The following is a 115343-nucleotide window of genomic DNA, read 5'->3' as shown; positions in this document are numbered from 1 at the left end:
AAGTAAACTCATAGTATGAGATGAATTTTGAATTTAGGGTAAACAACATATAAAACACCCTATTAAACGAACTAAATTATGAAATACAATTATTGCCACTTTTTCAGAGGTAGGTTTAACTCCTTACTTCTAATAAGTGCTGCTTTTCTTCTATCTACTTTTTCTGTACGAGCACAGAAAACCATTGGAACAACAAGAGCGACTGTGGGAAGTAAAAATCTCACCTTCTTTGTTGATAAAGTGAATATCAATAAAACCATCATATTTAGAGATGGCAATGCTACAGCTAATCAGATTAACGAAGCAATTGAAACGGTTTCTAACCTTGGTGGTGGTGTCGTGAAAATTCTGGAAGGAAATTATACCCTTGGGCAAATCTTTCTTCAATCGAATGTGCGTATTGAAATAGGGAATAATGTGAAAATTACCATCGATAGAAGTGGAAATAACAATACGTTATTTAATCTTGGTAGAGATGCGAATTCCCTTCAGGAAGTGATTTCTAATGTGGAAATTATTGGAGCATCAAATAATTCGGCTACTTGGTTTGAAATCGATTTGAGTAATTTTGCTCCTTTAGAAACAGCCACTCCATTTAAGGTAGGATTCGTAAAGAATTTTGCTATTTCTAGATTCATCATCACTGATAATTATACCTTAAATCCCTCCGTCTTTTTGGTAGCGGATAGTAAATTCCTTGGTAGGGACGAGACAGGTAGAGCAAATTATGATCTTAGCACTTTTAATAGAATTCCGATTCAAGGTGTAGTAAGAGATGCCATAGCGACTAAAATTGGAACCGGCTATGCTTTAGTTCAACCTTTTAGTGGCAAAAGAATTTACATGGAAAACCTAGAGGGAGAACAAGGAATTACAGTGCGATTAGAACCTGGTAGTGGGAAGGACAACGACGACCTTAATCTAACGGGTAGTCAGAAAATGGGTGCCATCGATGATATTTATATCAAAGATGTATCAAATAGTTTGGGCTTTGCAGCACTTTTTATAAAGCCTCATTCGAAGATCTGTAACAATATTTATGCTACCGATCTGTATGCAGAAAACAGTTTGTCGACTTTATATATCGCTTCAGCTAGTCTTTTACCTCAAACGAGAAGAGGTGAATTTACCAATACGACTTTTGAAAATATCACTTTTAAACAAACGATAGTCAACACTGTATCTAGTGGAACTAATGACTTACTTGCTTCAAATTATCCAAGCGATACAGGTGTTGAAGGTCTACGATTTATGTCAGAGTTACATCGACAAAAATTAGTGGATGTTAGAAATAGTCGATCTCCTAAACCTGGTGTGTATTCATTAATTATCAAAGATGCTGGTGGACAACGTTATAAAACACATCCAATTGCCCCAATCATTTTTACGGCTAAATTCTCTGGGAGCACAATCGGAAATATACCGGGTAGATATAGTGTAACTATTCCATCAACATCAAATATTACGGTGCAGGGAGGAGTATTTTCTGGAGACAAAGTAGTTTACAGAAGTGAGGCAAGAATTATTACTACAGGTGCATCAGATACCGATTACATTTATGAATAAGACATCAAAAATTATGAAAAATATACTTATGTGGTCACTTTTATTGTGTTTGAGTTCAGCTATTGCTCAAAACCCAAAGTCGACTTTTGATACAGAAATTTATTCTTCTTCTAACTATATGGTTGGGATACCTTACAAAGTGTTAGGAGATGGATTTATCAATACTATTCAGATGGAGTGTAATGCCACAGGTGATAAAGTAAAATTCTATATCTATGCTGATGAAGACAATGCTCCTGGAGAGTTAATTGTAAGCTCTAATGAGATAAAGATGTCATTATCTCAGTTATCCATAACGTTTGAAGATACCTTTCTAGAGCAGGGAACCTATTGGGTATTTACACAATTCGAAAAGGATGGAAAGTTTCTAAAAGCGAATGTCTCGAACAATTTATCCAAAGTATTTTATAAAGGATTAGCTTTTGGTGATACTCCTCCGCAAACTGCCTACGATTTTGAGGAATATACAGGACATCAATTTCCTATTTCTTTGATATATAAACCTCAGAAGTTACATGACGAGATAAGGTTATTTCCAAATCCAACAATCGATAATGTACATATCATTTCTTCAAATGATAAATATTTTGTTGAAGTTTTTGATCAACAAGGTCGACTACTAATTGAAGATTGGAGTGAACAAAAAGAATTTGATATCGCATTTAGGCAATATCAAAAGGGTACTTATTTTATAAAAATCGACCATAAACAGTCGTATAGAATCATCAAAGAATAAGCAAAATAAAAAGGCATAATCTGATATAATATCAGGATTATGCCTTGTTCCCAAAAATTGAATTATTAATTCAATTAAAGAAGAATATATCTTAACGGTTCTCTGTTTTCTGAGTGATTTGGTCTAATAAATACTTATAATGTACGTAGTCTTTTTCGGTTGTTGTTGCTGGTACATAAAAGTTATTCATTTTGTTAATTACCTCGTTAAGGTCTCTATTCTTCTGATCTCTGGAAGATAATCTTCCAGCGTTTTTTCCAACATTCTTCATAGTCGTAAAATTGTTAATTAGGTATAAGTTATTGTATTACAATAATTGATACCGATTTGTTTTAATAAATTGATTTTTAATTAAAACACCATAAAAAGTCGATAAATAATTTTGGTGTTAGCCTATCAATAACGCTAAAATATTTGATTTAACCAAAAATTTGAGTGGTTATTGTAGCATTGAGCCTCATATTATTGACTTTCTTATACAATTAACGAATTAATTAGTAGAATGTTGAGGTTTTAAGCATTCTTAAATATTATTAGAAGAATACTGATTTTTTTAAGATTTTCTGACTACAAAATCTTCATGACTAATTGCCCAAAGGTACAAACTAGCTACAGATCCGTAGGGGCTATATCGTTTTCGGTATTTTTCGAACCTTACTTTATCAACTTCTTTGTGTCCATACAACTTGCATATACCTCGGATGATGGCCAAATCACCGAAGGATAGAATATTTTGTCTTTGCATGGAGAATAACATCAACATTTCAGCAGTCCAATTCCCAATTCCTTTTAAGGAGGAGAGTTGTTTACATACTTCGTCGTCTGTCATTTCTGTAAGCGATTCTATATCGAATTCATTAGTATATACCTTTGCAGAGAAATCCTTGATATAGTCCACTTTTCGATAAGAAAGACCGAACGACTTTAGTTCTTCTCTATCGAATTCATGGATACTTTTGGGAGTCACTACACCCACGCCATTTTTAATTCTATTCCATACCGTTTTTTGGGCTTTGGTAGAAATTTGTTGACCCACGATACTATTGACTAATGCTGAAAATAAATCGGGATTAATGGGACGTTTTATCTCCCCAATTCGATCTATTGCGACAGAAAGCTTTTTATCTTTTTTCTTTAAATAGGAGATGGCTTCTTCCGGTATAGGAAAATAAAGAGTGTTGTTCATGTTAGAATTCGATGACACGGTCCACTTCGAATTTCTTCGATGCTTCTCCATGCTTGAGTTTATATTGAATTTGTTTCATTTTACCCGCCGTTTTTCCGTTTTCATAAAAAGGAAAACGTTGAACTAAAGTGGTTTCTACTATAGCAAAATCGTCGTTACCTTGGTAGCCTTCAGAGAGTCCAGCATCTTCTTTTATACTATTAAAGGTCACCTGACTGATGGACTTTTTATTATTTGTTGAAAAGGCGACCAAAACACCTTCTTTATTCTTATCTCTACCAACGATCACCACGTCTGGCGACATATCTAAATCAAGGTCTTCTACATAAGTATGTACGATTGTCCCTTCAAACGGGATAGTGATTTTGTCATCGTGTGCTAACCCCAATGTTTGTATGATCACTTCTTGTTTTCCTTTCTTAGTGATAGCCGAAATATCAAATCCAATGTTCATGTATTCAGCATAATGTGCATAGGTTCTTTGATCTACCTGTTTAGGATCAAGTGGTTTGTTTTGTTTTTGATAAGTATTTAAGAAAGAGCCTCCACCGGAACAATAAAAACGCATTAAATCAGGTTTTTCAGAAGTAATATCCAATGAATTTTCATGAAATTTAAATAATACTTTTCCACCATTGACAAATGCATGATACACTCCATTTTTGGTTTTATATGCCAAAACATCTAAAGTACAAGTTGGCTTCTTTTTATCACTTCTTGATCTTACTTTGATGTTTAACTTTTCATCATCAAATTTACTGACTCTTACGCCAGTCCAATCGTACCCTTCCTTTCTATTTTTATATTTAACACTTGCATAATCACCTATTAATTGATCTTCAGAAATGCTTATAGATCCATTGCAGATTTTTTTGCCATTCACAGACCAAATAAAATCATCTCCTTTTATCCAAAACTCATGCGTACCATCGGAGTATTTGGCTCCAGACCCAGACTGTACATGTTCTAAATGATAATTGATATTGTTTTTGTCTTTTACATTAATGGCATCGTCTTCAAAAGAAACTAAGAATTTTAGATCTTGATGATTCGCAGAAAACTCAATAGTTTCTTGGGCTACATTTCCTGATGATGTATTGCAAGAATAGAATAAGAAACCCAAAAGAAAACAAATTGTAATGCAAAAATATTTTACCATGATAAGATGTGAATTTGAAAAGTGTTTCACAAGTTATAAAATATCTTAAAATGTATGTTCTAATTAAGAATTAATAAATCTTTTTTTCATATTAAATCAAGAAAGAAAGACCAACAATATTACTCTATGAACCATCAAACTTTTTCTTGGGAAAAATATAAGCAAACACCTATCATCGGCATATTAAGAGGTGAAAGTATCAACAATTTAGAGCGCATGATGCAAGCCTACGAAAAAGCTGGTTTTTCGTCCATAGAGATTACTATGAATACTGATGGGGTAGAAGAGCAAATTCGATTTTTATCAGAAAAATTTCCAAAGCTAAATGTAGGAGCAGGAACAGTTTGTTCGCTTCAAGATGTATCAAAAGCAGTCGATGCGGGGGCTCAATTTATCGTTACACCAATTATCAATAAAGAAGTGATAGTAAAGTGTAAAGAACTAAACTTGCCCATTTTTGCAGGAGCGTTTACACCATCCGAAATATATGCTGCTTGGGAGTTGGGAGTGGATGCTGTTAAGCTGTTTCCAAATATGTTGGGATTACAATACATAAAAGAAATTATGGCACCTCTAGATACTATAAAATTAGTACCTACTGGGGGAGTTCATCAGGGAAATATCAAAGAGTATTTTGATTTGGGGGTATATGGGGTTGGAATGGGAAGTGCATTATTCCCTAAAGAATTGAGAGTAGAGGGTCAGGAAGAAGCACTTTATCATCATTTATTAGATCTAAAAAAGCAAATTTCAAACGTATCAATATAAAACTATCTTTTATGAAAAACTTACTAATAACTGGACTATTACTTTTATCGTCCATTTTTACTTTAGGGCAAACGAACAAAGAAAAAGCACAGAAAAAAGCAGAGGAAGCTATTGAGCTAATGGATAATGGAGCTATTGAGAGTAGCATCAAAATGTTATTGGAATGCGAAAAGTTAGATCCAACGACTTTCATTTATACCTATGAAATTGCTTATGCTTATATTCTAAAAAAGGATTATAAAACGGCTATTAAGTATTTGAATAAATCAAAAAAACATAATGATGCCAATAGTCAGGTATATCAATTATTAGGGAATTGTGATAGTTGGATGGGTAAACCGAAAAAGGCGTTGAAGAAATATGAAGAAGGTTTAAAGGTTTTCCCTAATGCAGGTAATTTATATTTGGAAACAGGCAACATCTATTTACATCAACAGCTTTATGATTATGCAATTGATTATTATAAAGAAGGTATTCGCAAGGATCCAATGTACCCTTCAAACTATTTTCGTCTTGCAGATTTATATCTGAATTCCGATTATAAGATTGATGGGTTAATCTATGGTGAGTTGTTTATGAATATCGAAAGAGGATCTGATCGAACAACACAGATGTCAAAGATGTTGTATGATACTTACAAAAACTCAATTACGGTAAAAGGTGATTCTGTGGTGTATTCATTTAATAAAACCTTAAATATTAATATCAATCAAGGTTCTGATGGAGAAATCAAAATGCCTTTCTCTATGATCTTTTTTAAAAATATGGCGATAGCTACAGCTACTCAAGCGAACGAAAAGAACATCGATTTGGAGTATATGTGTGCGATCCGAAAAGTATTTCTAAAAAATTATGCTCAAAAAGACATTCACGACTACCCAAATGTATTGTTTAAATATCAAAAGGTAGTTGATGATGCTGGACATTTAGAGGCTTATAACCATTATATTCTACAGATGGGTAATGAAAAGGAAATTGATGCTTGGGTCACCCAAAATGAAGAAGCTTTCGAATCATTTTTAGAATGGTATACTAAAGGAGAAAACGTCCTTCAGGTGGATAAAGAATCTGTTTTCATAGGAGAATAAACTGATAACAATTAGGATCTCAGCTGTTATATTATTTTTAAAAATTGTAGAGTGGCATAACCAATATAACAGCTGGGTTTAAAATGTACAATCACATTTGTTAGGAGAAGTTGTGAAATCATTAACAGAATTATAGTAGGGTAAAGCGTTATGTAAGTAAAGTCAAATGTTTTAATTCACAACCCACATTATCATGAGTACTATATTAGTTATTGTTCTTTTTATGTTTGTTATGTTAGTAGGCTTATTTTCTGTAGCTACTCAATCAAAACATAATTTAAATGCATTGGGTGTAGTTTCCGCAATTGTATTCGTTTCTTTTGTTTTAGCGAAGATTGCAGTACAACTATAGTAGATGTAAAATAATATTTCTGCCTATCCAGTAGGCAATGACAATACATAAGATTATTTTAATCGCAAGAGGTCCGTAAAGGACCTTTCTTTGTTTATAGATAAGTTGTTTATCGACAAACCTAAAAATAATTTCTACTATAATATATGGTATAGATAATACTAATAAGGGATTATACTTAAAAGCGGCTATTAAATTGAAATTTAATAATTGATGGATCGCCCTTTGAGATCCACATCCCGGACATTCTAATCCAGTAGTATACTTTAATGGACATTTCGGAAAGAAATCATATGCTAAAGGGTTAAAACTTCTGTAGATGTATACAAAAAGAATTAACCCTGTAGAAATTATAAATAATTTTAATAGGATTTGCTTAAAACTGACCTTGTGATAATCCTGCTGCAACACCAACTAACATTAAAATTCCATATAATACACCACCGATGATTGATGAGATAAGTCCCCATTTCATCCATTTTTTAGCTTCTTGAGATGCTTTTTCTGCACCCTCAACATCGCCCGCATAGAATCTTGATTCTACCTTTGATGCGTTTACGATACCTGCGATACCAAATGGTAAACAGCAAAATAGAGTCACTAAGATTGATTCAACCAGATAACTTTTAGGAGGTTGTCCGTTCATTTTGTTTAAAAAATTTAGTTTTAAAAAATTATTTAAATATAAAATAAATTCATTTTTAAATGAAGTAATATGTTCAGTTGATGAAAATTATTTACCCAATATATTTGAATCAATTATTCTAGATTTATTATCAAGATATCCATAATTAATAAAGTACTTGATCCATAACTGAGAATTTTAACTTGGTTACGTCTTTATGATATGTAGAATTCACGAATAACTCCATCATGTAATTTATTTTTTATTTAAAGGGGGGTACCTCAGAGAAAAGTCTTAATTATACCATCTTTTACTTGAAATAATGAAATACTACTAATTAGAATAATATTGTCATCTTAGAATAATTCAATTGATTTATAATTCATGGATGTCAATAAAAAGTGTATTTAAGTAGAAAACTAGAACTTTTTTTTCATGTTGTTTATTTCTTACTTCTTGCGAACTGAAGAGATTATAAAATTCAAAATCAATGTATTAAATTAGATTATCATCATGTAACCGGAACCTATTACCTAAAGCGAATACATTACTATCTATTTTATTTTTCCCTATTTTTTTATAGACCCATTATCTAAAAAAGACACCCCTTTCGGGAGTGTCTTTTTTTATGTCAAGCAAAATTCTTTCTGATCTGATAGATAGAATGTCCTAATTCTTTTGATAAAATAATACATGAAAAAGGTTACCACACAAGATGGGTAACCTACAGATAGATAAGGTAGTATAGTCTTAGTCAAAATTATTTTTTCTTGACGTTAGAGTAATTCGCATGTTCGTAAACTCTACCAATCTTCACATCAGTCTTTTTCATCATTTCTTCACGAGAATCTTCTTTGTATTCTTTTTGAAGCTCATCCATTTTTGCTTTTAACTTGGCTGTAATTTCTTCGTAGCCAGGTTTTCCATAAAGGTTGTTCAGCTCGTTAGGATCATTTTCTAAATCGAATAATTCGTAGTCCTCATCAATCCAAGTATTTTTCGCAGCTTCTGGATTGTAGTAGAAATGAATTAATTTATATCTATCAGTTCTTAAGCCATAGTGAGGGCGCACATGGTGCCACCATGGGAATTCATAATAGTGATAGTAGACTGCATCTCTCCATTCAGCATTGTCATCTTCTAAAACAGTTCTAAAAGATTTACCTTGAATGTCTGAAGGTACAGTTACACCTGCATAGTCTAAAAGTGTAGGTGCAAAGTCAACGTTCATCGTCAGTTTCTTAGAAACAGTATTTGATGAAATATGACCAGGGTAACGAATCAAAAATGGCATTCTGTAGGCCTCTTCATACATCATTCGCTTATCGAACCAACCATGTTCACCTAAGTAGAAACCTTGGTCAGATGTATAGATAACGATGGTGTTCTCTGCTAAACCATTTTCGTCTAAATAGTTTAACATTTCACCGATATAGTGGTCTACACCTTTTACACATCCTAAGTACTCTTTCATGTACTTCTGATATTTCCATTTCTTTAATGCTTGTCCTTTTAATTCATCGTTTGGCGACCAAGGTTCTTCGTTGTTGTTACCGTATTTGTACCAAGCAGCGATTTCCTTTTTAGTCATGTCCTCGATGTTCTCAGGATGCACTTTTAAATCTTTTCGGTTTAAGTTTCTTTCGATAGTCATCCACGTGTCACCTGCTGCCACTTTACCTTCGTAAGTGTCGTTGAATGTTTCAGGTTCAACAATTTCAACATCATCAAATACATGTTGGAATTGTGGGTCAGGCTCCCAAGGTCTGTGAGGTGCTTTAAATTGGTACATCAACATAAAAGGTTTTTCTTGATCACGACCTTTTGTTAACCATTTCTTAGCATCCTCCCATACTTGACGAGTGGAGTGGAAGCGAGTTTCTTTAACAGTATCTTGACCATTTTCCAAGAAAATAGTATTGAAATACGTTCCTTGACCACCGTGGTTGATCATCACTTTAGAGTAATCGAAACCTGTTGGGGCAGTACCAAGGTGCCATTTACCTATCACTGCAGTTTCATAACCTGCTTTTTGAAGTAATTTAGGGAAAGTTTGTTGCGATCCATCGAAGTCACCACCCGATTCGTTCTTAAAGAAACCGTTTTGGTGAGAGAATTTACCAGTTAAAATAGCTGCTCTAGAAGGACCACAAATTGCGTTAGTACAAAATGTATTTTGCATGACCGTACCTTCTTTTGCAAGGCGGTCGATGTTGGGAGTTAAATCTGGGAATTGTTGAGCAAGTCGGCCACCGTAAGCAGAGATTGCTTCCGTAGAGTGGTCATCACTCATAATAAAAATAATGTTCGGTTGTTTCTGCTCTTTCTTTTGAGCACACCCTATTAAAGAGAATAAACCGATAAGGGCTAAAACGTTAATAACGATTCTTTTCATTTGCATAATATAAAGATCACTAACTGATGAATGTCGAATTTAGTTTTCTACACCTTCTTTATTTTATTTAAATTCTGAAGATGATGTGAATGCGATTTAAAAAATATCTATTGATAATTTCTATACTGCAATATTAGAGATTGGAATAAAAAATCGAGTCTAATTATCGTTCTCAAAGGTCGATTTATTGTTCTGCTATTTTTAGATGATTTTTTATAAATGGTTGAAATTAAGAGATTTATAGTTTTAATGATGTTTAAGAATCAAAGTTGGTGTACAACGAACATTTATTGGAGTGTATTCTTTATTATAACCTATATATTTGTAACATCAAGATTAAAAAGAGTAATAGAAGACTTAGCTAAAAACTATTATATGTTGTGTGACTATTGGTGAGTGCGCGTATTGTATTAAATAGAATTAATTCAATACCGCACTTTCTTTTTTAGTTGACATGTTATCATCTTTTTTTTAGAAATAAAATGAAATTATTAAAACTAATCCTCCTAATTACTTCGATATCAATTATCGGAAAAGCACAATCTAAACAACCTAATATTGTTTGGATTTCATTTGAAGACATGAGCCCTGTTTTATCGTGTTATGGCGACTCTACAGCCAACACTCCTAATATAGATGCACTCTCAAAAGAGAGTCAGGTATTTAATAATGCCTTCTCTACAGCAGGTGTTTGTGCGCCAAGTAGAAGTGCGATAATAACAGGTATGTATCCTATTAGTATAGGGACCAATCATATGCGTACAGGTCGTGATATTATGGGTTGGGGAAATGATACTTACAGAGAAGAAAAAGGGGTACTCGATAAAGAAGGGAACAATGTTAGAGAATATAGTGCAGTACTTCCTGAGGAGGTGAAATGTTTTACAGAGTATTTAAGAAAAGAGGGATATTATTGTACGAACAATGCGAAAACGGATTATCAGTTTGCTGCTCCTTTTACAGCTTGGGACGAAAATGATACGAAAGCACATTGGAGAAATAGAGGAGAGGATCAACCGTTTTTTGCGGTATTTAATTTCAATGAAACGCATGAATCGAAGATCTGGAAAAATAAGGATCTTCCGTTAACGGTGGATAAAAATAAAGTTAGTCTTCCAACATATTATCCTGATACACCAGAAGTGAGAGAGGATGTGGCACGTATGTATGCTAACTTAGAACTACTTGATAAAAGGGTAGGGTACATCATTAATCAGTTAAAAAAGGATGGACTTTATGAAAACACTTACATCTTCTTTTTCTCAGATCATGGAGGTCCACTACCAAGACAAAAAAGAGAGGTCATTGCTTCTGGTTTGCATGTCCCTTTTATGATCAAATATCCGAATGCTGAAAAAGTAGGTTATACAGATCAACTCATTAATTTTATTGATTTAGCTCCTTCGATGATTGAATTGGCGGGAGGGAAAATTCCACATCATTTACAAGGGAAGAGCTTTTTCTCAGAAAATAGAAAATACTCTTTTGCTGCTCGTGATAGAATGGACGAGTTTACTTCAGCAAGGAGAAGCGTGACTGATGGTCGCTATTTATATGTGAGATATTTAGAAGAGGATGCTACTAGTTATCAGGATATCAATTACAGACTTCAAATTCCAACCATGAGAGTGATGAAGGAAATGTATGAAACTGGGGAATTAAATGATGTACAATCGGCTTGGTTCAATCCTTTAAAAACAAACGAAATACTCTTCGATTTATCAAAGGATCCGGAAGAAACAAACAACTTGATGACCTCTAAAGAACATGCTAAAGTAGTCAAGCGATTTAGAGGTGTAATGGACAAATGGCTGAAATCAACTTCAGATATTTGTATTGAACCGGAGGCAAAAATGATTGAGAAAATGTGGCCGAATAATCAACAACCAACAACTTCTAAAGTATTAGGAGCTGTTCATAAAGGGGAATTGAAATTAAGTTGTACTACAAAAGGTGCCTCGATTGGTTATCAAATAAATGAGGGGAAATGGAAGGTTTACCATCAACCTATTGTACTTAAGGAGGGTGACAAAGTATCTACTAAAGCCATTCGTATCGGTTATAAAGAATCGGAAATTACTATCTTCAACAAATAATATGAAAAGGAAATTATTATTCATTTTACTACTTAGCTGCATCAACAGTTTTGCACAGAAATCAAAACCAAAGTACAAGGATCAATGGCTTTTTCCGCCTAAAGATTCGAGTATGCTCATTTCGGAAGATCAACAAGCAGAATTATTGACTTCAGAAGAGGACATGCAATGGTATAAGGATGCTAAATTTGGTGTTTTTGTCCATTGGGGACCAGCACTTTTGGCCACCAATGTATTAAGTTGGGGAAGGCACGGCAACCGACCTGCAGCCAATAAAGCAGCCAATAAAGGAGTTCCTGCGGAGGAATATGATGAGCTGTATAAGCACTTTAATCCAGTGAATTTCGATGCCGATGAATGGATGAAACATGTGAAAGATTTTGGTGCAGAGTATCTGGTTTTTACGGCAAAACACCACGATGGTTTCTGTTTTTTTGATGCTAAAAATACAGAGTACAATATCATGAACACTCCTTATGGGAAAGACATATGTAAACAATTGGCAGATGCGGCGCATAAACATGGAGTAAAATTATTCTGGTATTATTCTCAACCCGATTGGCATCACCCAGATTGTTTAAGAGAAAAGCATTACGAAAACTACTTACCTTATATGAATGAGCATATTGAGCAATTGTTTTCTAAGTATGGAAGAATTGATGGGGTATTTTGGGATGGATTGGCTTCGAAATATTGGCAATGGGATTCTTATCATTTGATAAAGAAAATGAAGGAGTGGCAGCCTGGTTTGATTAATAACCCAAGAAGTGGTTTTAGCTGGCCGAACCCTAAAATTAGAGGAGATTTTGATACTCCAGAACAATCACTTGGACCAGTGGATCACCATCGTTATTGGGAGGCTTGTTTGACGATGACAGATAAATGGCTGTACAGTCCTGAAGGTCCGATTAAATCGACAGAAACAGTTACTTCTATGTTGATTCAGGTAGTCTGCAATGGTGGTAATTTATTATTAAACTTTGGTCCTGATGGAAAAGGCGAGTTTGTTCAAAAAGATGTTGAAGAGGCGAAAGGTATCGGAGAGTGGTTAGATAAATATGGAGAATCAATTTACGGAACTCGCAGAGGTGTATATATTGGTGCTGATTGGGGTGGTTCTACTCAAAAAGACAACGTACTTTATTTACACTTCATGAAAAAAGCAACTACTCAATTTGAATTACCTGTATTACAAAATCAAATAGTGAAGGTCGAAGGATTAACTAAAGCTTTTAAAAGTTTAAAAGAAAAGGAAGGGAAATATGTGATCTCTTTTGATAAAGATTTGATACAGGACGAAATTGACCATATCGTAAAAATCACTTTTAAACACTCTTTAGAAGGGACTAAAAGAATAGCAACTTGGAATCAAATGCCTATTGCAAAGAAAGATTTTGTGATTCATGCATCATCAGAAAGAAACGAAAAGAATGCTGGAAAAGTGATCTACTCTTCAAAGGAAAATACTTTCAGTGAGGGGATTCGATTGAAGTCGTGGTGGGAACCTACTAAAAAAGATAAAACACCTTCATTAACGCTTAAATTTAAATCACCTAAGAAGGTGAATACTGTTTTATTGTCAGAAAATATGAGAGCCCACAATGTTAAGGATTTTGTTATTGAAGTCTCTCAGAACGGGAAATGGAAAACTGTTCATCGAGGAAGTTATATTGGAGAGGGATACCGAATCGGAATTCAACCGGAAGAAATCGATGGGATCCGTTTGCTTATCAATACTTATCAACAAACACCACAAATAACTGCATTTAATGTTTATGAAGACCTTGAAGATAGTACTACTACTTCTGTGGAGTAGTCAGTTATTAGCACAAACAAAGCAACCTAATGTGGTCTTCATTTTGGCAGACGATTTGGGGATTAATGCTTTAGGCTGCTACGGAAATGAATATGTGGAAACCCCCAATATCGATAAGTTGGCGGAAGAAGGAATGCGTTTTACCAATGGTTATTCTAACGACCCTACTTGTGCTCCCTCTAGGGCATCAATTATGACGGGACAATACGTTCCTAGACATAAAATTTATAGGGTGTCTGATCGATTTAAATCAGACGAGAAAACGTTGAAACATATGCGTTTTCTTCCTCCAGAAAATAATCGACCGTATGGAAAAACAGTAGGATTGTCATTGGAGCAAACCATTTTACCTGAGGCCTTTAATCAGAACAGTTATACTTCTGCAGGGTTTGGTAAATGGCATTTGGGAAGTAAAAAATTGGGAATGGATCAGCAAGGTTTTTCAGAAGCCATAGAAACCAAAGGTCATTATCAGTTTAAGTCTTTCCCACAGCAAGATGATATTTTAGAGAATGAATATAATGCTGATTATACGACTCAAAAAGGGATAGATTTTATGAAAAGACAGGTAGCTAACCATCAACCTTTCTTTTTATATATGCCTTATTATTTGGTACATAAACCTCTGGAACCAAAACCAGAAACCTTTGCTTATTTTAAAGAGAAGTACCAAATGGAGGATGAGGTGACCAATGTGTTTGCCATGATCAAAAACCTTGACGAGAGCGTTGGTGATTTGTTAAATGCGATCAAGGAATTGGGGATAGAAGAGGAAACAATTGTGGTGTTTACCTCTGATAATGGACATTATAAAACCGACAATGGTATGTTCAATAAACCGTATAGAGGATACAAAGGCAATACTTTGGAAGGAGGAATTCGAGTTCCTTATATATTTAAATACCCTAAAGTGATATCACCTTCTACGGTAAGTGAGTTACCCATTATACATGTTGATATTTACCCGACATTAATTGGTCTTAGTGGTCATAATTTACCCAAAGAGCAAGTGATTGACGGGGTGGATATTTCAACGGAATTAAAGGGAGAGAAAGAGGTATTAAAAGATAGAATATTAGTGTGGCAATACACCAATTATTCAAGATATAAACCGAAAACAAAGACGTTTAATTCGGAGTGGGTCAATGTCATTCAATACAAAGGTTATAAAATGACAGAATACGTTGAATCTGGGAAGAAAATTCTATTCAATTTGAACGAGGATCCTTTTGAGGAAAAAGAGATTTCACACACATCAGCTGAAATTATAAATGAGTTGACGGTATTATTAGAGAATTGGAAAAAAGAAACCTCATCAGAGCAGCCAAAAGAAAATTCAAAATTTATAAATCAATAAATAAAGAAGGGGATCATTAATCCCCTTTTTTTTTGTCTTTTATTGACTTCATCAAATCATCTAATTCTTTAAACTAAAATACATCAAAATGTGTGGTAGATAAGGTAATGTTTGCTCTTTCATTGTTAGAAGGGCAAACCCGATGGAAAACCCTAAGGCTACATCAAATAATTTGAAATAAAATGGAATTTAGATTTTCATTGACCACTCACAGAGGAATTTTTACCATTCACAGAAGAACTTTTCTGCTTCATGAAAAAAGATAGATCATTGTATCATCACAAAGTTAAAACTGATCACAATGAAAAAATCTATCAAATCTATTACTCTAATGCTGTCTCTTTTTGCTGTCATCTTTTCAGCACAAGCGCAAACTCCTCAAGAGACGATCGACAAGGCCTTAATGACTTCTTTTTATAAGCAAAGCAATCAGGTGGAAGGGATCATTAAAGAACAACCCAACGATTATTGGAAGGCGTATGCTTACTTTAAATCGTCTATTTATTCGGTAAAATTGGGTGATGAAGACAAAGCAAGAAAGGAAGTTGAACAAGCTTTAAGTATCATCAAAGAAGCAGAAAATCAGGATTCAGAATTGCTGGCTTTGGAAGGAAATATTTTAGGATATAGTATAAGTCTGAATCCTGCAAAGACGCAATCGTTGGCATCAAAATCTACTGGAAAATACAAGAAATCTTTGAAACTCAATAAGCAAAACATGAGGGCTTATTTAGGGTTGGGAGAAAACGATTTTCACACACCAGAAAAATATGGAGGGGGAAAAGTGGCAGAGAAGTATTTACTAAAAGCATTGGAAGCGCCAATAACCACTTCAGAAGATGTAAACGCACCCAATTGGGGCAGGGAAAGAGTGTATATGTTGCTTGTGAAGTTATACGAGCGACAAGGAAAAAGCGAAAAAGCAGTGAAGTATTGTAAAGAAGGTATTGCCGCTTTTCCAAACGATTATGAGCTAAAACAATTAGCCGACAAAGTATTATAACCATTATCATCAGTAGGGTCAACTTAAAACTAGTGTCAAAAAAGTTGGCCCTTTTCTAACTATCTATTACCATGAAAAAATTAGTTCTCTTTTTAGCTATCCAACTATTTCTTATCGTACCAAGTATTGCTCAGTCGTTATTTTTTGGAGAAGTAAAAGACGAAAGTGGGACGCCGATTCCCTTTGCGAATGTTTATTTAAAAGAACAATTAGAGGGAGGATCGACAGATTTAGAAGGGAAATTCCGATTCTCTGTGGATAAAGTAAATTCTACTGCTCTAATGATATCTGCGTTGGGATTTAAAGAAAAGGAAATTCTTTTGGTAGAGGGGAAATATCAATTTATCATCACTTTGATAGCAAAAAGTACGGAACTAGATGAGGTACAAATTGTGGCTCAGAAACAGAAATCGTTGGAAGAGGTGGCAGCATTAAAAATGACTGGAATGGATGTAGTCTTGAATGCAAGTGCCAATGGCGATTTATATCAAGCATTGCAAACCATGCCAGGGACATCAAAAGTAGGCGATCAAACGGGGCTATTCGTAAGGGGTGGAGATGCCTCGGAAACACAAACGATTATTGATGGTACAGTGGCCACACATCCCTTTTTAGGTGATACACCAAACATGCCTTCGAGAGGTAAATTTGATCCGTTTATGTTTAAAGGAACCTCATTTTCTACTGGCGGATATTCTGCAGAGTATGGTCAGTCACTTTCCTCTATTTTATTGTTAGAAACAGAAGGGATTCCTGAGAAAACAAGCTCATCGGCGAATTTACATTTTGCGGGTGTTGGTGCCACACATACCCAAGTTTGGGACGAAAAAACAGCATTGATGGGTGGTCTAACCTATAACAATTTAGTACCCTATTTTTCGGTTACCCCTCAAAATACAGATTGGTTAAAAATGCCTGAAGCACTAAATGCCAATGCCGCTTTTCGTCATAAAACAAAGGGAGGAATGTATAAGATGTATTCTCAATTTGGTCATGGTAAGGTAGGGTTAAATGTGTTTAATGCAGAAGATCCAAAGTCGCCACTTCCCTTTTATAGAACGGGTAATGATTTGTACATCAATAATTCCTACAAAGGGAGTTTGATAGGAAATTGGGGGATTCATGCCGGTTTATCCATTAATAGTCGACAAGCCGATGTAGAGGTAGGACCTTTTCAGTATGTCGAAAACACCTCCTCGGTGATTGGTAAAACTACTTTTTCTAATTCTTTGGGGAAGAAGATTGATTTTATAATTGGTACTGAATACAGAAACGATAGAGATTACATTCAAAACAATTGGTTGGAAGATCACCTCACATCTGTTTATTCTGAGTTTACCTACTCGATTCTTCCAAAGGTGACTTTAAGAGTAGGGGCTAGAGGAGAATATTCCTCTTTATTGAAGAAAACCAATCTTGCACCTCGATCATCTTTATTGTTTGAGTTGGGAGAATTTAATCAGTTGACATTAGGCTATGGATCTTTCTATCAGAAAGGAAAACCTGAATTATTGGCTCGAAATAACAATGTAGACTTTCAGAAATCCAACCACTATTTGATGAACTTTAAGAGAGAAATCTTCGGTAGAACTTTTAGAGCAGAAGTGTATTATAAAACCTATGATCAATTACTAAAATTCGATAACGAAAAAATCACCAACAATGGACATGGGTTTGCGAGAGGGATCGATCTATTCTGGAGGGATGAAACCAGCATTGGTTTTTTAGATTATTGGGTGACTTATTCTTTTGTCGATTCCAAAAGAGACTATCTGCATTTTCCTGAATTATCTACACCAACATTTGTTTCCAAACATAATGTGAATATTATTGCTAACTTTAAAATACCATCATTACGACTTCAACCTGGACTAACTTATTCTTACGCTTCAGGACGAACTTTTGAAAATCCAAATAGTGAAATATTTCTTGCAGATAGAACGAAAGACTATCACAATTTGGATGTAGCGGTAAATTATAATACGACTATTTTAGGGAACTTTGCTGTAGTATTTGCTTCGTTTTCTAATGTACTCGGTTTTGATCAAGTATATGGATACGATTACTCTGTGGACGGATCTGTGAGAGCAGAAAGATTGCCATCGAGTAAACAATCTGTGTTTTTAGGACTCTTTGTCACTATTGAATAATGAAACTAAATCTATTCAGACCTTCTGTTCGAAGTAAGTTACTTCATATCACCATACATTTAATATGTTGGGCGATTTATATCTTTCTTTTAAGTTATCGTGATTTACTTTTTAATGATGCACTGATCAATAATTTTTGGACCTTTTCTGTCATCACCTCACCATTAGTACCATTTATTTATTTCAATTTATATGTACTAATTCCTCGATTACTATTTAAGAAAAAGCCTTTGATGTACACTTTAGCATTGAGTATCCTATTTACAGTGTGTATTAATATACGATATTCAACGGCTTTTTATTTTTATGCAAAGGTATTATGTATTAACTCGATCGAGCCATTTTTCTCTGGAAGAGTCGGTTGGTGGACGGCTAGTAGCGAAACATTTGGTCTGTTTTTTATATCAATTTCTCTTTTTCTACTTCATAATTGGTATGCAAAAGAAAGGTATGTGAAGGAGTTGGAAAACAAGAATATGGCTGCGGAATTGAACCTTTTAAAATCTCAATTACAACCTCATTTTCTATTTAATAATCTGAATACCATTTATTTTTTGATGGATTCTCAGCCGGAAAAAGCGAAGGAGTTGGTCGTTCAATTATCTGATGCTTTAAGTCATCAGCTGTATAAAGCCAACCAAGATAAAGTGATGTTGGAGGAGGAATTGGAGTATTTGGAAAGTTATATCAAAATAGAGCAAATACGACATCAAGATTTCTTAGAACTGAATTATAACTTTCCGGAAGAAACCTCAAAACTGAGTATCGCCCCAATGTTGTTGATGACCTTTATTGAGAATGCATTCAAACACAGTACACATTCGAAGGGATATAAAATCAATATCGATATCAGTTTGAATGGTAACGAATTGAAGTTGCATGTGATCAACACCAAAGGTGAAACAAAGTCGAATAAAAAAGTAGGAGGATTGGGGTTGACCAATGTGAGAAAACGATTGCAACTCTTGTATCCTCAGATGCATCAATTGGAGATAACCGAACATGAAAGTGAGTTTGAAGTCAATTTAACCCTAGAACTAAATGAGTAAAATGAACTGTGTCGTGATCGACGACGAGATGATTGCAAGAGAAGGCATTGCCGGATATGTAAAGGAGATTCCCTATTTAAATTTGGTCGGGAAATGTAAAAGTACATTTGAGTTAGATGAGGTGCTTATGCAGCAGAAAGTCGATCTAATATTTTTGGATATAGAAATGCCTGGCTTAACAGGAATTGATTGGTTAAAACATGCCGACCACCCACCGATAGTGATATTCACAACAGCACATAGAGAATTTGCCTTGGATGGTTTTGAACTCAATGCGACAGATTATCTTTTAAAACCTATCACTTTACCTCGTTTTTCTAAAGCGGTTGCAAAAGCGTATAAAACATGGGGGCAATCGCATGCAATTGAAGAAGAAAATCTTACTTCATTTTTTATCAAGGAAGATAATCAAACAGTTAAAATACAAGTAGCCGATATTACTCATGTAGAAGCGGCGGTCGATTATATTTATATCCACACCATCCATAAAAGACATATGACATTGTTTTCAATGAAACAGGTAGAAGAACAGCTTCCTAAAGAGCAATTCTTACGAATTCATCGATCATTTATTGTCAATATCGATTATGTAGAAGCAATAGAAGGGAAGATGCTGCAGGTGAATGGGAAGCAGTTGGGAATTAGTCGTGGTTTATATCAGGAAGTATATGATAAGATTACGAAAGGGAAGGTGTGGAAGACATAATAAAAAAGGAACCTATCAGGCTCCTTTTTTTACCACTTAATATCTAAAACTTCATCAAATCTAAATCTTGTGGGTAAAGAAAAACTTCTTTTATAATCTGCTTTCACTTACAATAGTGTAAATCGATTAGAAAACCCCTAATGGAAATCAAAAAAAAATAGCCTTCCCGAAAGAAGGCTATTTTAATCTATTACTATTCTAAAATTAAGGCTCTATAAAAATGTCAATCGATTCAGAAATGATATTATTTTCTTTATCTGCTAGATAAATGATCACTTCATATTCTCCGAAAGTATTCTCTGGAATACTAAACTGCCCATGGAAAGCATAATTATCGACATCGTGATAAATGTGGGTGACATCCCAAATACTTCCATCATCATTTTTTGAATGTATGTCGATTCTTAGGTAACCGAAATCGACATAATCAATATCAGTAACCACTTCCAAAAAGGAAGAAGTTTCAGACATGGAAACGACATCAGTTGATAAATTCTTAATCTGCATGATCTCTTTTGAAACATCTTCGGAGTCACTACAACTCGTAAAGAATAAAAAGGATAAGGAGATCACCGTGTATAGTATTTGTTTGATCATATAATTCAGGTTAATACAATAATTTTGACTCGATAATGTTGATATAGGTTGTAACCGGATAGTGTTAAAGTTTGATTGTATCTAAATATACATAATCAATCTAAAAATGTAAATATTATTAAACATTAATAAGTTTCGTTCATCAATTTTAATTTGTTTTAAGGGAATAAATCTGATCTAGGGTTATTAACATTCTTTCGATTGGAGGAAACGGAAAATTATTGCACGTTATCATTTTTATATTCTATTTAGTAATGATAATCTTAAAACTAGATATCTAGAAAAGCCAATAAAACGAAATTAACAATTACAGAAATGAAAAGAATATTCACTTTAATACTACTCTTTACCACATCTTTAATTGTGGCACAAGAACTAAAATCGCCTAATCAAAATATAAAAGTCACATTCAATCAATCAAAAGATGTGGTTTCATTTAGTGTTACTTCTAATAACAAAGGGGTAATTCAGAAAGGAGAAATTGATTTGATGTTTAATAATACTTCCTTACTAAAAGGAAAGAAGATGAAAGTCTCTAAACAAAATCATTTTGATAATAAAGTACTTCCAGTTGTACCTTTTAAAGAAGCTATCATTGATGATGTCTATAATCAAGTGATATTATCCTTCGGCAGAACAAAGGTAGAATTTAGAGCATATGATGATGGCATCGCTTACCGTTATATCACCAACGAAAAATATGAAGTAGAAGTAAATGAAAAATTCGACATCACTTTCTTTAAGGAAACGGAGATGTGGGCATCATTGTTAAAGGGGTATTCAAGTAGTTTCGAAATTCCATATAAGAAAATAAATGTTGATTCTATAAGTGCAGGGATCAATACGTATATGCCTTTGTTGTTACAAAATAAGGAAGAGAATAAAATTTTGATGACAGAGTCTGATATTGAAGATTATCCTCATATGTTCTTTACTAAAGGAAAAAATCATCAGTTAAAATCTACTTTTCCTAATTACCCATTGGAAGTGGAAATGATAGGTGATCGTCAGAGTAAAGTAACTAAAACAGCAGATTATGTTGCACTAACAAAGGGCAAACGTTCTTTTCCGTGGAGAATAATGATTATCACGGAAGATGATGCAGATCTTGTGGCGTCAAATTTAGCGTTCACCTTAGCTTCTGAAAACGTTTTGGAAGATACAGAATGGATCAAACCGGGAAGAGTTTCTTGGGAATGGTGGAATGCATCTAATTTGTATGGTGTGGATTTTAAAGCAGGGTTTAACACTGAATCGTATAAATATTATATTGATTTTGCAGCTGAATATGGTTTAGAGTATATCATATTAGATGAAGGTTGGTCGTTCTCAACAAAAGATTTGAGTAAACCTAACACAGAACTTGATCTATTTGAGTTGATCCGATATGGAAATGAAAAGAATGTCGGTATCATCCTTTGGGCCACTTGGAAAACCTTAGACGAACAACTGTTTGTTTTAGATAACTTTCAGAAGTGGGGTATTAAAGGGGTAAAGGTAGATTTTATGGATAGAGCCGATCAGTTAATGGTCGACTTTTACGATAAAATAGCTCGTCTATGTGCAGAAAGAGAACTTTTGGTGGACTTCCATGGGGCATATAAACCTGTAGGGCTTCATAGAAAATATCCGAATGTTGTTTCTTACGAAGGGGTGCATGGCCTTGAAAACGATAAGTGGAGCAATACAGTCACTCCAGAACATGATGTGACGATCCCTTTCATCAGAATGGTTTGCGGTCCGATGGATTATACACCTGGTGCAATGAGAAACTATCATCAAGAAGAATTTGTGCCGAATTGGACTCGTCCTGGTAGCCAAGGAACTAGAGCGCATCAAGTCGCATTATTTGTGATTTATGAATCAGGAATCCAAATGTTAGCGGATTCACCTTCGAATTACAAGAAAGAACATGAGACCACTTTTTTCTTAGCTCAAATACCTGTTACATGGGAGGATACTAAAGTAATCTCTGCCAAAGTGGGAGAATACTTGATTATGGCTAGAAAAAATGGCGACCAATGGTTTATCGGTGGTCTTACGAATAATGAAGAAAGAGAAATGACTATTGATCTATCATTCTTAGGAGAAGGAAATTATGAAGCGAATATCTTTCAAGATGGTATCAACGCAGTACATTTTGCAGAAGATTATCAAATGCTATCTAAGGATGTGAAATCTAATAGTCAACTGAGAATTAAGATGGTGAAAGGTGGTGGGTATGCTGCTATCATCAATAAAAAATAATATATAAAAATAAAATAGGCATTGTATTCTTCTACAATAAATATACAATGTCTATTTTTATGTTATGATAAAACTTAACGCAAACAATATTCAGACGGAACCACATCTGTTAAAGAGGACAATTGCCACTATTATTGATTATGGAATATATTTTATATTCTTCAATCTGTATGTCAAAACATTTGGTGAATTATCTGATGATGGAGGTTATAAAGTAAATGGTATAGCCTCCCTTCCAATATTTCTTATTTGGTTTATATACTTTCCTATTGTAGAAGGTTTATTCGGAAAAACATTAGGTCATTTAGCTGTTGGCTTAAAAGTGATTGATAGAAGAGGAAAAAATATTACGATGTTACAAGCTTTTAAAAGAAGATTCTTAGATCCTATCGATTTGCTTTTTCATGGCGGTATAGTAGCTTTTTTTGTTGTAAAATATGCAAATAAGCATCAAAGAGTTGGAGACATTGTGGCGAAAACATTGGTAGTTGGAAATGAAAAAGTGTTTTGTCTAGATTGTGGAGAAGATTTATTTCTAGATCCAATAGATCAACAGAATGGATTTTTTGAATGCCCTAATTGTCAGACAAAGAACATTTTATGGGAAAAGAAAATGCCTAATTAATCAAAAGCTTATTATTTGGCTGTTTTGTTTATGTTGATAGAATTAAAAGTTAAACAAAAGGATTCATTTGTGAGAAAAAAATGAATTTTGTTTAAACAAAGTTAGTGTTCAAACAAAGCGATTGTAAAAAAATCAAAAAAAATTTCATTGTAAAAATAATAGTCTCACCTGCTGAGTGTTTAATGTTACTTAGAATTGTTTTGCACTATTCTAAGAGATTCGAACTTTTTGTTTAATGAAAACGAAAGTTGTTTAAACAAAATATCTTAACACAAACTTATAGTGTTCAGATTTTCAACCATAAACATAATTTCAGAATGAGAACTATTAACTTATTTAAAATTCTATTACTACTAGGTCTTTTCGGTCTATTCACAGCATGTTCAGACGACGATGACGACAATGTAACAAACCTACCAGCAGACGATGATGATCCGGTAGCTGAGGTAGGAACAATTGCAGGAATTGCAACATCTTCAGAAGATTTCACTTCTCTAGTAACTGCATTGCAAGCTGCTAATCTAGTAGAGACATTTGATAGTCCAGGTGACTATACAGTATTTGCTCCAACTGATGGTGCATTTGCTAATTTATTGAGTGCCAACAACGGTATATCTAGTTTTGATGACATTTCAGCTGAAGGTCTTGATGTATTACTAAAGCATCACGTAGTTGCAGGTCGAGTATTTTCATCAGACCTGTCTGATGGGCAAATGGTTGAGACACTAGCAGGAACAATGCTAGAAGTGGACATCACTGATGGTGTTGTGACTGTTGGTGGCGCCCAAGTATCAGCTGTTGATATTGAGGCAAGCAATGGTGTAATTCACGTGTTATCAGATGTTATGGTAACAACAAAGGCTTTAACAATTGCTCAAGTTGCCATAAGTAACCCTGACTTCTCAACATTAGTAGCAGCTTTATCACAAGCTGATTTGGTAGCACCTTTCACAGACAGCGATGGCGAATTTACAGTATTTGCACCAACAAATGCTGCTTTCGAAGCTGCAGGCATCACAGATTTATCTGCTATCGACAATATGGATCTTGCAAGGATTCTTAAGCATCACGTGGCAGGTACAGTGGCTTTATCTTCTTCTCTAACAGAAGGTCAAATGATTCCTACATTAGCAAATACAAAATTACCAGTTTCTTTAGCAAACGGTGTAACAGTTGGCGGTGGTAATGTAGTAGCTGCTGATATCGAAACAGTAAATGGTGTAATTCACGTAGTAGGGACAGTCTTATTACCAAATACAATTGTTGATGTAGCTCGTGACGCAGGTAGCTTTACTTCGCTATTAGGGGCATTATCAGATACTGAGTTAACGGACTTATTCAACTTCGATGGTGATGAGGCGTACACAGTATTTGCACCAAACGATGCCGCTTTCGCTGCAATCTCAGATGTTCTTCCAACGCTAACAACTGAAGAAATTGCAAGAATTTTAGCACACCATGTAGTTCCATCTAAAATTATGGAAGGTGATTTATCAGAAGGTGCAATGGTAACAACACTTGCTGGTACAAAATTAACAGTATCACTAATGGGTGGAGCAACAATAAACGGTGTAGACATTGTTGCAACAGATGTTGAAGCTTCAAATGGTGTCATTCACGTTATCGATGAAGTGTTATTACCAAATACAATTGTTGATGTAGCAAAAGCTAACGGTAGCTTTACTACTCTATTGGGAGCACTTGATGCAACTGATTTAACATCAACTTTCAACATGGATGGTGGTGAATACACAGTATTTGCTCCAACAGACGATGCTTTCGCTAAGATTGCTGATACAGTAGAAGGTTTATCTACTGAAGAATTAGCAAACGTTTTAGCACACCACGTTGTAGCAACTAAAGCTTTATCATCTGATTTATCAGATGGTCAAATGATTGAAACATTAGCAGGAACAATGTTAACTGTAACAGTCATGGGTGAAAGTGTATACATCGATGGTGTTATGGTTCAAATTGCTAATGTTGAAGCATCAAATGGTGTAATTCACGTTCTAGGTGATGTTTTAATCCCATCTAGCAACTAAGAAAATATATTTTCGTAATTTATATTTTAATGAATAGAGCAGTAAAGTCCATCCTCTTTGGGGATGGACTTTGTTTTTTTATTATACAAATAGCATTTGATTTCACCTCATTTTCTGCTTTTAAAGCAAATGATTGTAAAATTCTTTCATAAATATTCTCTATTTTTTGATAATAACATTTATATATCGCAATATTGCGATATGGGAATAACAAAAACAGAAGGTTTCGACACAGAAGTAACGGAAATGTCAGATATCCTAAAGGTTTTAGGGCATCCGGCAAGACTAAGTATTTTGCTTCATCTTATTAATGCACCACAATGCATTAATGGAGATTTAGTAGGCGTGCTACCTTTGGCACAATCTACAGTTTCAAGACACTTAAATGAATTAAAGAGAGTGGGTCTTATCAAAGGATCTATTTCTGGTAATAATGTAAGTTATTGTGTAAACGAGGAACTGTGGGAGAAAGTGAGCCTGTTTTTCTCATCAAATTTAAATCAGTTATCTCCTAAAAAGTGTTGTTAATCAAATCATAATTCAAAATGGAAAACGCAGTAGTAGAGTTAAAAGATTATATCAGTACCCTTGAGGGTGAGTTTGGATTAATCGAACAAGAAAGAAAAGAAATGCTTCAAGTGGTTGCTAATTTCGTTAAAGACTCTTTAGCTAAAGATGGAATAGCAAATTTGATTTTAATTTGTACACATAACTCTAGAAGGTCTCATCTTTCTCAGGTTTGGACTCAAGTTGCAGCACATTATTACGGATTTAAAAATGTATTTGCTTATTCTGGAGGAACAGAAGCAACGGCATTATTTCCATCAGCAGCAAATGCATTGGAAAGAGCTGGTTTGAAGATTCAAAAATTGTCTAATGAGGACAACCCTGTTTATGCGATAAAATATGATGAGAACCAACCTGCAATTATTGGTTTCTCTAAAACATACGATCATGCATTTAACCCACAATCTAATTTTGCAGCAGTAATGACATGTGGACATGCAGATGCAAATTGTCCATTTATTCCTGGTGCCACTCGTATTTCGTTACCATTCGAGGATCCAAAAGCTTTTGATGGAACTTCTATTCAGGAAGAAAAATACGATGAACGTTGTCGTCAGATTGCTAGAGAATTAATGTACGCCTTTTCACTAATTTAAGATGTCAGATTTAACGAAAGATACAGCAGCGGTTTGTCCGCAAAAGCAACCTAAGAAGTTATCTTTTTTAGATAGCTATTTAACGCTTTGGATTTTTATCGCCATGGCTATCGGTGTTGGGATTGGATATTTTTCTCCATCCGTTGCCGATAAAATTAACGATATGTCTGTAGGAACGACCAATATTCCTTTAGCCATTGGATTAATATTAATGATGTATCCACCTTTGGCAAAAGTGAAATATGAAGAGATGGGAAAAGTATTTTCGAATGTAAAAGTACTTTCTCTTTCTTTGGTATTGAACTGGATTGTTGGTCCAATTTTAATGTTTGCCCTTGCTATTATTTTCTTACACGATTACCCAGAATACATGACAGGCCTTATTTTAATTGGCTTGGCTAGATGTATTGCGATGGTAGTTGTTTGGAATGATCTTGCTGATGGATCATCAGAATATGCGGCAGGTTTGATCGCCTTAAACAGTATTTTCCAAGTATTATTCTACAGTGTGTACGCTTATGTTTTTATCACTATCCTTCCTCCTTATTTTGGGTTTGAAGGACTAGCGGTAGATATCACTATGGGGCAAATCGCCGAAAGTGTATTCATCTATCTTGGAATTCCATTTATAGCTGGATTTTTAAGTAGAAAAATCCTAGTGAACGTAAAAGGTAAAGATTGGTATGAGAATGTTTTTGTTCCTAAAATCTCCCCAATTACTTTAATTGCTTTATTGTCAACAATTGTATTGATGTTCAGTTTGAAAGGACAAAAAATTGTTGAGTTGCCATTGGATGTATTAAGAATTGCGGTTCCATTAGTCATCTACTTTACATTGATGTTTGTGGTAAGTATGTTCTTAGGTAAATACTTTGGTGCTGATTATGAGAAAGATGTTTCCATTGCGTTTACAGCAACAGGTAATAATTTCGAGTTAGCAATTGCAGTGGCGATTGGTGTATTTGGCATTAACTCTGGCCAAGCGTTTACTGGAGTAATAGGGCCATTAGTAGAGGTTCCAGCATTGATTGCCTTGGTAAATCTCGCCTTTTGGTTTAGAAAGAAATACTATACAAAATAATAAAAGAGAGGTGGATACAATTTCTAGGCTATTGTATCCACCTTTCATTATATATAAAAACACATGAGCAGATACATTTTTTTCACAGGAAAAGGAGGCGTTGGTAAAACTACTTTAGCTTCAGCTACTGCAGTAAAATTAGCCGTTGAAGGAAAAAAAGTATTATTAATTAGTACGGATCCTGCATCAAATTTATCTGATGTTTTGGAAATGCAAGTGACCGATAAAGTACACGCACACCCAAAACTTAATCAATTAAATGCGATCAATATTGATCCTGAAGCAGCAGGACATAATTATAAAGAAAGAGCTGTTTCTTCTTTGGGAATGTTGGCCACACCTGCCTACAAAAACAAAGTAAGAGAACAATTATCGGGTGCTTGTACTGTAGAAATCGCTTCATTTGATGAGTTTACAAGATATATTTCCGGTGCTCCTGAAGTAGCAGATTACGATCATATTGTATTTGATACAGCACCTACAGGGCATACATTACGTTTGTTAGAGCTACCTGAAGCTTGGAGTACTTTCTTAGATCATAATGAAGGGGCGACTTGCATAGGCCCATCGTCTTCATTAAAGAGTAATCAGAAAAGATATAAAGAAGTCATTCAAAAGTTACAGGACCCAACATTGACTACCTTCATTTTGGTGGCAAGAGGGGATGAAGCTTCCTTACAAGAAGCCAACCGTTCTTCTTTAGAGTTGAAAGAGTTAGGTTTAAGTAATCAACATCTTTACATTAACGCCCTGCTTCAAGAAGATATCTCAGACGATACGTTGGCTCAGGTGATACAATCAAAAAGTGATAAAGCATTAGAAGAAATGCCTGAACACTTAAAGAGCTTATCACAAACTAAGTTTGGAATGCTACCTTACAATGTGTTAGGTCTACAGAAATTATCTTCTGTGTTTGATGAAAAATTGATACCACAGATTATCAATCAATCCAATTCAGCAACTCAAAATGAAGCCATTGATTTAAGTGCTTATCAATTTAATCAACTGCTTGATAACATCGAGGCAGATAAAAATGGTTTGATATTAACGATGGGTAAAGGTGGTGTTGGTAAAACATTTACGGCTTCATCTATTGCAATAGCTTTAGCGAATAGAGGGAACGAGGTGATTTTAACAACGACTGACCCAGCTGCTCATATTACCAACTATACAGGTCAGTTAACAGAACTTCCCCCTACCTTAACAGTTGAAAGAATAGATCCTAAAGCAGAAACTGAACGATACATTGCAAAAGCAATGGAGAAAAAGGGGCAGGGTAAAACGGAAGAGCAAAAGAAACTGATTCTAGAAGATTTACAATCGCCTTGTACTGAAGAGGTGGCGGTATTTCATGCCTTTGCTAATGTGATTCGACATGCTAGAAGAAAGTTCGTGATTGTTGATACTGCTCCAACCGGACATACATTACTATTGTTAGACACCACAGGGGCGTATCATAAACAAGTCAAACAGCAGAGCAAAATTGATGATAGCAAGCTGATGACTCCATACAAGATGATTCAGAATCCTGATCTAACAAAAGTACTAGTCATTTCTATATTGGAAACGACTCCAATTAGAGAGGCACAAAGTTTAGAAGAGGATTTAAATAGAGCAGGGATTACTCCTTATGCTTGGGTATTTAATCAGGAAATGATTTCTAACCCGGGAGTCAAAAATTCCCTACTACAAGCTAAGGTGAATCAACAAAAAGAACTGTTTAATTCTTTCTTGAACGATCATCAAGATTCGAAATGTTTTACCCTACCTTATTTAACAGGTGAAGAGATCATTAACGAGCTTCAAGAAATCTAAAATTGTCTGTAGATAGAACATTCTTATCTTATAGAAAAGACATTACTTTTCACTTTAAAAAGTTCAATGGAAATAATTTTTTCATTGAACTTTTACTTTTAGAATAATTTAATTAAATATTTTTCTAAATTGTGTAGTGATAGTTTTTTAAGCGCTTGTAAATTTTTTAGATGGAAAAGCAAATTACTTCTGATTTTTTAGTTTTAGATACAGAAACTACGGGCTTAGACGCTGGTGTAGATGAAGCTTTACAAATAAGCATTATCAACAGTGATAAGGAAGTACTTCTGAATACTTATTTAAAACCAAAATATAGAAGATCTTGGCCTGAAGCAATGAGTGTCAATGGCATAACGCCTGAAATGGTAGAGGATGCACCGACATACGATTTCGCAATGCAGGATATGATTAACGATATTGTAGAGGATAAAAATGTAATTCTTTACAACGCGGCTTTCGATCTAAATTTTGTAGACTTAACCAACGCAAAAGGGGTATTCTGTGCCATGAAAGTATTTTCTACAGAAATTGTGAAAGAGTGGCACGAAAAATACAACGATTACCGTTGGCAACGTTTATCAACTGCTTTTAACCACTTTTCTGATATGCAGTCTTTGGAAGATAAGATCTTATTAGACAATTCTCATAATTCACTATCGGATAGCTTTATGACGCTATACGTTTGGCAAAAAATGATGGAATTAGGATACGACAAAGGAAAAAACTATCTATTAACGAATAAAATATAGATCTCAAATTTACCTACTTTACTACATGAACACTAACAAAATGCTACTTATATTTATGTACTTCTTTATAGGTATGTGGGTAACAATTGTAGCCGTAATGTACTTAAATATTGTTCGAAGAGAACAAAAAAACATGACTGTAGATCTACAGGCACAAGATGTTCAGATGCTTATGGAGTACGATACTATGGAATATAAAAGGGTCACCAAAGAAGACATTCCAGAAGATTTTGATATTATCCTATTAGAAGTAGACTAAGCTAAAGCTTCTTCTAATGAATCTCGTATATCAACGATCATATTAAACCCTGATATCGTTAAAATCTCCATCACTACTTCATTAGCATTACACACTCTAAACTGACCTTCAATTGCTTGAAGTTCTTTAGAACCCATTAGAAATACTCTTAATCCCGAACTACTCATATACGTTACCTTTTCTAGATTAAGAATAATCTTATCACTACCCTTTTCTATTAGATTTCTGATGCTTTCTTCTAATTCTGAAGAATTGCTCGCATCAATAAATCCTTCTACATTAATTACATTATATTCCTGTATAACTTCTTTGCTAATATTCATCTGTTTATAGTATTTTGTTAAGTTGGATGATGTTCTTATCATCCTTTCTATGATAATTGTATGAATCCATTAATTGTTTGACAATATGAATGCCAAGTCCTCCACTTTCACGTTCTTCTAATATTGATGTCGTGTTTGGTGTTTCTTGAAGAAATGGATTAAAAGCAATGCCGTTGTCTTTAACTGATATGCTTAATTCTTTGTCTTTGATTTCTAAATATAGATGAATTTTAGGTATTTCAATACCCTCAAATCCATATTTTATTTGATTACTTATCACTTCATCAAAAACGATAAATAGTTTTTTCTGTATAGTTTCATCCAATTCATTTTGATTAAAAAACACCTGAAGCTGTTCATTTAACTTGTTTTTTTGATCAAAATTGGGTTTTAAGTCTGTGGTAAATAAAGGAGTAGTTTTTTTCTTGAATTTTAAACAGAGCACTGTTATATCATCAGCTTGTTCGAAACCGTCTTCAAAAACTCTAACCTCATGAATGGTATCTTCGACCAATTGTTTCATGGAAGTAATGGTAGTATTCTTTACAAAACCTTGTAATTTTTGATCAGTAAAAAATACTTTGTCTCTGTTTCTTGCTTCGGGAACACCATCTGTATAAGCATACACAACATCGTTTTCCTGTAACTGAACGGTGCGTTCTTTATAATCAAGGCCTTTCATGACACCTATAATAGGCCCATGTATTTCTTTTAATACTTCTAAATTTTGACCACTTCGAATAAACGATGGATTATGACCTGCATTGGTGTAGGTGAGTTTACCTGTACACACATCTAACATGCCCATAAAGACGGTGACAAACATATTGTTCTTGTTCTCCTCAACAATTTGATTGTTGACATGACTCATAATTTCCGCCGTTGATATTTCTGTTTGTGCGGCACTTTTTAGAAGTGATTTTGTCATGGCCATAAGCAAGGCGGCCGGAACTCCTTTATCCGAAACATCCCCGATAACGATGTATAAATAGCGATTATTAATGAGCTGAAAATCATAAAAATCACCACCCACTTCTCTTGCAGGAATTAGATCGGCAAATAATGAAATATGGTCATTTTGAAAGAAGTTTTTAGGAAGCATACTCATCTGTATATTTCTACCTACAGATAATTCACTTTCCATTCTTGCTTTATCGTTTTTGGCCTTTTTTAGATTTTCATAAGACTCTTTAAGGTCATCGTTCTTTACCTTTAGTTCATCTAAAAGTTCGTCTCTACTTTTTTCATTATAAAATTCTACAGCTTTATATAGGTTTTTAGTATCAAAATTTCTTTTTATGGTCATGACCATTTTGGTATCAAAAACATCTATATGAAATAAGTGAGATTTAATAATTGGAGGAGGAAAAATGGGATCACCTAAGGAACTAGAAATACCAATCTTGAAAGTAGAAATATTATTTGATTTAATATGTTCATAATCAATCGTTAGAATGAGCAGTGGAAAATGTTGTTGCAACATTCTTAGATAAGAAGATAAAAAACTAGCAATTTTATTAGAGTTACCTGCATTTCCCATCATTAAAAAAGCCACATTATATACCTTTTTACGGAAATAGATAATCTCCTTTTCACTACCCAATATTTTTGTTTCAAATAAACTCATTTACTTTATTTTAATACATAACATTGTAGCATCATCAAATTCTGATCCCCACTCTTTTACTAATTTTCTAGATAGTATTTCACAAGTAAACAAATGATAGTTGACTTTGCTATGAAATGAATTAGAACTATTCACTCCATCACTATGAATTAGAATTAGGTCGCCTGTTTGAATTTTTCGTACATCAACACGAGGAGTTCTTTTTCGTACTCCAATCAATCCATCTGTAGATAATAACGCTATATTATTATTTTGTTGATTTATGATTCTAGCATTGATATTACCAATCGTACAGAAACTAATTTCATTATTTTCGATGATCCCAAGCCCTAAAGCGGCCCCTTCGGAACCCTTCATAAAATAATGTGCTTCAGACATTAAATGAGCAATGTCTTTCTGTACCCTTTCTTTAATATATTTCGTCAGTTTGCTCGCTATTTGATGAGCCACTTGTCCATGTCCAATACCATCAATAACCGCAAAAAAGGTATAATCGTCTTCTTGATGGATAAAAAAAGCATCTCCATTCACATACTCACCTGTGATAGGACGAGTATAACCCGCAATCTCTATTTTTTGTATTTTATCCAATATGTTACTTTTACATGTGTACCTTGATCAGGTATTGAATCTATCTCAAAAATATCGGCAATTCTTTTAATTCCTGGTAATCCCAATCCAAGTGTTCCGCCAGTCGAAAAATTATCGGTTAGTGCAGTTTCTAGATCAAATATTCCTTTTCCATTATCAATTGCTTCTATCAGAATCCCTTCTCTATGCAGCATTCTTCTATGAGAAAATTTCACAAAGCCTTTCCCCACGTATTTAATGATATTCTGAGCTAGTTCTGAAATAATAATGGATATTTTATGACAGTCCAGTTGATTAAAACCAAGTGATTTGGCAAAATCAAGTACCTCATGTTGAGCATAGTGAATATCGGTTTCTTTTTGAATACTAATTCTCATTTTACTTCAACATTTGATCAACCATTAAGAAAGCTTCATCAAGACTTAATACGGCATTAAGGCCATCGATGTCAGCATCTAATAAAATAAGCGAAGAGACCACAGAGGGTTTTAAGCCAGAAATAATGGTTTGATAACCGGTCAATTTAATCATATCAATAATACTTCTAATACGATTAAAATCAATCAGGTCAATAATTTCTAATCCCGATAAATCGAAGATAATACCTCTAATCTTATTGTGTTTCACCACAAAATTCAATAACTCTTGACGAAACAATTTTAGTTGTTCCTCTTCAAGATCTAATTGAAAAGAGGCAATAATACAACCTTTATGTAGCTGTAAAGGAATACTCGATTTAATCCAATTCTCCATTTATTGCTTGATAATTTTCATATTTAATTTATCGAAAGCAATTTCTATAGCCGAACGTAGGTTTGCGGTAGTTTTAATTGTTCCTACATCAATTCCTAATTCAACGATAGTTTGAGCAACTGCAGGTGATAAGCCTGATATGATACACTCACAACCCATTAGTTTTGTTGCTTTTGTGATCTTAATAAGGTGATTTGCTACCGCAGTATCTACTACAGCTACACCAGAAATATCTAAAATAAAAGATTGAGCATGATGGGTAGATATCTGTGATAGGGTGTTATCCATGATATCTTGTGCTCTTCTTGAATCGATTAATCCAACGACAGGCAATAAAAGTAATCCCTCCCAGATTTGAGTTACTGGCGTTGACATGGCCATCAATGTCTTACTTTGAGCAGTAATTTTTTGATTGACTATACTTTCGTAACTCTGAACAATAATAGTCATATCCATATGCACCATTTTGTTCAAACCTCTTCTAGCTTCATTAATATCTTCAGCCGACCAATCTTTCACCTTAAGAAGCATTTCCACAAATAAAGAAAGAAAATGATCAACTCCAGCAAGATAAATCTCTTGAGATAATCCTATACGTGCATGTACCTCACCAACCTTGCGTCTTGATTCAATATAACCACCATCAATTTGAGCATCAAAGAATTGTTCCCAAAACCCAAATTGCATCTTCTGAACGCGTTCTAGAGTAGAAGGATCCGAAAAATATTCATAAAATTCAGGAGTAGACCTTAGCCACTTATACCAACTTTCTACCATTTGTGGTAGCGCTTTCATCGCTATTGGTTTAAGTCTTTGAATATATTCAGTGTCTTTTGAGGTAATTCCGTAGAGCTCACACAATTGTTGAGCATTCCTAGAAAATTCATCCATTAGAATGTCGTGTCTATAAAATTAACGAAGTATTAAGTTGGTTGAATTTAGTTTTTCCAAATCGAAATAACAAAAAAAACAGGGAGAGCTTAAATAATGATTTCAATTATTAAATAATATTTGTAAATTAGATTACCACCTATACTCAATTATTTATGACCCGCATATTTTCGTTAACCTGCTTATATATCCTATTTTTATTATCTTCATGTTCAATAATTAACTGGGAAGTAGAACCCGATAATCTAAAAATCACCTATCAGGACGAAGAATTAAGTGAAATATTTCATGATCATATCTTACGGTTCATTGATGAAGCAGAAAAACGTGACATGACATTTCGTTCAGGAAAAGTGAATATTAAATGGGGACCAGAATTAGCAAACCATGTCAATGCAACTACTTTTTCCAACGGTATTATCAAAGTAAATCCATCTTCTGTGAAGATCAATCACGACCATCTTTCATTACAATTAATTTCCCACGAATTATATCATTTACTATGTCAACCACCAAGTGCTTACGACCACCGAAGTAGACATTTAATAAGTGGAACTCCATATGTATCATCTTTAATGGTGGCTTCTTCTAAAAAAGGAGAATTTCCAACGATCGATAATGTTGAGATGTGGGAATATTATTTTGATGAATTGTTTCTCCATCATGGAGATTACTCCTTTGTTTATGATTATGAAAGTAATTCTAAGTAAATTTCAACCTTTGAGGTAGAAAATATTGACTTAAATTTATGTTAAAATTAAGCTAACAATCTACTGATATAAAAGATGATGTTTTTTTCTTTGTTAAACATCATATCTTTGCACCTTTAATTAAAATCAATTCCTCAAATCTAATCTGACTACATGAGATCGCTTAACACGCTATTCTTATTATTAGTTATTTCTATGGGTTCTTTATTTGCACAAAATGAAACTCATGGAATTCTAACTAAAGAACAGCAAGACAGTATTTATATCAATAAATACAACGAGAAGAATTTACCTCCAAAGGTGGTACACGCTGAACCACTTTACATTGATCTTATTCGCGACCTTGGAGCACGTGCTGGTGAAAAAGAATGGAACGTGGGTATGGAGATTAAAGACAATCTTAAATACGATAAATACGAGGCTTTAATAGAATACGAATGGGCACCAATCAATAGACTTGGTTTTGAAGTAGAACTTCCTTTTTCATTTTATTCTCCACAGGATGGAGTAGATAGAGATTCAATTCCTTCAGATAGATTAGAAAGTTTAAAATTGGCAACACAATGGTCATTTTTTGTTTCTGAAAAACTGAATATGTCAATGGCTTTGGGGTATATCAATGAAATCACATTTTCCGATTTTAAAAATTTTGGCAATCCTTTAATTCAAGGAAATATTTTTAATCCGTTTTATGTCATCGCAAAAAGATGGGGGAGAAATTGGCACTCGTTGATTTATACCGGACCAAGTTTTGAATACGGTTATCAATCTAAAGATTGGGATATTTCTTATGAAATCAACCCTTCATTCCATTATATGATACCGGGTACTTCCAATTTTATTGGTATGGAGTTTAACCAAACGGTGGCCAATGGAGATTTTGATATGACTATTCGCCCTCAGATGAGAGTGGGTATTGCAGATAACCTTTTGGTGGGTATCGTTGCCGGTATTCCTGTTGGTAGAGAAAACGAACGTTTAAGTGCTTTCTGTCGTTTGATTTGGGAACCGGGGCATAAGCATAGATAATTTCTGAAAGGAATAGAAAAAGCCCGAATTCTTTAACTAGAATTCGGGCTTTTTTTGATAATAATTTCTTCAAGAAAATTAAATATCCAACTGAGCCTCTACAGCTTTAATCCAAGCTTCAGGTCCTCCTTTTTGGTAACCCATTTGAATACCCTTACCATCTTTTACAATAAAAATTGTAGGATAACCTTGAATTTTATACTCCTGAGCTAAATAATAATTCTGTGCTCTAAGCTGATCGGATTGTTTAACACCTTTAGGGAAATCAAGCTCTAAAAGAATAATATTATTTTCCTTTACCCATTTTTTGAATTCTGGTGTATCAAAGATTTCTCTGTCAATTTTTTTACACCATCCACACCAATCACTTCCTGTAAAGTCCATGATTATAGGTCTTTTTTCATCCTGAGCGGTTTTAATAGCATAATTTGCATCATTGGTCCATCCCTCTTTCGTTACAGGATCTGTAATTGCGGGGATTTCTTTGTTTTCTTGTGCTAATATTGAAATCGTAAAGCCGAAGAATACAAAAAGTGAGATGATTAACTTTTTCATAATATATTTAAGAACTCAAATAATTTTAATTCTGATAACACCATGTACTTTATAAAAATATGATGATTTATTCATATATGCAATATTAGTGCCTTACAAAAGAAAAACCTGACAGATTTCTATCAGGTTTTAACAATATCAAACTAAAATAACTACTATTATATTTTTTATAGAGAAGATTCAATCTCCATTTTTGCTTTGTTTAATGATTCTTCAGAGAACTCATCAGTCGCTTCGAAGCGTGGTGAAATAACCACTTCTGCGTGCCAACCGTGTCCTACATTATCTCTATGAATACCATAAGTAAACATGGTAATCTGATTCATATTGTCAATGGTTTTATCAAGATTTTTTTCTAGTAACCACTGATCATCCGTAGCTTGGTGTAAGGACCAATCAGTTGATGTACTCAAACTTTTGATGATCATATTTAGATTACATTCGATCAACTCCACATCATCTGACTGATAAATAATTTTGATTTGAGTTAATTGATTTTTTTCAAATACGGGCTCTAATAAAGCTTCTTGATCTAAAAACTTAATAGAGTAATATCCTTCTGTTGTTAACTCTCCATTTAGATCGCTTTTGATATGTTGGTGTACTAAATCATCCTCCATATTTAAGAATAAACCTTTATATATTTCTACCTTTTCGGTAGGGGCCTCGTCTTCTTTTTTTTCTTCCTCTTCAGCAACAACGATTAATGGAGCAATAAAAGTCAATAAAAAGTAAATTAATGTTTTCATGGTAAATTAAGATTTGGTGTATTATTATTTTCACTTACTTATATCGCACTTAAAAAAATGTCACCAAAAAAGCCGTTCCTTTTTTCAAGAAACGGCTTAAAAATATTTTCAAGAAGAGAATTATATCTTCTTTTGATTTCTATAATACGCTGCTACAGCAAGTGTAAATACCATAGCTACTACATAGTAAACAAAGGTAGGAACTGGTACAGGATCGCCTGTAGCGTAAGAGTGTAAACCTGTTAAGTAGTAATTTACACCAAAAGAGGTCATTACAATACTTGAGAAGGCTAATAAACTTGCCAAGTTGAATGTGTAATTCCCTTTTAAAGCAGGAACCAATCTAAGGTGAAGTACTACAGAGTACACAATCACAGAGATTAAAGCCCATGTTTCTTTAGGATCCCAACCCCAATAACGACCCCATGACTCGTTGGCCCAAACACCACCTAAGAATGTACCTACAGCTAACATGTATAAACCAATAGTCATTGATAGCTCACTTACATAAGTCAATTCCAAAATTGGCTTCTTAAACTTCTCATTTCTAATTGTAATGAAGATCAAGTTGATAAAACCAAGAAGTGCTGACAATGCTAAAGGAGCATATGAACTTACGATAATCGCTACGTGAATTTTTAACCAATACGATTTCAATACAGGTACAAGGTTAGTAATTTCTGGGTTTAACCAATCCAAGAAACTTACAAACAATAATGTACCACCAAACAGAGAAACTAATGGAAGGATAAAATCCGATTTCTTATAAAAGAAGAAACCAAATAGGAACAATGCCCAAGCTACAAGAATAAGCATTTCATAACCGTTAGTCCAAGGTGGATATTGTGCAATGTACCATCTTAATAGAAGGTTGCAAGTAAAGAAACCGAAAGCCACCATTTGAAGTATAACCCCAATTGTATACGCTCGATTACTTGCTGTATTCACTTTAAATACTTTCCATAAGGCAACACCTAAAAGGTAAATACCCAACATCCAGTAAATAGGGAAAAGGTTATTGAAAATATTCATCTTATTGTACAGCAACTCCATTTTAATGGCGTTGTCTGTAGGATAAATATCTTCACCCATTTTTTGTTGGAATAAACGAATGTATTCTAAGTTTTGATTTACTTGCGACCAATCTTTGGATTCTCTTGCTTTAAGAATCTCCATAAAATACATCTTAGTGATGTTTCTTACGAAAGTTGAATCTTCTTGTGCGAAAGGAGATCCCATAAAATTGGCGTTAAACCAGTTGTGATCTGGATCGTTAGGTACAGGGAAGATCTTTAAGTAGTTCCCCGATAAGCCTTGATATAGAATATTAAATCTTTCGTCGATTTTAATCAACTCTTTATCAAATTCTCCTCTTTCAGATGGTTTTTTCTTTTGGGCATCATCAACGGCAGCTCTTAATAAGTAATCACCTTCGTTATTGATTAAATCATTGAAAGAAACCATAGGCTTTTGTTCCATATCCAATAGATCAAAAACACCTTTACCAGCGTCTTTGTCAACTTTAATGATAGGCATACTTTGCCAGTAACCAGGATCCATTTGTAAAGCAAGGAACAATTGATCACTGTTCATCTTTTCTTCAGCACCATCTTTGTAAACCATTTTATAAGTGGTCTTACGCGTTAGTTTTCTTAAGAATTCTGATGATAAAGTATTGACAGGCTTTAAACGGCCATCCATATCCTGAACAATTAAGCTACCAAAAAGCTTAGAATGTTCTCCATCGACATGTTGAGATCGGTCGACAAATTGTGGAGTCTCTTGTACTTCTACTTTCTCCTGATTAGGATGTTCTGCTACTTCTGTTTGTGCTTTTAGTTGGTGTGAACTTAATACAGCAGCACCCATTAAAAGAAGAGTAACACTTTGTGCTTTTAATTTCGAAAGTTTACCACTTACTAATCTAAATCTTGATTTTTTCTCGAACATACTCAATACCATTGCTACAGTCATCAATAAGTATCCAATATAAGTGACAATAGTACCAGGTCTATCTTGGTTTACAGAAAGGATAGTACCCTTTTCATCTTGATCAAAAGAGGCTTGGAAGAAACGGTAACCTGAGTGGTCCAATACATTATTCATAAAAATAGTATAAGGGTAACTCACATCCCCATCTTGAACAATCACTTCTGATGAGTAAGCAGAAGGGTTGGTTGAACCTGGGTATCTTTCCATTTCAAAGTGATTCAAGAAAAGACTGAAAGGTAATTCAGTTACTTGAGGTCCAAAAGAAACATCAATTGTATATCCTCCGATAACCACTTCTTTAAATGGAGTTACTACACCACTCAAACTCGCCAAAATCACTTCTTTTGTTTCGTCGTTCACAGTAACGTCAACAAACAAAAGATCGGCAGCTTGTTCTTTCATTTTCTTTGTAGTGGCAGGAGAGTAGCCTAGTTTTAGGCCTTCATGTATATCTTTAATTACAAAACGGAAATCACCCATAGTGTATAGGGCCTCTTTTTGTAATTTGGATTCAATACCATCATCTACAGAACCTGTACTTTGGTCTGCCATGATAAAAAAGCCAATTGGCTGAGGAGTTTCAATTGTATAATCAACTCCTTTTTCTCTAATGTTTATTGCCCCTTTGTTAGGGTTGTTGAATGTAATTTCCTGACCATTCACAAACATACTTTTTCCTTTGGCAAGGAAAACCGATTTACGGCCCGACTCAGATGCAGTAACAACTTCTATAACAGCATCATCAGCACCACCTTCTATTACTGTTTGAACAGCATCAGGTACAAACATTTTAGGAGTCACTTTAATTTGATCTCCATTAATTTCTTCTTTCCACTCAAAATTAGGTTGATGTAACTGAGTGAAAGTACTTTTACGGTTAAATTCTTTATTCGCAGATGCACTGTGAATATGTGCATTGAAATAGCGGTCTAATGAGATAAGTTGATTACTGCTTTGCCCCTCACGGATATGCATATTCCCTTCGTATCCGAAGTTTCTAGTAATAAACGCACCCAATAAAATGATAATAAAAGCGATATGAAAAGTAAAAACGGCTGCTTTTTCTTTTCTGAATAACTTATATTTCTTGATATTACCTATAAAGTTAATACCTAAGATCACTTGTAAAATTTCGAACCAAAGTGCATTGTACACCATTTCTCTTGCTGCTGGTGTACCATAATCATTTTCAACGAAAGTGGCCACACCCATTGCTACCGCATAAGAAAATAAGGCAACTAATGTTAGTTCGTTTGAAAATAGAAACTTGAAGATTTTCTTCATTATTATTTATGGAATTATTTGTAAGTACATCTACTTTGTTACAAATGTAATAGCTTTTTGTCTAGTTATAAAAAAGCTGCTGTACAATCCCTCTAATTACTTGAATTTTAAGGAAATAGTACAGCAGCTTTATTAATTATTAAGATCTTTAAGTCTTATTTGCTAGAAACAGTTTGAACACCCATAGCGTCTTCACGTTTCTTAGCAGCTTCTAACCATTTTGGAATGATAGTTTCTTTGAAGTTTTCTTTTTCTTTCTCCAATTTATCCATATCTAAACCAATGTACTTTTGTGCTTTTGCTTTAGTAGAGATATCTGGGTAAGGAACTTCACCGTCGAAACCTAATTTAGGAAGAAGTTTAGCCAATTTAATTCTAGCCTCTTGCGCTTTGTCGATACCTGTAGTGATAATTCTACCAGTTTCAACAGGAGCGTGGAAAGAACCACCATGAGATGCTACAGAGTAGTCCCATCTCCATTGAGCGTGACGGATGTCCATTAAGATTGGTTGCATTTGCTTTTCAGTAGCACCTAAATCCCAAGCTTTTTTCGCTTCAACGTGCGCTCTAACTAATAATTTCTCTAAACGGTGTGCACCCTCTTTGTTCTTGTCTTGGTTTGAGTATACATTCTCCATCAATTCGTTTTGATCTTGACGGTGACATACTTGACAAGAGTTTGCAGGGTTAGCCAAAGGAGACTGGATATGGTGATCTGTGAATTTTTGACCACCTTCAGTTTTGTAAGGCATGTGACAGTCAGCACAAGAAACACCTCTCTTCGCGTGGATACCTTGTTGGTAGATCTCGTAACCTGGGTGTTGTGCTTTCAACATTGGCGTCTTAGATAAGCTGTGTGTCCAGTCCGAGAAGTTGATGTCGTCATAGTATTTCTCAGCATCCTCAACCGTTAAACCGTTTTTCCAAGGGAAAGTTAGGTAAGGAACACCTTCTACAGGCTCTTTTTTGTTGAAGTAGTACTCTACGTGACATTGTGCACATACTAATGATCTCATTTCTTGATGAGAAGCATCGTTGATATCTTTACCCATAGATTGGAAAGCCTCGATTAACGCAGGACGAGAAATTTTTAATTCCATTGTCTTGTTATCGTGACAGTCGTTACATCCAATAGGGTTGTGAATTTGCTCACCTTTGTCGAACCATTTTCCTTTATAGAATTCAGCAATACCAATTTCGTTCATTAAACGAGGTACATCTGGAGACTTACAAGTCCAACAAGTTGCAGGCATTGGGCCAGTACCTTCTTCAGTTGGTCCACCTGTTCTTAGAGTGTTATGAATGTCTTCTACTGCATAGTAGTGACCACGTGGTTGGTTGTAATCTTTAGAGAAACCGTAACCAGCCCAAAGAACTACAAGTTCAGGAGTACCAGCCAAGGCATCTTTTAATTGATTACCGTTATGCTTAGAAGAGAAGTCCATCTCTTTTGTTTCTAAGAATGATTCGTATTGACGAGGGAAGTTTTTACCCCAAACGTCGTTACGAGGATCGTTATCTGCAATTTTCACTTGTGGTTGGTAAGCGAACTGAGATTCTGATTTACGATCCGTAATATTGCTTCCTAACATTGCTAGAAGCACAACTACAGTTACTGTAGCCAAAAATAAAAGCCAATTTTTAACTTTAGAGCTCATAATTTATTTTTTCTTATTTTTCAAGGCGTCTTTTAGCCAAGTTGGTATAACATCTTTTTTCTCACCTTGTACAGGGAGGCTTTGGATTTGATATCCAACAGATGAAAGAGATTTTACTCTTCCATGAGGTACTTCTCTGTGACATTCCCAACATGCTCTGTCGGTTCTATCGTGAGAGTGGTTGGCTACCCAAGATGACATTTTTGCGTCTGTTACCTGATCATTATGACAGCGCACACAGTTTGCTTGTACAACTTCACGACCTGGTTGATGCATTTTAATCACCTGTGGCTCCATTCTTAGGGTGTACATGTATGAGTGATAAAGACCATCTTTGGCTTTAAACGCATACTTCGATACAACATTGTCATGTGGTACGTGACAATCATTACATGTAGCAACTTCTCTATGTGAACTGTGCTTCCAACTCTCAAATTGAGGAGTCATTACGTGACAGTTGACACAAGTCTCGGGGTCATCAGAAAGATAAGATGTGACCCTAGCTGTTTGTGCTATATATAATGTTAATCCCACAATCGCCCCAAGTAATGCAATAACAACAGGTTGCCACTGCTTAGGAGGAATGAGTTTTTTTAACATCATAGGCTTAATTCACTAATTCGAGTTATATTTCCAGTTTGATTCAAAATTTACCTTGTAAAGATAAAAAGGGATGACACTAAAAAATAGTGCTTTTCATCACCTTTTGTAGTTTAGATGCATTCTAAACAATGCATCAACCATGTATATAGAAGATAAATATATCTTTTAAAAATTTCATTTTCGGATGAATTAATCAAGAAATATAGGTTAAGTGATTAAATATTAGTTACTTGTGTTTAAGCAAAAACCTAATTGTACCTAATTTTACCCTCTTAAATGAAACGCTTTTCATATCATTTTGATAATGGTTTATTATCGGTTGTGTTAAGTTTTATTATTCTTTTTTTGACAGCCTTTAATGCCTTTTCTCAATCAATATCATCTTTTACCCACAACGAAAGTACCCATACAAATTCATCAAATTTGGTGTGGGATCTAACGGGTGAAAGTATCTTCCCAGTAGCTGCTAATTTTACAGTTTTAGTCAATGATATGCCCATATCTACAGTTCTCATTAACGTAGTTTCAAATACTGATGGGAGTGATTATGATATTATGACCAATATCAGTTATTCTTTTGCGGACGGTGACAATATAAATCTACAGTTTAATCAAGATGAATTGAATTATTATTCCTCACGTCAATATATATTTGATTCGTATTCTCCCAATTTCAATGTGGTTCAGATCAACACCGATAATCCCGCCGACAATACTTTAATTGATAACGGGAATACGGTATACTTAAAAGTGATTATGTCCGAACCGATTGAAACAATTTCCGCTCAACTAGAAGGTGAAGATTTAGAATTATCTGATCAGACACCTACAAATTTTACATTTATCAAAACGTTTGATGTCTTACCCACAGAAACACATTCTAACCCTTTAGCCTTCTCAATTACTGCATTGGATTCAGCAGGGAATTCAGCACTAAAGAGTACAACAACTGATGCTAGTAATGTTTATTTTTCTGTTTCAACTACTCCACAATTAGAGAATTATATTAATACCCCTTCAACAGAAGTATTTTGTAATCATGACATTAACTTAACTCTTACTGGTAATGTGGTTGATACTGCATCGATTACAAGAGACGGAGAAACGGCGGTGATACATTGGGAGCAAAGAGAAAATGAAGGGGAATGGACTATTTTACCTAACTCTAATAGTATGAATTTTACAGTGGCCTCAGTCCCTGTAGATGGTAATTATGCTTATAAAAGAGTTATTTCTAATGGTACAGATACTTTTTATTCTAATGAAATAGACATTGATGTTACCGATGTTGATGCGATCGCTGTAACGACTTTTCCAAACACGAAAAGGTTTAATGTGAACTCAAATACGGCAATTACGATGTCCACAAATATTGATAATGATGGGGTGATTTTAACTTGTAGCGGAGCAGGAGTGATGAACAATTCATTTACCCCTAATTCTGCGGGTGTTGGGTCACATCAAATAACCTATTCTTTATCAGATGGTAATTGTACAAAAACGGTACAAACGGTATTTCATGTGTTTGATCCAACTACTCTTTTAAATTTACCTTCGGTGATATGTTCAAATACACCGAATCAAAATATCACTATGAATACCTCTACCAATGGTTTCAATGATTTAACACTCGTAAAAGTCGTAGGTGACGGTATTACAGTTGCTGACCCTTTGCTTCTTCAACCCAATTTACTATTTGATGAAACTATTCCACCTGGAGGGATGAGAAATATTGTTTGGGAAGCCTTTTTTGTAGGAAATGATGGCATTTTAGAGGATTCAGTAGAAATTCCTGTTTCCGTTTATAAAAAATCCGAGTTGCAAATTACCGTCAATGGTAATGCTTTTACTGACGATTCACTGTTTATCTATAATGATGATCCAAATATTACTTTAGGAGGGAATGTAAACGGTGAAAGTTTTAGTTTGGTGTCTTTTTCTGTCAACAATGAAACACCTCAAATGGGCAACTCATTATTTTCTCCCCAGGATAGAGGAGCTGGAGTGTATTGGGTTTTTGCAAGTACATATGATCTAAATGCTTGTTCGGCAAATGATACCCTAATCATTAAAGTAAAGGAAAGACAAACTCAAGAAGAGGAAACCAATGAACAACCAATATCATCTACAGATTCTTTGATATTAAAATCAATATTTGATGAACTACAAATAAGTTATAATTCATCAGATCCTATATCAGATTGGCCAAGGTATTTATCGAATACATCAGGTAAGATTACTCAATTGGATTTATCTAATACACCTTCTTTGACACACCTACCTGAAAAAGTTAGAGATCTAAAGAAGTTACAAATTTTAAAAGTAGCCAATTGTAATTTACAATCCGTGTCTGATTCCATTTGGAGATTGAAAGAGTTGTGGTTATTGGATTTATCTTATAATCAACTAGAGGATGATGATGTAGCTTCCTTAGCAGCATTAAGGAGTTTAAGGACACTTTACATTCATCATAATAGTTTAAACCGACTACCACAACTAAGTGGATTGGATGATCTAAGACATGTATTGGCAAGTCATAACAATATACATACAGTAGATCGTAATTTACAAGGTTCAAATCAGTTGAGAATTCTCGATTTAAGTTACAATAACTTGGATACATTGGGTGATATTTTTGAGAATAAATCTTTTATGTCAGAAGTCTATGTAGACCATAATGTCTTGAAAAAATGGAGTTACAGTCTTCCTACAACAGTAATTAAGTTAGATATATCAAATAATAAGATAAACAATGTTACTGTCGCTCCTCCTTCAGAAACACAAGTAAACGTATCTTTCAATCAGCTGGATTTCTCAGGTTTATCAAATTTAAATCCTTCCAATACAGAAGCAATACCTCAATTTAATGTATTAAAAAGAGAGTATATAAGTAAGCAGTTGGGAGATAATTACAGTCATAATTATGCGGTTGTAGATGGAGAAGTTTTGGAATGGTTTAAGGATACGACATCAATTGGAGTTGAATTGAATTTATCTAATATTTCTATGAGTGATAAAGGTATGTATAGTTGTTATTCTACCCACTCAAATTGGACTGGTTTACGTTTGAAATTATTCGAAGCTCATGTAGGAGTAGATTGTGCTCAACAGGATTCTATACAGATTTTATCAGAAAGACATACTTGGTTTTGTAGTAATGAAAATATTAATATTCAATTATACGCTAATCCTATTGATACAAATTTAGCATATCAATGGTATGTTAATGATACAATTATTTCTGATGCAACAAATCCTACTTTTACTACATTCAAAGAGGGTGTCTATACTGTAAGGGCAGTGACCTCGGGTGGTTGTTTGGCTTATTCCAATTCTTTGACTGTAAATCAAAAAGCAGCTTTTACGACTCCTGATATTTTATATCAAAATCAAACATTAAGGGTAGGGAATGCAGACTCAACAAAAGTATACTCTTGGTATTTTGGAGATGAGTTCATTGCAGATCAAACATTATTTATACACCCATCAAGAGTGGGGAAATATGTAGTAAAAGCAACAGACTCATTAGGATGTTCTGTAGTTTCTGATACAATGAACATTCAAGATGAAGAGTGGGTGACATCATTAAGTGATCAACTTGATAATTTGATTAAAGTATATCCAAACCCTAGTTTCGAAGGTAAAGTAAATATCGAAGCTGGCTTTATGATATCGACAATAAAATTGTATGATTTATCGGGTAAATTAATCATTCTAGATAATAGAGTTCAATCCAATGATTACTATTTAAATTCCTTGAAAAGCGGGATTTATTTTGTCAAACTTTTTGGGACGAATAAAGAGATAGTACATCAGAAGATAATTGTGGGAGATTACAAAAGATAACGTAAATTGAGAGGCGAAATAAAGAATTTTAATTATGGAAAAACGGCCTCCTTATTTAAAGTGGATTGTTATAGGAGCTTTAATATCTCTTATTCCATTGCAAATTATAGCTTATTACACTAGTTGGAAGACCATTGTTCCTATTGGAACCTCGTTAGGCTCTATTATATTTTTGATATACAAAATAGAAAGACATAAAAAAGAGCAGTAAAGAAATTTACTGCTCTTTTGAAATATATGACTTAACTAATTAGTCAATATTTCTATTAATTAATGATACTTGACAATAATCTTTACCGTCTTCTGTAGTAATCATAATTCTTTTATATGTAATATCTTCTACAATTTGAAGTTGATATTTCTTTACACCATTTTCTTCATACTCGAAGAATTTTTGTTGTAAAATATCACCATCAACATAGTCTTTAGAAATTTTTTCTAAATTCTCTTGAACTGTTACATTATTGTCCATTTGTTCGATATATACTAAGTTTTTAATCTTATTATATGTTGATGCAAATGTTGAAACACTAAGTAATGTAAGAACCGATAATGCAAGAACTAATTTTTTCATTTTTGGTTATTGTTTTTTGGAAAATCATGAGTCTTGGTAATTCCAAGTACAGTAAATAAAACGCATTACAATTTCTTTAGTTGACTCATTATCTTTAATATATCTTAATCATAGGAATGTAATCGGTTGCAATTTTGTTTAACTCTAAAATCTTTAAACTTATTTAGATATAACGAAGAAAATCCCCCATTTGAGGGATTGACGATTAGGGTGTTTTCTACCTAAATTTGATTATCAAAAAAGAATATACCCTTATTTGTTTACATTAAAGTTTAACAACAAGACTAACGAACTTACTGCTCAATAAAATAAAGAATAAAGTAGATGAAAGTAGAGCCAAAGTTATATTTTGGCTCTACTGTTTTTATAAGTGTTTTATTTTATTTTAAACACAATCAATAAGTTGTGTTTTTATCATTGTTAATAAGTGAATAATTATTCATTTATCATTTTTTTATTTCCATATTTGTATTTGAAAAAAAGACAGTTTTAAAATATTAAGTTGTTTCATACTCAAGAATTAACAAACTAGTTGTAATAGTTTTAGTTTTAAATAGTATTTAAGATGATTAAAGTAACCTCGCACATTATGTGGGGTTATTTTTTTGTATCATACATTTAGCATTTATTAGCATCAATCCTGATATTCTCTTAAAAAAAGTTATGTAATGCTTTTTTAAAATAACTAATAACTGTAACTTATATCAATCAAAAATTATCTGATTTTTATGAAAAGTAAATTACTATTTTCTCCCATTATCTTATTAAGCATCCTATTTTCTTGCACTCAGGAAGTCACACAAAAGAAAGCCCCTAAAGAGTATGCTGTTAAAGTTGAAAAAGTAGCCTCCAAAACTAAACCCATTGTTCTTGAATTGTTGGGAGAGTTAAAAGCAGAGGGAAATCATCAATTATCTTTTTTAGTCGATGGTAAATTGACCCGATTGTATGTTAAAGAAGGACAGAATATCAAAAAAGGTCAGAAAATCGCTCAATTAGACACAGAAGATTATCAACAAGCTTTAAAAGTGTCGAAAGCAAAATTAGATGAGGCCAACGATCAGTTATCACGTTTAACTAAAATGTATAAGGCAGGAAGTTTAGCTGAGGCCGATTATCAGAAAATAGTTTCTTTACAGCAACAAGCCGAGGCAGGGTATAATATCTATAAGAATAAACTGAAATACACTACCTTATATTCATCCATTTCTGGAAAAGTAGGAAAAATTTGGGCACGTCCAGGTGGAGGAATTTCCAAGGGAGAACCAATAGTAAGTTTGTTGGATAACACATCGCTTTATGCATCGGTAGGTGTTCCAGAAAACAAAATTAATTTGATAGAACTTTCTGGAAAAGTAGAGGTAAAAATAGCAGATAAGGAATATACTGGTGAGATTAACAAAGTGTACCCGTCGGCATCTAAGCTGACAAGGTCCTTTACGGTTGATATTCTTTTACCAGAAGTAAATGAACAGTTACGAGAAGGAATGATGTGTACAGCGGAATTGACTGAAACGGTACAAAGGGATCAAATTGAAATTCCAATGTCTTTAGTAGTGAGAGACATCGATGGATTAGATTATGTGTTTTTAGCTAGAAACAAAACGGCCTTCAAGAAAAGAATTATTACAGGCAAGATCTCTGGAAACCATGTTGAAATAACCAAGGGACTATTCGAAGGCGATCTATTAGTCACGAATCCTCCATTAAAATTGATGGATGGAGATGCTTTAAACTATTAATTACACCAACAGAAAGATATGTCGATTGTAAAAAGTGCATTAGATAATAAACAGATTATCCTTACCATCACATTTCTAATTGTGATGTATGGGGTCTTTTCATTACAAACAATGCCCAGAAGAGAAGATCCAAAGTTTAATATCAGAGAAGGTTTAGTGGTAGCTGCATTTCCTGGGGCAAGTAGCACCGACGTAGAACAACAAGTCACGGATAAAATTGAGGACCTGTTATTTAGTTTTGAAGAAGTAAACAAAGAAAAGACACACAGTAATTCTAGAGAAGGGGTACTTTATATTGTCGTAGAGCTTCAGGATTATGTTACCAATGCAGATATCTTTTGGTCTAAACTACAACACTCTTTGACTCAACTTCGATTAGCTGAACTTCCTGCAGGAGTAATTGGACCTTTTGTACAATCTGATTTTGGGGATACAGTCGCCTTATTAATGTCTTTCCAATCGGACAAAAGGGATGCTAGAGAAATACAGAATTATGTTGATCAATTAGGTGATCGATTAAGAGAGATTCCATCCCTTTCTAAGTTGAAGAAGCTGGGAGGAAAAGAAGAGTGTTACTATATCAATGTTGATTTTAGAAAACTAAGTCAATATAAAATATATACCCCTCAAATATTTGCAGCACTAAGGGCTGAAAATGCCGTGGTTCCTGGTGGACAAGTAAAAGCTGATGGTCAGAATATAGGTATTGTACATGGAAGTTTATTTTCGACTCAAGCCGATATAGAGAACCAAGTGATAGCTAAAGACCCAAATGGTGGAGTGATTCGTGTAAAGGATATTGCAACAGTAGAAAGAGGGATAAAGGAAGAGAAGCAAAAAATTCGTGTCAACGGCACTGAATCTATTCTGATTTCGTTAGAAATGCAAAACGGTTATAACATTGTAGATTTTGGAGAGGAAGTAGAAACCATGGTTTCTGATTTTGAAACGGGTCTACCAAGTGATGTGAAAATTGATTTTGTCGTCAATCAGCCAGAGAACGTTAAAGACAGTATCAACGACTTTATCAGAGAGTTTTTTATAGCCATTGTCTCTGTAATTATAGTCATACTATTATTGCTTCCATTTAGAGTTGCATTAATCGCCACTTTAGCCATTCCTGTAACGGTGGCATTTACTTTCGGTATTTTAGATGGTATAGGCATACAGCTTCAACAAGTATCATTGGCCTCATTGATCGTGGTTCTTGGTATGTTAGTAGACGATGCCATTGTGATTGCAGATAATTACGTAGAGAAACTAGAAGAAGGTTTGCCTGCATATGATGCGGCATGGAAGTCAGCGGACGAACTAAAAATTCCGGTATTTACAGCAGGTCTAACTATCGCAGGTTCGTTTTTTCCATTAATCACATTATCAGGTGCCGTGGGCGAATTTATTCAATCTTTGCCTATCACTGTGGCAATTGCCATTAATGCCAGTTATTTAGTGGCAATGATGTTGACGCCTTACCTCTGCTATACATTCATCAAAAAGAAATTTGAAAAGAAAGCCGACGATAAAAAATCCATGTTGGATTACCTTCAAGCATTCTTTGATAAGAGCATCGATTTATCGTTTAAATACCCAAGATTGTTGATGGTGTTTTCTGTAGTTTCCGTAATTATTGGTGGATCACTTTATCTATTATTAAAGCAGAAACAGTTCCCTTATGCAGAAAGAAATCAGTTTGTCATTGAAATTAGAGCAAAAGAAGGAACCGCTTTAGCAGTAACCGATAGTATCACTAAAGAGATTGAAAAGGAGATTCAAGGAAATGATAAATTGAATAGTTATGCGGCGTTCGTGGGGACCTCTTCGCCTAGATTCTATTACAATTACGCTCCTAAGTTCCCTCAAAGTAATTTATCGCAGATACTTATCAATACGGTCTCTATTGAAGCTACAGAGGAGTGGGTTTCTGAATTAGAAAACTCACTACCTGATAAATTCCCAGAGGTATTGGTTCAGGTGAAGAAGATGCAACAAGGATCTCCATATGAGGCACCTATAGAAATCAGAATCAAAGGGAGAGATTATGCTACATTATTGGCCATTGCTACTGATATGGACAGCATCATGAGAGATTCAGAGTTGTCGTATAATGTAACAACCGATGTTTATGAAAATCAACTGAGTTTAAAAGTAAATACAAATAAGAATGTGGCCAATCAGTTAGGTATTTCTGAATCGACAATCCTTAGAGAACTGGCTTTGGCTTATAATGGATTAACGGTAGGAAGTATTTGGGAAGGGAACACTCCATTGCCAATTATATTACAAGACGAAGGGATTAAAAATCAAGATATAGAAGCCATAAAGAACTATTATATCAGTAGTCCATTATCGGGTGCTAGCGTACCATTAATGCAGATAGCAGAGATAGAACCAACTTGGTTGCCTTCAAATATCAAACATAGAAATGGCGTAAAAACTATTACAGTAGAATCACAAACAAAAAGTGATGTGTTACCTTCTGAAATGTTGAAAACCATACAAACGCACATTGATGAATATCCATTACCAAAAGGTTATAAAGTTGAAGTAGGTGGTGAGGATGAATCCCAAAGAGAGACCTTCGCAGAAATGAACCAAGTGATGGTGTATTGTTTATTGATCATTTTTATAGTGATTCTTTTCCAATTTAAAACACTAAATCAGGTAGGTATTGTGCTTGCTGCCATTCCATTGTCAGTCTTTGGAGCGTTCTTCGGTTTATTGGTTTCAGGATATCCTTTTGGGTTTACAGCCTTTGTTGGTTTGGCCAGTTTAATTGGTGTATCCGTGAGGAACTCCATTATTCTAGTGGACTTTGCCAATGAATTGGTGGTGAAAGAAGGGATGGGAATTAAAGAAGCCGCAAGAAGTGCCGGTAAACGTAGAATTAGACCTATTTTCTTAACTACAATGGCGGCGGCAATTGGGGTGACTCCAATGATAATTTCAGGATCACCTATGTGGGCTCCTTTGGCAACGGTACTTGCAGTAGGATTAATATTTTCGATGTTTATGACTTTACTAACCATTCCTGTTCTGTATTGGAAATACGGTGAAACTGAGTTTCTAAAAAATCACATCAATAAAGGTGGGGCATTATTGATTTTATTGTGCTGTCTGCCTATGATTGATGTAAATGCACAATCCACGATATCTTTGGATGAATGTGTGAATATCGCAAAAGAAAATAATCAACAATTGCAGTTGATTACGATTGAGGCACAGAAGAAGAAATTAGAAGTAGATCAGGTTACTTCCAATTATTTGCCAAAAGTGATGTTGGATGGTGGGGTGTTTTGGTACTATCATACCGAAAGAACCACTGATGTAAATATTAGTATCAATGATTTGCCATTAATTGGAGGTATTCCACCAATTGATTTGGGAACGCAATTCACCCTTCCGGAAAGTAACCGTTTTATCGGTGTAGCCAATTTGGGTATTTATCAGCCCATCACTCAATTATTTAAGATTAAATCGGGTAGCGATGTAAAGCAAGTCGATTATAATATTGTTATGAATAAGTACGGTGAGGTAGAAAGTAAAATTAGGGAAGGAGTATCTAAATTATATGTAGGAATTGCTATAGAAGATGCCAAGGTGGACGCTTACAACGATCAGGTTGAACTGATTCGTAAAAAACTAAAACAGGTAAACGATGGTGTAGAAGCAGGAGAAGTTTTAGATGTATATGTTTTAGGGCTGAATGCTGACCTGCTGGATCATGAGTCAAAACAGCAACAAGCAAAAATTGATGGGGATAAATATAGAATGCAACTCAATACGGTGCTTAATTTCCCTCAAGATTCTGTTTGGAGTGTGATGGATGTAAAATATGACTCCACTGAGGTGGCAGATCTCATTGCGAGAGTCACTTTTGATAGTACTCTAATCGCCGACAACTACAAAGTGAAAGAATCATCTTTGATGATGGACAAAGCACAAGCCGGGTTAAATTACAATAAGAAATCACATATTCCAGATATTACGCTAACCGCGCAAGGGTTCCATTTTGCCAACGTACCTTTAGTACCTCAGTCCAATGTGTTTGTTGGGGCTACTTTGACTTGGCCATTGGTGATGTGGGGATATAAACAAAGAAATGTAGAAATCTCTAAACTTCAAGTGCAACAAGCAAAAGTGAAGATGGATGAAACCAAACGTGAGGCAAATCAAGAGATTACCACAAAACTTCAGGAATTAAAGAATGCTTTAACGGTACTTCAAACTGCTCAAAAGGCCATGGAGTTCCGTCAAAGAGAAATTAAAATTAAAGGAGATGCTTTCGAAAATGGTTTAATCAGCTTTAAAGATTATGCCGATACCCAAGAGAAAGTGCTAGAAACAACAACACTCATTTTAAAGGCAAAATCGAATGTGATTGTCAAAGAAAATGAACTAAAGAATTTGATGGGAGTGTATGAATAAAAAAAGAGGCTTTTAACGGCCTCTTTTCTTTTAATAAATAATGAAATTGCTTGATTAGAAACATCAAGCACGACTTTGAATTTCCAGACTTTGGATACTTCCAACTTCATGTCCAGATCGTCTTAAAAAGGCACGGGCTTTACGTAATATAGTTTGTTTAGTGTCGGTCACTTTACAAACAATTGATATAATGCCGCGATAATCCTTGAGATGATATTTGACTTTAGCAATCATTGTTTTTATTGGTTATGTTTTGTAAATAATAAAAAATAAAGCATTGTGAGTACAATGTCTTATTTGGATAATCTGACAAACAACATAGTTTACCCACACACTGGTAACTATTTATAATCGACTTTTTCTATCTATACCACAAATGTAGCACACCATGTCCGGATTTGAAATGAGAACAATTAATTGATAATCAGTAAAATGTTATTGTTTTTTTATAAAATATTTATATTTTAACTGACTGACAAACAAGTTTATACGAGAAATTTATTTTTTTGATGTAGAGATAGGGTTTCCATTTCTTCTTTGCCCTTTATAGAGTGAACACAAAAAACTCTTGAAAATGAAAAAAACATCTATCTTAAAAAGTATCAGTATTCTCTCTTTGATATCGGGAGTCATATTTCTTTTCTCATTTATTCATCAGCAAAAAGAAATAGCTGATAAAGTATTTTTAAATGGAAAAATCTATACAGTAAACGATGATCAGCCATGGGCTGAAGCAGTAGCTATTAAAGAAAATAAGATTTTATTTGTTGGGACTTCAGCGTCAGTTAAGGACTATATTGATAATGAAACTGAAGTGATTGATCTAAAAGGTAAAATGATGTTGCCAGGTTTTGTAAGTGGCCACGATCATTTAATCTCTTCGAATTGGATGAAGGCAGGGGTGTCTTTATTCGAAGCCAAAAACAAAGAGGATTATCTTAGAATGATCAAAGAATATGCAGAGCAAAATCCAGACGAACCAATTGTGTTTGGTTACGGGTGGAACAAAGATGCCTATGGTGGATGGCCAACAGCGAAGGAATTAGATTCAGTTGTGTCAGACCGTCCTGCAATGATCTTCGACTTTACTATTCACGATATGTGGTTTAATACCAAAGGCCTGGAAGCAGGTGGTGTTACGAAAGATTCAGAAGACACTGTTCCTGGCATGTCTTATTGGAGAAGAAATCCTGACGGTTCTCCAGAAGGTGTTGGAGTGGAAATTATTTGGTTAGACGCTTTTATTAAAGCGGGTGCTTGGAACCCTGAAAAAATGATGAAAGAAAGCCAAGAAATTCTATACAATAAAGCAGCTTCTTGTGGTTTAACTTCGGTAATCAATCAAGGTTTAATTACACCAAACTTAATGAACTTTCCATTATTTAAAGAAGACATGAGATATTCTTTCGAATTGTTGGATTCATTAGATAAGAAGGGAGAATTAAAGTTAAGAACGTTTCAAAATTACGTTTATAAGAATGCGAATATTGATGTAGATGATTTTGTTGCTGATGCAGTAGCGTTAAAAAATAAATATGATTCAGATAAACTTCGTTTACATGGTATTAAAATACATCCTGAAGGAAACTGGAATTCTAATACTTCATTAATGCTTGAAAAATTTAATAATGTAGATTCAAGAGGTGTTTCTGGAGTTGGAAAAGATAAATTGATGGAAATCCATTTAAAATCGAATAGAAAAGGTTTAGATGTTCATGTTCACGTAGATGGTACTGCAACTACACGTTATACTATAGATGCAATCGAAGCTTCTAGGGCTGAGGGAAATGAGAATAGAAATGTCTTACAACATTATTTCTGGACACACCCAGATGATCATCAAAGAGTATTGGATATGAAGATCCCTGTGAATACTACTCCTTTATTTGGATCGGATTGGGGTGGTCAAGCCAAAGATGCCTATAAATTTATGGGAGAGTATAGAGTAAATAACTACTATATGAAGTACACAGAGTTACCTGTTCACGAAGGACATAATTTAAGTGTTAGTGCAGACGTTCCATCATCACCGGTAAATCTTTTAGATCCATTATTTAGTGTAGAGGGAGCAGTGACTTTACAAGATCCTCAAAACGAGGAATCGGTAGCTTTTCCTCCTTCACAAGTACCAATGCAAGTGGTAGAAGCGATAAAAGCCATTACAATTTACCCAGCATGGCAAGCAAGAATGGAAGATAAAATTGGATCGATTGAAGTAGGCAAATATGCTGACCTAGTAATCTTAGAAGATAATGTTTTTGAGGTAGGGTTAAGAGATATCGCTGATATTAAAGTAGAAGCTACTTTGATGGATGGTCAATTCACTTATAAAAAATCTGAAACACCAGATATGTCTCATAACACTAAACCCAACGTCTCCTTGCCTAAGGAGTTAGGATGTTGTGAACATGGTCAACATCATCATCATTCAAAATAAAAAAGAAACCCTACCGATATCGGTAGGGTTATTTTTTTGCCTATCAGGCTTAAAAACAATAATAGTTGGGTAAAGAAAAATAGTCACAAAATCTTTTTTGGTTTTGTTCCTTAAATACAAATTTATGGAATGATTAGAAGACAAATTCAGGATTTCATTTATTATTAAAAATTATTTACAAAACATTGTAATGCAGCTATTTAATATAACTTTTGTTATCGTTTTTTATTTTGGTATACCAATATTGAAATATTACTTTTGTCGTATAAATATATTATTGCTAGTTTATTATGAACTTTATCCAGTTTCTACAAAAGTTAATACACGATTCACATTATCAAGTTCTGTATGTTGATTTAAAGTATTTAGTAAAAGGGTATCAAGAAAATTCTGATTACGTTTATTCTTCTAAAGAAGCATTGTATAAGATGTTTTCAAGATATGTTGAGAAGTTAGAAAAAGAGTATGGCCTAACTTCAAAAAAAATTTTTCTAAACAACGAAGAGTATGCCCAACAATCTGAAAAGTTTGATGGTTTTGTGCAGAGAAGAAAAAAAGATATTCTTATTGAGGCAGACAAAGGAGTATATATTGGTTACCAATTAGAGGTGGAACAAGAGAAAATCAATACTATTATCGAAGTTTTTAGATTGAAAAATCTAAAGATGAATCTAGAAAAAAAGACCCGTTTAACGGAGAATCCAGATTTATATTTAAAGAATATTGATTTCGAATTAACCCATTCTAAGAATTCTATTCAAAATTGGCTGGATTGGTTTGATGATATTCTTATTAGTATAGATGATAAGAAGATTATCGAAATTGAACATCAATCTGATTTTGGCGAAATAAAACACGAAAAAATTATTCCCATAAGGTTGAGGGAGAATTTATACAGCTATATGTATCTGATAGGTATTCGAGTTGACGATTCAAATCGAGTTACTGAACAAATAAGGTATAACGATTTAGCAGTAGTTAATCTAAACAATATTAAAACTATTATAAAATCGAATCAATTTGTGGCCAATGTTTCGGTATTTAAAGATAAAGCGAAGTATCTTCGGGCCTATGAATATTTTATTGAGAAGATGAATCATCAGATGGATATTATATTAAAAAGTTTTGTGGGTGTTATACCTCCAGAACCGGTACATCACCACTATGAGAAACCATTTTCTTTAGAAATAGATATAAATACATTTCAGGTGCCTTTTATAAGAAGATATAAAGTAGATTTTGAAGAGTTGAACTCTCCTAAAGGGGAAGGTTATCGTAGGTTGAGATTCAAAACAAATCCATCGTTTGAGTTTATCAAACAAGTACTGATGTTGAATGACAATTGGAATTACGACATTAGTATAAATGATAAAAGAATTAGTAATGAAACATCCTTGGAGGTAGTAAATAATGATTCTTCTGTAAATGCTTGGATACGTGATTATTTAAAGCAGAGTCATAGACGTTCATTGATAAATTACGAGGATAATCCGATTATAAAAAGAGAACTTGAAAAAGAAATTAAAGATTGGGAGAGGAATCAAGATAATCCTCAAACCAGTGTGACTTACCCTTTTACCTGCGATTAAGATATGAATAAAGTAAACTTAAATTTCAAAAAACATGCAAACTTCATCCCTCAACATCATTCTTTAATGAGGGTTTTAGAAGGTGATTCTTTGACTTATATTGATAGTGGCTTCAAAAGTGATACATTCAATATAATACATATTGAAGATCAGAATTTTACGGCAGAATCTTTAAAAGAAGGATTGTCATTTATTGATAATCGATTAAGAGTTCCTTGTGTTTGGATAGACGGTGCTGATATTACAGATAAAGGCTTAGAGGTTTTTGATACACTAGATATGATAAGAAATGACAGCAGTGTAATGCTTTCATTAGATATTAAGGAGACTACTGAATATAAGCCATCGTCAAAGATTAGTAGAACAAAACAGAAGCAAGATATTATCGATCATGCTTTCGTAATTGCCAATAATTGGGATCCTTTTGATGTAGAAGTCCTACACTACTATAACAGAGCCTCAGAGTTTCTTTTAGATCAGAATAATAGTCTAATGTTTAATTATTTTGATGGTGAAGCGACTGTTGGTGTAATTGAGTTATTCATAGAACCGGATCAACCAACAACTGCAGGAATCTACAATCTATCTGTTTTAAAGGAAAATAGAAAACAAGGTATAGGTTTTCAACTAATTCAGCATGCCCTTTATACTGCTCAAGCTTTGGGAGTGAACAATGTTGTAGCACATGCTTCAGATGATTCTGTAAGACTTTTTGAAAAATTGGAATTTGTAAAAGAAGGCGAAATTGTAGAGTTTGGAAAAAAATAAAAGCATCCTGAAAATCAAGATGCTTTTAGCTGAATCATATGGATTCAACTAGTTAATTTTTTGATAGGTGACTAACCTATGATTCTTTACCCACTGCAATATAATATGAAAAGCTTTTAAAAAACAAATATTTATATGTATTTGTGAACAAATTGTTAAATATTGATTTACAATAATCCAATTTTATGAATCATTTAAATAGTATTATTCTGTCTTTTTTGAACATCAAAGGGTATAGCCATAAATTTTTATTTCGATATGAAAAGGAATTATTGGAGGCTGTAAACGAAACAACTTCAGTCTTTGAGGGCATCACCTATGTATTAGAAAAAACAAATAGAATACTAAAAGTGACCTCTGATGAAATAAACTCAGCAATTGAAAAGGCAAAAGCTATCGAAAAAAAGTGTACTGATTATAATATTCATATCCTTAATTTTTTAGATGAAGATTTTCCAGCATCGGTAAAGAATAATCATAATTTATGGTCGGTGCTCTTTACAGTAGGAAACTACAAATTATTGAATGAGTATACAGTTGGTATTATCGGTACAACAAAGCCTGATGCTCACGGACAAATTGTAAGTCAAAGGATTGGAACATACTGTACCGAAGAAGAAATTACCCTTGTTTTGAATCAACAAAGGGGGGTGACTGTAGAAGTATTAAAAGAATTTGATGGGACTTTTATTGGTGTGGCTTCAGCAGGTCTAGACACCAAATACGAACCATTAGACGATATACATCATCAACAAAATAGATGTGTGATCTCTCCTTTTGTTCCTGGAATTACCTATGACGAATACCGTTATATAGAAGGTTCTAAATTAGTTGGCTGTTTATCAAATAGAGTCATCTTAGTACAAGATGCACCATCTGATGATACCCGATTTGTACTTTCTTACTTTTGTAGATTAAACCGAACTTTGGGTGTGATTTTACCTGTACAAAGTGCTCAGAAGTCGCCTATCAATCAAGGAAACATGTTGGTGATAGATAAAGGTGAGGAGGGTTTAATTACCTATTGTAAGGCGAAAGATTTGAATTCTAAAACGTTGGAATGCGAAATCAAATTATTGAAGACAAAGAACGACTTCCCTCAATTTTTTAAAGAAGAAGACATACCTTTTTAATACATATTTAATTCAGATATTTATTTGATAGGAATTACGAAAGATCTCAAAACATTAATTATTTTCACATTATCATATATTTTGAGGAGTAGTTTACTTCTATTTGTAGGAAGGAAAAACTCATCATACACATATAAACAAAATGAATAAAAAATACTATTACAGCCTCTTATTACTTCTGTGTCATTTTCAACTTTTCGGACAAACATACAAGAAAGAAGTAAAGAAAATCGATGCCTATTTTTCTCAAATAATTCAAGATTGGGAAGTGCCTTCTATGTCGGTGGGTATTATTAAAGACGGACAACTAATTTTTAGTAAAGGATACGGAACGAAAGAAATAGGTAAAGAGGAAACTCCAGATAAGGAAACTTTATATGCTATTGCAAGTATATCAAAGGGATTTACAGCAACAATGATCTCTCAATTAGTGGACGAAGGTAAACTGAATTGGGAGGATAAAGTGGTGGATCATCTGCCTTATTTTGCTGTTTACGATCCTATGATCACCCAATTGATAACGGTAAAAGACATCTTATCTCATAGAGTAGGTTTAGGTACTTTTTCGGGAGATATTATGTGGTATCAATCAGATTATACATCTGAAGAAATTATTAAAAGAATAAAGTATGTTCCTCAAAGTTTTGAACTAAGAGATGGATTCGGATACTCTAACCTTATGTTTATTACCGCTGGTCAGTTAATCAAAGAAGTGACGGGTAAAACTTGGGGAGAAAATGTACAAGAAAGAATATTGGATCCTTTAGGAATGGATAGAACGATTTATTCTTTAAAAAACTTAGACAAGAAAGGGAACTATGCCACTCCTCACCGTTTAGAAAATAATACCAAGAATATTCCAATTGAATGGACAAATTGGGAAGAAATTGCCGCAACAGGTGGTTTGATTTCGTCTGTTGAGGATTTAGCAAAATGGTTGGATTTTAATATGAAAAATGGAATCATGAATGGGGATACTCTGATTTCAGCTTCATCAAGAAACCAATTATGGAAGATACAAAACCCTTACACATCGGACTTGACAAAATCACATATGGAAACTCACTTTTCTGGTTATGGTTTAGGATGGGGTGTAAAGGACTATCATGGTAATTTGAGAGTTTCTCACTCAGGTGGTTATGATGGTATGATCACGATGGTGAATATGATCCCTGATCAACAATTGGGAGTGATTGTATTAACGAATGGGTTAAAATCGCCTATATCTGCAGCATCGAACTATGCCATTGATGTGATGTTAGGAATGAAGGAAGTAAAAGATTATAGCAAACTTTACTTGGAGTCATCAAATAAACGATTCGTGAAAGATGATAGAGTAGAGAAAATGAGGGAAAGTAAAGTGGAGGGAACAAAGCCCACTTTAAATTTGAAAAACTTCGAAGGTGTTTATCATTCCAAATTAAATGGCGATATTAAAGTTGAATTAGTGAATGGCCAACTAAGTTTGACATTTGAGCATCAGAGTTTCTTAAATGCAGATTTAGCACATTGGCATTATAATACATTCGAATTGAAGTGGAAAAATACGAGTCCTTGGTTTACATTAGGTACGGTAAATTTCACTACTGATAATCAGAATAACGTTACAGGAATCACGTTTGAAGTTCCTAATCATGATTTTTATTTTGAGGAAATTCGAGCTAAAAAAGTAAAATAATGAAAGCATTTATTGTTAGAACATTAGTAGCAGGTATCGCAATTTTGGTATGTGCATGGATTTTAGAAGCATTTGGAGCATCTACGATCATTACGGGATATGGTGATGCAGTGATTGCAGCACTAATCATTGGTTTATTAAATGCATTTATAAAACCTCTGATTACCCTTATTACTTTACCTTTAACGGTATTGACACTAGGTCTCTTTCTTCTAGTGATTAATGGAATTATCTTCTATTTGGCAGGGCATTTCTTTTCAGGGTTTCATGTAGATTCCTTTGGGTTGGCCTTTGTTTTTAGTTTATTCTATTCGACAGTACTTTCATTCTTGAATGAAATCTTTGATGTGAAAGAAAAATAATATACATAGAAGAACTCATTAAAAAAGGTGGTCTGTATGAATGTTTTATTACAACGTTCCTACAGACCACCTTTTGTATATATTAAAAACTTAAGCTTAAACTACAGTTGTTGCCGTTTTTGCCAAAGCTTGTTCAATATCACCGATAATATCATCGATATGCTCAAAACCTGTAGAGATACGTACCATACCTTCTGTTACACCACTAGCAATTTGCTCTTCTTTGCTTAATTGTTCGTGAGTTGTCGAAGACGGATGAATGGCTAATGTTTTCGCATCACCTACGTTGGCAAGGTGACTTACCAATTGAAGTTCTGAAACGAAAGTCTTGGCCGCTTCATATCCACCTTTCACTTCAAATGTGAACACACCTCCGAAACCTCTTTTAAAGTATTTTTTAGCGGTCTCATGGTATTTACTTGATGTCAAACCAGGGTAATTCACTTTATCCACTAATTCATGTTGCTCTAAATGAGAAGCTAATTTGAGAGCATTATCACAAATTCTTTCCATTCTAAGCGATAGAGTCTCTAAACCTTGAATCAATTGGAAAGAGTTGAATGGAGAAATGGCAGGACCGTAATCTCTTAAACCTTCTACTCTTGCTCTGATTGCAAAAGCAATATTTGGAAGTCCTAATGGGTTTCCTTCACCAAATACTTCCCAGAATTTTAATCCATGATATCCTTCTGATGGCTCAGTGAAAATTGGGAAATTACCATTACCCCAATCGAAGTTACCACCGTCTACGATAATACCACCAATAGATGTACCATGTCCGCCAATCCATTTTGTGGCAGAAGCTGTTACGATATTCGCCCCATGTTTTAATGGTTGGAAAACATAACCACCTGCACCAAATGTATTGTCTACTATTACTGGAATTTTATGTGCTTTAGCAACATCAGCAATTTTTTCGAAGTCAAGAATACTTAACTCAGGGTTGCCAATAGTCTCCAAATAAATCGCCTTAGTTTTGTCATCTATTTTAGCTGCAAATGCTTCAGCTGTGTCACCTTCAGCAAATCTTGCTTCAATGCCTAAACGTTTAAATTGTACTTTAAACTGATTATATGTACCGCCATAAAGGAAAGATGAAGAAACGAAATTTTCACCAGCTTCTAATAAGTTAGTAATCGCCAAAAACTGAGCAGACTGTCCAGAAGCTGTAGCTACAGCTGCAACACCACCTTCTAAAGCGGCTACTCTTTTTTCAAAAACATCCGTTGTAGGATTCATCAATCGAGTATAAATGTTGCCGAACTCCTTTAATCCAAATAAATTGGCCGCATGTTCTGCATTATTAAATACATAAGATGTCGTTTGATATAATGGAACTGCTCTTGAATTAGTTGTTGGGTCTACCTCTTGACCAGCATGAAGCTGTAAAGTTTCAAATTTGTAATCGCTCATTTCTTGAAATAGTTTATGACTGTTGATTAATAAAACAATATAGAAATTTTGTAGGCAACAAACCATTACTCTACAAAACCGATAGGCAAATAAAAGAAACGATTATTTTAAATGCAATTAAAAAATAGGTTTTATAAAAAATTAATCATTTGATTAGTTTATGGAAAGCTGTTTTATCATCTTATCAAAAGGAAGTAGAGACGAGTGATTACTTAAAAAAGAATTTGTAGAAATAAGCTTACTTTAGTTTTTTAGCTTCAATAATGATATTCTTTACAATGTCAGAAGGGCCATCAGGGAGCCAAGTTCTTACCAAAAAGTCGGGAGCTTTAGCCACGGGAGTCATGCTTACTGTTGTTTTTAATTCAGACTGCCCATTTTCCAAATCTTTTAAATGATAGGATATATTATAGTAAGTCATTCTTTTTACATTTTCCATTTTGTAAAGAGAGGGAGCAGCTTCACCAATCAAAGAAATGATGCCATTATTATTTATTTCCTTCATCTTTACAATCAAATCATTATTGGGCATTGGAAAAGGGGCATCTACAAAGTAGTACACCAACCATTCACCGTTAGGGAGATCTTTTAATTTTTTACTTTCCTCAGTATCCTCAGAAAAGTATTTATGTTTAGAAGCATCTTTTAGAACCGCTAATAAATTTTCAATTTTCACATCTGTAATTGTGGTGGCTTCGTATTCGACAACCTGTGATTTTTTACCATTTTTTTCTTGGCTAATCACTCTACTTTTCACAGTAATGCTACCGTTTTCTGTTTTTTCAGTAGTCCATTCTTGAGCAAAAGAAAATTGAAAGCTAAATAATAAGATGAAGAGGACTTTGATGTTTAATTTCATAGTAGTGATTGTTAAGTTAGATGTCATTAACCTAACCTTGAGGGTTTAAAAAGGTTTACGAAATTTATATTTATCATAAGATATAAATAAATATCTTTATTGTATAGGTTTGTTACCCCTGTATTTTAAAATTATGTAGTTAGATGATTTGATGAACGATGGAAAACTTTAAAAATATATTAAGTAATAAGCATGTAGGTATTATTATTTCTTTCTCGCTTCACGATTGTTGGGATGTGTTTCTAGCCCTCAATCATGAAAAAGATGAGGCCGATGCTTTACAAAGACAAATTGATGTTTTAATGGGAAATGCAGATGTAGATGATTCTGAATATGCCTATTTCGGTATTGCCTACATTATAGAACATATTTTCGAACACAATATTTTTAAAGTGACTCACACTGCTTTTCCATCAGAATTTTTCGACAATACCTACATTGAAGTAGACGGTGAAACAGCAGATATTCATATTGAATTGGTAGACGATTTGAGTAGAGCAGGAGCAGCTGTCATCTTAGAATATTTTGAGCAATTCGAAAAGATAGATTATCTGCTTAAAATTGAGCAATAAATGTATTACAAAATAAAACCCCCTAAACGAATTTCGCTAGGGGGAGTGTTCTTTCTTAATGATATGTTTTCATATCATTGATTCTTTACCCAACACTAATATATTTTAATACGTAAGAAATTCCAACTATTTGTTGAAATTTTCCAACTTGTAATCATTTTAGAATATAGTAGTGTATTTTAAAGTACGGAAATTGTACTTTGGTTTATTTTTTCCAAAAAGCAAATTGTCTATTTTTTTGCTTTAATTTTATCGATATCATCATGGTTTCCTAACTGACCTAATCTTAACAAACTGATATAAACAACAGCAGGTATAATTGATCTATATACAATTGATCTTTCAATTTCTTCTGTGAACGCTTCTTCAATAAGCATATCAAATGGCATGGAATAAATACCAGCATTTTCAATACCTAAAACTCTATCATTTAAGGTTAAAATTAATTCTTCCTCTAATTGTTCCACATTTTCAATTCCCATAATCGGGATATTCAACTGTATCACAATGTCAATTAGTATATCTCTATAATCTTTCTGATTCATTCTAAGAAAATCACCAACACCTTCATTGGCTTGGTACTGTAATTCTAAAGCAATTCTATCGCTGTATTTATAATAATCGTTACCATAAATCTGAGCTTCTAATGAATTACTTAATCTTTCGCGTAACCTATATTCACCGTTTATTTCTGTAGTTAATATCTTATATAATGTTTCAATTTGATCGTTATCACAGCTATCTAAAAACCATAAACTTGAATCAGTACGCATTTTCATTTTCTTATTTCTTTAGGTACACACACTTTTTTTATAGTTATTTATACCTAATTGAAGTACAAAAGATTAGTTTGTTTAATTTTATTCAACCCACTTAACAGATAATTACAATTAACAATAGGGGATTACGTTTTTTATATTAGCTTGCCCGAAAATACATACTATGGAAAATATCACGTTAGACAATATAAAGAAGAACCTAGGGATTTCTGAGTTCAATAAGATTCAGGTGGAGAGTATGGAGAAAGCCAAATCTCATAATGAATTGATATTATTGGCTCCAACAGGTACTGGAAAGACCTTAGGATATCTTTTGCCTATTTTAAATAAAATCAATCCAGATGTTGAAGGAGTACAAGCATTAATCTTAGTACCTTCAAGAGAACTGGCGTTACAAATAGAAAAAGTTTTTAAATCGATTGGTTCGAAATTCAAAATTAACTGTTGCTATGGTGGACACGCCTTCCAAATAGAACAAAAGAATTTAAGTCAGCCACCTCAAGTACTTGTGGGTACTCCTGGTAGAATAGCGTCCCATATCGAAGAAGAAACTTTCGATTACAGTACAGTTGAGAGTATTGTTTTCGACGAGTTTGATAAAGCATTAGAGTTTGGCTTCTTAAAAGATATGGAATACATCTATACTAGTTTAAGAAGTATAGAATTTAAGATGTTGACTTCCGCAACTGATTTAGCGGAATACCCTGAATTTTTAAGGCTGAACCAACCTCAAAAGTTAAATCACTTAACTGCTCAAATCCCGAAGCCTTTAACGGTTTTACAAACTGAAGTAAAGAGTAAAGAAAAGCTGACTCAGTTATTAAAGTTAATCTATCATCTTAAAGCAGAAAGGATGATTATCTTTTGTAATCACCGAGCGGCTGTAGAACGTATTTCATCTTTCTTTAAAGAAGAGGAATTAGAGCATCAAATGTTTCATGGTGGAATGGAACAAATTGATAGAGAACGTGCATTGGTAAAATTCAGAAACGATACCTCCTTGATCTTAATCACTACAGATCTTGCAGCTAGAGGTCTAGATATTCCAATGATTCAGCATGTGATTCATTATCAATTACCTCCGAAGGAAGATGCATTTATTCATAGAAACGGAAGAACAGCCCGAATGAATGAAACGGGTAATGCCTATATGCTCTTAGCAGATGATGATGAAATACCTGAATATGTAAATACATATCCTCGTCATTTTGATATCCCTCAAGATGCTCCTAAGCCAGCTCCTACGCAATGGGAAACGATCTATGTGTCTGCAGGTAAGAAAAATAAAATCAATAAAATTGATTTAGTTGGATTATTTATCAAAAAAGGGAATTTAGATAAAAATGATATCGGCCTTATCGAAGTGAAAGACTTCATTTCATTTATTGCAGTAAAAAAATCTAAAGCTGCTCTTGTGGCGAAAAGGCTTAATAAGGAAAGAGTAAAGAAGATAAAGGTAAAAGTAGATATTGCTCAGTAGATATATAACCTTTAGTATTTGATGTTAAGGGTAGCTTCATTGTCATTTCAAGAGTGATAATGAAGCTATTTTTACATCTCATTTCTTTTTAATTTAAGTTTAGGAGTAAACATTTGTTTGATTACTCTCCAACGAAAATTATTGACTAAGTTCAAACCAAAAATATAATGTCTTTGATGATGTACCGCAGTATTAAATTCCTCCAACTTCGCATCATCAAAAGGAATAGGGCTATCATACGTTACAATAGAAGATGTTTGATGATATCTTCTGAAATATTCTAAGCAAAATAATTTTGCGATAGCACCTCCCACTCCAAAGCCAATTACATTGACCTGCTCAGCAGCTATTAGTAGGTTGTTCTGTTCTTTCCAAAGATTTTTTGATATCAACAGAAATGATTTGAGATAACCACTATGTATACCATTTTTCTTTTGGGTGTTTAATCTCTTAATTAACCAATAATATACTTTATTAGTGGGATGAAATTCTATGTTTAAAATACCGTCGTCGTAATTTATTATACACTCTATTCCTTTGGAATAATATTTATATACAATAGGGTTATTGTTCATGGTTACTTGTCTAATGTTCTGTTATGTATGGATAAGTCGTCAACTCACCCTACAAAATTAATAATCAAGGTTTGACCCTAAATGAACTAAATCTCAAAAAATGATGAATAATAGACCTAAAGAAAATGGTCCAATAACTTATAGTTCATATAACAAGTCATAGAATAATTCTATAGAAACAGTTTATTAATGTTGTAATTATTTTAGTGTTGGTTGGCTTTAAAATAAAATTAAAAAACTTAGCTACTAGTAGAGTAATAGAAAAATTCCGTATAGCAATACATTTAAATTAATAAATATCAGTCAGAAATAAAAACGAATTCAAATACTCCTATTTATTATAACCGGTTCCTTTTTTATTTTTTTTAACCAAACATAAATCAATTTATTTATTTAAATGAAACATTGTTACTAATTTTACGGTTGGATATTAAACAAAATATCATTCACTATTAATCAATTACTATAATTTAATGAAAATCTTTACCAACGCTACTTTAATCATTCTTATTGGATGTTTATTGAATTCTTGTGTCTCTACAATTGAGCAAGATTTTACAACTTTTGAGGTTACCCCTTATATAAGGGAACATGTAGAAATTAAAACAAATACTATTAATTCTAGTGGTTCTTTAGCACACCAAGAAATCAAAATTATAAATAACAGCACTTATGAGTTTACAGGAGGAGCTGTTCATAACGTTATATTTGACATTACTCCAGGGAGTTCGTTATTACTATCCGGAGATAGTAATATGGGTGATGTAGGTATTCTTACAAATGGTCATAAAGGATTTTGTATATCAAATGGAGCAAATATTATTATTGATAATGAACCATTAAATTTAGAGAATGACTGTTATGATTTCGATGATTTACCCGTAGAAATGATCTACATCAACTCCGAAAAAAGAGACAACAACATTCTAATAAAATGGGCAACAGCAACAGAGGAAAATAGCGATTATTTCGGCGTTGAAAGATCGTTTGATAAGAAACAATGGGAAGAGATCTCTCAAGTGAAATCTGCTGGAAATTCTCAGGTGAAAATTGACTATTCTTTCTTAGATGATAAAATTGGAGAAGTCAATCAAGTGGTATATCACAGGTTAAAACAAGTCGATTTCGATGGCAACTATTCTTATTACGGTCCAGTGGCGGTCAAAATGGGTGATCAAAATGCGAGTGAGGTGACAATGTATCCTAACCCAGTAAAATACCAAGAAGACCTAAATATTGTCACGAATTATGAAACAATGAAAGTGAAAGTTTTTGATATGTCCGGTAGAGTCTATCACGAAAAAACTTATCAAAAGAATTTTACCAATATCCCTATGAACTTTGGTGTAGGGATGTTAATGGTGGAAGTTACTTCTGGAAGTCAGAAAGTAACTGAAAAGATTATGGTACAATAATCTAAAAACAGCTCATCCTTTGTTATATAATATGTAAATCGGAGAAAATTTGTTCTCTGATTTAATTTTGAGGTTGACTTGTCATCAAGTCAACCTTTTTTGTTGTGCAAAAACATAAAATTGTAAGAAGAAAGTATTATTTTGCAACGCAAATAATTAAAAGATGATGAAGAAAAGAAACAATTTGATGCTAAAAGATGCAAGTACAGGTATTAGAACGAACAAATACCTTTTAGATACTTATCGAAATATGATGCGTCATAACAAGAAAAGTATAGCAGAGAATCATGAGTTACTCTTTATTAGTACCATTCTTCAATTTAAATCTAAAGAATTTGAAAGTGGTTTTGAAGATACTAAATTAATGAAAACCACTAGATTAGTACTTGCATTAGTGATGAATGGTCATGGTTGGACCTATGAGGATGCTTTTGATTATGCAGTTTCTGAAGAAGGTGAAAAACTAATAGATATATGTGATCAATTATCTGAAACTGTAAAAACCAAGTTTTATGATAACATCAATACAGTTGTTTCTAATGTGATACCAGAAGAAGAAAAATAATATATATATCAGTTACATGACTGATAATAACCTATCTAGATGAATTTTAGATAGGTTATTTTTTTGCTTATCAATTTAATTGAAACGCTTATTAAAGTTAAAGCGAGTTAAATACACTATATAATGCAACGCAAAATAAAATAATAGCGTTTCTAAAATCATGATAAGCGACGAAGAATTAATAACCTTGATACTTACTCGCTTTATCTCAATTAATCTCTAACTGAAACCAGAGGCCTAGAAATAGGCTTCAATTAAAATTAAAATCAAATGAAAAAATTTAGAATTACAGCTGTTTATTATGCATGCGTAATGGTAATGATTAGCTTTTTCTCAACGCTCACCTCTTGTAGTAAAGCAAATGATGAGAACCCAGGTCCTCAGCCCGATCCCGTAGAAACAGCAGGTTTCCGAGTAAAACAGGTCATTGTCGATATGACGAATTTTGACGAGGAAATTGATGTAACGAAAGATGAAGTGAGTTTTTATATCTGTAAAGATGTAGATACCTACGAGAAACAAGTTGTGATTATCGCAGAAGTAAAAGAATTGGAAGAACTAAAGGAAAATGGATTTATTTTAGTCGATTTAGACAAACCGATCATTATCCCTCACGACAAACCTTTTTACTGTTATGGAGAGCATTTAGGATTGGGTGCTGGAAAAATTAGCCCTACTGGAGACTTCAAAATTACCATTCCTAAGGATGAAGCATCAGAGATACCGAAAGATAAAATTATAGATGCTCCAGGCCCGATTGGGGTAACAGGCTTCTCTAGACACGAATAATTATTCAGAAAAACTAAAAATCAAACAAATGAAATACTTAATTCACTACTCGATTATTTTACCCATTTTAAGTGTACTTTTTCTTTACCCATTCGCCTCAAAAGCAGGTATTCCACCTGTTTATCATCAAATAGAATTAGAGGATAACAGTAACTTTTATACTGTAGAAGCAGAAGGAAATTACCGCGAAGTTGGATTAGCCCATGGGAAAAAGTTCAAAAAAGAAATCCACTATATGCTCAATCGTTTTCGCTTTGAATTAGTGGAACCGATGATGGTTTCAGTAGGTTTAGAAGCCAATTATGAAGCCTACAAAAAGTATTGCTTAGAGAATACTTCTTTTGTTTCTATGATCAAGAAACATACGCCCGGTTTGTATCAAGAAGTAAAAGGAATTGCAGACGGAAGCGAACAGGATATAGAAGATATCCTTTGTTATAATATTTCCTTTGATGAATTATTCTTGGTATTAGAGGAAATGAGTGGAACAAACCCATCTTTGGTAAAAGGGAATCGTTTAAATGGACATTGCTCAGCAGGTGCTGTTTGGGGCAAGGGAATGTCATCGGTTAGCTATACATGCGATTGGGCAAAAACATTTGAAGGAGCACAAGCTTTGATGAAATATAATATTGATGGTAAAGTACTTTTCATCTCTGGCTATGTGGGAACGATCGGGATTCAAGGGGTGAACTTGGAGAAAGGATTCTCTTTAAATGCCCACTCAAAATTTGATTTGGCAGGAGACATTAATACCGGATTACCTTCTTTATTTTTTGCTCGAGAACTATTGGAAAGTGAAAGCAAAAAAGCAGCTGTAAATCGTCTTAAGGAGTTACCTATTGCCGTGGGAATCGGTTATGTTTTAACAGATAAAGATGGAGTGACTGCTTATGAAGTAAGTGCCCATCAGAAAACTGAGGTGGTTTGTGGAGACCATTGGTTTGCTATTGCTAATGATATCAGAGCCAATACCGATATGAAACCATCGGTGAGGAATCACTTTAATATCAAGAAAGTAGATTTTGATAATTTCCCTAAAGAGTTTCTATCACATAACGCCGACTGTATTCAACGTTATGATCTAATTGCAGATTTTGCTAGTCAAACCAACATCAAAAAGGTCGATTGGTTAAAAGTCTTCCAACATTATCCCATCGCCAAAAAAGTAACTATGGATATACCGGTGACTAACTTCTGGATCATTGTAGAATTCGACGACGAATATATCGATATCCAAACCACTCCTTCACACCCGGGAGGCATGGAGTTAGAATCCTATCGAGTAAAATATAATTGATGATGTTATCGACCTATTTACGAAAAAAAACACCCCACAATTTGTAGGGTGTTTTTGTATCTCTAGATAAAACTTGTTCTAAGAATTAGTAGTTAATTTATCATTTTCACTTTACGAGAGTTATCAATAATACTTGCTGTTGTTGATAACCCATTTTTTACTGAACTATTATTGTACTATGATTCGTTTGATGTGCAGTGCATCACCTAATTGAATTTTAACGATATACATTCCACTTGATAAGCCCAAAGCATCTACCTTCAACTGATGATGTCCGTTTAATAATTCTTTGTTGATAGGTTGAAGCACTTGCTGTCCGTTTAAATCAAATGCTTGCATAAACACTTTTGATGGCTGATTTAAGTTGAAATCTATAGTGAACTCATTTGTTACTTGAGTTGGGAATAATGTCAATAATTGATCTTCGAGGTCTAAACTTCCTCCTACCAATCTACTTGATGATGATTCAGGATTAGAGTTATACCAAACGCCATCTTTATACCATCCTTCGCCCGATCTGTTCAAATCAGAAGTTTGGGCTCCACTGCTATTGTGGAATAATAAGTTAGATGAAGTTGCTCCTTCGATAGTGTATGCATACCATCCATTGCCTTCTGAAGTCATTAATTCGCCTGGCCAATTAGAGCTTGCACCATTAGAAGCACCCCAATAATGGATTCTTGTGCTATTACCCCAAGATGATTTATAATGGATCGTTAAACCATTTCCTGGTTCTGGAGCCACAGGTTCTTGATCGTACCACTGACCATCTTTGTACCATCCATCTTTATCTCTAATGTAATCATCGGTTTGATTACCATTTCCATCGTGGAATAATAAGTTGGTAGAAACCACTTCGATTGGGAATTCATACACTAACCAACCGTTTTCTTGAGTCATGGTTGCTCCAGGCCAAGCTGTACTCGCTACACTACCTACAGGAGATGCACCCCAGTGGTGAATCATATTATAACCTTGGACGTATACTTTAAATCCTCCTTCAGGAGTAGGGGATGGAGTCACTGTGAAAGTAGCAGTTTGAACATCAGAGGAATTATCTGAAGCATCCATTGCATAATAATCTACAGTTGCATCTGCATCTAAAGTAAAAGTTGTTGTTGAAATTGCCGTTTGATTTGTCCCGCCATTGATGGAATAATAAATTACTGGGGAAGCATCTCTATCATCAGTAGCACTAATAGTGACTTGAACCTCGTCAAGATAATCACCTCCGTTTGGAGAAATTGAAACTACAGGTGCAACTGTATCAGGTGTAGGTGGAAGTGGTTCATCAATCCAACCGTTATCATACCATACATTACCGCAAATATTTTCTTCATCTCCGGTTACTTTACTACCATTTTCTAAAAGGATTAGGTTAGTACAAGAACCGTTTATGGTGTATTCATAGAATCCATCATATGCAGAAGAAGCTTGCATATTTTCGCCTGGCCAAGTAGTTGTGTCGTTTCCATCAGTTACTGCCCAGAAGTAAATACTAGGAGTTCCGCCATTTGGAGGCTTAAAGTAAACAGTCATGCTCGCAGCTTCATTAAACGTATATGTACCTTCTACCACATCAGAAGATCCATTTTGATCGATCGCTACTGCCTTTACCACAACTGTTTCTCCAGCCTGTCCACACACTTCGAACTCACCATTATATCTTGTTGACTGATTGGTTGGGATATCACCATTTGTAGTATAATAGATATCTCCACTTGTTGTTGATAAGTTGATATTTGCACATCCACCAGGGAAGTTTCCGCTAGGAGTATTTAATGTTAGAGTAGGCAAAGTAACCACAGTTCCTTGATCCCAAATAGCATATCCAGGACCAGAAGCTTTTAAGTTCCATCCATTTCCAGGAGACCAGTTTCCTCCACCGATCTTCATGGCTACTTTACCATCTATAATCGCAGCGTAATAATTATTATCGTTTGTACCTTCTACTTGTACATAACTTGTGTTTGTAATTCCATTTGCCTTACGGATTGCAATCATTTCTTTTAGTGCATCCTGAATTCCGTAATTGAAGTAGTGAGAATAAAAAACTACTGGAACTCCTGGGTGAGTTAAGATATAAGCATATCCCTGTAAAAGCTGAGAGTTATCCGAAGGATTGTTAGGGAATGAATTGTCGCCATATTCTGATCTTACTGGCTCAGTATCGTGATTTTCTAAGAAAGAGACTGCTTGTGAACCATGAGTGCCTAATAAACTTGGTAAACCGTTCAGATAATTGTAGTTACCTCTCACGGCATCATGTAAAGTATACTTCAAAGGAAAATCAAATGCTGATGAAGTATTTTGAGCTCCATTTAACCATCCTACAATTTCATCATAAGGTTTCCATTGCTCACCAATTGAAATGTAAGGACTTGTGTGATTGTTGTATTCAGCAAAATAGTAAGCATTGAAACCATGAACGAAGTCATATCTCCAACCATCAAATCCTACGTCATTTTTTAACCATGTCATCCACTTTTTGATTTCATCACGTACTGTGAATGAGTTGTGGTTTAGATCTCGAGCAGCTTCATATTGTGTACCCGAATCATTATCGCCACAGGCAGCACCTTGTTCGGTACTATTTGATGCCCAATTGACTTCATCGTCAGAACAAATAGAAGAACATCCGCCAAGAGAAGGTTCCGTAAAATCGGCCCAACCTGTTGTACCTACTCTGTGGTTAATTACAATATCAGCAATAGCTTGAACGTTGTTGTTACCTAGATTTTGTACCAAAGTTCTAAGCTCCGCTTCTGTACCGTAGTTGGAGTTTAAATCGTACCATTTTCTTGGTAAGTAGCCCGCTCGGTCGGCAGCATCAGAGGGAGGCGGAAGCCATACGGCATCAAATCCTGCATCTGAGATTTCTCCTACTTTACTGTTTAGATTTTGCCACCAATCTTTCTTAGTAGCATCAGCAGCTTCCCAATGGAAACCCTGTAAAAGGACATCACTTCTGTTGCCTTGTTGTGCTAACGTACTGAAGGATGTAAAAAATAGTATAGCTCCAATAATGGACAAAGAGCGTAGTAGATGTTTTTTCATTTCAATTAAAAAAAATGTAAGTAATAATAGACTCATTTAGTTTATCAGATGATGTAAATAAGTAGTTCATCTGAGCTGGTGTTACAATGTTACGACAAGGATAAGTGTTATTCGTACCATTATGTATTTTCTTAGTTTTGATAAGTTTCGGTTCGTGCCGTATTATGAAGCGGTACTACTTAAGTGATTGATTAGCAAGTTATTGCATTGTGTGTTATGAGATTTAATCTGAACAAGAATTTTCAGTAATTTTTGAAGTTAATTTTAAAAAATATAGGTGAAACTAATCGAAAAGTGATCTTGTATCTTATTTTTAAAGCCTGATAAAAACCTAATTACTATGAAAAGCTATTGTTACCTACTTTTTCTCTTATTTCTAATAAGTTCATGTGCAGACAATAATGAAAATAATCCGAGTTTTGTGCCTATAGAATTATCCACTTATACCAAAACAATTACTGAAGATACCGAAGTCAGGGGATCGTTTGCTAACGAAACAGTCTTGGTATCGAATAACAGTACATTGACAATCAATGGAGCAACAATATTTCGATGTTTTATTGAGGTTGAGGTAGGTAGTAGAATTGTATTCTCAAATACTACAGACATGAGAGAGGTACAATTGGTATTGCATGGTGATGATCAGATGTGTGTCTCTACAGAAGGAATAACTGTGATCATAAATGAGTATGAGTTCACAAACATAGAAGTAGGATGTTATGATGATGAAGACTTACCTGTTGAGTTAATTTCCTTTACCTCTGAAATAGTAAATGATGACGAAATAGTATTGAATTGGTCCACAGCAACAGAAATCAATTCCGCTTTTTTCGAAGTCCAACGTTCTTACGATCAAAAACAATGGAATACTTTAGATAGTATCCAAGCGGCGGGTAATTCTAATGTCACAATTAATTATTCATATAGAGATACTACTTTTCAAAACATTAATGGTGTGGTGTATCACCGTTTAAATCAAGTTGATTTAGATGGTAATAATGCTTACTATGGTCCTGTTGCTGTCAAATTAAATGATGATGAAAGCAACGAGGTCACGATGTATCCAAACCCGGTAGCTTTTGGTGAATACCTAAATATTGTCACCACTTATGATAATTTCTCTGTAAAAATGTATGATTCTACAGGCAAAACGTATTATGACAAATCATTCAGAGGAAATTTTACTAGCATACCTATGTACTTCGGCACTGGCCTTTTGATTGTGGAAGTGAAATCCGGATCGAGATCGGTGACTGAGAAAATTGTGGTGCAATAAAGGGGAAATGAAAAATTAAAAGTTAAAAATGAAAAACTGGAAATGTGGGGTAAGGTATGAAGTAAGAGGTAAAAAGTAATTGTATAACATTGTTTACAAATTGATTTAGGGGTTTATTCATGCTTTCCCCCTTTTGGTAATGAAAGTCTACTATGACAATAATTATTCAAAAGAAAAAGATGAAAAATTTAATACTATTATCCCTGTTTGTGTTTGTTTGTTTAGCTGGATGTACTTCTGCCAATGAAGAGACTGATATGGAATTTGAGCCTGTGAATCTGATAAAAGAAAAGCTGATAATTGATCATGATTCAGTACATGAAGGAAATTTTGCTAATGAAGATATTACAATTACGAATAATTCTACATTAACAATAAATGGAGGTACTATGCATAATGTAAAATTTGATGTGAAACCTAATAGTCATGTATCATTTAATTCTTTGACTAAAAGTGTACAACTAGTAAATGTAGATTTTAATTTAAATAATGCGAGAGGGTTATGTGTTGGTCAAGATAATTTTACAATTTTATATAAGAATAAACCTCATGTAATTTCTAAGGCTGGTTGCTATGGAAGCGAAGATCTCCCAGTCAATCTCATCTTTTTCAAATCAATAAAAAAAGGTAAGGATATAGAATTAAAATGGGCGACTGCTACTGAGGAGAATAATGATTATTTTGAGGTTCAACGATCTCAAGATATGACGAATTGGGAAACGATTGAAAGGGTCAAAGGTGCAGGTAATTCGAATACAAGAATAAACTATAATTATGTTGATGAAAATGTGCCTTCAGTATCAGGCGTTGTATATCATCGATTGAAGCAAGTTGATTTTGATGGTCAGTCTACATTTATAGGACCGGTAGCCGTAAAAATGGGATCGACCGAAGGAGAGGTAACAATTTATCCCAATCCTGTAGCATTCGGAAAGAATTTGAAAGTGGTGAGTACATACGATCACATGAAAGTACGTATATTCGATGTAAGTGGAAGGACTTACTATAATGAAACGATATTATCGAATTTAACATCCATACCGATGAATTATGGTAAAGGCGTTTTATTTGTAGAAGTACAAAACGGAGCTATAAAAACCACAAAGAAAATAATCGTTCATTAATCGAATAAATAAATGAATAGTGAAAAACGGTAAAAGGAGGATCGCTCTTCACTCATCGCTTTTCACTATTCACTAAAATAACTTACTACGTTTTTCATTTTTAACTTTTAATTTTTCATTTACGATATTTCTTAGGCGCCACCCCATAGTTTTTTTTAAACGCTTTCGAAAAGTGATTAGGGTTAGCGAAGCCCAAAGAATAGGCAATGTCTGTGAGTGAGTTATTAGGATCTTGCAGCATTTTTTTTGCCTGTAACAATCTACTTTGAAGTACAAATTGATGTGGAGGATAGCCAAAAGCCGCCTTAAAATGGTTTCTTAATTTTTGTGGGCTGATACCGTACTTTTCGCAAATCATTTCGGTACTAATTTGTTCATCCAAGTTATCGAGTAGAAAATCTTTTATTTGGAACATTAGTTTAGCATCTACTTTAAAGTTGGCAAACCCGTCATTATCCATTCTATCTTCTAACTGCATAAAAAAGAGGGTAAATAACTGTATGGAATATCCTAATGTTAAACCTATCCGACCCGTATCAGTTTCTTGTAAATCAAATATTTTTTCGATTAACTCTTCCATTTCTAAGGTCAGTAGCTCGTAAAAAAATAAAGGTTTATTATTGACCATCGCTTCAACGAATTTCGGAAATCGATTTCTTGTAATCTTATTAATATCCTCGATTTTTACTCTGATATTAATAAAATGTATCAATTGGTCTTTTGGAATGAAGGATCTTTGAAGTTTATTATTAAAGAATAACATTGCACCGTTGGCTTTTTGATCCTTTATTTTAATAATATCTTTTTCATCATCATAAGACGATAATTCTTTGCCAAATCTTAGGATAAGTGTTTTATCAGATGATTCCTCTTCTTCAAGAATCATATCGATAGGTAAGAAAGCTTTAGTAACACCTACTTCTACCTCGGTTAGATCTGGATAAATCTGCGAATTGATAAAATAATCACCCTCTTCATAAAGAAAATGATACCCATCAAAAGAAGCTGAAGTAAATTGTTCATTAATTAATCGTAATGTCTCTTCCGAACTTTTATGTCCACTAGCGGTAGTTCTAAATATCTTATCCATAAATATGTGGTTTTTGACCTAAAATAAATCAAATATGACCAATAAAACAAAATAATTAAGAAGATATTTGTAGTATCAAAACTTGATTACAGAATTAAAAATATTCTCAGATGCCGATTGCTATAATTACCCAGTCTATAATTTCTGCCATTTCTATCCCGACAGAAGCAGATAATATTAATATTCACCTTCAAAATGGTGACGTTGTTTCTATTACAAAGTCGGAGTGGAAAAAAGGTAAAAAAGAGTCAGACGAAAATAAGATTGTTTACTATAGAAATAAAGAAAAACATGAAATTTTAAAGTCTGATATTGATCATGTGCGCTATGAATCTTTAGATACATACGACAAGACAGCAGATTTTATGGAAGAATATGCAAAAATTGAAGAAATAGACGAAGATGTTTTAAAGTATTACAATACTAAAAGACATAAAAAGTCGAGGACTTCTCAAACTTTTGCAGTGGGAGCAGGCACAATTGGATTATTAGTAAATCCGTGGTTCTTAGCGGTAACACCTTTACCTTGGTCACAAGCGGTAGGTACAATGAAAGATGTAGATTATCAGTATTGTGTCAAAGGAAAGGAGTGGAAAGAACTTAAAAAAGAAAGAAAATTATACGTTAAAGCCTTAAAAGAAAAGGCTAAAATGGAAAAAGATAATCGAAACAGTTAATGCAGAGAAGGTGTTTACTCCTCTACACCTTATCAATTTATTATCCGAAAGCACACTCAAATATTGGGTGTGCTTTTTTTATGTTTTTATTCTTTAAAAAATAGTTAATAATTAAATGACAATGAGGTAAAAACCAAAGATTTAAATTAGTTTTGATCGAGAAACCTAATTTATTATCTAAGAAAAATCAAAATCTAAAAAAGCGATTGCAATAACCTTCCTTGAGGACAAAATAGTCTTTTTTATTAAACTAAATCATACTCTAATCCATTAGAGAAAACCAAAATTATGAGTAAACTTAACTTTAGGAGATTTTGTCTCTTTGGGTTACTTTTTATTTTTTTATCCTGTACGAAAACTGAGTGGCTAGAATGTCGTTCAGGTTCTGTATCACTAAAACTAACCCAGGAGAACGAAAGTAATCTTAGACAAACTCCCGATCTATCAATTCAATCATTTACTATCAACATTAAAGATGATCAAGATGAAATTGTAAAAAGTTTCGATCGTTATGATGAAGTAGATGAACAAATTTATTTAGCTGTTGGTAAATATAAAGCCGAAGCTTTTTCAGAAATTATGGAAGAAGCAGCTTTTGATTCACCAACGTACGCTGGTATCAAATCATTTGAAATCAATGATTTAAGTAATACACAAGTAAATGTGGTATGTGCGCTCTCGAATATCAAAGTTTCAACCACTTTCTCTGACAATTTTAAAGAGGTTTTTCCAAAAGCCTATGCTTTAGTACAAAATGAAAGCGGTAACCTTCACTTTACAAATGAAGAAAGTAGAAGCGGTTACTTTAATGTGAGTAGTCTGCTGGTAACAGTCTACACACTAACTGATGAGAACAAAGAAAGAGTACTTCTAACACATCGTGTTGATGAGGTGGCACCAAGAGATCATTACATTTTTAATTTCAATACCGAAGAAGGTGATACAGGTATTGATATTGAAGTAGATGAATCGACAGACTACAAAGAAATTCACTTTACCATTCCGCAAGATTGGTTAGAAATGGATCTTCCAACAATGGATTCTGATACTGATCTTGAAGCACCGATTGAATTTGTGGAAGGCACTACTACACCTTTGAACCTAACTTTCGAAGTTCCTGGTAGCATCACCCAATTAATCATGGTGGTTGATGACGCAGAAATGCTTCAAAGAGGATGGCCGAAGATGATTAACCTTGCTGATTTGTCGGAAAGTGAGAAAACGTTTTTAGCAGAAAAGGGAATCACTTATTCGGATAAAATCCACGGGGAAACATCAGCTAGTATTTCTTTAACGGAAGGTTTAAAATACTTCTTATCTGACGAGAATCAATCAAAAGATTATCAAATACACTTTTTGATTCAGGATTATTTCTTTCCAGAGGTTGATTTACCTGTTAATATAAAAGTGAATCCAGCGATACTTCATGCGTCTATCAATGATTATGAAACGTGGTCTCATTCTTCTGATGTTCATGTAAATGTTGAAGAGGGAAATCCAGATTTTGTGGGCATCGCTTATAAAGAAAAATCAGGTGATGTATGGTTAAAAAATATGACTCCGATCAGTCAAATTGATAAGGATTTAGTATTTAATGTTTCGGGGCTAAAAGATAATGTAGAGTATGAGTTTAAAGCGGTGCAAAACTTGAATAGTTCTAGCATTGCTGAAGCTAAAACGGAAGAGGATTTAGGAATTCCTAATCATGATTTCGAGGATTGGGTACTAGAGAGATTTGGGATTATATCTCAAGTTTATTTACACCATGTTTGGAACTCAAAAAATGGAAGCCCTTGGGCAACTGTTAACGAAACAACAACAGGTCATAGAGGTACTTTTACAAATAGTCCTTACGAAACTTTATCAAGTACAGTTAGGGATGGAGATGCAAAATCTGGAAATTATTCGGCTAAACTTTATACTGTTGGTTATGGTAAAGGTAGTAAAGCAGGCAATCCAGTTCATAAAGCAGCAGCTGAATTGTTCTTAGGAGAATACAATAAATCATCAAAAACTAGAACATATGGTATTCCTTTCATTTCTAGACCTGTCGCTTTAAAAGGTTTTTATAAATATCAGCCATTTAATGATGATCAGTTTATTATAGAGGTGACTGTAGAAAATAGAGATGGAGGAAATGTAACGGTTCTAGCTCATAAAGAATTTATTGAAAGCGAAAGCTTCTATGATTTTAAAGAATTCAATATTCCTCTTGAATATACACTGCCTTTGAAGGCGACACACTTAACGATTAATATCAAATCAACCACAAAATCTGAAGGAGAACTAGAAACAGAATCAAGAGATGGGAAAAATCTAGGTAGCGAACTGTTGGTTGATCAATTATCACTAGAATACAAATAAGATAACAATGAAAACTAAGCATATAATTACTTACGTTATCAGCATTTTTTTAGCATCATCTATTTTTTCATGTAGGATGATGGAATCTGCCGATTTAGATATTGGACACAAAAAAGGAGAAGTTGCTTTTAATATTGAGGGTGACGATTCTTTAATTCCTGTTACCTATGCGAGAACTAAGGGAACAATGGATATTAGCGATTTCTGTGTGGAAATTAGAAATGAGAATGGTGTTTTGGTAAAGTATTTTGAGAAATTTTCAGAGATGCCTAATCGTCTTGATATGAAAATTGGGCAATATTCTATTAAAGCATTATCGCATTTAAAACAAGAAAATGCCGCTTTTGATGCACCTTATTATGAAGGAGCCACAACGTTTGAGGTTAAAGAAAACGAAACTTCAGATGTAGAAGTAACTTGTACTTTATCGAATATGAAGGTGAGTGTGAATTATGATCCAAATTTTGAAACTTACTTTAAGGATTATCATGTGGTTGTTTCCAACGGTATGAAATTAGGAATGTTGGACTTTACAAAAGCCGAAATTCGTCCAGGATACTTTCAGGTAAATCCTTTGGAATTAGAAATGACGGTGATTACTCGTGATGATCAAACGTTCTCAAAAACCTTTACAATTAAAGATGTCGCTGCTAGAGATCATCATCAGATTACTTTTTCCCCACAAGTGGGTGATAGCGGTATCTCAATTGAAATTGATGATACAACAAACGATAAAGAAATCGATTTAGATGTACCTAACGAAGATCTTGATCCGGATGCTATTATCAGTATCGAAGGGGATGGTTTTGATATTGATCAACCACTAGAAATTTCTGAAGGAAATGAACCTGCTGTTGTTTTAAATATTGAAGCGGGTAATGGTATCGATGCTTTAAAAATCAGAATTGAATCGGACATTCTTACTCCAGAAGAGTTAGAAAGTGTAGGCTTAGTAGAAGAGTTTGATATTGCCAATACTGACCCTGATTCGGAATTGGGACAAGCACTAAAAGCTTTAGGTTTTATTGGTGATACTCCTATCAAAAATCAAAAAGAAATACAATTTGATTTAACTGAATTTATGCCTCTTTTAACCATGCTTGGGACAGACGAAACACATCATTTCCATGTCACTTTGATTGATAATTATGGAAAAGAAGAAGTAAAAACACTAACAGTTAACGTCATTCCATAATCATGAAAAGATATAATTTAAAGTCTTTATGGCTGCTCCTTATCGTCTTTTTGATGTGGAGTTGCCATAAGAAAGACGATGAACAACTAGCAGAAGGAACGCTCTCTTTAGAAATTAGTAGACAAGCGGTGATAGAGGAAATGTCATCTGCAAGAACTAATGTCGAACATTTTAATATCAGTATTTATAATCAAAGAGATGAGCTTGTTCATTACTTCGAAAGATATGATGAAATGCCTTCAGAGTTACCTTTAAGAGAAGGTAGTTATTCTATTAAAGTGGCTTCGGGAGATGATCTTCCTGCTGCTTTTGATTATGCTATTTACAGAGGTGAAACAGAGTTTTCTATCAAGGGGAATCAAACGAATAAAGTGAACGTTTTGTGTACTCAATCGAATGTAAAAGTAACTGTAGGATATACCGACTTTATTAAAAATGGATTTAAAGATTTCTCGGTAGAGGTACATACAGAGGAAGGAAACTTACTTTTTGAAAAAGAAGAAGAGAAAGCAGGTTACTTTAAAATAACTCCAGATTCGACGCTTCATTTCACAATCAATGTCACTAACCTTCAAGGGAATGAATTCTCTAGAAGTATGCTCATTGAAGATATCAAGCCAAGGGAACATTATCATGTAGTGTTTGATTTGGAAGGTATCGGTGGTTCGGCCAACATCAATATTAAAGTGGATGAATCGACCAATGATAAAAAGTGGGATTTTGAAATGCCTATCCACCCGAATCATATTCCTGTAATTACAAGTGAGCAATTCGATTTTGATAATCCTCCTAACATTAGATACTCCGATGGAATGGAGTTGATCTTAAAGGTAGATGCATCTGTTGATTTATCTTCTGTGATGTGGACATCAGAAAGTACTTATTTTGCAGACCAAGGCTTACCGAAACAGTTTGATATACTTCATCCGACTCAGGAACAATTACAAATTCTAAATGCATTAGGTGTAGTTGTCTCGACTGTAGGTAACGAAGTGAACATCAATTTATCTGAATTGACAAAGAAGTTACCTACCAATGGTAGTCAGCCACTTATTCATGAAATTGAATGGAAGGCAAGTAACCAAGAAGGCATCAATTATATTGTAAAAACACCTTTAAGAGTCATTCCTTTAGGTAAAAATGTGAGAACATTATCTGTGGATGCATGGGCTAAATTTGCCTATTTATATGGAGAATATAATGACCTAGAAACCTCTGAAATTGTTTTCCAATATAGAAAAGTGGGAGCTGTAGATTGGGAAATAATCAATGCAATTGATGTAGAAAACGATCACTTGTACTCTGCTCAAGTTTTAGGTTTGGAACACAATACAGATTATGAATTTAGAGCATACAGTTCTGAAGAAGTGGCTGGAGAAGTGATACAGTTTACAACTGAAGAAATAGTACCTGTGCCATATATCGATTTCCAAACGTGGTTCCAAGTAGGATCGGGAAATAACTATTATCAATTACCAGGAAATAGTTTAAACGATTCTCCATGGAGGTCGGGCGATAAGGGAGCGGCCGAATTAATAATATCTCAGTATATGAAGACGGTATTGCCAAAACCTTCTATGGATAACCCAGAGTTTGTTCGTTTAGAAACCAGCGAAGCTATGGGTTTCAAAGCTGCAGGTTCTTTATTCTTAGGAGATATTCAAGGAAGTAGTTTTGATGTAGTGAAAATCAATTTTGGAATTCCATTTACTTCAAGACCAACTAAGTTCAGTTTCGAGTATCAATACAGTCCTTTGATGTATGATGGTAAAATGGACGAGTTAGATGCCTATCTAATTCTTCAGGTAAGAGAGGGCGATAAACGTTATCGTTTAGCCACTGCTTGGTTACGATCTGATGAACAGAAAACAGAATGGATTACTGCAGATTTAGAAGTGGTTTACGGATATGATAGCTCTTTAGAAAATTACATGTTACCAAAACGTAATTTTGTAGAGAATCCAGAAGAAGGATTCTATCCTGATGTAAATGCAAAGCCAACGCATTTACTGATTGTATTTTCTTCTTCGGCACACGGGGCAGATAAAAAATCTGCTGCGAAAGGAACTATATTCGACATTAAAAATCTAAATATAGGATACGAAAAATAATTTATCAGAGTTAGTGGTGTCTCCTCATATTGAGGGGGCATCTACTAATGATGATGGGTGAACAACAAACAATTAAATCAAATTTACTATTTAAAATGAATCTTAAATTTTTAAGAGTACTGAGCGTACTTTTACTCATTTGCTTTTATCAAAATGGATACGCCCAAGAGGAAAAAGTAAAAAGGAGCGAAATGTTCGACCGTGGTATTGTAAACCGTACCTTCATCCCCAAAGGTCAGTGGTTAGTAGGATCCACGTTTAATTATTCAGAGCACGACAATAACAACTACAAATTTCTGATTATGGAAGATTGGGACGGTAGTGGTTATAACTTTCAGGTAAGCCCATTCTTTGCATATTTCCTAAAGGATAACTTTGCCATAGGTGGTCGTTTTACCTATAAAAGAAGCAATCTTGATATCGATCAGATGAATATTGTTATCGATGATGATTTGTCGTTTAATATCAATGGGGCACATCAAATTTCCCACAACTTTTATTCTACATTTTTTATCAGAAACTATATCCCATTAGGGAATAGCTCACGTTTCGGTTTATTTAACGAGGTGAGGTTATCGTATGGATATGGTCAGTCGAAAGAAATGACGATTGGAAGTACCCCTGCAGAGACACATGGCGTTTACTCTACGATTAACGAGTTAAATATTGGTGTAGCTCCAGGTATGGTAGCTTTCATTAATGATATGGTCGCATTAGAGGTGTCGATTGGCGTTTTAGGCTTCTCGAACAAATGGATCAAACAAGTGGAAAATCAAGTAGAAGAGGGCGATAGAAGAATAAACAAAGCAAACTTTAATATCGACATCTTCTCATTAAATATTGGCTTAGCATTCTACCTATAAATCAATGAAAAAACTATATAGATTAACCGTACTGACCGTTGTATTTTTGGTCACATCTTGTATCGAAAACGATATTCCATATCCAACTATTTTTGGAGAATTTCTTCACTTTACTGTCGAAGGTCAAATTGGAGCAACACTAATTTCACCAGAAGAGCAAAAGGTAGTTATACGAGTTCCAGATGATATGGACCTTACTAATATTACGGTAGATAGTGTGGCCATTACGGAAGGAGCTACAGTAAGCCCTAATCCATTGGAGGTAACAGACTTTTCTCAAAAAGTAGTTTTTAAAATCGATACTTACCAAGAATATTTCTGGGAAGTGTTCGTAGAAACTGCAGCAGAAGAAGTGAACGTGACACAGTTCGAAATTGAAGGTCAGATAGAATCAGTAGTTAACGATGGAAGTAAAACCATTCGAGTAACCATGCCAACAGGTACTGATTTAAGTGATCTAACAATTACATCTTTTGAATACACTCCAACCACTGCATCTGTAAGCCCAGATCCATCTGTAACACATGACTTTTCAGGTCCTGTGACTTTCACTTTCAATAATGAAGAAGTTTGGACAGTAAATGTACTTCATGATGGCGAAGTAGTTGAAGGAGATCAAGTACCCTATTCTGATTTCCAAACATGGTTTAGAGAAGGAACAGATCCTCGTTCGTTTTACCTTCCAGGAAATTCTCTGGATGAAAACATTTGGAGATCGGGCGATAAAGGAGCAGCTGATTTAACGATCAAGACTTATCCTCAAACTGTACTGCCTCATCCATCTATGGAGGCTCCAGAATATGCTGTTTTGGAAACAAAAACTGCTGTTGGTGTGATCGCAGCAGGGTCTTTATTTGTTGGAGATATTCAAGGTAGTGGTTTGGCAGATGTTAGAACAGATTTTGGTATTCCATTTACTGATCGACCTATTTCCTTCACCACAGATATTCAATATCAACCGAAAATATACGGAGATAACATTATAGATAAATGTGATGTTTATGTGATTCTTCAGGTTAGAGAAGGCAGCGGAGATGACGAAAAGCGTTATCGTTTAGCGACAGGTTGGTTCCGTTCTGACGAAGATATGAGTGATTTTAAAACGTTGGATATCCCGATGTTGTACGGTAATCACTCTTCTTTAGAAACGTTTATGATGCCAAGTGCAGCCAATGAAGAAATGCCAGAACAAGGCTTCTATGAAGATCCAACGGCTAACCCTACACATATTATTATTGTATTTGCCTCATCTGCTGATGGAGCAAACTTTAATGGTGGCGTGGGTTCTAAGTTGAAGGTAAAAGGTATTGAGCTAAATTATTAATCAATTTATCTCTTACATAATGATAAAGAAAGCAGCCTTCGGGTTGCTTTTTTTCGACTAACAACACCAAACCTCAATAATCAAAATCATTGTTCGAACTCTCTAACTCTATTAATTTTATAAAAATTTACAGCTGAACTTCATTCCGTTAAACTTAAAGCCTAATATCTATCAAAAACTAAACGAATGAAGAAACTTAATCTTTTTAGTATTGCATTATTTGCAGTGCTAATGTCCTGTAACAGAGAAGCCAAAGAAGGATCAGTTGACAAACAAGTATTATTCGAATATTCAGAAAACATTACTGATGCTCTCTCATGTGGTGGTTCGAATTTGAAACTTTACTCAGACAATACCTTTGAACTTAATTATGTATCAAGTGTGTATTTGGAGGAGGATAAAGCAGAATTTGAATTATTAATTGATAATTTCAAAGGGACGTATCAAAAAGATGAGAACAAGGTCACTGTTCAAATCATAGAAGACGAATACACTCTTTACAAGGGAGGTGTTGTTGAGAATTCTGGAAATAGAACGTTCGAAGATATCGGAAAAGAAGTCATCTTTCTGAATAAATACATCAGTGGAGCAACCAATTTTGATGATTGTATCGATGATTACTTTATTCTAACAAAGTAAAAATAATGGGGAGTTTAATGATACTCCCCCTCTTCACGGTCTCTTTCACCAATTTCGATATTCATCACTTTGAGGTGGCTGTAAGTAGGTCTTCCTGGAATATTAGCTTCAGCAATTATATCATTTATATAATAAAAACCGTCTTTATATTTTTTGTAGGTCACGGATAGATTACTGAAAGAGAGAGGTTCTAATGGATATTTTTGGAAGGGGTAATAATGTTGCAACCTCTCTACATCGTGAACGACTGAATACTCTACTTTTGTAATGGCGTAATCTTCAGCATTTATATAAATCGTGCCATAAAAAGTTTTCGGTTCTAGAATAACTGTGCTTCTAAAACTGTTCTCTTCAGTATAAAACTTTAAGGCATATACTTCTTTTCCATCGATAAAAATAACATCAGAAAATTCGAAATCGTATTTACCGAACTTACTCATATTTAGGAAATTGTTATGTCTAACATTAACGATATCATAGCCTAATAAATAATTGCCATATTGGGCAAGATTCATTTTCTTCTCATCTAACTTTGTTAAAACCAAAGGCTTATTTTCTATGGAATCGATTGGGCAAGAAGAAGCTTCTAAAACTTTTCTAAAACCTGTATATCGCATAGGAAACATCATCTCCGATTTGTATCCGTTTTTATCGTAGACTTCAAAATTTATTTTATAGAAGGAAGTCGTTCCATCTTTTAGGTAGGTATGAATAAATTCATTATCAAAGTATTTGGTAAACGGTCCCTGATAATAATTTTTTGGAATTGATTTGATTACCTTCTTTAAAATACTCTTAGCTGTCAAAGGTTCACTTGATATAGTTAAAGTCGACATTTCATCTACTTTTTGTTGAAGAAAGATTTCTAAATCCATATCCGAGGGAGCAATTTTAATAGTTTCATAACCAATTGAAGAAATGATAATGGAATCTTGAGGTGAAGGGATGGCGATATCAAATTTTCCGTTCATATCTGTGGCAGTACCTCTTTTGGAATTGGTCGTCACAACACTCACTGAAGGGAGTATTTTCTTTGTTTTTTCATCGTATACAATACCAATCTGATTTCTAATGGACTTTTTATCTTTTAAATAGATGGTTGGTATAACAACTTCCTCTGTATTCTCTAATTGGAAAGAGTAAGTTGTTTTTAAAGCATCATTTTGCAATTCTACCGGCTTAATTAATAAACTTTCTCCACAATCATATACCTTATGTTTTGCCAATTTGAGTTGATTGACAAAGAACATTCCATCAAAAGCTTGTGACCAATCTGCTGTGAGTGGTTTTACATTTTTTGGTTCATCATAGCTAATTACGGTACTGCTTATTTCTTTAGAAGAATGTAGTGGATAAAACCCATATTTATTTCCTGTTGCATAAAACTCTTCTTCTATAGTTTCAAACCGATCTACATCTTTAATTTTTCCTGTAAATGCCAAAACATAGGCAGCATCTCCTAATTCATTTTTAATGTAACTACCCATAGGATAGAATTCGTCTAACTCCTCGTTGTACCCTTTCAGTCTACCCATAATATGCCCGGTGGCTCCCCAAACGATCATTTTCTTATTTGGATATTTGTTCAAAAGATAGAGCATATTTTCACCCATCAGTCGGTCTCTGATATTACTGTCTTTTGCCTTGAATTCCTCTTTCGTTTTTTGACCTGGTTTATTGTAATAATAGTCTTTCGCTGTTTCTATCAAAAAGTATAAAGTCTGCACTAAATCGTCTTTCTGATGGGAAGAGGATTTATCTACTTTTTCTTTTAATTGATTCGTGATTTCGATAAAACGATCAATATCAAAGGCTGAAGGCAAATTATATTCATAGATATGTACCATGAAATCATTCCATTCCTCAAAGCTCAAATCATTATCAAAAAACGGTAAGAAATCCTCTCTTAGGTATGTTTCTACATAATAACCACTTAACTGATTATCCATTCCTAAGACTTTAATAGAATCATATTTTTCGGCTACATAATCCATAAAAGGATGAAACTCTTCGTTCCCATGCCATATCTGGAAAATACTATTGGTATAAGCAAACTTTACACTCTCACCTTCTTGTATTGCTTGATGTGATTTATTTAAATCATAAAATCCACTTTCGAATACAACAATATCAAACCCCATTGTTTCATGGAGCATTTTCATGACTTCAAATTTTGCTGAAAATACATTGCCATGAATGTGATCGGGCTCACCCAAAAGTACCACACGAGCATCTCCAATATCCTCCTTCAAAACATCAAATTGATGATAATCGAGGGTATCGAAATAGAAAAAATCGTGTTTATTTTGAGCATTTGATTTTAAAAAAATAAGAAACAATAAGGGGAAAAAGAGAATAGTCTTTTGCATGGTAGAAATCGAAAGAGTTTTAGTTTGATAATCAAAGTAATGCAATAATACAAAAAACAATTATTTATACCTCTATCAGAAATACACAACCCATTGAAAAACCAAATCCCTATATGTATTAGCATTCATTATCAGAATAATCTGAACTCTTTTTTATTTTTTACCGTAACTATTCAAACGATTGAACAAATTATCATTACTATTATATGAGGAGAATAACTACGGGTTCAGCAAAACTGTTATTGCTATTATTTCTATTATGGGGAAGCACCCAAAAAGCAGAGGCACAGGTAACCATTTTTCAATTGGCAGGTTGGGATCAGTCCTATGAGTTTTCTGCATGGCAACAATTAGGGAAGAGTGATTCAAGGCACTTTCTAAACGTCCGTTTTGGCGTAAACGATTGGATGTCTCCAGTAAATCCGACCACAGATACACAAAATCCAGCAATGAAAGGAAACTATTCTTTTTCATTGGGTTATGGGTATCAGGTATCGGATAAAATTATGCCCTATTTAACGATTAGAAAAGATTTAAACCGCTTAGAAAATATTGGTTTTGTCTCTGGAGTAGATATTCAGACCTATAACCGATTCAATTATACGGTAGGATTTACAAGCACTTACGATGTGATGAAAGATTGGAACAGGAGTAATGCTTGGATAGATATTTATTATGCAATAGGTAATCGAGGATGGAAAGTCGGTATGGAAACCGCAGTGACAGTGACCGGTGAAGTTGGTTTTTTATGGATGATTAATAAATCAATTAACTGGTCTAAAAAGTAATAATGAGGAAAATTATGTTGTAGGATCACATCATTGTGTCGCTACTATGAACAACCTAGACTAACTATATGCTTAGTCCCCCATAACACACTTTGGGGGACATTTTTATGCTTAAAATTGATCAAATGATCTTTATAATATTTTGAGTAATCCCATTAATTGGTCACGGTATTTTTTACCGATGGGGATATATTCTCCATCAATTAAAACATGATTGTCTTCAATCCCTTCGATGGATTCTAGATTAACAATGTAGGAGCGGTGTACTCTAAAGAATGCGTCTTTTGATAATTTTTCTTCTAAAGATTTTAAGGAATAATTCACTAAAAACTGACCTTCCTTCGTCACAATCAAAGCATAGATATCATTCGCTTTTATGACTTTGATATCGTTGACGATAATCTTCAACAAACGATTTTTAGATTTCACAAAAATGGCATCGTCTAACTCAAAAGTAGAGGTATTGGAAGAGATTTCTTCGTGAGTAACATGTTCTAATTGTTGTATGGCCAATTCAATACTCGAACGTAAAATATTCTTATCAATAGGCTTTCTTAGAAATGCGGAAGGGCGGACAGATTTGGCCTCTTGATACAATTCTTCTTCACTTTTGGAGGTAATAAAAATGATAGGTCCTTGAAAAGACATTCTTAGCTTTTTGGCTAATTCAATGCCGTTCATTGGGCCTTTTAGTTCAATATCTAGAAGGTAAACATCAGGAAGTTCTTGAGATTGATCCAGTAATTCTTCTCCACTTTTAAAAAGTGATAAAACATCAAAACCTAAGTCTTCTAAAGTGAATTTTAGGTTCTTGCTAATCACTAAATCATCTTCTACAATTACAATCTTTATGTTATGCATTGTATTTATCGGTTATGAAATTATAGTATTTGAATATTAATGATTAATTACTAATTTACCTAAACATCTCATATACTTTTTTCATAATGAGGCACCTATCTATTCTCTTTTCCATTATTTTTTTGATGTTTATTTCTACTACTTTAGCCAATGAACATCCTTCAGAAAAAATCGATTTTACCCTTATCGAAGACAAGGCTCCGCTGTTGACCATAAAGGAAGCGTTGAGTGCCTTAAATACGAATCAGGTGCAGAAAAGGAGTCATTTATCGAACGAAGATTGTCTTTGGTTATTGGTGACAATTCCTCAGAATGAGGTAGGAAAAGAAATGGTATTTACATCAAATAATTGGGGGGAGATATTAGTATATGATGCATCAAATCTTCAACTAATTGGAAAGAATGGTAATATTTATTCCTACCACGATTTTTTTGAGAATAACAGTGTCTTATTACCATCATCAACAGAAAAAATAATTGTTCAGCTTATTCCACATGTGAGTATTTACGGAGGAAAGGCATTGGATTTTACTTTGCTTCCGAAAGAGGAATACCTTTTGGAAAAGGAGGAGCGTAACTATATACATACACTGTTTATTGGGGTAATCATCGCCATGGCATTGTACAACTTCATGATTTTTCTAGCCATCAAAGACATTAGTTATTTTTACTATGTGGTCAATGTAGTAGGGAGTGCTTTGTACTTGCTCTTTTTTCACCGTTTAAGTGGGAAGTTATTATGGTCTGATGCTGCTATTTGGGATATTCATAGTTTCACACTTATTGTGCCGATAACCGGTATTGCTCGGTCTTTTTTTACTAAAGAATACCTTAATTTAAAGAAGCACTTGCCATTAGGAAATACATTTTTAAACGGCATTACCTTGCTTTATATTATTCCTATAGTGATGGGGTTAATCAGTTACTTTACAGACTATGATTTCCTAAAACAAGCTACGGTATTTATTGGCTTAATTGGAGCCTGCATTCTATCGAGTATGTTATTATTCTCCTTCATCGTGTACCGAAAAGGAGAGAAGTCCGCCTTTTATTTCTTTATGGCCAATATACTGTTTGTATGTGCGGCAATCATCTTGATTATGCATGAGGTCAGTCTACTTTCTGACCTGCCATTTACAGAATATTTTACGGAGGTAGGTTTAGTCGCTCAAGTGATTCTCTTTTCTTTTGGTTTGGCAGATCGTCTAAAACGTTCGCAACAACAGCTTTTAAATGAGGTGAAGGAAAAAGAACGTATCAAAGAGAATATGTATTTGGAGAAACAGCTTTTGATTTCTAATCAGAAAGTGAAGTTGAAAGAGGAAGTGGCCGCAAGAACAAAAGAATTAGCAGAAACAGTGGCCGATCTACGAACATCAGAAGCTTCTTTACAAAAACTCAATAACCTGAAAGACCGATTATTTTCTATCATATCTCATGATTTAAGGAGTCCATTAGCCACTTTCGATTCCTATTTAAATTTACTTTCTCAGCATTATGATAAACTGACGGAAGAGGAAAGAAAGGAATTGACATTGGATACCAATCATACGCTTCAACAATTTTCTATTTTGTTGGAGAATTTGTTGGAATGGTCGACCATGCAAATCAAAGAAGGGCAAGTCAACAAATCGCTATTTGATATGGATGAGATTATTGAAAAGAACAAAGAACTCTATACCGCATCCTTTAAGAAAAAGTCGCTTCAGTTTACGTACCACAAATCGGTTCAAAACTCTATGGTTTATGGCGATTATAAAATGATCGATTTTGTGATCAGGAACCTATTGAATAATGCCTATAAGTTCAGTCCGGAAAATGGAGAAATAGAAATCAAAATCAAGAATATTAAGCAGCATATGGAAATTGCCGTCATGGACAATGGTATAGGTATGACTGATGATGAAATAGAGAAAATCAAAAATAAAATTTACTATACTAAACTAGGAACTGATGGAGAGAAAGGAATAGGTATTGGCTTATCGCTCTGCGCAAGCTATTTTAAAATTCATCAAACATCACTTCAATTATTACCCAACGAGAATCAAAAAGGCATGACGTTCAGTTTCCAATTACCTAAAATGGAAAGCTAAAAATATGCTCACCTAAAAAAATCGAACGTTCACCAAAAAGAATCTGATGTTCACAAGAAAATCAAGCATGTAAGGAATGAGAATATCTACATTGAGTACATAAACAACACAGAAAATTAATACTATTATGGAACTATTGGGTTGGTTATGTATTGTAGGATACATGTTACTCATGGCTTACTTTGCTATACGCGGTGCTAAAGGAACGAAGACGTCTAAGGATTTTGCTTTGGGAAGTATCCACTTCTCTCCAGTGGTCTTAGGGTTGTCTTTAGCGGCGTCTATTACAAGTGCAGCCACCTTTATTATCAACCCTGGTTTTGTAGCTTATTATGGATTAAGTGCCTTCCTAGCCTTAGGTGTTTTTTTACCGGCAGGAACATTAGTAAGTCTTTATTTCTTTACAAAGAAGTTTCGTAAGGAAGGAAAAGAAATTAAAGCCTTAACGATGGCACAATGGATTGGTAAGAAGTACAATAGCAAAAACTTCACTACTTTATTTGCTGTACTTTCTCTATTGTTAATCACTTTTGTGGTTTTAATATGTGTAGGTATTTCTAAAGTAATTGCAGCCATTTTAGGCGTGAACGAATTACCTGTATTAATAGCTTTTATACTTTTTGTTTTTACTTATGTAGGCTTTGGCGGAGCAAATTCGATGGTCTATACCAACTTGGTGCAAGCGTCTTTAATGATAGTGATTTCTATCGTCCTATTCGCTTCAGGTTATCGCTATTTTATTCAAGAGGTTTCCTTTTTCGATCAGTTAGGACAGATAGATCAAAATCTAGTCTCTTTAACCAATGTCGAAAGCCCTCTTTTTAGAGATATTTTCGAGGTGATAATTTGTCAGGTGATTGTGGGTGTTGCCGTGGTTTGTCAACCGCACATCATTACAAAATCATTATTGATAAAAAAGGAAAGTGAAGTCAAAAAATACTTGTGGGTAGCCATTTTTACCGAGATACTTTTCTTTAGTGTCATCTTTATTGGTTTCTATGCACGTTTATCATTCCCGTCTCTCACTTTTAATGATCAAGGAATTGCATTAGACAATGTACTGACCACCTATGTAAATCAAACACTCCCTTATGGATTGGGGCTTTTCATCACTATTGGATTAATATCTGCTGGTTTGTCGACACTGGAAGGATTGATTCAATCGTTAACTGCAACCATAAGTTTTGATCTATTGCCTCGTTTTAATCGTTCAAAAAATGAGAATTCAACTGGACATTTAGCCTCAAGAAAATGGGTAGTCATCTTTTTAATGATTACCTCATTCGGGTTCTCTTATCAACAATTAATCGCACCAGATCTTAGTGTAGGTATTTTTGCTCAAAATGGAGTATATGCTTATTTCTCGGCAGCTTTTATACCTGTGCTTTGTGGATTATTCTTTCCAAGAGTAAAAGCAAAAGTGGCCATGTCGAGTGCGGTGATCGCAGTGGTTGTTCATTTTGGATTGTATTATGGGAGGATCACCCCCTATATGCAAGAGGAAGTGAGGAACCCTGGAGTAGCAGCTGCCATTGCCATTATCACTGCAATATGCTCAGCGGTAGTACTACATCTCATCACAGGATTATCGAAATCTTCGGAACAAATAAAAGAGGTGGAAACCTCATAAAACTAATTTCACTTCAACTAAACTAGCTAACCAACATATTTTTATTAATTTAAAGTAATTTATCTAAACTGAAATGAAAAATCTATTACTCTCTTTGATCTGCATGCTTTTGTTTGCATTTCAATCTCATGCTCAAACTGGTTTAACTATTAAAGGTAAAATTGAAGACTCCAATGGAGGAGCTTTAATTGGTGCCACTGTAAAAGTGGTTGGAACAAAATTGATTACAGTAACAAAAACAGATGGTATGTTTCAGTTAGCTGGCGTTCCAAAAGGTGAACAGACTATAGAAGTTTCTTATATAGGTTTTGAAACACAAACCACTAAATTGACCGTTGGAGATCAGTCTATTTCTGATATTAGTATTACTATGGTTGAAGCAAGTACTATGATTGATGAAGTGGTGATTTCTGGCTCTAGAAAGGCGGAAAAACTAACAGAAACACCTGCCACTATTGAGGTAATTAATGCAGAAACCATCTCTCAAATGCCATCGATGACGGCAGGAGAATTACTTTCGAGACAAAAAGGGGTAGATTATTTTAGAGCGGGTGTTGTTGGTCATGGTATTAATGTGAGAGGTTTTAACAGTAACTTCAATGCTAAGAATTTACAGATGACTGATGGTAGATTATCGACATTAATTGCTACAGGCTTGCCATTGGGACCAATGAATACGACCGTAAAGGAAGATATCGAACAAGTAGAATTGGTATTAGGTCCTAATGCGGCTTTGTTCGGTCCGAATGCGCACAACGGTTTATTAAACACCATCACTAAAGATCCACGTAAACACGAAGGAACAACTATTGCCATGAACGTGGGTAACCAAAGTATGTTCTCTACCAGATTAAGACACGCAGAAAAGGTAAGCGATAAATTTGCTTATAAAGTGACGGCAGAATACTCAAGAGGAGAAGAGTTTGAATATGTGGATTCGGTGTACCTAACACCTACGAATCCTGTAGAAGAATTGGACTTGGATAGAAACTTCGAGTTCTTGAGAGGAGAAGCTTCAGTGATCTATTCACCTATTGATGATATGGATTTATCGTTAAATTATGGAGGTAGTAACAGTACCTATTTAGCCCCAACCAATGTGGGTAGAAATCAGATAGTCGATTGGCAAGTACACTATTTACAAGCCAAATTAAATTATAAAGGATTCTTTGCTCAAGTATATCATACGATATCAAAAACAGATAAAACTTATTCTATTTCAGATTATACTAAAGGGTATTATGCAGGTGTTGGTGCAGGTTTATCTGAAGATGAAGCAAGAAAAGCAGCTTTCGAAAGTGCTAAATTTATTGATGATTCTAAACGTTGGAATGCAGAAGTGCAATACAATAAAGAAATCGGATTGTTTAACTTTGTGGTAGGTGGTCAATGGCAAAGAGACATGGCCAATTCTCATGGCACATATTTATTGGATAAAGACGAAAATGATTACATCACTATCGATCAAACAGGGGTGTATGGTCAAGCAGAAATGAAACTGCCAACAGGTACTAAATTTGTAGCTGCAGTGAGAGCAGATAATCACCAAGTATATGGTTTTAACGTACTTCCTAAGGCAGCTGTGGTGCAGACATTTGGTAAAAACTCAGTGCGTTTAACTTACGGTCAAGGTATTGCAGCACCAACAATTCTAAACATGTATGGTGATTTATTCGGTGGACTAATTTTAGGTAATGCTGAAGGATTTACTATGGAAGACGGAAGCATGGTCGAAAAACAAAAAGTAGAACGTTTACAGACAATAGAGTTAGGTTACAAAGGCCAGCCAATCAAGAATAAATTATTTATTGATGCCAACGCTTACTACAATATGTCGGAGAATTTCTTGAGCCCAGTAACAAATATTGGTGTAGCATCAAAAAGAGGAAATGAACCTATCGAGAACGTACAATCGGCTTATGATGCTTGGCAGGGTTTGGTATTTACTTACGTGAACTTCGGTCAGTTTGATACTTATGGATTCGATTTAGGAGTAAACTATTACTTCAGCGATAAATTGAGTGCTACTTTAAACTATTCATACTTTGGATATGAAATCGATGAAAACAACATCGAAGAAAACGATTTTAATAAGGATGGCGTAGTGAATTCATTGGACTTATTGATTAATGCTCCTACTAATAAAGCATCGATGGGCATCAATTATCATGGTAAGAAATTCTTCGGTACAGTATTCTCACGTTGGGTACAGGAATACGATTACTTCTCGAGTTATCAGATTGCAGCCAAAACACAAGATTTAGTGTATAGAGGGGTGCCAGTAGTTGAAAATGCAAGAAGCGCGAATGCTTTTAACTATGGTCCACTAGGCGGATTTATCACATTCGATATTTCAGCAGGATATAAAATAAACGACCACTTAACAGTCGCTGGAATGGTAACGAACCTTTTCAATACGGAAATGAGAGAATTTACAGCAGCACCTCCAACAGGTAGATTATTCTCTTTAGAAGTAAAGTATAACATCCCAGGGTTCATTGGAAAAAACAACTAGTAGGATAAAGAGATATTACCCATTGTTTGTACGGACGTTGCATTGCAACGTCCCTACGAACTATGAATAATCTAAAACTAAATACAAAATGAATAAATTAAACAATATGGTCGCTGTAATTACAGGGGGTGCCGCAGGCATAGGTAAAACCACCAGTCTACTTTTTGCAAAAGAAGGGGCACAGGTAATTATTTGGGATCTTAATCAAGAAAAAGCAGAGGAAACCATACAAATGATTAGTGAAACAGGAGGGCGTGCTCATTTTATGAAAGTAGATACCTCAGACTTTTCGTTGGTTGAAAAAGCCGTGGACTATCTTATCAATGAATTTGGGAAAATTGATATCCTTGTTAACAATGCAGGAATAACAAGAGATGCTTCCCTTAAAAAAATGACGATTGAACAATGGCAGCAAGTCATTGATGTCAACCTCACAGGTGTTTTCAATTGTACTAAACACATTGCCGATCAGATGCTGAAACAAGAGAGTGGTCGTATTATTAATACGTCTTCAGTGGTTGGATTATACGGTAATTTTGGACAGACCAATTATGTTGCAGCCAAATCGGGTGTTATTGGTATGACCAAAGTGTGGGCGAGAGAATTAGGACGAAAAGGAATTAATGTAAATGCGGTTGCCCCTGGCTTTATTGCCACAGAGATGACTCAAAAAGTACCTGAAGAAGTATTAAAAGGTATTGAATCTAAAATTCCTTTGGGTAAGATGGGCAAGCCAGAAGACATTGCTAAAGCTTACTTATTCTTGTCGTCTGATGACTCGAATTATGTAAACGGAACAGTATTGAGTGTAGACGGCGGCATGGTGGTTTAAATTCTAATAAGATGAGAAAATCAAAAATTTTAGGTTCAGGCATATTTGTCCCCAAACGAACCATAAGTAATCAATATTTTGATGAAGCATTAGGCGAAAACGTCAGTGATTGGTTAGAGAATAACGCTCAAATTTATCAAAGACACTGGTGTGAAGAAGATGAGTCCGTTTTAGACCTTTGTGTTCAAGCATCAAAAACGGCTTTAGAAAATGCGGCAGTTTCGGTAGAGGAAATCGATTTGATTATTGTCGCAACAGATACGCCAGAATATATTTCTCCTTCCACTTCCACTAAACTTCAAGATCTACTTCAAGCAAAAAATGCCGCTGCTTTTGATGTCAACTCTGCTTGTGCAGGCTTTATTACGGCTTTAGATATAGCCAATAAATACATCGCCTCCGATAAGAAATACAACAAGGTGTTGGTATTGGGTGCTTATGCGATGAGTAAATATTTGAACAAAACCGATAAGAAAACGGTCACACTTTTTGCTGATGGGGCAGGGGCGTTTATCATGGGACACACCACAGACGAGAATGAAGGGTATTTAACAAGTAATTTGATTTCACATGGACAGTATGCCGATTGGATGGGTATTTACGCAGGGGCTTCTCATCAACCGACTACCCGAGAAGTGATTGAAAATGGAGATCATCAACTCAAGTTTATCAAAAGGTTTCCAGGAGATTTGAATCATACAATGTGGGCGAAAATGGCACGAGATCTTTGTGAGGAAATCAATATATCTCCTTCGGAGGTCGATCATTATTTCTTCACCCAACTGAATATCAATAGCATTATTGAGACGATGAAATTATTGGATCAACCTATGGAGAAAACCACTACGGTAATGCATCAAAATGGCTACACGGGATCGGCTTGTATTCCAATGGCTTTTGACGAGGCCATTCAAAAGAAGAAAGTGAAAAAAGGGGATTTGGTTTTTCTTATCGGATCCGGTGGAGGACTGACCTTTGGAAGTATTGCTTATCAACTTTAAAAGAACAACATTATGAGTAAGGATTGGATCGGAAAATGGGCGGATTATTTAGGAGATAAGAAGGCAATTTATAGTGTTCATCAGAAAAGAACGGAAGGGTATGCGACGATTAACCAGAAGGGTGAACAGTTGGCATTGAACCTTTATGAAGCTGGACTAAGAAAGGGAGACCGAATAGGAGTGATTGCTGAATTTTGTATTGAATATATTTATTTGTTAGCCGCCTCTCAGAAAGTAGGATTTATACTTGTTCCAATCAATTATAGATTATCAAAAAGTGAGTTGAAATACATTATAAATGATGCTTCTCCTAAGCTTCTTTTTGTGCAAGATCAGTGGATTGAAAAGGTGCCTCAAAAGTCAGAATTACCTTCAGTAGACTATTTGATGATGACCTCCTTATTAGAAGATCTGTTTATTAAAAAGTCCTCTGTGCTTACCACTTCATTGTTCGAAGAGTTTGTTATTGATGAAGATGATCCACTCTTTATTTTATACACTTCTGGTACTACAGGTTTTCCAAAAGGGGCTTTGTATACTCATAAAATGATGTTTTGGAATGCGGTGAATACCGGGCTTCGTTTGGGCATAACAGATCAAGATCATACATTGGTTTGTGTTCCTCCTTTTCATACGGGAGGTTGGAATGTGATGCTAACTCCTATGTTTTTTCATGGAGGATCTGCCACAATCCTTTCTCATTTTGATATCGATTTGGTCTTTGATTTATTGCAATACGACCAAATCACTCAATTGTTCTTGGTGCCTACTATGTTAAAGTTGATGTGTGATCATAAACGATTTAATCGAGCCGTTTTTCCTAAACTACAATTCATTATTACAGGAGGGGAAGCTTTGCCTTTAAGTATTATTGATCTTTGGAAAGAAAAAGGAATTGATATCCGACAAGGGTTTGGAATGACTGAAGTTGGCCCAAATATATTCTCCTTACATCATGATGATGCCATCCGAAAAATTGGTTCGATTGGCACGCCTAATTTTTATACTCAAATTAAACTTATTGATGATGATGGAGAGGAGGTGAATGATGGCGAAAAAGGAGAACTCGTTTGTAAAGGCGATTTAGTTACTCCGGGCTATTGGAATAATCCCGAAGCCACTCAAAAAGCATTTATTAATGGTTGGTTTAAAACTGGTGATGTCTTGACCCGAGATGCAGAAGGATTTTACTATGTCGTCGACCGAAAGAAGCATATGTTCATTTCGGGAGGCGAAAACGTCTATCCTTCTGAAGTTGAAAAAGTGTTGATGTTGTGCGATGGTGTAAAAGATGTTATTGTTACTTATGTCCCAGACGAGAAGTGGGGGGAAGTAGGTTTTGCTTTTGTGATTCAACAAAAAGGTGATGAGTTATCGAAAGACCAACTTCAATCCCACTGTTTGGGACATTTAGCAAAGTTTAAACACCCAAAACATTATCAGATGGTTTCCCAATTTCCGGTAGGTCAGACGGGTAAGATTGATCGGGTATCGCTTAAAAAAGAGGCAGAAATAATGGTGAAAGAAGAATCCACTTTAAAACTTTCTTAAAATGAAATATCTATTTTTATCCTTTCTACTAATGATAATCATCAATACGATAGAAGCACAACAAATGCAGAAAATAGAAGATTTTGGTACGAATCAAGGAGAACTTGATATGTATTTTTATCAACCTAATGGTAGTGATAATGAAGAGTTACCCTTGTTGGTTGTATTGCATGGTTGTGGTCAAAATGCCAAGGAATATGCAAAATATAGTGGTTGGAATGTATTGGCCAATCAATCAAAATTTAGAGTCATCTATCCTCAACAAAAACTGGAAAATCAACAATACGGATGTTTCAATTGGTACAACAAAGAAGACGTGACAAAAGGAAGTGGAGAAGTACAATCTATTACAGAAATGGTTGATTTCATCAAAAAGAACTATCCCACTTCAAAAGTGTATATCAATGGTTTGTCTGCAGGTGGAGTGATGGCGAATGCCATGATACATAACTATCCAGAATTGTTTGATGCAGGCTGTATCATTGCTGGAATTCCATTTACTGATGGTGTTGGCATGGCGAAAGCTTTAGAATTAATGCAAAAGAGTACCATCAATTGGACACAAGATGTACTTACCTCTACCCAAAAGCCCGATATGATGATTATCCATGGAAATAGGGATAAGGTGGTGAATGTAAGCAACGCAGAGCAACTACTTCTACAGTTTTTTCATTTTTATCAATTAGACCCTATGAGGATGGAACTACATTCCTCCTCTAAGAAAATAAATGATCAATACACTGTTCAAGTATCAAAATATCAATCAGAAAATCTTCTAATTCAAAAAGTAATTATGGATGGATTAGACCACGGATTACCAATGGATCATCTTCCCAATAATGAGAGTTATAAATATTATCTTCAGACGGGGTACAATAGCACTTTAGAGATTGGGAAGTTTTTTGGGTTGGTCGAGGTGGAAGAGTAAAAAAAATACACATTAAAAATTGCCAATAAACAACACAAGTATTTAGAGAAGAATAAACTCTGTATCAAAAGCCCAGAAATTCATTTTCTGGGCTTTTGATACGAGTAAATTACTTTTGTAATTCTTTAAGATCTTTATACAACTCCAACGCCTCAGGATTCTGTAAAGCATCAGTATTTTTCACTGCTCGACCATGTATCACATTCCTCACCGCTAACTCCACAATCTTGCCACTTCTTGTCTTAGGAATATCAGTAACTTCAATAACTTTTGAAGGTACATGTCGAGGTGTTGCATTTTTTCTGATGATATTTCTGATCTCATCTTGAATATTATGGTTTAATTCAAAACCGTCTTTCATCACCACAAAAAGAACCACTCTGCAGTCGTCTTTCCAGTCTTGTCCGACCGCAATACATTCCTTTACGCTTTCCACTTTCATGGCTTGTCGGTAAATTTCTGCTGTTCCAATGCGTACCCCTCCAGGATTGAGCACCGCATCCGATCGACCATAAATTATCATTCCATTATTAGAGGTGATTTCTGCAAAATCGCCTTGTGCCCAAATGTTATCGAAACGTGAATAGTAAGCATTGTGGTAACGCTTGTTTCCTTCATCATTCCAAAAATAGAGAGGCATGGTAGGGAAAGGGTTTTTACACACCAATTCTCCTTTTTCTTGACGAACCGATTGCCCATTATCGTCTAAAACATCTAAGTCAAGTGCCAAACCCTTGCATTGTAATTCGCCGGCATAAACACCAACCGTGGGATTACCGGAAGCGAAACAACCAATCAGATCTGTTCCTCCAGAAATGGAACTGAGCACCACATCTTTTTTAAAGGAATTGTAGACATAATGAAAACTCTCTACAGAAAGTGGAGATCCTGTAGAATGAATTGATCGAAGTTTTTCTAAACGATGGGTTTTCATAGGATGAATATCTGCTTTTTCTAAAGCACTAATGTACTTAGCACTCACCCCGAAAATACTGATGTTTTCCTCATCTATTAGATCTATCAAATAGTTGGGTGATGGATAAAACGGACTGCCATCTGCCAATATCAAAGTACAACCTGATACTAGGCCGCTGACTAACCAATTCCACATCATCCATCCGCAAGTGGAATAATAAAAGAAGACATCTTCTTCCGAAAGATCAACATGCAATCGAAGTTCCTTAATATGTTCCAAAAGCACGCCGCCCGTTCTATGAACGATACACTTCGGTTGACCTGTTGTACCACTACTATACATAATATATAGTGGGTGATTAAATTCGACCTGTTCAAAATCGATTTCCTTTGCATTATTATCAGTGTAATCGTTCCATCGCACTGCTTGAACAATATCTTCTAAGGAAACATTGTAATCTAAATACTCAAAAACAATGATCTTTTCGATACTGCTTATTTGTTCAGCAAGCTGATGAACCTTTTCCAAGCAGCCATGTTTTTTCCCATTATAAGAATAAGCATTGGCAGTAAATATCATCTTTGGAGCCACCTGTCCGAAACGATCCAAAACACCTTGATAACCAAAATCAGGTGAGCAAGATGTCCAAATAGCTCCAATACTTGTCGTGGCCAACATCGCAACAATAGCTTCAATGCAATTGGGGACAAACCCAGCAATTCGATCGCCTTTTTCCACCCCATCCAATCGCATTTGATAAGCTAATCGAGCTACCGATTTATATAACTCTTTATTAGTGATGCTTTTTCGGTCGCCGTTTTCATAACGCCCTACCAAAGCCACTTTATCGTCCTTTCTTGAAAGGAGGTTTTCAGCAAAATTTAAAGTGGCTTCTGGAAACCATTGTGTCTCCGAAATATGTTTTCCTGGAACAATAAAGGGAGGGTTCCCTTTTTCCCCTTTTACGTGATATTTATCCCAAATAAGTGACCAAAAGGCCTCATTGTTTTCTACGCTTTTCTGATGAAAAAGCTCATAATCGTATTCTTGATCCCCTAAAAATTCTTGAAAAAACTGATACATCTGTGTCTTTTCAATCTTAGTGTTAGTAGGTGTCCAAAGTTTATGCATGTGTGTAGTGTGTGTTTATGGTAGTTTGAATATAGAAAGCAATTTCAAATAAAAAAAATCCCGATCGTATTCGTACGATCGGGATTATATATATATAAGTTTCTTAATTTTTATAACTATTGTACATCTTGTCCGATGTATACATGTGTTTGTGGCACATCTGCTCTTAAATTATGATCTTTTGGTAATACTAAAAATACTGTACCAAATACTAATACAACACCTAGGGCGATAGCCACAAATCCTTTTAGCAACTCGAATAAATCTTTCATAATATAAGTTTTTTTGATGAATATATTATATAAAACGCTTCAGATTAAAGGGAGTTGGATTTGTTTGGTTTTGTTAAAAATTTGAAAATCTTCTTGCGTTTTCTGTATATATATTCATGTACTCCACTAATCGTAATGAATAGGAAAAACAAAGCGATAAGTGGTATAAATAAGATGCCGTACTTACCCGTGATGAAGGTAAATAGTCTTCCGTTATGCAGTTCGAACATGTAATTCCAAAGCGGAAATTCGTAATTTTCTTTTAGTGCTTTGGGCATAGGATAGTAAGCATCTTCTGGCGCATTGAACATGGACATTAAGCCATGCTGGAAGGTAGAAATAAAATGTACTCCTTCGGGTGATTGGAAGTAACCCATGATCATGTAATCGGCAGGGCGTTCCATTCCTTCATATTTTGGTACCGACTGATTATAAACAACATCATAGGAGTAAGGATTGCCCTCTTTATAATCAAATAGTCCGTAAAAAGAACCGATTAAAAAGTGCCCATCTCCTTTATAATCAAATACTGTGGCGCCCATCACAAAGATATTGACGTCCCAATTTTGTAATGAAAATACAGCATCAGTTTTTAAATCACCTTTATAAATACCTTCTTTAGTGTCTAAAATGAGTTCTTCTGTATCTGTATTGATCGTAGCATTTCTAATACTATGGTACCATTGATTCTCAGTTAAAGCATTTGGGACATATTTTAAAGGAACATGACCATCGACCAATGCCACCAAAGCTGGAGGTCGCATAAAGAAGCCCGTTCCACCTATAATCAATAAGAATAGACAAACATACAAACCGATATTGGTGTGGTTTTTAATCATCCATCCCATGGTTTTATTGACCTTCTTTTTCTTTGCTTTATCGGTCGGTTTCTTTTTCTTTCTAAAGGTGATGTATAAGGCAGTGACACACAAAAAGATCAATATGACCGAGACCAAGTCGTAAACAATTCGACCGGGCATTCCCCAAAGCCAACCGCTATGCAATGCAAAAGTATAGGAGATCAAATTATAGGTGCTCATTTGCTCTTTACTGATGTTCAAATTAGAGAAGTGATCTAAAGTAGAACGATTCCCTTTATAGACATGATTTTCTGTGACGACGATCAAGTTGTCTTTGTGAGGAAGGACTTTTACCACCTTTTCTCTATAAGTTGATGGGAGTGGAATCAGTTTGACTTTCTGAGTAGGAACATCCACCTGATACAAACCGCCATAGGCACCTACCAATAGACTATTTGATGTCGAATCCAAAAATAGATCATTGACCTTACTGTAATAAGAGGAAGAATCAATGGGTAATTTATCAAACGATTTACCCTTATCAGAACTCAACCAAATCCCTGCATTTCCACCCATAATAACAGTGTCTACACCGATAAATTCGGCATCACGAATCATCCCTCTGTTCCAATGTTCAGGAAGGTAATCGTTGGGGAGAAAAGTGTTGGAAACATTAAAGGGAGCACATAAATCGATATGATTGAGGAGGATACCAGAAATACTCATCCAAATTAGAATCAAAGAGATACTAATGCCGACGTACTTGTGCCACTTCTTAGAGAAATTATATAATTTTTTACTTATCAATTTTTAAAATTTAGAACCAAAGCCTGTATCTCACAGGCTTTGATATACAACCTAAACTCTATCAAACTCTTTAAGAGTTGAAGAGGAGTAGCAGAGAAATATCTGATAATGAACTTAATTCTGTTTGTTAACGTAAATTTAATCTGTTTTTAATAAAAGACAAATAGGTATTCTATTATATTTGAGTTAGAGTTGTTAACTTTATTCAATCATCTTTATTGGGTGAAATTCGTTACCTTTTTTGGTAATAAAACCCGTTAAATTTGTATATCGTAAATAAATTTCCATTACCCGATGTTATCAAAAGCATGTACATATGGCATTCGTGCCTTGGTTTATATTACACAAAAAACCGAGGAGGGTAAAAGAGTAGGAAGCAAAGAAATTGCTGAGCACACTAAAGTACCAGAGCCATTTATCGCAAAAATCTTACAGCAAATTAAAAAAGTTGGGTTAATTGAATCTGCGAAAGGACCAAAAGGTGGATTTTATATGTTGGAAGATCAGTTAAATGTGACCTTATATAAAATCGTAGAAACAATAGACGGCGACGATTTAATGACTAGCTGTGGTTTGGGTTTCGAACATTGTTCGGACGAAAAACCCTGTCCACTACACAATCATTTTAAAGGGATCAAAGCTGATCTCAATAAAATGCTGATAGAGACTACTATTTTAGACTTAGCTAAAGGTGTTGAGAAAGGAGAAGCTTTCTTAATTTAGCAAACATTAAAAACATGGAACATCATCAAATAATCTAATTTTTTGATGATGTTTTTTTATGTGCAATTCCCAGTAAGGGCCAATCGCATTCTTCCCCTACAAATAAATGGTAAAAAAAACTTGCACAATCCCCCAAAACAAGATTAATTTGAACCACCAAAAAATCACATCCAAACAAACCATGAGCAACAAAGAACTTAAAATTGGCATTATCAATGTATCAGACAGAGCAAGCAGAGGAGAATATGAAGACCTTCCAGGAAAAGAAGTCAGAAGACTGATGAACCTGTGGTTGACTTGTCCTTGGGAAGAAGTCTATAAAGTAGTTCCAGACGAGCAAGATCAATTAGAAGATCGTATGATCAAGATGGCAATGAAAGGTTGTAGCCTAATTGTGACTACAGGTGGAACAGGGCCAGCACTTAGAGATGTAACACCAGAAGCAACAGAAGCAGTTTGTGATAAAATGCTTCCTGGATTCGGAGAACAGATGCGTCAGGTAAGCTTGCAGTATGTACCAACAGCCATTCTTTCTCGTCAGACTGCGGGAGTGAGAGGAAGCACACTAATTGTGAATCTACCTGGAAAACCTAAATCTATCAAAGAGTGTTTGGAGGTTGTTTTTCCTGCAATTCCTTATTGCATCGACCTAATTGGTGGTGCATATATTGAAACGAATCCAGAAGAGATGAAGGTATTTAGACCTAAACAAAAATAGATTTTTTGTAAAGTGGCTTGAATAAAGAAAGCTTCAATTTTTGTCAGTTTCTAGACAAAAATTGAAGCTTTTTTGATAAAGAGTAATCGATGAATCAGACTATTTTTTAGCAGTGTTCTTTTCCATAAAATCAATGACTTCTTTTTGATAAGGAATTGAAGTCTGGGCACCGTCTTTTTGAGTGGATAAACCGGCAGAAGCATTGGCTGTCTCGATAGCTTCCAACAAAAGTTGATCATTTGATAATGCCACAGATAATGCTCCACAAAATGTATCTCCAGCAGCGGTAGTATCTTTTGCATTGACTTTATATGCGGGAACAATAGTATCCATCTCTTCATTTTTGAGGTATACTCCTTTTGAACCCAAAGTGATTAAAACATTCTTTACTCCCTTGGCCAATAATTGATCGGCAGCGTTGACCATGCTTTCATGATCAGTAATCTTAATACCGGTAATCAATTCCGTTTCTGTTTCATTCGGAATAATAAGGTCAATTAATGGAAATAAATCTTCTTGAAGTTGACCTGCAGGGGCAGGGTTAACAATTACTTTTAGTTGATGTTTTTTAGCCACTTCTATTGCCTTTCTTACCGTGGGCATGGGAGTCTCAAACTGAACCAATAGAATATCATGTTCTTTGATAAAAGATTCAGAGTGGGTAATGTCTTCTGGACTTAATGTATCATTCGCTCCTGAGGCCACAGAAATACTATTTTCCCCTTCCTCACTCACAAAAATTAAGGCAACCCCAGAAGGATTCGTTGGATCAACATACATATTGGATGTATCAATATTTTCCCTATCTAACCCCTTTTTAGCTTCATTCCCAAGCGTATCATTTCCTATTTTACCAATAAAAGATACGAGTCCTCCAGATCGAGCCGCAGCTACTGCTTGATTCGCTCCTTTACCACCTGCTACTTGCATAAACTTCCCACCTAGGATAGTCTCGCCGGGTGCAGGAATTCTAGGTGATTTCACCACCATATCTGTATTTGAGCTACCAATAACTATAATTTTTTTCATGATATTAAGTGAGTCTTGCACTGATTAATAATGATAATCCGATGATGAAAAATAAGAACATAAAGAATAATAAAGTGTTGGTGCCTTTGGGAGCATCTTTAAATTCTTTCCATACAAATACACCCCAAATAGAAGCCACCATTGTGGCACCTTGACCTAAACCATAGGCAATTGCTCCACCTGCTACTTCAGAGGTGTAATTGGCTAATACATTACCGGTACACCATATTATTCCACCTAGAATACCGACTATATGAATCTTAAAGCCACCTTTAAAATAGTCACTATAATTTACTTTTGGACCTTTAAAAGGTTTTTTCATTGCCCAAGTATTCCAAATAAAATTAGAAATAAATATACCAATCGAAAAGATAAAAGCAGCAGCAAAAGGCTCCATTTTACCAGCTTCAGGGTTTTCAAAACTAGAAGCTAATGCAACTTGTAAAAGATAAAAGAATAACCCCATAAGCAAACCTCCAATGACTGATATAATTATACCTTTGGAGAAATTGGTATCTTCCTTCTGTGGAAGCCGCTTATAAGCCAAAGCATCTATAATTATAGCGATAACAATACAGCTCATTCCCGAAAAGATGAGTATAGGATTACCTACAGGTGAGTTGATATAATTGATAATTGTTCCTTCAACAAGCGCAATACCAATACCTATAGGGAATGCGATGGCCATTCCTGCTAAATCGATGGCGGCAACAATTAATATATTGGCTAAGTTAAAAACCACTCCACCAATAAAAGCATAAAATAATGCCGTTGTCGATGCTTGAAGAAGATCCTCTGTAAAACTCCTTCCCGTATCCCCTAATGTTCCGATTGTAAATCCAAATAATAGGGACATGATGATGACACCAATAGAGTAGTCCCAATAAAAAAGCTGAAAAGGCCATTGTTTTCCACTTGTCAGTTTTTGTGTGTTTGCCCAAGAACCCCAACTGAGCATGGTAATAACCAGAAGTATTACTGCTAAGGGGTAAGATGTTAATTGTACCATAATAAATAGTTTGTTTATAAAGAGATCGGGAGATCTCTAACAGTTTTGGGTTCAAGTATCTCTTTGCAAAACACTTGGACCATTTTTAGCTTAATCGATTACTTTGTATTTCTTTCTTAACCCATCTAACTCGCCTTTTAGTTCTTTGACTATATCGGCATACTTAGGGTCGTCGTAAACACTATTCATTTCGTTGGGATCTTTTTGTCTATCGTACAATTCCCACTCGTCTACATCATCATAGAAATGAATAAGTTTATAATCTTTTTTTACAATAGCATAATGCTTTTTCACCATATGATAAGCCGGATAAGCATAATAGTGATAATAAACGGCATCACGAGTCCATTCCTTATTATTTCCAGTAAGAATAGGCATCAAGCTTTCACCTTGCATATCATTAGGAGCATCAATATTGGCGGCTTCCAGAAGAGTTTGAGCAAAATCTAAATTTTGTACCAAATCGTCATTTACTGATCCTGCTTTAATCTTAGATGGCCAACGAATTAAGAGAGGTGTTTTAAACGATTCATTATAAGCAAATCGTTTATCGAACCATCCATGTTCTCCTAAGTAAAAACCTTGGTCAGAGGTGTAAACCACAATAGTATTTTCAGCTAAACCACTTTCATCTAAATAATCCAATACGCGACCTACGTTTTCGTCTACGGACTCGATACAACCCAAATAATCTTGCATATATCGTTGATATTTCCATCTCATTTTCTCCTCCCTAGACATCTTTGGCCAATGCGTTTCAAAATACAAATTGATGCTATCAACAACAGGATCGTATGCCGCTTTTTGTTCTAATGTAGCTCTGTTGTAAGGGTAGGTAAATCCATTTTTATATAAAGGTACATCAGGGTCGATTTGTCCCATTCTTTTAAGTGTTTCCGGTCTAATCTTACTATCGTGATTGTAAGTCATATGGGAATAAATATTCATTTCTGCAGTTTTAGCGGCAGTGCCCCTACCTGAGTAATCATCAAATAATGATTCGGGCTCAGGAAATGACATTTGAGAATATTTTTTGAATTTATCGGCTCTTGGCCACCATGGTCTATGTGGAGCCTTTTGCCAATACATCATCATAAAAGGTTTATCTTCATCCCTTTTCTTTTTTAACCAATCGATGGTTAAATCGGTAATCAAATCAGTTACATATCCCATAAGCGTTGTGTCGCCTTCAGGAGTTATAAAATCTGGATTGATATAATTTCCTTGGTCAGGTAAAATCATAAAATCGTCGAAACCTTTGGGATTATTTCCAAAATGTAGTTTGCCATACATTGCCGTTTCGTATCCTGCCTTTTGGAAGATTTGCGGAAAGGTCATTTGAGTAGTATCAAATGGATGAACATTGTCCATTTTTCCGTTGATATGTGTGTGTTTACCAGTTAGAATTGTTGCCCTTGAAGGAGCACAAATAGAATTGGTCACACAAGCATTGTGAAATAAAATTCCCTCATCAGCAAGTCGGTCGATGTTGGGAGTTTGAATAAGTTTAGATCCGTACGCACTGATCGCCTGATAGGCATGATCATCGGACATTATAAAAAGGATATTTGGTCGTTTTTGTTTTGAAGCCTTTTCGGTACAACTCCAAAAGCTCAGGCAAGCAAATAGAGCTAGTACTAGTTGATGTTGTTTCATAATTACATTAAAATTTCATGCTTCAATGTACTTTATCCTGAAGGAAGACCACTTCACTTTTAAGAAAGTGCATAAGAATTAATGTGATTTATTGATGGATATGAAAATTGAAAAATGATATAAAGTATATTCTTAAATCTAACTTTCTAACTGATGTACAATTAGGCTAAAGCGTTAAAAAATGTCCTATATGCCATAATTTAAAAGGTAATGTCTAGTATTTATAAGGAGTAATTTCTCTTCTAACCTCTGTGATTTTATGAATCCACAGAAGTTAGAAATCACTCTAGACACTATGTTTATACAACTATTTTCTTCTGTTTACCCCTTTTTCTTCTAATTAATGAATCGCAAACGATTCTATTTTACCATCGCCTACTTTCGTAATACAATCCGAGCAAATTATTAAAAGATTGATAGTATTTATTCGGTTTGAAAATGAAATGTGTACAATGAGATTTTTTAAAATAGGGAATATCAGATGAAATATTTTAGTAAAAAACTATTATCAATTTTACTGGTGTTAGCAGTAGGTAGCAGTTGTTCTCAACTCCCTACGCAACAACAAGAAATTGAAACTGTAAGCGTAACTGATTATGTAAATCCATTTATTGGAACGCTAAACAAAGGAAATACTTATCCAGGTGCTGTATTACCTTGGGGTATGGCTTCTCCTAACCCACAAACAAAAGATTTTAGATTAAGAGCTGGAACTCCTGCAACGTACGAACATGGCGATCCTTTTATTTATGGATTCAGTTCGATTAACCTTTCAGGAGTAGGATGTCCTGGTGGAGGTAGTATTCCGATCAAATTATCAACGGGTGAGTTAGACTTATCGTCTGATAGTTTTAAATCGTCTTACAATTCAGAAGTCGCTGAACCGGGTTATTATAAAGTCATCTTAAATCAGCATAAGTTAAAAGCTGAAATGACGGCAACGAAACGTTCTGCTCGTTACAATTTCTCTTTCAATCCAGAAGTGAAAAAATCGAATATGTATATCGATTTAGCTTCTCAGATGAGTCATATGAAAGGAGGAGAAATTAATGTAGAAGAAGACGGTACAATTACAGGTTACCAATTGGATGGTGAGTTCTGTGATTGTGAAGGTATTGCTAAAATCTATTTTGCCTTAGAAGTGATTGGGGAACCAAAAGAAATTAAGGTATTCAAAGATCAAAAAGAAATAAACAGTAAAAAGGCATCTGGTAAAGATGTGGGCGTTGCTCTATTATTTGATAACAAACCATCTACTTTAGATGTAAAAGTAGGTATCTCTTTTGTTTCTGTAGCCAATGCAAAGTTGAACCTATCACAGGAACAACGCGATCTTTCTTTCGAAGACATCAAGCTTGCTGCTAAAGCAGAATGGGAAAAACAACTTTCTAAAGTTGAAATTGCTGAAGGAGATATTACAGATAAAACCGTGTTCTATACAGCTTTATACCACAGCATTATTATGCCTCATGTAATTAGTGATATAAATGGAGAATATCCATTAATGGAAAAAGAGGGCGTTGGTAAAGCAGAAGGATACACACGTTATTCAGCTTATTCTTTATGGGATACTTATCGTTCCGTACACCCATTAAATGCCTTACTTTATCCTAAAGAGCAAAGAGATATGACGGTAACAATGCTGGAAATGTATAAAGAGTCGGGTTGGTTACCAAAATGGGAATTGTACGGTAATGAGTCGTGGGTAATGGTCGGAGACCCTGCTGTTCCTGTTATCGTAGATACCTACATGAAAGGTATCACAGATTTTGACACAGATGTTGCCCTAGAGGCCATGTTAAAAGGAGCAACAACTAAAGAGAACAATCCTCTTCGTCCGGGTATCAAAAACTATATTGAATTAGGTTATTGCCCTATAGATGATAGAGGTGGAGATCCGAAGGATTTCACTTTCCATAATGGTATTGTTTGGGGACCTGTTTCAACTACATTAGAGTACAATTTTGCTGATTATACCATCTCAAAATTTGCAGAAGCTTTGGGTAAAGATGATGTAGCAAAACAAATGTATGAGCAAAGTATGTCTTTCAAAAAACTATATGATGCTGAAACTCAATTCTTCCGTCCTAAGACAAAAGCCGGAGAATGGATGGAGCCATTCAATCCTTTAGACAGACATTTTGATATCCGTTGGAAAGGCAGTGGAGGAAAAGGGTATTGCGAAGGTACAGCATGGCAATATAGATTTTTTGTTCCTCATGCTATGAACGAGTTGAAAGAGTTAATGGGTGAAGAAGCTTACTTTACGAATTTAGAGGCATTGTTCGAGGAAGGACATTTTGATTTATCAAACGAGCCGGATATTACTTTCCCATACTTGTTCAACTACTTGGATAAAAAACATCATTACACTCAGAAATATACAAAAGCAGAATCTGAAAAGTATTTCAAAAATGCTCCTATTGGTATTCCGGGTAATGATGATGCGGGAACAATGTCAGCTTGGTTAGTGATGACGCAATTGGGAATTTTCCCAGATGCTCCAGGTATTCCAACCTATCAATTAACTACCCCGAAATTCAACCATGTTCAGTTACACTTAGACGAATATGTGTATGGAGGTAAAGTAATTGCTTTAGAGAAAAATGGTCAGGGTGATTATTTTGACAATGTCACTAATGGCAATGGAGAAACTTTAAAAGGGTTTAGCATTGAGCATAAAGATCTGATCAATTCAGGTAAGCTAGTGTTTAACACTCAATTGTCAGCAATTGTAGAATAAAATTTATATAAGTCTTATGTAGTAGAGGTGATCACATTATTGAGATCACCTCTTTTTTTAATCATGAACTCACATTGAAATACAATGTTTATTTAAAGTCATTTGTCGTGGTATAAAGTCAATTTTTATATATGATAGGCCTTATTTGTCTAGTATACTACTCATTGTTATTTTCTTTATTTCTTTAAAAAAATAGAAATCAGTTTTCTGATAGCGTGTTCTTTACACTTATAATTAGAGGCACAACCAACTAACGCCTTATGTTTTTTTAATGAAATGAAAACCAGTATGAAAGTATTGAATTACTACTTATTTGTCTTGCTATTTTTCAGCATTTCAACGTATGCACAAGATTGGCAACAACTCAACCCTGGAGCAGGAGGTAGAGTACAAGGGGTCTCTTGTGATCCTTCTACACCGGGAAGAATGTTTGTAGCTTCCGATATGGAGGGCTTCTACTACTCCAACGATTATGGTACTTCTTGGAATTGGTCTGGTAAAGATTTACCTACCACTTTTGTCCTTAAAATTGAAGGTAGAGGAAACAAATTTTTTGTTGGTCATGCTAAAGGATTAAGTAAAAGTACCAACAAAGGAAGTTCTTATACTTTAGTACAGGAAACGGCCGACAAAACTATTGGGGTGATTGAAATTGATCCATCCAATACCAATAATATCTATGCAGGTATTAATTGGCGAGGAAACGATGGTCACTTAAGGCACTATCCTCAAGAAACAACCGACACAAAACAAATTTGGTATAGTCATGATGGAGGAAATACTTGGAATACTTCATCGTGGGCTAACTTTGGCAGTGGTGATCCAAGAGTGCAAAGTATTCAAGTCTTGCCAACCAATAGCAATCATGTTTACATTGCCACAAGCGATGGTCTATATAAATCGACCAACAAGGGAAGTAATTGGTCTAAAGTAAATGGTCCTTCTGGTATTGATAACCAATATTGCTGGGGTGCAGATTTTACAAAAGATGGAAAATGGATATATGCATTGTATAGAAAAGGAGGGTTCACAAGACTGTTTGCTCAAAATATAGCTTCAGGAACTTGGACAGATTTGGGTAAAGGTGCTTGGGATAGCCATAATATGTGGGAGCCACTTGTTTATCAAGACGATAATTCGTCAAAGCATTATGTATTGGTGAGTCAAAGAGACCAAAATCCTAACGAAGGATTATTCGAAGCAGAAGTGAGTATTAATGGATCGACTCCATCGGCTTCTTTTCAAGTAATTATGTATCATAACGGAACAAGCAATGCTTTAAACTACGATATTGGATGGAACTACTATGTGACGAACAATAGAAATAAAACGTATTATCCGGGTACATGGAACAATACAGGTTATACTCGTGGGGTATTTACCCAGTCTCAACAATCGTATTTCACAGGTGATGCCGCCAAAGGTAATGCAGATTGGAGAGTGGTGAGTACAGGCTATGTAAAATCTCTAAATGGATTAGATTTTTATAGAAGTAGAGGAACGGCATCCACTTTCACCTATGATGTAGCGGGTATAGATAACTATTTGATTC

92 protein-coding genes (1 of these 92 cut by a window edge) are annotated in these 115343 nt (G+C 34.6%); 59 read left to right on the top strand and 33 right to left on the bottom strand.

The genetic code is table 11. The features are described 5' to 3' along the window. Window positions 1-78: 78 nt before the first annotated feature. Together KMW28_RS21385 and KMW28_RS21380 are read left to right on the top strand one after the other, a co-directional pair. Window positions 79-1566, top strand: a complete 1488-nt coding sequence (locus KMW28_RS21385; RefSeq protein ID WP_169662333.1) for a hypothetical protein — start codon at window positions 79-81, stop codon at window positions 1564-1566. 13 nt (window positions 1567-1579) lie between these two features. Further along, window positions 1580-2302, top strand: a complete 723-nt coding sequence (locus tag KMW28_RS21380) for a T9SS type A sorting domain-containing protein (protein WP_169662334.1) — start codon at window positions 1580-1582, stop codon at window positions 2300-2302. A gap of 91 nt (window positions 2303-2393) precedes the next feature. Here the strand turns inward: KMW28_RS21380 and KMW28_RS21375 are convergent, their stop codons facing one another. The 3 genes from KMW28_RS21375 to KMW28_RS21365 form a co-directional block, all read right to left on the bottom strand. Beyond that, a complete protein-coding gene (locus tag KMW28_RS21375) occupies window positions 2394-2573 on the bottom strand; it encodes a hypothetical protein (protein ID WP_066216221.1) in 180 nt (59 codons plus the stop codon). A 282-nt stretch (window positions 2574-2855) separates the two neighbouring features. After that, on the bottom strand, window positions 2856-3488 hold the full coding sequence (locus tag KMW28_RS21370) for a DNA-3-methyladenine glycosylase family protein (RefSeq protein WP_169662335.1): 633 nt from the start codon (window positions 3486-3488) through the stop codon (window positions 2856-2858). Window position 3489: 1 nt separating this feature from the next. Continuing rightward, on the bottom strand, window positions 3490-4647 hold the full coding sequence (locus tag KMW28_RS21365; RefSeq protein WP_169662336.1) for an MliC family protein: 1158 nt from the start codon (window positions 4645-4647) through the stop codon (window positions 3490-3492). Between the two features lie 126 nt (window positions 4648-4773). Between KMW28_RS21365 and KMW28_RS21360 the strand changes: the two genes are divergently transcribed. The 3 genes from KMW28_RS21360 to KMW28_RS21350 all read left to right on the top strand — a co-directional run bounded on the left by KMW28_RS21360 (window position 4774) and on the right by KMW28_RS21350 (window position 6855). Continuing rightward, on the top strand, window positions 4774-5415 hold the full coding sequence (locus KMW28_RS21360) for a bifunctional 4-hydroxy-2-oxoglutarate aldolase/2-dehydro-3-deoxy-phosphogluconate aldolase (RefSeq protein WP_169662337.1): 642 nt from the start codon (window positions 4774-4776) through the stop codon (window positions 5413-5415). A gap of 11 nt (window positions 5416-5426) precedes the next feature. Further along, window positions 5427-6503 carry a tetratricopeptide repeat protein gene (locus KMW28_RS21355; RefSeq protein ID WP_169662338.1) on the top strand — a complete coding sequence of 359 codons (1077 nt, stop codon included), beginning with the start codon at window positions 5427-5429 and terminating at the stop codon, window positions 6501-6503. 193 nt (window positions 6504-6696) lie between these two features. Then, the gene (locus KMW28_RS21350; RefSeq protein WP_158297945.1) at window positions 6697-6855 is read left to right on the top strand and encodes a hypothetical protein; all 159 of its coding nucleotides are present in this window, start codon (window positions 6697-6699) and stop codon (window positions 6853-6855) included. Here the strand turns inward: KMW28_RS21350 and KMW28_RS28720 are convergent. From KMW28_RS28720 to KMW28_RS21335, 3 genes are all read right to left on the bottom strand, one after another. Beyond that, entirely contained in the window at window positions 6850-7266 is a 417-nt protein-coding gene (locus KMW28_RS28720; RefSeq protein WP_369074733.1) for a DUF2752 domain-containing protein, read from the bottom strand. The genes KMW28_RS21350 and KMW28_RS28720 overlap by 6 nt on opposite strands. After that, on the bottom strand, window positions 7232-7501 hold the full coding sequence (locus KMW28_RS21340) for a CD225/dispanin family protein (protein ID WP_066216211.1): 270 nt from the start codon (window positions 7499-7501) through the stop codon (window positions 7232-7234). Before KMW28_RS21340 ends, KMW28_RS28720 begins: the two co-directional genes overlap by 35 nt. A 739-nt stretch (window positions 7502-8240) precedes the next feature. Then, window positions 8241-9875 carry a sulfatase family protein gene (locus KMW28_RS21335; RefSeq protein WP_084006203.1) on the bottom strand — a complete coding sequence of 545 codons (1635 nt, stop codon included), beginning with the start codon at window positions 9873-9875 and terminating at the stop codon, window positions 8241-8243. Between the two features lie 482 nt (window positions 9876-10357). Here KMW28_RS21335 and KMW28_RS21330 point away from each other — a divergent pair, with 482 nt between their 5' ends. From KMW28_RS21330 to KMW28_RS21300, 7 genes are all read left to right on the top strand, one after another. Beyond that, window positions 10358-11971, top strand: a complete 1614-nt coding sequence (locus KMW28_RS21330; protein WP_169662340.1) for a sulfatase family protein — start codon at window positions 10358-10360, stop codon at window positions 11969-11971. Between the two features lies 1 nt (window position 11972). Further along, window positions 11973-13787, top strand: a complete 1815-nt coding sequence (locus tag KMW28_RS21325; protein WP_169662341.1) for an alpha-L-fucosidase — start codon at window positions 11973-11975, stop codon at window positions 13785-13787. Further along, on the top strand, window positions 13747-15144 hold the full coding sequence (locus KMW28_RS21320; RefSeq protein ID WP_169662342.1) for a sulfatase: 1398 nt from the start codon (window positions 13747-13749) through the stop codon (window positions 15142-15144). The genes KMW28_RS21325 and KMW28_RS21320 overlap by 41 nt, the downstream gene beginning before the upstream one ends. A 301-nt stretch (window positions 15145-15445) precedes the next feature. Then, a complete protein-coding gene (locus KMW28_RS21315) occupies window positions 15446-16147 on the top strand; it encodes a tetratricopeptide repeat protein (RefSeq protein ID WP_169662343.1) in 702 nt (233 codons plus the stop codon). A gap of 71 nt (window positions 16148-16218) precedes the next feature. After that, the gene (locus KMW28_RS21310; protein WP_169662344.1) at window positions 16219-18297 is read left to right on the top strand and encodes a TonB-dependent receptor; all 2079 of its coding nucleotides are present in this window, start codon (window positions 16219-16221) and stop codon (window positions 18295-18297) included. Further along, entirely contained in the window at window positions 18297-19346 is a 1050-nt protein-coding gene (locus KMW28_RS21305) for a sensor histidine kinase (RefSeq protein ID WP_169662345.1), read from the top strand. The genes KMW28_RS21310 and KMW28_RS21305 overlap by 1 nt, the downstream gene beginning before the upstream one ends. After that, the gene (locus KMW28_RS21300) at window positions 19339-20052 is read left to right on the top strand and encodes a LytR/AlgR family response regulator transcription factor (protein ID WP_169662346.1); all 714 of its coding nucleotides are present in this window, start codon (window positions 19339-19341) and stop codon (window positions 20050-20052) included. Before KMW28_RS21305 ends, KMW28_RS21300 begins: the two co-directional genes overlap by 8 nt. A gap of 204 nt (window positions 20053-20256) precedes the next feature. Here the strand turns inward: KMW28_RS21300 and KMW28_RS21295 are convergent, their stop codons facing one another. Beyond that, entirely contained in the window at window positions 20257-20649 is a 393-nt protein-coding gene (locus tag KMW28_RS21295; RefSeq protein ID WP_169662347.1) for a hypothetical protein, read from the bottom strand. A gap of 315 nt (window positions 20650-20964) precedes the next feature. Here KMW28_RS21295 and KMW28_RS21290 point away from each other — a divergent pair, with 315 nt between their 5' ends. The 9 genes from KMW28_RS21290 to KMW28_RS21250 all read left to right on the top strand — a co-directional run bounded on the left by KMW28_RS21290 (window position 20965) and on the right by KMW28_RS21250 (window position 30633). After that, entirely contained in the window at window positions 20965-22896 is a 1932-nt protein-coding gene (locus KMW28_RS21290) for a glycoside hydrolase family 97 protein (RefSeq protein ID WP_169662348.1), read from the top strand. Window positions 22897-22960: 64 nt separating this feature from the next. Then, complete coding sequence (locus KMW28_RS21285; protein WP_169662349.1) at window positions 22961-23521, top strand: RDD family protein; 561 nt, start codon at window positions 22961-22963, stop codon at window positions 23519-23521. A 317-nt stretch (window positions 23522-23838) separates the two neighbouring features. After that, window positions 23839-25566: a fasciclin domain-containing protein gene (locus KMW28_RS21280; RefSeq protein ID WP_169662350.1), complete on the top strand. Its 1728-nt coding sequence runs from the start codon at window positions 23839-23841 to the stop codon at window positions 25564-25566. A gap of 201 nt (window positions 25567-25767) precedes the next feature. After that, on the top strand, window positions 25768-26094 hold the full coding sequence (locus KMW28_RS21275) for an ArsR/SmtB family transcription factor (protein WP_066216188.1): 327 nt from the start codon (window positions 25768-25770) through the stop codon (window positions 26092-26094). A 17-nt stretch (window positions 26095-26111) separates the two neighbouring features. Next, window positions 26112-26729, top strand: a complete 618-nt coding sequence (locus KMW28_RS21270) for a low molecular weight phosphatase family protein (RefSeq protein WP_169662351.1) — start codon at window positions 26112-26114, stop codon at window positions 26727-26729. 1 nt (window position 26730) lies between these two features. Then, the gene (gene arsB / locus KMW28_RS21265) at window positions 26731-27810 is read left to right on the top strand and encodes an ACR3 family arsenite efflux transporter (protein WP_169662352.1); all 1080 of its coding nucleotides are present in this window, start codon (window positions 26731-26733) and stop codon (window positions 27808-27810) included. Window positions 27811-27873: 63 nt separating this feature from the next. Then, complete coding sequence (locus KMW28_RS21260; RefSeq protein WP_169662353.1) at window positions 27874-29625, top strand: TRC40/GET3/ArsA family transport-energizing ATPase; 1752 nt, start codon at window positions 27874-27876, stop codon at window positions 29623-29625. Between the two features lie 170 nt (window positions 29626-29795). Then, window positions 29796-30374: a 3'-5' exonuclease gene (locus KMW28_RS21255; RefSeq protein WP_066216179.1), complete on the top strand. Its 579-nt coding sequence runs from the start codon at window positions 29796-29798 to the stop codon at window positions 30372-30374. Between the two features lie 40 nt (window positions 30375-30414). Then, the gene (locus KMW28_RS21250) at window positions 30415-30633 is read left to right on the top strand and encodes a hypothetical protein (RefSeq protein WP_169662354.1); all 219 of its coding nucleotides are present in this window, start codon (window positions 30415-30417) and stop codon (window positions 30631-30633) included. Here KMW28_RS21250 and KMW28_RS21245 read toward each other — a convergent pair. From KMW28_RS21245 to KMW28_RS21220, 6 genes are read right to left on the bottom strand one after another with little or no spacing between them, the layout of a single operon-like run. After that, complete coding sequence (locus KMW28_RS21245) at window positions 30630-30956, bottom strand: STAS domain-containing protein (protein WP_169662355.1); 327 nt, start codon at window positions 30954-30956, stop codon at window positions 30630-30632. The two genes, KMW28_RS21250 and KMW28_RS21245, sit on opposite strands and share 4 nt — an antisense overlap. A gap of 4 nt (window positions 30957-30960) precedes the next feature. Then, a complete protein-coding gene (locus KMW28_RS21240) occupies window positions 30961-32583 on the bottom strand; it encodes an ATP-binding SpoIIE family protein phosphatase (RefSeq protein WP_169662356.1) in 1623 nt (540 codons plus the stop codon). After that, a complete protein-coding gene (locus KMW28_RS21235) occupies window positions 32584-33174 on the bottom strand; it encodes a SpoIIE family protein phosphatase (RefSeq protein ID WP_169662357.1) in 591 nt (196 codons plus the stop codon). Then, entirely contained in the window at window positions 33153-33551 is a 399-nt protein-coding gene (locus KMW28_RS21230) for an ATP-binding protein (protein ID WP_066216169.1), read from the bottom strand. The genes KMW28_RS21235 and KMW28_RS21230 overlap by 22 nt, the downstream gene beginning before the upstream one ends. A gap of 1 nt (window position 33552) precedes the next feature. Beyond that, a complete protein-coding gene (locus KMW28_RS21225; protein WP_066216167.1) occupies window positions 33553-33927 on the bottom strand; it encodes an STAS domain-containing protein in 375 nt (124 codons plus the stop codon). Then, window positions 33928-34818, bottom strand: coding sequence for a protoglobin domain-containing protein (locus KMW28_RS21220; RefSeq protein ID WP_169662358.1), 891 nt, complete (start codon window positions 34816-34818; stop codon window positions 33928-33930). A gap of 155 nt (window positions 34819-34973) precedes the next feature. On the opposite strand from KMW28_RS21220, the gene KMW28_RS21215 reads away from it, so the two are divergent. Together KMW28_RS21215 and KMW28_RS21210 are read left to right on the top strand one after the other, a co-directional pair. Further along, entirely contained in the window at window positions 34974-35528 is a 555-nt protein-coding gene (locus KMW28_RS21215; protein ID WP_169662359.1) for a hypothetical protein, read from the top strand. A 153-nt stretch (window positions 35529-35681) separates the two neighbouring features. Beyond that, a complete protein-coding gene (locus tag KMW28_RS21210) occupies window positions 35682-36557 on the top strand; it encodes an HAEPLYID family protein (RefSeq protein WP_066216161.1) in 876 nt (291 codons plus the stop codon). Window positions 36558-36635: 78 nt separating this feature from the next. Here the strand turns inward: KMW28_RS21210 and KMW28_RS21205 are convergent, their stop codons facing one another. From KMW28_RS21205 to nrfH, 5 genes are all read right to left on the bottom strand, one after another. Further along, on the bottom strand, window positions 36636-37112 hold the full coding sequence (locus KMW28_RS21205) for a thioredoxin family protein (protein WP_169662360.1): 477 nt from the start codon (window positions 37110-37112) through the stop codon (window positions 36636-36638). 167 nt (window positions 37113-37279) lie between these two features. After that, on the bottom strand, window positions 37280-37861 hold the full coding sequence (locus tag KMW28_RS21200) for a hypothetical protein (RefSeq protein WP_066216157.1): 582 nt from the start codon (window positions 37859-37861) through the stop codon (window positions 37280-37282). Between the two features lie 120 nt (window positions 37862-37981). After that, window positions 37982-41137: a cytochrome c biogenesis protein gene (gene ccsA / locus KMW28_RS21195; protein ID WP_169662361.1), complete on the bottom strand. Its 3156-nt coding sequence runs from the start codon at window positions 41135-41137 to the stop codon at window positions 37982-37984. 155 nt (window positions 41138-41292) lie between these two features. After that, entirely contained in the window at window positions 41293-42795 is a 1503-nt protein-coding gene (nrfA, locus tag KMW28_RS21190) for an ammonia-forming cytochrome c nitrite reductase (RefSeq protein WP_066216153.1), read from the bottom strand. A gap of 3 nt (window positions 42796-42798) precedes the next feature. After that, window positions 42799-43398 carry a cytochrome c nitrite reductase small subunit gene (gene nrfH / locus KMW28_RS21185; RefSeq protein WP_066216152.1) on the bottom strand — a complete coding sequence of 200 codons (600 nt, stop codon included), beginning with the start codon at window positions 43396-43398 and terminating at the stop codon, window positions 42799-42801. A 276-nt stretch (window positions 43399-43674) separates the two neighbouring features. On the opposite strand from nrfH, the gene KMW28_RS21180 reads away from it, so the two are divergent. Next, window positions 43675-47244: a T9SS type A sorting domain-containing protein gene (locus KMW28_RS21180; protein ID WP_169662362.1), complete on the top strand. Its 3570-nt coding sequence runs from the start codon at window positions 43675-43677 to the stop codon at window positions 47242-47244. A gap of 250 nt (window positions 47245-47494) precedes the next feature. Here KMW28_RS21180 and KMW28_RS21175 read toward each other — a convergent pair whose 3' ends face one another. Further along, window positions 47495-47818: a hypothetical protein gene (locus tag KMW28_RS21175; RefSeq protein WP_169662363.1), complete on the bottom strand. Its 324-nt coding sequence runs from the start codon at window positions 47816-47818 to the stop codon at window positions 47495-47497. A gap of 728 nt (window positions 47819-48546) precedes the next feature. Between KMW28_RS21175 and KMW28_RS21170 the strand changes: the two genes are divergently transcribed. From KMW28_RS21170 to KMW28_RS21135, 8 genes are all read left to right on the top strand, one after another. Beyond that, window positions 48547-49560 (top strand): efflux RND transporter periplasmic adaptor subunit, encoded by a 1014-nt coding sequence (locus tag KMW28_RS21170; RefSeq protein ID WP_169662364.1) that lies wholly within the window; start codon window positions 48547-48549, stop codon window positions 49558-49560. Between the two features lie 18 nt (window positions 49561-49578). Then, entirely contained in the window at window positions 49579-53985 is a 4407-nt protein-coding gene (locus tag KMW28_RS21165) for an efflux RND transporter permease subunit (protein ID WP_169662365.1), read from the top strand. Window positions 53986-54559: 574 nt separating this feature from the next. Further along, window positions 54560-56422 (top strand): amidohydrolase, encoded by a 1863-nt coding sequence (locus tag KMW28_RS21160; protein ID WP_169662366.1) that lies wholly within the window; start codon window positions 54560-54562, stop codon window positions 56420-56422. Window positions 56423-56712: 290 nt separating this feature from the next. After that, a complete protein-coding gene (locus KMW28_RS21155; protein WP_169662367.1) occupies window positions 56713-58011 on the top strand; it encodes a hypothetical protein in 1299 nt (432 codons plus the stop codon). Window positions 58012-58014: 3 nt separating this feature from the next. Beyond that, the gene (locus tag KMW28_RS21150; protein WP_169662368.1) at window positions 58015-58779 is read left to right on the top strand and encodes a GNAT family N-acetyltransferase; all 765 of its coding nucleotides are present in this window, start codon (window positions 58015-58017) and stop codon (window positions 58777-58779) included. Between the two features lie 185 nt (window positions 58780-58964). Then, window positions 58965-59912 carry a DNA-processing protein DprA gene (locus KMW28_RS21145; RefSeq protein WP_169662369.1) on the top strand — a complete coding sequence of 316 codons (948 nt, stop codon included), beginning with the start codon at window positions 58965-58967 and terminating at the stop codon, window positions 59910-59912. 142 nt (window positions 59913-60054) lie between these two features. Further along, the gene (locus tag KMW28_RS21140) at window positions 60055-61590 is read left to right on the top strand and encodes a serine hydrolase (protein ID WP_169662370.1); all 1536 of its coding nucleotides are present in this window, start codon (window positions 60055-60057) and stop codon (window positions 61588-61590) included. Next, a complete protein-coding gene (locus KMW28_RS21135; RefSeq protein WP_169662371.1) occupies window positions 61590-61952 on the top strand; it encodes a phage holin family protein in 363 nt (120 codons plus the stop codon). Before KMW28_RS21140 ends, KMW28_RS21135 begins: the two co-directional genes overlap by 1 nt. Window positions 61953-62048: 96 nt before the next feature. On the opposite strand, the gene KMW28_RS21130 is transcribed toward KMW28_RS21135, so the two are convergent. Further along, window positions 62049-63365, bottom strand: a complete 1317-nt coding sequence (locus KMW28_RS21130; RefSeq protein WP_169662372.1) for an O-acetylhomoserine aminocarboxypropyltransferase/cysteine synthase family protein — start codon at window positions 63363-63365, stop codon at window positions 62049-62051. A 238-nt stretch (window positions 63366-63603) separates the two neighbouring features. Next, a complete protein-coding gene (locus KMW28_RS21125) occupies window positions 63604-64224 on the bottom strand; it encodes an SRPBCC family protein (protein WP_169662373.1) in 621 nt (206 codons plus the stop codon). Between the two features lie 158 nt (window positions 64225-64382). On the opposite strand from KMW28_RS21125, the gene KMW28_RS21120 reads away from it, so the two are divergent. Then, on the top strand, window positions 64383-64796 hold the full coding sequence (locus KMW28_RS21120; RefSeq protein WP_169662374.1) for a hypothetical protein: 414 nt from the start codon (window positions 64383-64385) through the stop codon (window positions 64794-64796). A gap of 230 nt (window positions 64797-65026) precedes the next feature. On the opposite strand, the gene KMW28_RS21115 is transcribed toward KMW28_RS21120, so the two are convergent. Further along, window positions 65027-65575, bottom strand: a complete 549-nt coding sequence (locus KMW28_RS21115) for a hypothetical protein (protein WP_066216117.1) — start codon at window positions 65573-65575, stop codon at window positions 65027-65029. Window positions 65576-65738: 163 nt separating this feature from the next. On the opposite strand from KMW28_RS21115, the gene KMW28_RS21110 reads away from it, so the two are divergent. Further along, complete coding sequence (locus KMW28_RS21110; protein WP_169662376.1) at window positions 65739-67055, top strand: DEAD/DEAH box helicase; 1317 nt, start codon at window positions 65739-65741, stop codon at window positions 67053-67055. 71 nt (window positions 67056-67126) lie between these two features. Here KMW28_RS21110 and KMW28_RS21105 read toward each other — a convergent pair whose 3' ends face one another. Then, window positions 67127-67630, bottom strand: a complete 504-nt coding sequence (locus tag KMW28_RS21105) for a lipase family protein (RefSeq protein ID WP_169662377.1) — start codon at window positions 67628-67630, stop codon at window positions 67127-67129. 473 nt (window positions 67631-68103) lie between these two features. On the opposite strand from KMW28_RS21105, the gene KMW28_RS21100 reads away from it, so the two are divergent. The 4 genes from KMW28_RS21100 (at window position 68104) to KMW28_RS21085 (ending at window position 71699) form a co-directional block, all read left to right on the top strand. Continuing rightward, complete coding sequence (locus KMW28_RS21100; protein ID WP_169662378.1) at window positions 68104-69045, top strand: T9SS type A sorting domain-containing protein; 942 nt, start codon at window positions 68104-68106, stop codon at window positions 69043-69045. A 163-nt stretch (window positions 69046-69208) separates the two neighbouring features. Beyond that, the gene (locus tag KMW28_RS21095) at window positions 69209-69610 is read left to right on the top strand and encodes a hypothetical protein (protein WP_169662379.1); all 402 of its coding nucleotides are present in this window, start codon (window positions 69209-69211) and stop codon (window positions 69608-69610) included. Window positions 69611-69880: 270 nt separating this feature from the next. Further along, window positions 69881-70399 carry a hypothetical protein gene (locus tag KMW28_RS21090; RefSeq protein WP_169662380.1) on the top strand — a complete coding sequence of 173 codons (519 nt, stop codon included), beginning with the start codon at window positions 69881-69883 and terminating at the stop codon, window positions 70397-70399. Window positions 70400-70427: 28 nt separating this feature from the next. After that, window positions 70428-71699 (top strand): C45 family autoproteolytic acyltransferase/hydolase, encoded by a 1272-nt coding sequence (locus tag KMW28_RS21085; RefSeq protein WP_169662381.1) that lies wholly within the window; start codon window positions 70428-70430, stop codon window positions 71697-71699. Window positions 71700-71867: 168 nt separating this feature from the next. Here the strand turns inward: KMW28_RS21085 and KMW28_RS21080 are convergent, their stop codons facing one another. After that, window positions 71868-74756: a starch-binding protein gene (locus tag KMW28_RS21080; protein WP_169662382.1), complete on the bottom strand. Its 2889-nt coding sequence runs from the start codon at window positions 74754-74756 to the stop codon at window positions 71868-71870. A gap of 340 nt (window positions 74757-75096) precedes the next feature. Here KMW28_RS21080 and KMW28_RS21075 point away from each other — a divergent pair, with 340 nt between their 5' ends. Next, on the top strand, window positions 75097-76032 hold the full coding sequence (locus KMW28_RS21075) for a T9SS type A sorting domain-containing protein (protein WP_169662383.1): 936 nt from the start codon (window positions 75097-75099) through the stop codon (window positions 76030-76032). A 179-nt stretch (window positions 76033-76211) separates the two neighbouring features. Then, a complete protein-coding gene (locus KMW28_RS21070) occupies window positions 76212-77156 on the top strand; it encodes a T9SS type A sorting domain-containing protein (RefSeq protein ID WP_169662384.1) in 945 nt (314 codons plus the stop codon). A gap of 115 nt (window positions 77157-77271) precedes the next feature. On the opposite strand, the gene KMW28_RS21065 is transcribed toward KMW28_RS21070, so the two are convergent. After that, window positions 77272-78246, bottom strand: a complete 975-nt coding sequence (locus KMW28_RS21065; RefSeq protein ID WP_169662385.1) for a helix-turn-helix transcriptional regulator — start codon at window positions 78244-78246, stop codon at window positions 77272-77274. Window positions 78247-78356: 110 nt separating this feature from the next. Here KMW28_RS21065 and KMW28_RS21060 point away from each other — a divergent pair, with 110 nt between their 5' ends. The 7 genes from KMW28_RS21060 to KMW28_RS21030 all read left to right on the top strand — a co-directional run bounded on the left by KMW28_RS21060 (window position 78357) and on the right by KMW28_RS21030 (window position 87419). After that, on the top strand, window positions 78357-78923 hold the full coding sequence (locus KMW28_RS21060; protein WP_066216099.1) for a hypothetical protein: 567 nt from the start codon (window positions 78357-78359) through the stop codon (window positions 78921-78923). Between the two features lie 288 nt (window positions 78924-79211). Continuing rightward, complete coding sequence (locus tag KMW28_RS21055) at window positions 79212-81287, top strand: DUF4493 domain-containing protein (protein ID WP_169662386.1); 2076 nt, start codon at window positions 79212-79214, stop codon at window positions 81285-81287. 7 nt (window positions 81288-81294) lie between these two features. Continuing rightward, window positions 81295-82482: a DUF4493 domain-containing protein gene (locus KMW28_RS21050; RefSeq protein WP_169662387.1), complete on the top strand. Its 1188-nt coding sequence runs from the start codon at window positions 81295-81297 to the stop codon at window positions 82480-82482. A gap of 2 nt (window positions 82483-82484) precedes the next feature. Then, window positions 82485-84593 (top strand): DUF4493 domain-containing protein, encoded by a 2109-nt coding sequence (locus KMW28_RS21045; RefSeq protein ID WP_169662388.1) that lies wholly within the window; start codon window positions 82485-82487, stop codon window positions 84591-84593. Between the two features lie 95 nt (window positions 84594-84688). Beyond that, window positions 84689-85456: a hypothetical protein gene (locus KMW28_RS21040; RefSeq protein ID WP_169662389.1), complete on the top strand. Its 768-nt coding sequence runs from the start codon at window positions 84689-84691 to the stop codon at window positions 85454-85456. Between the two features lie 4 nt (window positions 85457-85460). After that, window positions 85461-86780, top strand: coding sequence for a PCMD domain-containing protein (locus KMW28_RS21035; RefSeq protein ID WP_169662390.1), 1320 nt, complete (start codon window positions 85461-85463; stop codon window positions 86778-86780). Window positions 86781-86966: 186 nt separating this feature from the next. Further along, the gene (locus tag KMW28_RS21030; RefSeq protein WP_169662391.1) at window positions 86967-87419 is read left to right on the top strand and encodes a hypothetical protein; all 453 of its coding nucleotides are present in this window, start codon (window positions 86967-86969) and stop codon (window positions 87417-87419) included. A 14-nt stretch (window positions 87420-87433) separates the two neighbouring features. Here KMW28_RS21030 and KMW28_RS21025 read toward each other — a convergent pair whose 3' ends face one another. After that, window positions 87434-89788 carry an erythromycin esterase family protein gene (locus KMW28_RS21025; RefSeq protein ID WP_169662392.1) on the bottom strand — a complete coding sequence of 785 codons (2355 nt, stop codon included), beginning with the start codon at window positions 89786-89788 and terminating at the stop codon, window positions 87434-87436. Window positions 89789-89994: 206 nt separating this feature from the next. On the opposite strand from KMW28_RS21025, the gene KMW28_RS21020 reads away from it, so the two are divergent. Then, the gene (locus KMW28_RS21020) at window positions 89995-90576 is read left to right on the top strand and encodes a hypothetical protein (RefSeq protein ID WP_169662393.1); all 582 of its coding nucleotides are present in this window, start codon (window positions 89995-89997) and stop codon (window positions 90574-90576) included. Window positions 90577-90708: 132 nt separating this feature from the next. Here the strand turns inward: KMW28_RS21020 and KMW28_RS21015 are convergent, their stop codons facing one another. After that, on the bottom strand, window positions 90709-91437 hold the full coding sequence (locus KMW28_RS21015; protein WP_169662394.1) for a LytR/AlgR family response regulator transcription factor: 729 nt from the start codon (window positions 91435-91437) through the stop codon (window positions 90709-90711). Window positions 91438-91523: 86 nt separating this feature from the next. Here KMW28_RS21015 and KMW28_RS21010 point away from each other — a divergent pair, with 86 nt between their 5' ends. The 7 genes from KMW28_RS21010 to KMW28_RS20980 all read left to right on the top strand — a co-directional run bounded on the left by KMW28_RS21010 (window position 91524) and on the right by KMW28_RS20980 (window position 101987). After that, window positions 91524-93530 carry a sensor histidine kinase gene (locus tag KMW28_RS21010; RefSeq protein ID WP_169662395.1) on the top strand — a complete coding sequence of 669 codons (2007 nt, stop codon included), beginning with the start codon at window positions 91524-91526 and terminating at the stop codon, window positions 93528-93530. A 127-nt stretch (window positions 93531-93657) separates the two neighbouring features. Then, window positions 93658-95160 (top strand): sodium/pantothenate symporter, encoded by a 1503-nt coding sequence (locus KMW28_RS21005; RefSeq protein ID WP_169662396.1) that lies wholly within the window; start codon window positions 93658-93660, stop codon window positions 95158-95160. Between the two features lie 73 nt (window positions 95161-95233). Continuing rightward, window positions 95234-97675, top strand: a complete 2442-nt coding sequence (locus tag KMW28_RS21000; protein WP_169662397.1) for a TonB-dependent receptor — start codon at window positions 95234-95236, stop codon at window positions 97673-97675. Between the two features lie 88 nt (window positions 97676-97763). Then, complete coding sequence (gene fabG, locus KMW28_RS20995) at window positions 97764-98507, top strand: 3-oxoacyl-[acyl-carrier-protein] reductase (protein ID WP_169662398.1); 744 nt, start codon at window positions 97764-97766, stop codon at window positions 98505-98507. A gap of 11 nt (window positions 98508-98518) precedes the next feature. Beyond that, entirely contained in the window at window positions 98519-99508 is a 990-nt protein-coding gene (locus KMW28_RS20990) for a 3-oxoacyl-ACP synthase III family protein (protein ID WP_169662399.1), read from the top strand. A gap of 12 nt (window positions 99509-99520) precedes the next feature. Continuing rightward, the gene (locus tag KMW28_RS20985) at window positions 99521-101059 is read left to right on the top strand and encodes a class I adenylate-forming enzyme family protein (RefSeq protein WP_205958114.1); all 1539 of its coding nucleotides are present in this window, start codon (window positions 99521-99523) and stop codon (window positions 101057-101059) included. A 1-nt stretch (window position 101060) separates the two neighbouring features. Next, a complete protein-coding gene (locus KMW28_RS20980) occupies window positions 101061-101987 on the top strand; it encodes an extracellular catalytic domain type 1 short-chain-length polyhydroxyalkanoate depolymerase (RefSeq protein WP_169662400.1) in 927 nt (308 codons plus the stop codon). A 109-nt stretch (window positions 101988-102096) separates the two neighbouring features. Here KMW28_RS20980 and KMW28_RS20975 read toward each other — a convergent pair whose 3' ends face one another. The 3 genes from KMW28_RS20975 to KMW28_RS20965 form a co-directional block, all read right to left on the bottom strand. Further along, complete coding sequence (locus tag KMW28_RS20975) at window positions 102097-104034, bottom strand: acetoacetate--CoA ligase (protein WP_169662401.1); 1938 nt, start codon at window positions 104032-104034, stop codon at window positions 102097-102099. Window positions 104035-104150: 116 nt separating this feature from the next. After that, on the bottom strand, window positions 104151-104306 hold the full coding sequence (locus tag KMW28_RS20970; RefSeq protein ID WP_158297936.1) for a hypothetical protein: 156 nt from the start codon (window positions 104304-104306) through the stop codon (window positions 104151-104153). A 44-nt stretch (window positions 104307-104350) separates the two neighbouring features. Beyond that, window positions 104351-105913, bottom strand: a complete 1563-nt coding sequence (locus KMW28_RS20965; protein ID WP_169662402.1) for a PepSY-associated TM helix domain-containing protein — start codon at window positions 105911-105913, stop codon at window positions 104351-104353. A gap of 294 nt (window positions 105914-106207) precedes the next feature. Between KMW28_RS20965 and KMW28_RS20960 the strand changes: the two genes are divergently transcribed. Together KMW28_RS20960 and mog are read left to right on the top strand one after the other, a co-directional pair. Beyond that, a complete protein-coding gene (locus tag KMW28_RS20960; protein WP_169662403.1) occupies window positions 106208-106636 on the top strand; it encodes an RrF2 family transcriptional regulator in 429 nt (142 codons plus the stop codon). 181 nt (window positions 106637-106817) lie between these two features. Next, the gene (gene mog, locus KMW28_RS20955; protein ID WP_169662404.1) at window positions 106818-107354 is read left to right on the top strand and encodes a molybdopterin adenylyltransferase; all 537 of its coding nucleotides are present in this window, start codon (window positions 106818-106820) and stop codon (window positions 107352-107354) included. A gap of 99 nt (window positions 107355-107453) precedes the next feature. Here the strand turns inward: mog and rbsK are convergent, their stop codons facing one another. The 3 genes from rbsK to KMW28_RS20940 form a co-directional block, all read right to left on the bottom strand. Continuing rightward, window positions 107454-108383, bottom strand: a complete 930-nt coding sequence (rbsK, locus tag KMW28_RS20950; RefSeq protein WP_169662405.1) for a ribokinase — start codon at window positions 108381-108383, stop codon at window positions 107454-107456. Window positions 108384-108387: 4 nt separating this feature from the next. After that, window positions 108388-109392 (bottom strand): GRP family sugar transporter, encoded by a 1005-nt coding sequence (locus KMW28_RS20945; RefSeq protein WP_169662406.1) that lies wholly within the window; start codon window positions 109390-109392, stop codon window positions 108388-108390. 90 nt (window positions 109393-109482) lie between these two features. Further along, entirely contained in the window at window positions 109483-111048 is a 1566-nt protein-coding gene (locus tag KMW28_RS20940; protein ID WP_169662407.1) for a sulfatase family protein, read from the bottom strand. Between the two features lie 481 nt (window positions 111049-111529). On the opposite strand from KMW28_RS20940, the gene KMW28_RS20935 reads away from it, so the two are divergent. Continuing rightward, window positions 111530-113791 (top strand): GH92 family glycosyl hydrolase, encoded by a 2262-nt coding sequence (locus KMW28_RS20935; RefSeq protein WP_169662408.1) that lies wholly within the window; start codon window positions 111530-111532, stop codon window positions 113789-113791. Window positions 113792-114067: 276 nt separating this feature from the next. Further along, a protein-coding gene (locus KMW28_RS20930; RefSeq protein WP_169662409.1) for a fibronectin type III domain-containing protein crosses the window boundary here: on the top strand, window positions 114068-115343 show its 5' end (the start). It continues 2717 nt past the right edge of the window; 1276 of the gene's 3993 nt are visible here — the first part of the coding sequence; it begins with the start codon at window positions 114068-114070; the stop codon falls past the right edge of the window.

Source organism: Flammeovirga yaeyamensis (assembly GCF_018736045.1).
GTDB classification, from domain to species: domain Bacteria; phylum Bacteroidota; class Bacteroidia; order Cytophagales; family Flammeovirgaceae; genus Flammeovirga; species Flammeovirga yaeyamensis.
This window is presented reverse-complemented; position numbering and strand designations above follow the sequence as displayed.

Excerpts from the sequence above, each read along its gene's own strand:
- KMW28_RS21385 (WP_169662333.1), top strand. The coding sequence starts at position 79 with ATGAAATACAATTATTGCCACTTTTTCAGAGGTAGGTTTAACTCCTTA.
- KMW28_RS21380 (WP_169662334.1), top strand. The coding sequence starts at position 1,580 with ATGAAAAATATACTTATGTGGTCACTTTTATTGTGTTTGAGTTCAGCT.
- KMW28_RS21375 (WP_066216221.1), bottom strand. The coding sequence starts at position 2,573 with ATGAAGAATGTTGGAAAAAACGCTGGAAGATTATCTTCCAGAGATCAG.
- KMW28_RS21370 (WP_169662335.1), bottom strand. The coding sequence starts at position 3,488 with ATGAACAACACTCTTTATTTTCCTATACCGGAAGAAGCCATCTCCTAT.
- KMW28_RS21365 (WP_169662336.1), bottom strand. The coding sequence starts at position 4,647 with ATGGTAAAATATTTTTGCATTACAATTTGTTTTCTTTTGGGTTTCTTA.
- KMW28_RS21360 (WP_169662337.1), top strand. The coding sequence starts at position 4,774 with ATGAACCATCAAACTTTTTCTTGGGAAAAATATAAGCAAACACCTATC.
- KMW28_RS21355 (WP_169662338.1), top strand. The coding sequence starts at position 5,427 with ATGAAAAACTTACTAATAACTGGACTATTACTTTTATCGTCCATTTTT.
- KMW28_RS21350 (WP_158297945.1), top strand. The coding sequence starts at position 6,697 with ATGAGTACTATATTAGTTATTGTTCTTTTTATGTTTGTTATGTTAGTA.
- KMW28_RS21340 (WP_066216211.1), bottom strand. The coding sequence starts at position 7,501 with ATGAACGGACAACCTCCTAAAAGTTATCTGGTTGAATCAATCTTAGTG.
- KMW28_RS21335 (WP_084006203.1), bottom strand. The coding sequence starts at position 9,875 with ATGAAAAGAATCGTTATTAACGTTTTAGCCCTTATCGGTTTATTCTCT.
- KMW28_RS21330 (WP_169662340.1), top strand. The coding sequence starts at position 10,358 with ATGAAATTATTAAAACTAATCCTCCTAATTACTTCGATATCAATTATC.
- KMW28_RS21325 (WP_169662341.1), top strand. The coding sequence starts at position 11,973 with ATGAAAAGGAAATTATTATTCATTTTACTACTTAGCTGCATCAACAGT.
- KMW28_RS21320 (WP_169662342.1), top strand. The coding sequence starts at position 13,747 with ATGAAGACCTTGAAGATAGTACTACTACTTCTGTGGAGTAGTCAGTTA.
- KMW28_RS21315 (WP_169662343.1), top strand. The coding sequence starts at position 15,446 with ATGAAAAAATCTATCAAATCTATTACTCTAATGCTGTCTCTTTTTGCT.
- KMW28_RS21310 (WP_169662344.1), top strand. The coding sequence starts at position 16,219 with ATGAAAAAATTAGTTCTCTTTTTAGCTATCCAACTATTTCTTATCGTA.
- KMW28_RS21305 (WP_169662345.1), top strand. The coding sequence starts at position 18,297 with ATGAAACTAAATCTATTCAGACCTTCTGTTCGAAGTAAGTTACTTCAT.
- KMW28_RS21300 (WP_169662346.1), top strand. The coding sequence starts at position 19,339 with ATGAGTAAAATGAACTGTGTCGTGATCGACGACGAGATGATTGCAAGA.
- KMW28_RS21295 (WP_169662347.1), bottom strand. The coding sequence starts at position 20,649 with ATGATCAAACAAATACTATACACGGTGATCTCCTTATCCTTTTTATTC.
- KMW28_RS21290 (WP_169662348.1), top strand. The coding sequence starts at position 20,965 with ATGAAAAGAATATTCACTTTAATACTACTCTTTACCACATCTTTAATT.
- KMW28_RS21285 (WP_169662349.1), top strand. The coding sequence starts at position 22,961 with ATGATAAAACTTAACGCAAACAATATTCAGACGGAACCACATCTGTTA.
- KMW28_RS21280 (WP_169662350.1), top strand. The coding sequence starts at position 23,839 with ATGAGAACTATTAACTTATTTAAAATTCTATTACTACTAGGTCTTTTC.
- KMW28_RS21275 (WP_066216188.1), top strand. The coding sequence starts at position 25,768 with ATGGGAATAACAAAAACAGAAGGTTTCGACACAGAAGTAACGGAAATG.
- KMW28_RS21270 (WP_169662351.1), top strand. The coding sequence starts at position 26,112 with ATGGAAAACGCAGTAGTAGAGTTAAAAGATTATATCAGTACCCTTGAG.
- arsB (WP_169662352.1), top strand. The coding sequence starts at position 26,731 with ATGTCAGATTTAACGAAAGATACAGCAGCGGTTTGTCCGCAAAAGCAA.
- KMW28_RS21260 (WP_169662353.1), top strand. The coding sequence starts at position 27,874 with ATGAGCAGATACATTTTTTTCACAGGAAAAGGAGGCGTTGGTAAAACT.
- KMW28_RS21255 (WP_066216179.1), top strand. The coding sequence starts at position 29,796 with ATGGAAAAGCAAATTACTTCTGATTTTTTAGTTTTAGATACAGAAACT.
- KMW28_RS21250 (WP_169662354.1), top strand. The coding sequence starts at position 30,415 with ATGCTACTTATATTTATGTACTTCTTTATAGGTATGTGGGTAACAATT.
- KMW28_RS21245 (WP_169662355.1), bottom strand. The coding sequence starts at position 30,956 with ATGAATATTAGCAAAGAAGTTATACAGGAATATAATGTAATTAATGTA.
- KMW28_RS21240 (WP_169662356.1), bottom strand. The coding sequence starts at position 32,583 with ATGAGTTTATTTGAAACAAAAATATTGGGTAGTGAAAAGGAGATTATC.
- KMW28_RS21230 (WP_066216169.1), bottom strand. The coding sequence starts at position 33,551 with ATGAGAATTAGTATTCAAAAAGAAACCGATATTCACTATGCTCAACAT.
- KMW28_RS21225 (WP_066216167.1), bottom strand. The coding sequence starts at position 33,927 with ATGGAGAATTGGATTAAATCGAGTATTCCTTTACAGCTACATAAAGGT.
- KMW28_RS21220 (WP_169662358.1), bottom strand. The coding sequence starts at position 34,818 with ATGGATGAATTTTCTAGGAATGCTCAACAATTGTGTGAGCTCTACGGA.
- KMW28_RS21215 (WP_169662359.1), top strand. The coding sequence starts at position 34,974 with ATGACCCGCATATTTTCGTTAACCTGCTTATATATCCTATTTTTATTA.
- KMW28_RS21210 (WP_066216161.1), top strand. The coding sequence starts at position 35,682 with ATGAGATCGCTTAACACGCTATTCTTATTATTAGTTATTTCTATGGGT.
- KMW28_RS21205 (WP_169662360.1), bottom strand. The coding sequence starts at position 37,112 with ATGAAAAAGTTAATCATCTCACTTTTTGTATTCTTCGGCTTTACGATT.
- KMW28_RS21200 (WP_066216157.1), bottom strand. The coding sequence starts at position 37,861 with ATGAAAACATTAATTTACTTTTTATTGACTTTTATTGCTCCATTAATC.
- ccsA (WP_169662361.1), bottom strand. The coding sequence starts at position 41,137 with ATGAAGAAAATCTTCAAGTTTCTATTTTCAAACGAACTAACATTAGTT.
- nrfA (WP_066216153.1), bottom strand. The coding sequence starts at position 42,795 with ATGAGCTCTAAAGTTAAAAATTGGCTTTTATTTTTGGCTACAGTAACT.
- nrfH (WP_066216152.1), bottom strand. The coding sequence starts at position 43,398 with ATGATGTTAAAAAAACTCATTCCTCCTAAGCAGTGGCAACCTGTTGTT.
- KMW28_RS21180 (WP_169662362.1), top strand. The coding sequence starts at position 43,675 with ATGAAACGCTTTTCATATCATTTTGATAATGGTTTATTATCGGTTGTG.
- KMW28_RS21175 (WP_169662363.1), bottom strand. The coding sequence starts at position 47,818 with ATGAAAAAATTAGTTCTTGCATTATCGGTTCTTACATTACTTAGTGTT.
- KMW28_RS21170 (WP_169662364.1), top strand. The coding sequence starts at position 48,547 with ATGAAAAGTAAATTACTATTTTCTCCCATTATCTTATTAAGCATCCTA.
- KMW28_RS21165 (WP_169662365.1), top strand. The coding sequence starts at position 49,579 with ATGTCGATTGTAAAAAGTGCATTAGATAATAAACAGATTATCCTTACC.
- KMW28_RS21160 (WP_169662366.1), top strand. The coding sequence starts at position 54,560 with ATGAAAAAAACATCTATCTTAAAAAGTATCAGTATTCTCTCTTTGATA.
- KMW28_RS21155 (WP_169662367.1), top strand. The coding sequence starts at position 56,713 with ATGAACTTTATCCAGTTTCTACAAAAGTTAATACACGATTCACATTAT.
- KMW28_RS21150 (WP_169662368.1), top strand. The coding sequence starts at position 58,015 with ATGAATAAAGTAAACTTAAATTTCAAAAAACATGCAAACTTCATCCCT.
- KMW28_RS21145 (WP_169662369.1), top strand. The coding sequence starts at position 58,965 with ATGAATCATTTAAATAGTATTATTCTGTCTTTTTTGAACATCAAAGGG.
- KMW28_RS21140 (WP_169662370.1), top strand. The coding sequence starts at position 60,055 with ATGAATAAAAAATACTATTACAGCCTCTTATTACTTCTGTGTCATTTT.
- KMW28_RS21135 (WP_169662371.1), top strand. The coding sequence starts at position 61,590 with ATGAAAGCATTTATTGTTAGAACATTAGTAGCAGGTATCGCAATTTTG.
- KMW28_RS21130 (WP_169662372.1), bottom strand. The coding sequence starts at position 63,365 with ATGAGCGATTACAAATTTGAAACTTTACAGCTTCATGCTGGTCAAGAG.
- KMW28_RS21125 (WP_169662373.1), bottom strand. The coding sequence starts at position 64,224 with ATGAAATTAAACATCAAAGTCCTCTTCATCTTATTATTTAGCTTTCAA.
- KMW28_RS21120 (WP_169662374.1), top strand. The coding sequence starts at position 64,383 with ATGGAAAACTTTAAAAATATATTAAGTAATAAGCATGTAGGTATTATT.
- KMW28_RS21115 (WP_066216117.1), bottom strand. The coding sequence starts at position 65,575 with ATGAAAATGCGTACTGATTCAAGTTTATGGTTTTTAGATAGCTGTGAT.
- KMW28_RS21110 (WP_169662376.1), top strand. The coding sequence starts at position 65,739 with ATGGAAAATATCACGTTAGACAATATAAAGAAGAACCTAGGGATTTCT.
- KMW28_RS21105 (WP_169662377.1), bottom strand. The coding sequence starts at position 67,630 with ATGAACAATAACCCTATTGTATATAAATATTATTCCAAAGGAATAGAG.
- KMW28_RS21100 (WP_169662378.1), top strand. The coding sequence starts at position 68,104 with ATGAAAATCTTTACCAACGCTACTTTAATCATTCTTATTGGATGTTTA.
- KMW28_RS21095 (WP_169662379.1), top strand. The coding sequence starts at position 69,209 with ATGATGAAGAAAAGAAACAATTTGATGCTAAAAGATGCAAGTACAGGT.
- KMW28_RS21090 (WP_169662380.1), top strand. The coding sequence starts at position 69,881 with ATGAAAAAATTTAGAATTACAGCTGTTTATTATGCATGCGTAATGGTA.
- KMW28_RS21085 (WP_169662381.1), top strand. The coding sequence starts at position 70,428 with ATGAAATACTTAATTCACTACTCGATTATTTTACCCATTTTAAGTGTA.
- KMW28_RS21080 (WP_169662382.1), bottom strand. The coding sequence starts at position 74,756 with ATGAAAAAACATCTACTACGCTCTTTGTCCATTATTGGAGCTATACTA.
- KMW28_RS21075 (WP_169662383.1), top strand. The coding sequence starts at position 75,097 with ATGAAAAGCTATTGTTACCTACTTTTTCTCTTATTTCTAATAAGTTCA.
- KMW28_RS21070 (WP_169662384.1), top strand. The coding sequence starts at position 76,212 with ATGAAAAATTTAATACTATTATCCCTGTTTGTGTTTGTTTGTTTAGCT.
- KMW28_RS21065 (WP_169662385.1), bottom strand. The coding sequence starts at position 78,246 with ATGGATAAGATATTTAGAACTACCGCTAGTGGACATAAAAGTTCGGAA.
- KMW28_RS21060 (WP_066216099.1), top strand. The coding sequence starts at position 78,357 with ATGCCGATTGCTATAATTACCCAGTCTATAATTTCTGCCATTTCTATC.
- KMW28_RS21055 (WP_169662386.1), top strand. The coding sequence starts at position 79,212 with ATGAGTAAACTTAACTTTAGGAGATTTTGTCTCTTTGGGTTACTTTTT.
- KMW28_RS21050 (WP_169662387.1), top strand. The coding sequence starts at position 81,295 with ATGAAAACTAAGCATATAATTACTTACGTTATCAGCATTTTTTTAGCA.
- KMW28_RS21045 (WP_169662388.1), top strand. The coding sequence starts at position 82,485 with ATGAAAAGATATAATTTAAAGTCTTTATGGCTGCTCCTTATCGTCTTT.
- KMW28_RS21040 (WP_169662389.1), top strand. The coding sequence starts at position 84,689 with ATGAATCTTAAATTTTTAAGAGTACTGAGCGTACTTTTACTCATTTGC.
- KMW28_RS21035 (WP_169662390.1), top strand. The coding sequence starts at position 85,461 with ATGAAAAAACTATATAGATTAACCGTACTGACCGTTGTATTTTTGGTC.
- KMW28_RS21030 (WP_169662391.1), top strand. The coding sequence starts at position 86,967 with ATGAAGAAACTTAATCTTTTTAGTATTGCATTATTTGCAGTGCTAATG.
- KMW28_RS21025 (WP_169662392.1), bottom strand. The coding sequence starts at position 89,788 with ATGCAAAAGACTATTCTCTTTTTCCCCTTATTGTTTCTTATTTTTTTA.
- KMW28_RS21020 (WP_169662393.1), top strand. The coding sequence starts at position 89,995 with ATGAGGAGAATAACTACGGGTTCAGCAAAACTGTTATTGCTATTATTT.
- KMW28_RS21015 (WP_169662394.1), bottom strand. The coding sequence starts at position 91,437 with ATGCATAACATAAAGATTGTAATTGTAGAAGATGATTTAGTGATTAGC.
- KMW28_RS21010 (WP_169662395.1), top strand. The coding sequence starts at position 91,524 with ATGAGGCACCTATCTATTCTCTTTTCCATTATTTTTTTGATGTTTATT.
- KMW28_RS21005 (WP_169662396.1), top strand. The coding sequence starts at position 93,658 with ATGGAACTATTGGGTTGGTTATGTATTGTAGGATACATGTTACTCATG.
- KMW28_RS21000 (WP_169662397.1), top strand. The coding sequence starts at position 95,234 with ATGAAAAATCTATTACTCTCTTTGATCTGCATGCTTTTGTTTGCATTT.
- fabG (WP_169662398.1), top strand. The coding sequence starts at position 97,764 with ATGAATAAATTAAACAATATGGTCGCTGTAATTACAGGGGGTGCCGCA.
- KMW28_RS20990 (WP_169662399.1), top strand. The coding sequence starts at position 98,519 with ATGAGAAAATCAAAAATTTTAGGTTCAGGCATATTTGTCCCCAAACGA.
- KMW28_RS20985 (WP_205958114.1), top strand. The coding sequence starts at position 99,521 with ATGAGTAAGGATTGGATCGGAAAATGGGCGGATTATTTAGGAGATAAG.
- KMW28_RS20980 (WP_169662400.1), top strand. The coding sequence starts at position 101,061 with ATGAAATATCTATTTTTATCCTTTCTACTAATGATAATCATCAATACG.
- KMW28_RS20975 (WP_169662401.1), bottom strand. The coding sequence starts at position 104,034 with ATGCATAAACTTTGGACACCTACTAACACTAAGATTGAAAAGACACAG.
- KMW28_RS20970 (WP_158297936.1), bottom strand. The coding sequence starts at position 104,306 with ATGAAAGATTTATTCGAGTTGCTAAAAGGATTTGTGGCTATCGCCCTA.
- KMW28_RS20960 (WP_169662403.1), top strand. The coding sequence starts at position 106,208 with ATGTTATCAAAAGCATGTACATATGGCATTCGTGCCTTGGTTTATATT.
- mog (WP_169662404.1), top strand. The coding sequence starts at position 106,818 with ATGAGCAACAAAGAACTTAAAATTGGCATTATCAATGTATCAGACAGA.
- rbsK (WP_169662405.1), bottom strand. The coding sequence starts at position 108,383 with ATGAAAAAAATTATAGTTATTGGTAGCTCAAATACAGATATGGTGGTG.
- KMW28_RS20945 (WP_169662406.1), bottom strand. The coding sequence starts at position 109,392 with ATGGTACAATTAACATCTTACCCCTTAGCAGTAATACTTCTGGTTATT.
- KMW28_RS20940 (WP_169662407.1), bottom strand. The coding sequence starts at position 111,048 with ATGAAACAACATCAACTAGTACTAGCTCTATTTGCTTGCCTGAGCTTT.
- KMW28_RS20935 (WP_169662408.1), top strand. The coding sequence starts at position 111,530 with ATGAAATATTTTAGTAAAAAACTATTATCAATTTTACTGGTGTTAGCA.